The organism is Aeromonas sp. S8(2024), from assembly GCF_041403085.1.
Taxonomy (GTDB): domain Bacteria; phylum Pseudomonadota; class Gammaproteobacteria; order Enterobacterales; family Aeromonadaceae; genus Aeromonas; species Aeromonas dhakensis.
Genome location: NZ_JBGLRF010000005.1, coordinates 110,794 through 221,603 on the forward strand (window position 1 = coordinate 110,794; position 110,810 = coordinate 221,603).

Below are 110,810 nucleotides of genomic sequence, written 5' to 3' on the forward strand. Positions count from 1 at the left end.
CGTCGATGCGCTGGCCCAGCGCAAGCGGGTCTTCGTCGACGTCACCGCCGACTGGTGCGTCACCTGCAAGGCCAACAAGTACAACGTGCTGCTGAGTGACGAGGTGCAGAGCGCCCTGACGGCTCCGGACGTGGTGGCCCTGCGTGGCGACTGGAGCCGGCCGAGCGATGCCATCTCAGCCTTCCTGCGCCAGCGCGGCGCGGCCGCCGTGCCCTTCAACCAGATCTACGGGCCCGGCCTGCCAGAGGGAGAGATCCTCTCACCCCTGCTGGACAAGGCCGACTTGCTCGACGTGTTGCATCAGGCCGGCCTCGTCCAGGCCGATGCCCCCCATTTTTAAGGAGAATCCCATGACCCTGCGTACTCTGAAACTGCGCACCCTGACCCTCTGCACCGCCCTGCTTGCCGGCACCCTGAGTGCCCCCTTGTTGCAGGCGGCCCCCTTCACCCCGGAGCAGGAGGCGCGCATCAAGGAGCTCATTCGCGAGACCCTGGTCGCCAACCCCAAGATCCTCGACGAGGCGGCCGAATCCTGGGAGAAGCAGAACGCCGCGGCCCAGGAGGCCCAGCTCGGCAACTTCATCAAGGGCAATCAGGATGTGCTGTTCAACAGTGCCACCAGCCCGCGCCTGGGCGCCAAGAATCCCAAGCTGACCCTGGTGCTGTTCACCGACTACAACTGCCCCTACTGCAAGCAGTTCGATCCCCGCCTGACCAAGCTGCTCGAGGCCTATCCCGACGATCTGGGGCTGGTGGTCAAGCTGCTGCCGTTCAAGGGGCAGAGCTCGGCCAAGGCGGCCCAGTACAGCCTGACCCTCTGGCAACAGGAGCCGGCCCGCTTCCTCGCCCTGCACGACAAGCTGATGAGCAAGCAGGGGATGCTGACCGAGGCGGACATCAACAAGGCGCTGGCGGCCACCGGCAACACGGCCCTCAAGCCCGATGCCAAGGCCACCGAGGAGCTGCGCAACAGCCTTCGCATCGGCACGCTCCTTGGCGTGCAGGGGACCCCGGCGACGCTCATCGGCAACCAGCTGGTGCCGGGCGCCCTCCCCTATGACGAGCTGGAGCAGCTGGTGAAGGCCGAGCTGGCCAAGCGGAGCTAAGCCATGGCGGAGGATGCAGTCGTAAAGGCACCCCGCTGGCGCCGTTGGGGCAAGGAGGCGCTCTGGCTGCTGCTGATGGCGCTGGTCATCTCCACCCTGCTGGATCTGTGGCGCAGCCCCAGCCTGCCGGCGGGGGCCATGGAAGCCCCCTTCACCCTGCAGGATGGCACCACCACCAACCTGGCCGAGCAGAGCCGCGGCAAGCCGCTGCTGGTCTACTACTGGGCCAGCTGGTGCGGGGTGTGCCGCTTCACCACACCGACCGTGGAGAGCCTGTGGCAGGAGGGTGAAAACGTGCTGACGGTGGCGCTGCGCTCCGGCAGCGATGAGCAGTTGCGCGCCGGGATGGCGAAGAAGGGGCTCGCTTTTCCCACCCACAACGATGAGCGGGGAGATCTGGCCGCCCGCTGGCAGGTGGGGGTCACCCCCACCTTCCTCGTCATCAAGGATGGGGCGCTGGTGAGCAGCACCACCGGCTGGAGCTCGTGGCTCGGGCTCAAGGCCCGTCTGCTGTGGGCCTGCTGGTAATCCCGTCAGCCCAGCAATGTATGCAAAGAGCCCGGTATCACGACCGGGCTCTTTTTCATCTGAAGGCTGACAAGCCTATTTCGTGGGCGCCATGGCGCCCTGACCGAGCCGCCCCCTGGCGCTGGCCCGCTCAGCCTCGTCGAGTACCCCGTCCCCGTTCTTGTCCATCCGGGTGAAGAGGGCCTCATGGCGCGCCATGAACTGCGCCTTGGTCGTGTCCTGCATCGGCCTCATGTTGCCCATGTTTCCCATCTTGCCCGGCATGGCCTGGCCGGACTGCTGCATCGCCTCGTGCATCTTGGCCATAGCGGCCTCTCTCTCGGCCACCGACAGGGTGCCATCCTTGTCGGTGTCCTGCCGGGCAAAACGCTGCTCGGCTCTTTCCATGAACTGGGCCTTGGTGATGTCCCCCTTGATGAACATCAAGGGCTCGTCGATGCTCTCATCGGCGGCGATGGCAAGGCCGCCCAGCAGTACCATTGGCAGAAGATAAAATTTGAGCATGGCTGTCCATTCCTTAGTAAGGGTCTCGGCCCGACCGAGGCCTGCTGAAGATCGCCAGGGCAACGCCCGGCGCCTCCTGTAGTGTAGCCCCGGTACCACCCCCTACCGGGAGGCAGATCGCAAGGTGCACCGACCGCGCTTCCCCCTGGTTACTTTTCTTCCTATTCATGGCGATGGCCGCCTGTTTGCGTTAAAATGTCGGGTTTTTGCCGAGCCTGGTTTGCCAAGATCCCCGCCGCCAGGCCAGCGCAGGGTCAATTCCACGATGCCAGTGAGGCAGGATCCGTCATGAACAACTACTTCCGGGTGTTGGGCGTCAAGTCCAATGCCAGTGAAAACGACATCAAAAAAGCCTATCGTCGGCTGTCGAACCAGTACCACCCCGACAAGCTGCACGGGGCGAGCGAAGAAGAGAAAGAGCAGGCAGCCGCCCGGCTGCACCAGGTAAAGCAGGCTTATGAAGTGCTGTCCGATCCGAAACAGCGGGCCGCCTTCATCAAGGATTTCAACAACGTCATCGTGACCGATCCCGCTGCTGCCATGCAGGAGATGTGGGACCAGTTCTACCCCTGAGCCACCAGGCAAGAAGAGCGACTATGCAAAAAAAATGGGACCAGGCACGGCTCAAGGCCCTGCAAAGCGATGCCAGCGAGAATATCGAATCCTACCGGGATCAGGACGACCCCAAGGGGCTCGAGCAGTTCACCGACCAGATGAAAAGCCTGCTGCTGGCCGACATGAGCATGCTGGAATTCATGCCCGAATACCTGCCGCTCGCCCTCTATGGCCGGGTGCAGTTCCCGCCCAAGGCCAAGGGGCAGTGGAACAAGTGGCTCGCCAGCGGCGAGCAGCCGAGCTGGGACGAGTTCAAGGTGAGCGTCGGCTTCAACAACGCCGTCCTGCCGCTGGTCAAGGCGGTGCGGGCTCAGAGCGAAGATCAGCTGATGGAAGCCTGCGCCGTGCTGTTCCTGCTCGACAACCCGCTGCCGCGCGGCAGCCACCGCGGCGATGACGACTATGAGCTGCGCGATGAAGAAGAGGAAGACGGGGAAGATGCCGACGCCGATTATCACGGCGGCAGCGACCGCTATGGCGACGACCAGGGCGAGCAGGATATGTACGACGAAGTCCGTTTCTAATTGGGGCAAGGCATGAGCAACAGTCTGATAGAAATTACCGCCATCGAGATCAAAGAGCTGGCCGTCATCGAGCCGAAGCAGGCCAGCGAGAAGTTCGAGCTGATCGCCAAGACCATGTCTGACGACCAGCTGGCAGAAGTGATTGAAAACATTGATATCGTTACCCTGACCCAGATCAACGGCCAGCACGACATCTCCTTCCCCTCCATCATCTCCGAGCTGATGACCCCGGAGCGGATCCGCGACATCGTCTGCCAGCAGCCGCTCTACTGGGAAGAGGCGATCAAGAACAACGCCGACGAGCTGCAACAGCACACCTTCGACTTCCTCAACTACCTGATCCGCACCCAGGATAGCGAAGCCAAGCAGCGCGAGATCCTCGAGTGCGTGGCCGAAGATCCGGCCGGTCTCTTCTACCTCGCCATCCCCTTTATCGAGTTCTATCGCGGCGATCGCTATGAAGAGGACGAAGGCTATCGCGACGTGCTGCACGCCGAAGAGGAAGATCTCGAAGAGTCCCTGCGCTACAGCGAGCGCCAGCAGAGCGAGGATGTCCACGACTACGCGCTGGATGACCCGCGCAGCCTCTTGATGCTCATTCGCGAGCTGGCCCCCGAGGTGGAGAAAGCCATCAAGGCGCTGCTGCGCAACGAGCACTCCACTTGGGACGGCATCATCAACAAGTTTGCCGCCGAGCTGGTGATGCAGGCCAAAGAGAAGAACAAGGTCGAGGAAGACGAGTACGGCGACGTCGACGACATGTTCAGCTTTCTGGATTAAGGAGCCCATTCATGCAGTTAGTCATTCGCGATGCCAACCAGGGCCCCTTTCTGACCCAGGTGCTGCGCTTTGGCCGCGACAATGAACGTTTGAGCGAGCAACAGCTGGCCGCCATCAAGGGCAAGGCGGTGCTGATGAGCCTCAAATTCGCCGACAAGTACTACAACAAGTACAAGATGCACCTGCTGGAGCAGGCGGCCCACGACGTCATCGGCGTGGTGAGCCTCGGCCTGCAGGAGCTCTCGGCGCGGGATCCGGCCAAGGCGCTGGCGTTGCTGCAGGCGCCGGAAGGCCCCATCAAGCCGTTCCAGAAGGGCTGGTCGATGCTCATCACCGTCAGCCCCAAGCAGGCTGGCAACAGCCTCTACGGTGACGTGGATGCCCGCCTGCTGGACAAGATCTCGAGCCCGCCCGATGTGGAGGAGTGGCAAGGGTGGCAGGAGTACGAGAAGGCACTGACAGAGCACAACAAGAGCCGCCTGATGGGGCTCATCGACCAGCACTTCTTCGCCTGCGAGAGCGACCACCCCACCATGGAGGACAAGCTGGCCGAAGCGCTGCTCTACCGCATCCTCTGCGGCAAGGGCAGTGGCGCCGCCCCGCTCAAGGTGAAGCAGGATCTCAAACGCAAACTGGCGCGGGAGATTGAGCTCGACGAGAGCTGGTATGACACCGACTACCTCGCCGCCCAGCTCGCCCTGCTGCTAAGCGCGCTGCCCGCCGACATGGCCGCCGCCCTGCGCCAGGAGCTGAGCCCGGGCTTTGTGCCCAACCTGCTGCACACCCTCGGCTTTGTGCGCCAGTACCAGCAGTTGCAAAAAGAGGACGCCTCTCCGGAGAAGCTCGACAACATGGAGATGCGCGCCGGTCTCAAGCACCCATTGCTCGGCTGGCCGCTCTATCACGACTTCTAAGGGGCCATGCACCCTTGCAGGACGGCTCTTGCCTCTCCTCCCACAACGCCCGGCTTGCCGGGCGTTGCTATATCAGCAATCCTCTTGCCACCTCACTTAACAGTCGAGGAATAAAGGAGGTAAATTGGGTTCATTCAAACCCCATAAATCGCTATACTCGCCTGACTCTAGGGTTGGGCAAGCTCACTGTTATAGGCCGTTTTATATGTTGCTTCCACTTATCATGCTACTCAGCACTGATGCGCCACTACTATTGGATACCCGCCTTTATAAAGAAGTTACATACAATTGCATAAGTGCAGATTTGGAGAACTGGCGGCACCCAACCAAACAGGTACTGCTGGAACGAGGTGTCATATTAAAAAAAGTCGAGTTGTGTAACGATAAAAAATATCCAATATATCATGTCCGATTGCCATATGACCCAACTGGAAAAACTCAAGACTACTTCCATCCACTTTATGCAGCCATGTATAAAGCCAATGGAAAATGGCCATATGCCATAGTGGATGATGAGGGCACTATCGTTTATGTAACGTATCGAGGAAATACCATCATTACACCTGACTACGAGTTTTTCTCTCCATAGAAGTTATAGCTTATGAAAAAAATCAAATTCTTGATTAAGTCACTGTATCATTGTTATGCATTTACTGGTGCCATTCTTTTAACATTGCTGATTATTTTTTCCGATAGTATACCGGTGTACTATGATGAACCATTCACCGATACTGCTGGGCTAACGTGGCGCAACGAAAACAATAAATTACAAGGCTATCAACTTATGACTACTGAGCAGGGCCTATATCGATTGAGGATATATGATCTTGATAAAGACAAAAATCCACACCAATTAAATGAGATAGCTATCGTTCTTGATTTACCCTCACACTCAAATATATCTTCAAGCAGTTTCTACAACTACGATGGTCAGCAAGTCCAATTTAATACATCAATTGCCGTTCCACCCCAAACAATAAAATATGAGCCTACCCTGTAACATATATATCAATAGCCATTTATCTTCCGACACATATTAACTAAACTGATGTAATTCAAATTGTTAAGTCTGAGGAAAAGTGGTCATAACAGAGCAGTAGCTATCCTGTATGGCTTACATAGCTGTAATACGTCATCAACTACATCTTGCCTAACAGGCGAGACAATATCGATATAGGTAGCTACTGCTCGACTTATTCATGCTGACCAGCAATTCAATTCACAATGCTCCACATGGCACTTTCCATACCCGTTTCCCGAAAGTCGATGGTCACGGGATATTCTTTGCCACACCCCATCACGGTCCAGCGTTCCTGCCAGTAGCGGCTACCTGGCTCTCCCCTAGTCAACTGCAACACCACGGGCACAAAACGCTCCGGTGCCTCACACCCCTTGGTAGCCACCCAGGACGCCACGCTCACCATGGCATCCTGAATAAGCTGCGGGTTGGCGAGTGTGCCTTCTTGCACTGGCTTGGGTACCTCAGCCTGAGCACACAAAGCCCACCAACAAAGTAAGAACGGGGTATATCTCATCATCATGTCTCCTTATGATTTTGCCTGCTTCCAACGGGAAGTTGGTTCATTTTGACACCAATGATGCCCTGTAAAACAACTCAATAAACCTCTCGCCTAGCCAACAAATACTGGCCTTACAAAACCGCAGACTGAAAACAAGCAAGACCGCCTTCCTTATAGCGTCCAAGCGAAACTACCCCGTAAGCGTGATTTTCCCCATTTTATTCAGGGATATAATGACTCCCCCATACAAGCCGCAGGGGAACAAGGCCGTGAGCAGAAAGCCGGACCGCATTACCGCGATGCAGCAGATCATCGATGCCGTGAAGGCGGAATTTCCGCTTTATCAACCGAATACCTTCAAGTGCGGGCCTGACAACACCTGCATCGGCTGCCCCAAGAAGCTGATGGAGCTGGTGGATACGGACCTCTGTTACTGGCAATATCAGATCGATCGCGGCATCCCGCCCACCTTCGACGAGCTCCAGCGCTTCGGCAAGCTGTGCAAGAACATCCGCCGGGCCCTGGTGCGCAATGGCCGCATCCCCGCCTGAGCGCCCCATCGCAGCCAAGAATTAAGACATCCGCCGGCAACACCAGAGAGGTACAGAGCATGACCCAGGAGAGGATACAGACCCGCTATACACTAAATGGCCCCCTTACCAGCCACACCGAGCTGGAGCAGGCTATTGCCCGGACCATTGAGGCCTACAAGCAGGACTTCTTCCCCCTGCTGGAGCGGCTGGTGGACGTGGGTGACAGCCGGGTCAAGCTCAGCCAGAAGGATCCCCTGCGGGTGCTGGGGGTGGAACTCGATGAGGCTCACACAGGCGGCAGTGCGCGCCTCAACTACGAGTCCAACTTCGCCGAGAGCTGCCGGCTTATCGACGAATACGACCAGCACCAGACCAGCGTGGCTTTTACCCTCGACGGGGATCAGCTGATCTTCGATCTTGAGCTGCCCATTGCGTGGAACTTCGACAACTAGGGCTACTCCCCGCCTTCGCCCGGCGCCCAGCCCATCACAAGAAAGGAGCCTTGTCGGCTCCTTTTTCAGTGATTCACCGCATCGCGCGGCTCGTCCCGCCCTCTGCTTCACATCTCAGGTGAGGTAGTTCAGGTGAGATAGTAACGCCACGACCGGACCGGCTCGGCGAAACCGACCCGGATGCAGAAGGGTGCTAGCTCGTGATTGGCCTGCTCCAGGCTGAGGGTCTGGTGGGCATCTTCCTGGCACCACTGCACGAACTCGCCGCTGTTGAAGCTGTAGTGATCCCCGTGAAAGACTCCGTGGGCCTCGATCAGCCCGATGGCTTTCTCTGTTTCCATGATTGGCCTCCCGGCATTGTGCTGCTCCCTTCAAGTCTAGCGAACAGGGAGGTGGGTGCTATCTGGAAACCATCGGCTCACTATATACTCAAGGCCTTGCGAGCCCAGCTCACCACGATAAGGAGATATGACATGTATATGTTTTTGCCTTTCTTGCTGGCATTGATAACGGGGATCAGCATCTTGATGAACAAGCGAGGAGCCTCCTATCTGCTTTGGGCCCTGTTGCTGGTAGTGACCCTACTCTCCTTTATGCACCATGTGACCGACCCGCTCACCCTCTCGTTCTAGGAGCCCGCCATGAGCCTTTCGACCTCCTCAACAGCCGCGAAGAGTGACCTGCCACAACTGCTCGATACGTTGGGGCTGGCCGGCATCTGCCTGACCCTGATCGTGGCCTTCTATTACCAGCTCTATCTGGCCGAACTCCCCTGCCCCTTGTGTTTATTGCAGCGGGTCGGCCTTGTGGTCGCCGGTTTCGGCTTTATGTTCAACCTGCAATTTGGCGCAAAAGGGGCCCACTACGGCATAGTGATTGTCGGCGCGCTGACCACCGCCATGATCGGCGCCCGGCAGGTGCTGCTGCATATTCTGCCCGGCGATCCCGGCTATGGTTCCACCTTTCTCGGGCTGCACTTTTATAGCTGGTCGCTGATCAGCGCTCTGCTGATCATATTGGCCGTCGCCCTGATATTGATGGTGCGGGACGGGCTCGCTATTCCCCTGCCCAAACTGGCTCTGGCACGCTGGGGACGCATGGCCTCCCTGCTGTTTGTCTTGCTGATTGCGGCAAACCTGATCTCTACCGTACTGGAGTGCGGCGCAGGGCAGTGCGCCGATAATCCGGTCGTCTATGAGCTGCTGAGCCAGCGTTAACAACCCTCAAAGGTGGCGGCCAGTCCGCCACCTTTTATGGCCGTCTTATATTACCGAAAGGCGCAACAAGCGCGGCGTATTGCACTCACTGGCAATCTTCATACCTCGCCAATCAAGCCTGCGACCCTGCTGCCTCGTCATGAATAAAACATGATGTTACTCGGTCACCACACATAACCGTTTCAGCAGCCGATGGAGAAAGACGGGCTGCACCAGCGTCAGCGCTATCACCAGCCAGGCCAGGGTAGTCATATTGCCCAGGTGACCATCGACATCGGTCAACAGCATCGAAGAGACGACGGCGGCCGAACCGCTGAATATATGCTGGAAGACATTCTGCAATGACATGAACCCTGCTCGCTCCCCGGGCTCTGCAACCTGGCTAGTCACTGCCGCAGCGGTAATCGTGCGCGTCGACGTCACCACCATGAACAAGGTAAAAACAACAATGGTCGGCAACAAGGGGGAACCCAGGAAACCATCCCAGACAATGGCGATAATCAATCCCCCCAGCCACATGGTGACGTGCATTGGGCCAACCCGGTCCATCCAATAGCCCCCCAACTGCATTGCAAGCACGCTGACCACGCCGCCCATGACATAGTACTGACTCATATCGCCGCGAGGCACACCGAGATTGAACTGAAAATAGGTGGCCATGTTCGGAACAATCAGGAAGGTACTGAAAATGGCCAACCCGATTGCCATGAATGCATGCCACACCACGGCGCGTTTCAACATCCCCGTGATTGAAAAGACCTTCTGCTCTCGCCCCAGGTGAGCAGTCATATTCGGCAGCCGCATAGATACCAGCACGCTGACGCACAAGCCCAATCCGCCAACGGCATAGAAAGGGGCGCTCCACCCTTTCAACATGGCCAGCTCCAGCCCCAGGGGGACACCGGCAATGGCTGACAACGAGAAAGCCCCCATCACTATCGCCATCGCTCGACCACGTTGTGGTACTGGCGTCGCATCCACGATGATCGCCATCGCTATCGACGTTGCCGGACCGGCAAATATACCGACCAACAAACGGGTAAAGAACAGGCTTTCCATATTCCACGCCAGCGCGCATGCCCAGGTGGACAGGGTGACCCCCAGCAATGAGAGCAATGCCACCTGTTTTCTATCAAATCGATCAATATATCTGGCACATAATAAGGATGATAATGCGGCGGCCAGTGCATACCCTCCCCCCAAATATCCTATATAGGTTGGGTTGATATCGAGCGCACGAGATAAATCAGGCCCAAGCGGCATAATCATCATAAAGTCCAGTGCACTCACCAATTGGATAAAGGCGGCCAGCCAGACGCACCCCATATCCATCACCGCACTGTTAGAATAAGGTTTATTACCTGATTTGTTTTTTTCTGACATCATAGTGTTTATGCTCAATATTTGGAGGCAGACAGCATACCCACTACCATCCTCTATTTTTATCCTTTAGAATGGCACAGACTGTTATCATATCAGGGACAATGGATGCGCACCGGCCTGGACTTTACTTCATCAAAGATATTTATTGCCGTGGTTGAACAGGGCAGTTTTATCGGTGCATCCAAGACCCTTGAATTACCTACCTCAAACATCAGCAGGAGTATTGCTCAGCTGGAAGAGAGACTGTCACTCCAGCTTATTGAACGCAGTACTCGGCACATGAAACTCACCCAGGCGGGCCAGCTGCTCTATTCCCGAGTAAAACCCTTGCTGGAATCACTGGAGCAAACCGAAGCTGAATTGACATCACAGCAGATCCAGCTGAAAGGGCCACTGCGCCTGTGCATTCCCAATGAAGCCGGTCCCAGGCTGCTCGGCACAGCCATCGCTGACTTTGCCTGTCAGCATCCCGAAATAAAGATCAGCTGTATTACCAACCTGTCAGGATTTGAGACATTAAGGGAAGATCTGGATATAGCCGTCATCATTCACAGAGGAAAGCTGGATGACAGCGATTATATCGCCAGCCATCTGACCACCATTCCCTGTACCGTGGTTGGTTCCCCTGCTCTTATTCAGCGATGTGGACAGCCCAACCACACGGCCCAGCTAAAGGATCTCCCCTGCATCACCACGGTAAGCGCCCTGAAGGGAATGCCTTGGCAGTTCACCCTACCCAGCGCTGAATTTTCCACCGCTCAGGTCAATGAACACTATCGGGTCGATAGTGGTGAGCTGGCGCTAAAAGCCGCGCTCGCCGGAGTCGGGTTTGCCATTCTGGCCAAGGTCTCTTGCCAAGCGTTTATTGATGATGGCAGCTTGGTTGAAATTGAACTTGAGTTACCCGCCGCCCCTTTGCAGTTGTTTGCTGTTTATGCAAACCGCCAATATCTACCGGCTAAGACGCGCGTATTTATTGATTTTATACGGCAAAACATCATGAGTTATCAGTAGCTAAAATCGGTAACGTCTCACCAGGCTGACTTTTCTAGATACCAAAATGGTGAACCAACCAGATTTTATCATTCAAGCATGCTTCACTAATCCAACCTGCGCCCCTCACCCTGAGCCTCTCCCAAAGGGAGAGGGGATCAGCGTCTGCCAACCTGTAGTCGTAGCTGTCACGCATTCCAAAATTGCTGCGATCTGGGCTCCCTTCTCCCCTAGCGGGAGAAGGGTCGGGGATGAGGGGGAACAAACCATCACAACAGAAACCACCGACAAACAGCAGAACGTTAAAGAAAACAGGGAGAAGTAGGGTCGATTAGCGAAGCGTAATCGTTCGCACTGCAATCCCGGTGGCGATGGACATAGAGAAGAGATCAGCTGGAGCATCAACAGAATAACGGCAACCTGTTTTCGCGATCGTCTGATTACGCTTCGCCATCAGACCCGCGGCTCTTTCACTTTAAGCCACGCTCTGCTGAGAAATTCAGATATTTTACTGTTAATTACCGCATGTATATTCTCTCTATTTATGCCTGGTGCATCATTACAAATAGCTGGTGCCATTTCATTTAATTCAGCAGAGCATGGAGAGAGAAAAACAAAATGACCGGCATTGTGTATTACCTGAAATTCTTTTTCTGCAGCCAACGTGGTGGCTAGCTCCCTGGCATTCTCTTCCCAAGAAAGCTCTTCATCCTTATCACCAGTAAAAATAAGGGTAGGGGCAATCACTCTTTTTAGTGAGGCGGGAGAAAATGCCATACTTACCGGAGCCATGAAAACCCATGCCTTTATTCTAGGATCGGGATGTGCAACTAAACCAGGATGGTTATTGATGATTATCCCTTTGGTTGAACATATGGCTTTCATCTCATGTTTACGACAATAATTTTCATAGCGTCCTGCATCAATCTCCCCTCCTCGTAACAACAATCCTGTTGCTCCACCGGCAGAGAAACCAATAAACGCTATTTTATCTTTATCAATATATTTGGCTAGCTCAACATCATTGGTCGCAGCAGTAATGACGACAGATATTTGTAATGGACGACCATACCAGGAGCTAATGGCCCCTGCTCCTGTCTGATCCTTGTAGTTATCACCAGGATGTGTGAGGGTAATAACAATATTTCCCTGCCGAGCCAGAGTCGTGGCAAGGTCATGATGACTCCATAAACTACCAGCGTTGCCATGTGAGATTATTATGACTGGATAGTGCCCGGGTACTATATTCAGCGCCTTTTGTGCCGCTATTTGATAAGGGCCTATCGTACTTGGTGTCTTTTCTGCGGCCACACCGGGATAGAAATATACGGCATCCATCGCTTTTCCGCTTACAGGGTCGGTCACCAGGAGACGTTTAAACCCTGTATATTCAGCCGATACGACGAAGGATGGCAAGGCACTGCACGTACATATTGCACAAAGTAAAAAATAACGAAAAAGAAGCCTCATCAGATATCCTTTCTGATCCAATCGACACTGGAGCGACACGCTACCACTATCCCCATGAGGAGTCATTTTTAACAAAAAAAAGGGAGCGAATAATTCGCTCCCATCTTGTATAGAACCGTTGACTACCCTTCCTGATTTTCCCCGGCTATCGGCTCGGCGCCGGCGACGGTTTCAATCTCGATGCGATCGACTCGTTGCAAGCCACGGGGCAATTTGGCGCCGCGGCGACCGCGTTCGCCGCGGTAGTAGTCAAGGTCAGATGGCTTAAGAGTGAGCTTGCGCTTGCCGGCAAACAGGGTGACGGACTGGCCCTGCGGGATAACGGCAGCCATCACCACAAACTCCTCCCGCGCCTTCACGCGCGCCGAGGGGATGCTGATGAGCTTGTTGCCCTTGCCCTTGCCGAGCACCGGCAATGTGCTCAGCGGGAACAGCAACATGCGACCCTCGTTGGAGATGGCCATGCAGAGATCCGTGTCCGGCGCGCCTATCTTCTGGGGAGCCATGACGATGCCCCCTTCCGGCACGGTCAGCAGCGCCTTGCCGTTCTTGTTCTTGCCGATCAGGTCGTCATATTTGCAGACGAAGCCGTAACCGGCGTCGGAACAGATCAGATACGGCTCGCCCTCGTTACCCATCACCAGATGACGCACCTCTTCACCGGCCCCCAGCGCGAAGCGACCGGTGAGCGGCTCGCCCTGGCTGCGGGCGGAGGGCAGGGTGTGGGCCTCCAGCGAGTAGGTTCTCCCCAGGGTGGAGAGGAACACCGCCTGCTGGTTGCTGCGACCATGGGCGTGGGCGAGGTAGTTGTCCCCCGCCTTGTAGGAGAGGCCCTCCACATCCACATCGTGGCCCTTGGCGGCGCGCACCCACCCCTTGTCGGAAAGGATCACGGTGACCGGCTCGCTCGGGGTGAGCTCCTTCTCGGTCAGCGCCACGGCGGTGGCGCGCTCCACCAGCGGGGTGCGGCGATCGTCGCCGTACTTCTCGGCGTCCGCCAGGATCTCTTTCTTGAGCAGGGTGCTGAGACGGCGCTCCGAACCCAGGATCAGTTCCAGCTTGTCGCGCTCTTCCTCCAGTTCGTTCTGTTCGGCGCGCAGCTTGAACTCTTCGAGCTTGGCCAGGTGGCGCAGTTTCAGCTCGAGGATCGCCTCGGCCTGGGTCTCGCTGATGTTGAAGCGCTCCATCATCACCCGGCCCGGCTCTTCCTCGGTGCGGATGATCTCGATCACCTCGTCGATGTTGAGATAGGCAATGAGCAAACCTTCGAGGATGTGCAGGCGGGCCAGCACCTTGTCGAGGCGATATTGCAGGCGGCGACGCACCGTCTCGCGGCGAAAGCTCAGCCACTCGGTGAGGATGGTCTTGAGGTCTTTCACCTGGGGCCGATTGTCCAGACCCAGGATGTTGAGGTTGACCCGGTAGTTCTTCTCCAGATCCGTGGTGGCGAACAGGTGGGCCATCAGCCCCTCCACGTCCACCCGGTTGGAGCGCGGCACTATGACCAGACGGGTCGGGTTCTCGTGGTCCGACTCATCCCGCAGATCGGTGACCATGGGCAGCTTCTTGGCCACCATCTGGGCGGCAATCTGCTCCATGATCTTGGCGCCGGAGGCCTGATGAGGCAGCGCCGTGATGACGATGTCGCCATCCTCCTCACTCCACACCGCTCGCTGCTTGATGGAGCCCTTGCCGGTCTCGTAGATTTTGCGGATGTCGTCCCGCGGCGTGATGATCTCGGCGTTGGTCGGGTAGTCCGGCCCCTGCACATGGGCCATCAGGGCATCCAGGCCGGCATTGGGGTTGTCCAGCAGTTCCACACAGGCGTGGGCCACTTCCCGCGCGTTGTGGGGCGGGATATCGGTCGCCATCCCCACCGCGATGCCGGTCACCCCGTTGAGCAGGATGTGCGGCAGACGGGCGGGCAGCACCACAGGCTCTTTCATGGTGCCGTCGAAGTTCGGCGTCCACTCCACCGTGCCCTGGCCGAGCTCGGAGAGCAGCAGCTCGGAGAAGCGCGACAGCCGCGCCTCGGTATAACGCATGGCGGCGAAGGATTTGGGATCGTCCGGCGCACCCCAGTTGCCCTGACCGTCCACCAGCGGGTAGCGGTAGGAGAAGGGCTGGGCCATCAGCACCATGGCTTCATAACAGGCGCTGTCGCCGTGGGGGTGATATTTACCCAGCACGTCACCCACGGTACGGGCAGACTTCTTGTGCTTGGAGAGGGCCGACAGACCCAGCTCGCTCATGGCGTAGATGATGCGCCGCTGCACGGGCTTGAGGCCGTCGCCGATATGCGGCAGGGCCCGATCCATGATGACGTACATGGAGTAGTTCAAGTAAGCCTGTTCGGTGAAGGTGCGCATTGGCTGGCGCTCTACCCCGTCCAGACTGAGCTCGATAGCATCACTCATGTGATTATCTCTTTCGGTTCGGGAGCCGCCACAGGGCGACTCCGGCTAAATGCTTGCTGGCCCTGTCCGGGCCAGCCGATGGCTTGGATGATGACGAGAGCGGGCTGACCTAGATGATCGCGAGGTTGCCCTTCTCTTCCAGCCATTCACGGCGATCGCTCGCGCGCTTCTTGGCCAGCAGCATGTCCATCAGCTGCAGGGTCTCATCCCCCTCGTCCCCTTCGGCGCCCATGGTGAGTTGCACCAGGCGGCGGGTGTTGGGATCCATGGTGGTTTCCCGCAGCTGTTTCGGGTTCATCTCACCCAGGCCCTTGAATCGGGTCACCATCACCTTGCCCTTCTTCTTCTCGGCTTCGACCCGCTGCAGCACGCCGTTCTTCTCGTCCTCGTCGAGGGCGTAGTAGACCTCCTTGCCGATATCGATCCGGTAGAGGGGCGGCATGGCCACATAGACGTGCCCCTTCTCCACCAGCGCGCGGAAGTGTTTCACGAACAGGGCGCAGAGCAGGGTGGCGATGTGCAGACCGTCCGAGTCCGCATCCGCCAGGATGCACACCTTGCCGTAGCGCAGGCCGGAGAGATCGTCGGAGTCCGGGTCGAGCCCGATGGCCACCGAGATGTCGTGCACTTCTTGCGAGGCGAGCACCTGACCGGCCTCCACCTCCCAGGTGTTCAGGATCTTGCCGCGCAGCGGCATGATGGCTTGAAACTCGCGATCCCGTGCCTGCTTGGCACTGCCGCCCGCGGAGTCACCCTCCACCAGGAACAGCTCCCCCTGCATGGGGTCGGCGCAGCCGCAGTCGGTCAGCTTGCCGGGCAGGGCCGGGCCCTGGGTGATCTTCTTGCGCACCACCGTTTTGGCGGCGCGCATCCGGCGCTGGGCGCTGGAGATGCAGAGCTCGGCCAGCTGTTCGGCCAGCTCGGTGTTGCTGTTCAAGTAAAGGCTGAAGGCATCCTTCACCACACCGGAGACAAACGCCGAGCTCTGACGGGAGGAGAGCCGCTCCTTGGTCTGGCCGGCAAACTGCGGATCCTGCATCTTGATGGAGAGGATGTAGGCGCAGCGATCCCAGATGTCTTCCGGAGTCAGCTTGACCCCGCGCGGCAGCAGGTTGCGGAACTCGCAGAACTCGCGCATGGCGTCGAGCAGGCCCTGACGCAGACCGTTGACGTGGGTACCGCCCTGGGCGGTGGGGATCAGGTTCACATAGGATTCGGCGAGGCACTCGCCCCCTTCCGGCAGCCAGCACAGGGCCCAGTCCACCGCCGACTGCTCGGTGCTGAAGGCGCCGACGAAGGGCTGCTCCGGCAGGCAGGTGAACTGCTTGACCGCGTCGACCAGGTAATCCTTGAGGCCGTCTTCGTAGCACCACTCAAGCCGGATGCCGGTGTTCTTGTCGAGGAACTTGATGGTGAGGCCCGGGCAGAGCACCGCCTTGGCTTTCAGCAGGTGCTCCAGCTTGGAGACCGAGAAACGGGGCGAATCGAAGTAGTGGGCTTCCGGCCAGAAGCGAACCCGGGTGCCGGTGTTGCGGCGCCCGCAGGTGCCGGTGATGGTCAGCTCCTGCACCTTCTCGCCCTTCTCGAAGGCGATGTCATAGACCTGGCCGTCACGGCGCACCGTCACCTCGACCCGCTCGGAGAGGGCGTTCACTACCGAGATGCCCACCCCGTGCAGACCGCCGGAGAACTGGTAGTTCTTGTTGGAGAACTTGCCGCCCGCGTGCAGCTTGCAGAGGATCAGCTCCACCCCGCACACCCCTTCCTCCGGGTGGATATCGACCGGCATGCCGCGGCCGTCGTCGATCACCTCGAGGGACTGATCTTCATACAGGGTCACCTCCAGGGTACGGGCGTGGCCCGCCAGCGCCTCGTCGACGCTGTTGTCGATGACTTCCTGGCCGAGGTGATTGGGCCGGGTGGTGTCGGTATACATGCCGGGGCGGCGACGCACCGGTTCAAGGCCATTGAGGACCTCAATGGCATCCGCATTGTATTGAGTAGACATGGAGGGCCTTGCGAATTGACGTTTGGGGAGAATCTTACTCGTTGGGAGGGTATTGGACAAACCCGGCGGCGGCAAAGCTTGATCCGGACGGGGTAAGTCGCCCCGCCGGCCCGTTCAGCGTGCCTCGGCCGCGACCGGCAGCGCCTGCTGCAACTGGGAGAGAGAGCTGTGCAGCCGCCACACCATGCCGGCCAGCTCCCGCGCCGTCGGCTTCCTATGGTTGGCCAGGGCCGCGCAGATCCGCTGCAGCTCGGCCAGGGTGCGATCCAGGGAGGCGTGCTGCACCCCCTGCTCGGTGAGGATCCCCTGCAGAGAGCGGATGCAGTTGTCGCGCACCAGGTAGAGGGGCTGATCCTCGCCGCGCCACTGGCGCAACTGCCAGACGATGTGGCTGCAGTTGAGCAGCACCACGCCCCAGCGCAGCACCCAGAGGCGGGCGGTCTGATCCTGGCTCTGGCTGAGCTGGCTGATGCAGTGATAGATGAGCGATTCGAACTGGCTCTCGCTCTGGCGCGGGGCCGGCTCCAGCTGATCGATAAAGTGGCAGCGCAGGGAGCGGATGAGGCGGAGGCTCTTGCGCCGATCCGAGCTCGGTCGCAGCAGCTGGAATGCCAGTCCGGCGCTCATCACCCCCAGCGCCTGCCCCAGGCTGCCGTTGATGTACTGCAGGTAGTCGTAGCTCGGTGGATTGGTGATGGCGAGAAAGGAGCCGAGCAGCACGATGAGCTGGCCCCACAGCACCGCCTGCCTGGGCTGTTGCTGCTTGAACAGCTGCATGGTGATGAGCACGGGCAGCAGCAGGGCGCAGAAGAGCCAGAAGTCGTCGAGGCGGATCATCAGGCCGAACTTGACCACAAAGCAGATGAGGCTCAGCAGCAGGATCGCCTTGAGCATGGTGTTGGCCCCCTTGGCAGGTGCCGGGGTGGCCGAGTAGAGCACGCAGCAGATGGCGAGCAGGGTCAGCGCCGAGCTGCCCGCATCCCACTGGCTGTGGATCCAGAAGGCGCAGCCGAGCAGCACGCAGAGGAAAGTACGCCCGCCGTTGTAGGCCGCCTCCAGCGTGTCGGTGTGGCTGGTGAGCGAGGAGTGGCGCGGCGGCGCCGGCCACTCCTGATCGTCGTAACGGGCCAGCCGATCCAGCCAGCGCTGACACTCCAGATAGCTCCAGCAGAAGTGGCGCAGCCGTCGCCAGAAGGTGTGCAGCCGGTAGTCGCTGGCCGCCGTCGGCACCAAGGGGGCCAGCAGCCGGGCGATGCGGTACTTGTCGCAGCCGGGCTGGCCCAGCTCGGCCAGCAGCCGCTCCAGCAACGCCTGCAGCCCCTCAGGTTGCTCCGGCCAGTTGTGCAGCATGCGGCGCTGGCTGGAGATGAGGCTGATGAGCCGCAGCTGGCGGTGCAGCAGGAAGTTGAGCAGCTTGTTGTGGCGCCGCAACCTGTGATGGCTCCAGACCGCCTGGATGCGCAGCACGTTCATGGTGAGGATCTGACCGATCAGTCCCTCGTGGGCGGTGCGCACCTCCGGACTCGCCTCCCCCAGCCAGAGCAGCTGGGCATGCTCCAGCAGACGGGCCTGGGTCTTGTGCAGCGACTGCAGCAGGGTCTCGCCATCCGAGGTGCTGGGCAGGATCATCATCAGCAGGCCGCCGCAGAGGATGCCGACGATCACCTCGCTCACCCGGGCCTGGGCGATGTCGAAGATGTGCTGTGGATCGGTCACGTTGACGCAGGAGAAGGCGATGATGGCGGCGGTGTAGCCCGCCAGCGCAAAGGCGTAGGAGACGTTGTTCTGATGGTGGTTGGAGATATAGGTGCACAGCGCCAGCCAGAGTGCGATGAGAAAGCTGAACAGCCAGGGATCGCTGATGCCAAGGCCAGTGATCACCACCGCCGCCATGGCACCGATAAGGCTGCCCACCACCCGCCCCAGACTCTTGCTGATGACCCCGCCCACGGTGGGAAAGCTCACCACCGCGGCTGAGGTCATCGCCCAGTAGGGGGAGTCCAGCTCCAGCACGAAGGCCAGCCAGAGCGACAGGCACATAGCCAGGCTGTTGCGCAGGGCGTAGCGCCACTGGCCGCCATTGGCCTTGCCCCAGGGGGTCTGGCGCCAGAGCGAGGCGACCACCTTACTCCCCTATGGTGATGGTGCAGGTGGTGCCTGCAATCAGCGTCAGTTCGGGCGGCACCTCCAGCAGCTTGATCCGCACCGGTACCCGCTGGGCCAGCCGTACCCAGGGCACATTGGGTTTGACGTCCAGCAGCAGGTTGTCGGCCCCCTCCACGCTCTGATCGTGGATGGCGCGCCCTATGCTCTCCACCTCGCCGCGCAGCCGCTGCTCCCCGCTGTAGAGCACCACCTCGGCCGGTTTGCCCGGCGCTATGTGCCTGAGCTTGGTCTCCTCGAAGTAGCCCTGCACGTAGAAGGAGTGGATGTCCACCAGCGCCACCAGCGGCACGCCGGCGCTGGCATAGTTGCCGACCCGGGTCTGCAGGTTGGTGATGTAACCGTCGCTCGCGGCATGCACCCGGGTCTTGGCCAGCGACCATCTGGCCTGCTCCAGATTGGCCTGAGCCACCTGGTAGGCCGCCCTCATCGCCTGGGCATTGAGGCGGGCCTCGTCCACCGCCTCGGCGGAGATGACACTGCGCGACAGGCCACTGCGCCGGCTCGCCTCGTGCTCCGCCTTGTCGAGATCCGATTTGGCCTTGGCCAGCGCCGCTAGGGCGTTGTCCAGCGCAATCCGGTAGGGCTCGGGATCCAGGGTAAAGATCTCCTCCCCCGCCTTGACCAGCTGGTTGTCTTTCACCGCTATCTTGATGATCTTGCCCGACACCTCGGGGGTGATGCTGACCAGCTCGGCCCGCACCTTGCCATCCCGGGTCCAAGGCCCCTGCATGTAGTAGTTCCACAGCCACCAGCCCGCCGCCAGCGCCAGCGCGCAGACCAGCAGGGTGGAGAAGTATTTGAGGGTCGCGAGGGGTGATTTAGCCATGTAGCAATATCCATAGGGCGCCGCTGACGGCGAGGATAAACAGGGAGAGATCCATCAGCAGGGGATGCCAGACATCCCCGCCGTAGAGCCAGTCACGCAGCAGGTGGTGCACCGGCAGCCAGCCCAGCAGACCGAGCAGGACCGCCTTGAACAGGGGCGGAAAGTAGAGAGAGGCGCCCAGGATCAGATCCGGCAGGGCTGAAGTTGTCACAAGCGGGCTCCCTGTTGGCAAGCGAGATAATGCGGACTCAAGGCCCGCCTTGCGGCGGGTCTGGCAAGATTATCACAGCCATGCAGGGCGCTACAGAAGCAGATGAGACCCTGCCGGTCAGACCAGCCGATCCGCCGGATGGTTGATGCCGTCGCGCGTCGGCACCTCGCCCAGCTCGAATGGATTGACCCCTTCGAGGCAGGCGAGGTTGTAACCATACTGGGCCGGATTGGAGCGGCGCTGATGGTGGGTATAGATACCGCAGATGCTGCAGAAGTAGTGTTTGGCGGTGCGGGTATTGAACTGGTAGCAGCGCAGCACCGCCTCCCCCTGCAGGATGCGGATGCCGGAGAGCGGCACCGAGGCGACGATGGCGCCCCGCCGCCGGCAGAGCGAACAGTCGCAACGGCGCGGATCCACCACGCCATCCGGCAGGGTCAGCTCCAGCACCACGGCGCCGCAGTGACAGCTGGCTTTGTGTCGCTCCTGAATGGGGGTATTGCCGATGCGCTTGATCATGCTGCCTCCTTGCAGACGGGGTCACATCCTCAGATGTCAATCAAACAGGGTATCCTGCCGCCCCTGCAGCAGATGGTCGTACAGGGTGCGCAGCTGGGATTCCACAACCCGATGGCGAGAGAGCGGGGGCAAGTCGTCGATGGGGAAGTAACCCGCCCCTTTGGTTTCATCGGTTTCGCCCAGCAGCTGGCCGCCGGTCACCTCGCACAGAAAGAACGCCTTGTGAGCGTGGGGCAGCTGGGGCGGATGAGGGTGCTTGAGCTTGTCGAGCAGCGCCAGCAGTTGCACAGGCCGACACTCAAGGCCGGTCTCCTCCACCACTTCGCGCACCACGGCCCCCGCCGGCGAGTCGCCGATGTCGCACCAGCCCCCCGGCAGCGTCCAGCAGCCATCGCTGCGCTCCTGCACCAGCAGGATATGGCCCGCATCGTTCTGAATGAAGGCCCGCACATCGAGCTTGGGGGTAGGATAACCGCTGTCGAGGGCGATCCAGTCGTCGATGGCTTCAGGTGCCAGCTCGCTCTGGCTGGCGATGAGCGCCACCGTGGCCGCTCGCAGCGCCTCGAAGCGGCCGATATCGAAGGGATCCTTGGAGTAAGTGAGGCCCGCCTGCGCCGTGGCCAGCACCTGTTCCAGAAAGGCGGCCAACGGTGGTTGCATTATTAAAGCCCGAGGAAACGGACGATCTGGGCGGGGTAGCGCTCGAATGCCACGAAGGCGTGGTCGCCACCGCACTCCAGCGAGAGGCGGGCAAAACGGTATTCGTCCAGCGCCTTGCGGTAGTCGAGCACCTCGTCTTCCTGCTGTTGCAGTACCCAGAGCCGCTCGGGAGCGCTCACCGGTACCGCCAGCGCCCGCAGCTCATCCATGTGTTCAGGCAGCAGTTGATACTGCTCCCCCGTGTAGGGGTTGGTCTGGGGGCCAAGGTAGTCGTAGAGCAGCTCGTGCGGGCGCACCGCCGGGTTGATCAGGGCGGCGCGACAGCCGTATCGCTCGCTGACCCGGGTCGCCATAAAGCCGCCGAGGGAGCTGCCCACAGCGCCAAGTTTGAATTCGTTGCCATAACGGCTCTGCAGATCGGCAATGGTCTGCTCGATGGCCGCCCAGGCCGCCGCCGGGGTGTTGGGCTGGGCCGGGATCACCACCTCGATGTCGGGTCTGTGCTCAGCCACCCAGGCCGCCATCTGCTGCGCCTTGGCGGAGCCGGGCGAGGAGTTGAAACCGTGCAGGTAGAGGAGTACGGGCTTCATCGCGACTCCTCAATAACCGGTGGCATCGGGGTCGGGCACGAACTGCCCCACCGGCAGACGCCACACCTGGCTGGCGATGCGGCCATCCGGGTAGAGGGTGAGGTAGCGCCAGCCCGGGCCGGATTCGTCCAGCGCGAAGCCATCGGAGAGCGGTTTGAACTGGATGCAGGTGGAAGGGCTGGCGATCAGCCGCACCCCGCGGTGCACCTCGTCAAACTCCTGGTGGACGTGGCCAAACAGGATTGTCTTCTGCTGCGGGTGGCGGGCCAGCACGGCAAACAAGTCGTCGGCATTCTTGAGATTGTGCTGATCGAGCCAGGCGCAACCCACCGGCACCGCCTGATGATGCAGGGCGATCAGGGCATGGCGCTCGGGATGCTGGCGCAGCGCCTGATCCAGCGCCGCCAGCTGGTGATCCCCCAGCACCCCGTGGGGTTTGCCGCGCACCTGGGTATCCAGCAGGATCACCTGCCAGTGCTCGCCTACCAGCTGCTTGGCCTCGCTGATGCCGGCCGCGTGCAGGTATTCGGTCATCAGGGGGCCATCGTCGTGGTTGCCGGGCAGCCAGTAGATGGGACGCGCCAGCGGCGCCATCATGGAGGCGAAACGCTGGTAGGACTCCGGGCTGTGATCCTGGGAGAGATCCCCGGTAGCGAGGATCAGATCGAACGGGTGGTCGTTGGCCTGCACCCGTTCCAGCACGGCAGCCAGGCTCTCGGCAGTGCGCACGGCCAATAGCCGCCCCTCGGCACTCGCGAAGAGGTGGGTGTCGGTAATTTGCAACAGGCGCACACTGCCGTCCTGCGCCTGGGGTAGCTCTGTTTCCAAAATCACGCTTCTTTTTATGAGTTCAACTAGAGGATGTTTATCAGGCTGGTACCATGTCTGAGACAAAATTTTAGCCAATCGGCCAGAAACAGGTTTACCTGCTCCTTTTCATCCCGCTGGTGCATATTTTTATTGGGATAATCATAACGTGGTTGCAACCTTGAAATCTGTTGCGCCGCACACACTTCCGCCATCCGCACGTCATGGTACAAACGAATCTCTATCCGGGCCTGCAAATAACTCGGCAATTCCGGGTTGTGCTGGGCCAGGATCACCTGGCTGGTGAAGCGGCTCTCCTCGCTCACCGTGAGCTGGAACTGCAGGCCGTTGCCCACCTGATAACGACGTTCGGCGCCGACACTGCCGCCTGGGGGCAGCAGCTTCATCAGGGTCATGTAGTTGACCTCGCAGGTACGCTGCAAGGACATCAGATCAGGCACATAGCGCTTGGCCTGGGTATGAACGAGCGCCACCTCAGCGCTCCGCCAGCCAGCGGGCGCGCAGCTCGCCGTGGTTGAGGGCCAGCCACTGCAGGGCGATGACGGAGGCGGCGTTGTCGATGCGCCCCTCTTTGAGCCAGGCATAGGCCTGCTCGCGGCTCACCACGTGGACCCGGATGTCTTCCCCCTCTTCCGCCAGACCGTGGATCCCCTCGGCCTGGCTGGCATCCACTTCGCCCACGTAGACTTCGATCCGTTCGGTGCTGCCGCCCGGGCTCACCAGATAGCTGATGGCGTGCTCGCAGCGACCGACCTCGATGCCCGCCTCTTCCACCGCTTCGCGCCGCACCACAGCCTCGGCGGTCTCCCCTTCATCTATGATGCCGGCCACCAGCTCCAGCAGCCAGGGGGTGGCGCTGGTTTCGATGGCGCCGATGCGAAACTGCTCCACCAGAACTATCTGATCGCGTACCGGGTCGTAGGGCAACAGGGCGGCGGCATGGCCACGCTCGAACAGCTCGCGGACGATGGGCTCGTTCCAGCCTCCCGCAAACAACTTGTGCTGCAGGCGATAGATGTTCACCTTGAAGAAGCCGTTATATCCCGATGATTTATCGATGATTTTTACGTCATCGGCAGAGTAGTGACGGGTTTGGGGCAAGGCTTGCTGCGACATACGAGACTCCCACCAGCTTGACTTGGCTCGGTTAGACCATAAAATCCGGGAACATGAATGAACATTCATTCACTCGCCCCCGTCGGAGAAGAGGGATGGATTTTAGCAGCCACAGGGCATTTGGCTAGGCGCGAGGGGGAGAAAACTCACCCTCGTCCTTGACGTTCCTGTCGCTGGAAAAGAGACAGTTAGCATAAAATTTTGCTTATAGTAGAGTGATTAAGCTGAAATCAAGCTTGCTCAATGACAATACCCTCCTTCATCCAGCGACAGCTTTGGGTTAATACATAAGGTTAAAACGATCTATGAAAAGAACACTCTTGTCAGCCATGGTGTTGTTGGGCGTCAGCGCCGGCGCCCATGCCGAAAACCTGCTCGATATCTACCAACAGGCCCAGATCAAGGATACCCAGCTGCTGGAATCCAAAGCCAAGCGCGACCAGGCCTTCGAGAAGATCAACGAGTCCCGCGCCGCCCTCTTGCCGCAGATCAACCTGGGTGCCGGGCTGAACTACCTGCAGAACAAGGGTGACACCCAGACCAACAGCAACGCCACTGGTTCCCTGTCGCTGGATCAATCCATCTACCGCCACAGCAACTGGGTCAACCTGAGCCTGACCGAGAAGAGCGCCACCCAGTCCGACGTGGCCTACAACCTCGAAATCCAGAACCTGATGCTGCGTACCGCCCAGGCCTATTTCAACGTGCTCAAGGCGATGGACACCCTGGAGTTCGTGCGCGCCAACAAGGCCGCGGTGGAACGTCAGCTGGAACAGACCCAGCAGCGCTTTGAAGTGGGCCTGACCGCCATCACCGACGTGCACGAGGCCGAGGCCGAGCGCGACCAGGCGCTGGCGGACGAGATCAACGCCGAGAACACCCTGGACAACAGCTACGAGAGCCTGCGCGAGCTGACCGGCATCGACCATCGTCAACTGGACGTGCTCAACACAGATCGCTTCAGCCCGCAGAAGACCCCGTTCAACTCCGACAAGTGGCTGGAGCTAGCGCTGGACAAGAACCTGCAACTGCACAGCGCCCGCATCGGCAAGGATATCGCCAAGGAGCAGATCGATCTGGCCAAGACCGGTCATGAGCCGACCCTGGATCTGGGCGCCGGCCTCTCCAGCACCTACAGCGACTACAAGGACGAGATCCGCAACCCGGAGAGCAACGCCAATCAGGCCAACATCGGCCTGAACTTCAAGCTGCCGCTCTACACCGGCGGGGCGACCACCTCCCAGGTCAAGCAGTCCCAGTTCAACTACGTGGCCGCCAGCGAGCAGCTGGAGCGCAGCTTCCGCAACGTGCAGAGCACGGTGCGCTCCTCCTACAACAACGTGAACGCCAGCATCGGCTCGGTCCGTGCCTACGGCCAGTCCGTCATCTCCGCCGACAGCGCCCTGAAGGCGACCGAAGCGGGTTACGAGGTCGGCACCCGCACCATAGTCGATGTGCTGGACTCCACCCGCAAGCTGTACCAGGCCAAGCAGAAGCTCTCCGAGGCCCGCTACAACTACATCCTCAGCATCCTCTCCCTCAAGCAGGCCGCCGGCACGCTGGAACAAAAGGATCTGGAAGACGTGAACCAGGGGCTGATGCCCGCCAGCCAGGCCAAGAGCAAATCCTGAGCCGATTGATGGCAGCAAAAAGGCGACCCCAGGGTCGCCTTTTTCATCTCTGGCCTGCGGGGGTCGGTGGGTTCGAATCGCCGTCCAGCTCCCACCGCAGAGCATAAAAAAACCCGGCCTTGGCCGGGTTTTCGCTTATCCGCGTTCGCGGATGGTCTTGATGATGTCGGTGGTGGAGCAGCCATCCTCGAAGTTGAGGACCCGCACCTCGCCGCCGTTGGCGGTCACCTCGGCGTAGCCGGCAATCTCTTCCGGCTTGTAGTCGCCGCCCTTGACCAGCAGGTCCGGCAGCACCTCGGCGATCAGCCGCTGCGGGGTCTCCTCGGAGAAGGGCACCACCCAGTCCACGGCGCCCAGCGCGGCCAGCACGGCCATCCGGCGCTCGGTCGGATTGACCGGACGACCCGGCCCCTTGAGACGGCGCACCGACTCGTCGGTGTTGACCGCCACGATCAGGCGATCCCCCAGCTTGCCGGCATTGGCCAGGTAGGAGACGTGACCGGCGTGCAGAATGTCGAAACAGCCGTTGGTCATCACTACCTTCTCGCCACGCAGACGGGCGGCCTGCACGGCAATCTTGAGCTGGGCTTCGGACATGACGCCAAAACCGGTCTCCTGCTCGGTGTAGAGCGCATTGGCGAGCTCCACCGGGCTGACGGTGGAGGTCCCCAGCTTGCCGACCACGATGCCGGCGGCGGTGTTGGCCAGGGCACAGGCCTCGTCCAGGCTCTTGCCGGCGGCCAGCGAGGTGGCCAGGGTGGAGATGACGGTATCACCGGCACCGGTCACGTCATACACCTCGTGGGCCTGGGCCGGCAGGTGCAGCTCGGGCTGGCCTTCGCGGATCAGGGTCATGCCGTTTTCGGAACGGGTGACCAGCAGGGCCTCCAGCTCGAAGCGCTTGACCAGCTCCAGCCCCTTGGCAACCAGCTCCTCTTCGCTTTTCACCTTGCCCACCACGGCCTCGAACTCGGACATGTTGGGGGTCAGCAGGGTGGCGCCGCGGTACTTCTCGAAATCGGTCCCCTTGGGATCGACCAGCACCGGGATGCCGGCGGCGCGAGCGCGCTGGATCATGCCGGCCACGTCGTTGAGGGCGCCCTTGCCGTAGTCGGAGAGGATCATCACGTCGCTGTGCGGCAGTGCCTGCTCGACCTTGCCCATCAGCAGGGTGGAGTCCACATCGTGGAAGGCCTCTTCAAAGTCCAGACGCAGCAGCTGCTGGTTGCGCGACAGCACGCGCAGCTTGGTGATGGTCGGGTAGTCGGCCAGACGAACGAAGTCACAGGCGACCTTGACGCCAGCCATCTGGCCAGCCAGGGCATCGGCGGCCTCATCCTGACCGGTCAGACCCAGCAGCACGGCGTGGGCGCCCAGCGCGGCGGAGTTGAGCGCCACGTTGGCGGCGCCACCCGGGCGCTCCTCAATGTGTTCGACCTTGACCACGGGCACCGGTGCCTCGGGCGAGATCCGGCCGGTGGGGCCATGCCAATAACGGTCCAACATGACATCGCCAACGACCAGAACGCGGGCTTTTTCAAACTCGGGCAGGGTGATCTTCATCTGTATCGACTCTCAAAACCTGAAAAATCAGCCGCCGATTTTATCACACTCTTTTATTGGGTGTGAAAAAAGCGCGAGGGCGCCGCTTGGTGCTTTTCAGCTCTGACCAGGGCAGAGGCCATTCGCACCCGGCCCCGCTTTTCGGCTAGAATCCCCCGATTGCGAGTAAAACGATCCGCTCTGGATATCCACGTGCCTTTATCGCCTCCCCTTATCCGGCCGGGTCTTCCCTGCCTATGGCGATTGCGAACAAGAGACTTTTCATGGCCCACGACAATGCTCCCCGTCTAGAACCCCGCCTGTTTCATCCCCGTTACTGGGCCAGCTGGTTCGGCCTCAGCCTGCTCTGGCTGCTGGTGCTGCTGCCCTGGCGCAGCCAGATGTGGCTGGGTCGCCAGCTCGGCAACCTGGCCCGCAAGGTTTTGAAATCCCGCGTCAAGGTTGCCCGCCGCAATCTGGAGCTGGCGATGCCCGAGTTGAGTCGGGATCAGCGCGAGACGCTGCTCAAGCAGAACTTCGAGAGCGTGGGCTGCGCCATCTTCGAGGTAGGCATGGCCTGGTTCTGGCCAGACTGGCGGATGCGCAACCTGATGAAGGTGGAAGGGGAAGAGCACGTCATCGCCGCCATGGAGAAGGGTCAGGGCATGCTGCTGCTCTCCTGCCACTTCCTGACGCTGGAGCTCAACGCCCGCTGTTTCGGCCTGGTGCGACCCGGGGTCGGCGTCTACCGTCCCAACACCAATCCGGTACTGGAGTATGCCCAGTATCACGGCCGCTGCGCCTCCAACAAATATCTGGTGGACCGGATGGACGTGAAGGGGATGATCAAGGCGCTGCGCAACGGCGATGCGCTCTGGTACGCGCCGGATCACGACTACGGCAGCCATGCCAGCGTGTTCGTGCCCTACTTCGCGGTAGAGCAGGCCGCCACCATCACAGGCACCGCCACCCTGGCGCGGGTGAAGAACACCGTCACCCTGCCCTGCTACAACATCCGCACCAGCGAGGGTTACACCCTGCATATCGGGGCGCCGCTCGCCGACTATCCGAGTGGCGACGACCTGGCCGATGCGACCCGAGCCAACCGCGAGATCGAGGCCGCCGTGCGCAAGGCGCCGGAGCAGTACATGTGGCTGCACCGCCGCTTCAAGACCAGGCCCAACCCGGAGGATGCGGGTTACTACTGAGCCAATCAGTGCAGAAAGCCGCCGAAAGGCGGTTTTTTCTGGCCTGTCGCCGGTAAAGGGTTTTCATTCGTGGCTGAATATTTTATTAATGGCCCTGCCGAGCGGCGGGCCCCGGCCCGCCTGCAATACCAATAACGAAGGGAAGCGAACATGAAAGCCACTCTTTTGCTGGGCGCCCTGTGCGCATTGACCGGCTGCAGCCAGCAGAGCCACACAGTCCACCTGACCTCCCTCCCCTTAAGCGATCTCAAGGAAGTGAACGCCCAGTGGAGCCCGCTCACCCGGATGGAGTCCCGCTACCCCAGAGAGGCCATACTGGCGGAGCAGACCGGCTGCAGCTCCCTCGAGTACGTGATTAGTCCAGCGGGGCGGGCCGAGCAGATCCGGGTGCTGGAGAGCAGCAACCCACAGTTCAGCGATGCCGCCATCGCCGTGTTGCAGCAGTGGCAATGGCAGGCCACCGCCGCCAACCCGCAGCACACCCCGGTCAAATCCCGCACCCGCTTCGAATTCTGCATCGAACACAACGGCCAGCCCTGCGACACCAGTGCACTGGAACAGCGCTGTCAGGGGGAAGACGTGGTGCGCAGCACCGGGCTAGTCTACACCCAGGTCTGATCCGGCCCCGATTGCCTGCCGGCGACGCGCCCATCGCCAACCAAAGAAAAAGGTGAGCCAGGCTCACCCTTTTTTGCATTGCAGGCGCGACACAGTTCAGCTCATCCACCTTGCCGGTGCAGCCAGGCGGCGATGGCCAGTTGCAGGCCCACGTAATCGGCCTGCAGAAACAGCGCCGGCAACGCCTGCTGCCAGTCGGCCTGCCCGGCGACCAAGGCCAGCCGCTGCCCGAGCCGGGTCAGGCTGTCGAGCCAGGCCGGGCTCGGCAACAGGTCGGCCGCCTCGGCAACCAGATCCATCCCCAGGCGCAGCTGCTGCAACGCCAGCGTCTGCTGCGCGGCGTCCGTCTGCTCCAGCCAGAACTGTTCATGGTGCTGCCAATGCTGCAGACCCAGGGTGATGCGCGCTACAGCACTCAGCTCGGTGACCGCGGGCAGTGACTGCAGCGCCAGCGGCTTGCCAAGCCCCGCCAGCCGATAACCGCGCTGGGCCTTGGACTGAACCCCGAGGCGCAGGCCACCCAGCCCAGCCAGCTGCTCAGCCAAGCCAAACAGGGCGCTCGCCTCGCCAGATTTGAGCTCCAGCTCCAACTCGTCGATGGAGCTCTTGCCGAGCACGCCGACAATCTCCCCCTGATCCCAGGCCAGCTCGATTTCGGCCCCCTCGAAGGCGATCAGCCAGTGGCGACGCAGAAAGTCGGTGCGAAACTGAGCCACCAGTTCGCCCTGGATCCCGTCGCGCACCGCCAGACTTGGCCAGATCGCATCGGGGAAGGCGGCCAAGGCAGGCAGATCGCCCTCGACGGGGGCATTGTATTCGGGTCTGGCATGCAATCCGCCCACCACCTGACCCCGACATTTAATCGTCTGTTCGGCAAAATCATCGCTGCGACGAATTCGCAATCCCATTTCCAGTCGGCGCAAATCCAGCGCGGGCGTATCAAAATAGACATTGCCGAGATAGGCTTGGGAGCTGGATATAATTTCCAGTGAATTCAGAAGGTTGAAAAAAGGCTGTCGAATATCTCGGGAGACAAAAAACTTTATCTCGATCTCAGTTTGCATAGTCATTCCGGGCTGGCAGGCAACTTTGGGGGGCGTGATGCTAAGCGCGAGGATATAATGCCTGCGATACATCAGGATTAATTCACGGTTTTATTGATGGCGCAGTTCGGTTACCATGCGCCCCTCATAAAATCGTATCGAGTGTTTTTTCACCGACACAGGTTTGGCCATGCCAGTAAATACTATTTTGGGGCTTTTTGCCAAGTCCCCCATCAAGCCGCTGCAGAAGCATATCGTCAAGGTTCACCAGTGCTCCCAGCAGTTGGTTCCCTTCTTTGATGCCGTTGCCGAAGACCGTTGGGAAGATGCCGAGAAGATCCGGCAGCAGATCGCCCAGCTGGAGAAAGAAGCGGACATCCTCAAGCGTGAAATCCGTCTGAAGCTGCCCCGTGGTCTGTTCCTGCCGGTCGCCCGTACCGACCTGCTCGAACTGCTGACCCAGCAGGACAAGATTGCCAACCGTGCCAAGGATATTTCCGGCCGCATGCTTGGCCGCAAAATGGAATTCCCCTCCGAGATGCGGGCCGATTTCATGGCCTATCTCAAACGCTGTATCGATGCGACCGCCCAAGCCGAGAAAGCCATCGGAGAACTCGATGAGCTGCTCGAAACCGGCTTTAAAGGACGTGAAGTTGAAATGGTTGCCGAGATGATCCACCAGCTGGATCTTATCGAGGACGATACTGACACCATGCAGATCGGGCTGCGCCAACAGCTGCAAGCCGTTGAGCAGAAATACAATCCGATCGACGTTATGTTCCTCTACAAGATCCTCGAATGGGTAGGTGACCTGGCAGATCAGGCCGAGCGTGTAGGCGCCCGTCTGGAACTGATGCTGGCTCGTTCGTAATCGACTGACTGGGTAAAACACTGAATGGACATTATCGCGAATTACGGCACCACTCTGGTGCTCGTGGCGGCCTTGTTCGGCTTTTTGATGGCCTGGGGCATTGGTGCGAATGACGTGGCCAACGCCATGGGCACGTCGGTCGGCACCAAATCCCTGACCATCCGTCAGGCGATCATCATCGCCATGATCTTTGAATTTGCCGGTGCCTATCTGGCCGGTGGTGAAGTGACGGCGACCATCCGCAACGGCATCATCGACAGCAACGCCTTTGCCGCCACCCCGGATCTGCTGGTGCTCGGCATGATAGCCTCCCTGCTGGCCGCCGGCGCCTGGTTGATCCTGGCCTCCTACTTCGGCTGGCCCGTCTCCACCACCCACTCCATCATCGGCGCCATCGTCGGCTTCGCCGTGGTGAGCGTGGGCCCGGAAGCGGTGCAGTGGAGCAAGTTCGGCGGCATCGTCGGCTCTTGGGTGGTCACTCCGGCCATCTCCGGCGTCATCGCCTACTTCATGTTCATCAGCGTGCAGAAGCTCATCTTCAACACCGATGATCCCCTCAACAACGCCAAGCGCTACGTCCCCTTCTACATGTTCCTGACCGCGCTGGTGATCTGCCTGGTCACCATCAAGAAGGGGCTGACCCACGTCGGTCTGCACCTGAGCGATGGCGAGGGTATCCTGCTCTCCGTTGCCATCTCCATCGCGGTGGCCTTTGCCGGCTGGATCTACATTCGCGGCCAGCAGTACAACCCGCAGGATGACAGCAAGATGCACTTCGCCAACGTGGAGAAGGTATTCGGCATCCTGATGATCATCACCGCCTGTGCCATGGCCTTTGCCCACGGCTCCAACGACGTGGCCAACGCCATCGGTCCGCTCTCCGCGGTCGCCTCCATCGTGGCGGCTGGCGGCGAGATCGGTGGCAGCTCCCACATCGCCTGGTGGATCCTGCCGCTCGGCGGCATCGGCATCGTGATCGGTCTGGCCACCATGGGCGAGAAGGTGATGGCGACCGTCGGCACCGGCATCACCCACCTGACCCCGAGCCGTGGCTTCGCCGCCCAGCTGGCCACCGCCGCCACCGTGGTGATCGCCTCCGGTACCGGTCTGCCCATCTCCACCACCCAGACCCTGGTCGGTGCTGTCATGGGCGTGGGTCTGGCCCGCGGTATCGCGGCCCTGAACCTGGGCGTGCTGCGCAACATAGTGGTCTCCTGGGTCATCACATTGCCTGCGGGTGCCATCCTGGCCATCGCCATCTTCTACGTGCTGCAGATCTGCTTCTCCTGAGGCGCGCTGCAATGAAAAGCCCGGGTCATTGACCCGGGCTTTTTTTATCTCGGCGCGCTCATCCACCCCTTGGGGACGCGAGCAACTTGCATCACCCGCCCGGCAGGCGCAGACTGTTTGGCCTTGTTTCGACTCAAGGCTCTCATCATGACACCAGCCATCAACCTGCTGAAAAAGCTCAAGATCCCCCACAAACTCTACCCCTACGAGTGCGAAGCCCACGACGACTTCGGCAAACATGCCGCGACTCAGCTCGGCCTGCCGGAAGCCCAGGTATTCAAGACCCTGCTCGCCCATCACGACAAGCAGGCAGTGGTGGCCATCGTCCCCTCGTCCGGCCTGTGCAGCCTCAAGCAGCTGGCCAAGGCCACCGGTCTCAAGAAGGTGGAGATGATGAAGCCGGCAGAGGCCGAGAAGCTGACCGGCTACAAGGTGGGCGGCATCAGTCCGCTGGCCCAGAAGAAGCTGCTGCCCACCGTGCTCGACGACTCTGCCATGCAGTTTGACGAGATCTTGGTGAGCGGCGGCAAGCGCGGCCTCTCGGTCGGGGTGGCCCCCGCTGACATGCTGCGCCTGATGAAGTGGATTGCCGCCCCCATCGGCGAGCACCATGAGTAACGCCTGAAATGACAGAGGCCCCGCGAGCGGGGCCTCGTTTGTCTTGTCACGGCAACTGACCATCACCACGACAAGCTGTGGTCAGTTCGGACAACCGCAACCGCTGCCTGCCGCGCTCATCGAAGTTGTCGGGCGCCAGCCAGCGCGCAAAGCAATCCTGCAGCGCCGGCCACTCACTGTCGATCACCGAGAACCAGGCTGTGTCCCGCGTCCGTCCCTTGTCCACCCGATTCTGGCGAAAGGTCCCCTCATAGCTGAAACCGAGCCGCAGCGCCGCCTGCCAGGAGGGCTTGTTCAAGGCATTGCACTTCCATTCGTAACGCCGGTAGCCGAGCGCGAAGGCATTGGCCATCATCAGCGCCATGGCCGCCGTCGCCAGCCTTGAGCGCTGCAGGGCGGGGGAAAAGTGCAGCCAGCCCACCTCTATGCTGCCCGCCTGGGGATCGATGCGCAGGTAGCTGGCCAGCCCCAGCGGCTGTTCGCCATGCTCGTCGAAGATGGTGTAGAACTGGGGGTCTGTCTTGGCGGCGCACTCTCGCAGCCAGACCAGCATATCCGCCTCTGTTGCATAGGGGCCTGTGGTCAGATAGGTCCACATGGCCCCACTATCGGCGCGGAAGGCCCGCCACAGGCCGGGGCCGTGACGCTCGGGATCCAGCGGCTCCAGCCGACAGCCCCAGCCGTTGAGCGTGCGGCGGGGCGGAAACTCAGCGCCCCGCCAGTCGGGCAGCGGCGCTCCGACCGGCTGGTCGAACTCGTTCAGATGGATATCAGCAGCCACAGGCAATCCCTCCCGTTTGCAGCACGCCCGGTTCGCTACCGGTGGCGACCGCAAAGCCGTCCTGCCGCCACCAGTGCAGCCCACCGATCAGCTCCTTGACCTGAAAACCGAGCGCCGCCAGCTTGCAGGCACCCCGGGTCGAACCGTTGCAGCCGATGCCGTCGCAATAGCAGACATAGACCTTGTCCCGCGCCAGCGCGGCCGTGCTGGCCGGGTTCATGGTGGCATGGGGGAAGCTGATGGCACCGGGGATGTGTCCCTCGGCGTAGTGACCGGCAGAGCGGGTGTCGATGACCACGATCCGCTCTTCCCCGGCCAGCAGATCGGCGGCCAGATCCGCCGGGTCGGTGCGAAAGGCCAGCTGGGCCTCGAAGAAGAGGCTGGCCTGTTCGGCACTGGCCAGCCCGCTGCTCAATACATGACTCATAGTGACGCTCCTTGTACTCACACCCGGATCCGGGTTGTGATGACTGTGGTGACCGAGTTGGCGATGAAACACTCCTCGTGGGCCTGGTGGTGCAACTGCTCAAGCACGGCCAGATCCGGCTGGCGTTCGCCGCCGAACTGCACCAGCGGCTGCAAGGTGACCCGAGTGATGGCCTGACGACCACGGGCATTGGCTTCCATGATGCCCACCGCCTCGTCCCGGTAGCTCTCCACCCGATAGCCCGCCCTGGCCGCCAGCCAGAGGAAGGTGAGCATGTGGCAGCTGGAGATCGCCGCGACGAAGGCCTCTTCCGGGTCGACGTTCTCGGCCACCGACCAGGGCAACGGCACCACGTGGGGAGACGAGGAGGCGGGCACCCTGACGCCGCCGTCGAACTCCCACCAGTGGGCCCGGCTGTAGCGTTGATCGACGAAGGGCTCGCTAGCCCCGCGCTGCCAGCTGATGGTGGCGCTGTATTCCGACATGCAGACTCCTTTCTCAATTGCCAATCGTTGTGGATCCCGAACCTTGAGCCTCAATGTAGCGACATAATGGCCTTGCCACGCCGACCAATTTTGCCAATATGAGCAGACCAATTAGCGCCCGGGAGCTCCCCATGCCTGCCCTGCCCACCCTGTTTGCCACCCAGCAAGCCAGCGATCTGCCGCTGCACGAACAACTGGTGCGTACCCTGCGTTCGGCCATGCTGGCCGGCCACCTGCCCCAGCACAGCCGGCTGCCCGCCAGCCGCATGCTGGCCGCCGACCTGGGGGTCTCTCGCAGCACGGTGGAGCTGGCCTATGGCCGGCTGGAGGCGGAGGGCTATCTGGTGCGCAAGGTGGGGGCCGGCAGCTTCGTAGCGCTAGCCGCGGTCTCCCCGGCTCCGCGCCCGCCCCAGTCGGCGGCCGGTCTGTCGCGCCGAGGTCAGGAGATGGCCGACAGCGGCGCCTGCCACGACGTGCCCGAGGTGGGCCGCTCCTTTGCCTCCAGCCAGCCGGATCCCCGCCTCTTCCCCCAGGCCCTGTGGGGCCGGCTGATGCAGCAGCAGTGGCGCCGGCACGCCGGTGACTGGATGAACTACGGGGATCCGCAGGGGCTGGAGGCGCTGCGCGGCGCCATCAGCAGCTATCTGGTGCAGTCGCGCGGCGTGGTGTGCGAACCGGATCAGATCCTGATCCTCACCAGCTCCCAGCAGGGGATCCTGCTGGCGACCCAGCTGCTGATCGATGCTGGCGATACCGTCTGGGTGGAGGACCCCGGCTACCCCGGGGCCCGCACCGCCATGGAGAGTGCCGGCGCCCGGGTGCACCCGGTGCCGGTGGATGAGGAGGGGCTCAACCCGCTGGGGGATCACCCGGCGCCGCGGCTCATCTACACCACGCCGGCCCACCAGTATCCCCTCGGTGTGCCCATGAGCCTGCCGCGGCGGATGGCGCTGCTGGCCGAGGCCGAGCGGCACGGCGCCTGGATCCTGGAGGACGACTACGACGGCGAGTACCAGTACGATCAGCGGCCGCTCCCCGCCCTGCAGGGGTTGGATGGCCAGGGGCGGGTGCTCTATGTGGGCACCTTCAGCAAGGTGCTGTTCGGTTCCCTGCGCCTCGCCTACCTGGTGCTGCCAAGGCCGCTGATGGAGTCCTTCTGCCGGGCCCGGGCCGCGGTCGACGGCCACAGCAACCAGCTGCTGCAGGCGGTCACCGCCGACTTCATCCGCGCCGGCCACTTCGCCACCCACCTGCGCCAGAGCCGGCTGGTCTATCAGAGCCGCCGCGATCTGCTGCTGGCCGAGCTGGCCAGCCACTGCCCCGCCCTCACCCCCATTCACAGCGGGGCCGGCCTGCAGTGCGCCGTGCGGCTGCCCCCCGGCGGCGAGGCGCGCTGGACAGAGGCCGCCAACACCGAGGGGCTGGGGCTGCGTCCCCTCGGCCAGTTCTACCTGGGCCCGCCGACGCAGGAGGGATGGCTGCTCGGCTTTGCCTGCCTCGACAACCAGACCCTGCGCCGCCTCTGCCGCCGGCTGGGCAGCCTGCTGGCAAGCGACCGGCACGCCTGAACGGCTGGGGGCCGAACTATAATGGATGAAACAAAATCATAGAGCCTAGCCTGGATGTATAGACTCCTGTTCCTGCTTCTCTCCCTCTTCCTCTCCTCCACGTCGTTGGCGGCGACCCGCTTTACCTATATCAGCCCGGAGAGCGAGAAGGATCCGCGCATGACCTATGACAGGGAGCTGCTCCGCCTCGCCCTCGACAAGACCCGCGACACCTTTGGCGATTATGAGCTGCAACCAGCGCCGCCCATGACCAAGGCTCGGGTCCGGCTCAGTCTGGAGCTCAACAGCTTTACCAACCTGTTCGCCATGGACAGCTACAGCAGCGCGCGGGACGAGAAAGGGCTGGCCTATGTCCGCTTTCCTGTCCATCTCGGCATCGTCAGCTACCGCATCTGTTTCGTCAGCCCAGGCCAACAGGCGGCCATGGCACAGGTGCACGACCTCGAGGGGTTGCGTCGCTTCAGCTTCGGTCAGGGCAAGGGCTGGCTGGACGTGGAGATACTGCGCCATGCAGGCCTCAAGGTGGTGGAGGTCGACGGCTACGAGATGCTGTTCAAGATGGTGGCTCGCGGCCGCTTCGATCTCCTGTGCCGCGGGGCGAGCGAGCTGCGCAGCGAACTACTGACCCACAAGGAGATCAAGGGGTTGAAGATGGACAACGCCCTGCTGATCTACTATCCGCTGCCCAGGGTCTTCTATACCAATGCCGCCAACGGCGAGGCCATGAGGCGGGTGGAGACGGGGCTGCAGCAAGCCTGGCAGGATGGTTCGCTGCAAGCCTTGTGGCGCCGCAGTTTCGGCCCTGCCATCACCTTCGCCGGGCTCAAGCAGAGGCGCATGCTGAAGCTGGAGAACCCTTTCCTCAAGGGCATCAACTTCGATTACCAGCACTACTTCTACAACCCGGTGACGGATCGCTTCGGCAAACCCTGATGAGGCTCAGCCCTGCTCGCGGCAGAGCGCCAGCCAGGCCTCGGCGGTGCGGGAGAGATAGCGCTCGCTCGGCCAGATCACCCCGAGTCGCCAGCTCAGCTCGGGTACCAGCGGCCTCAACACCAGGCCGTCTGGTGCCAGCCGGCGGCAGATGGGCTCGGGCAGAAAGGCGACCCCCATGCCGCTGCGCACCATGGCGGTGAGAAAGTCCCACTGGCTGCTGCGCGCCGCCACCTGAGGCTCGAAGCCGGCCACCCGGCACGCCTGTTCCAGCCGCTCGCTCAGGGTGAAGGCCTGGGTGTAGAGCAGGAAGGGTTCGTCCCGCAGCGCCTCCAGCCGGATCTCGCAGCACTCCCGCCAGCGCGGCAGATCGGGCAACACCACCTGAATGGGATACTGGTCCAGCTCCAGGACGCTCAAAGCCCCCTCCTCCCTGGTCGGCAACATGGTGATGGCGAGATCCAGCTCCCCTTCCAGCACCGCCTGCTCGATGCGCCGGCCACCGTACTCGACGATGGAGAGCTCGACCTTGGGGTAGCGGCTGCGATAGGCGCGGATCAGATCCGCATAAACGTGACCCACCATGGGCGGAATGCCGAGGGCCAGCCGGCCAAATTGCAGGCTCTGCAGATCGGCGAGTTCCGCCTCCAGCTGCTGCATTTCGGCCAGGATGGTCTGGGCCCGGTTGAACAGCACCCGGCCGCTGTCGGTCAGGGTGAAGCGGCGTCCCGCGCGGCTCAGCAGGGGCTGGCCCAGCTCCTCCTCCATGTTGCGGATCATCTTGCTGATGGTGGGCTGGGTGACGAACAGCTTCTCGGAGGCGCGGGTGAAGCTCTGTTCTCGCACCAGTTCGACAAAGTAACGCAGGGCGCGGATGTCCATGACGATCTCCTGGCGGATGGCAAAACCAAATCATGCCTCTTTGGCATGATTTTGATAATTTAAATTCATTTTTTGCAGGTTTAACCCATCTCTATACTGTGAGCAAGTTCACAGAAAGACCCATATCATGAAAGCCCTCTCCCTTCGCTGGTTACAAACCCCCTTCCAGATCCTGTTGCTGGCGGCCATCTGGCTGCTGGCCGATACCGCGGTGCGCACCCTCCACCTGCCGCTGCCTGCCAACCTCACCGGCATGCTGTTGCTGTTGGCCTGCATCCTGCTCGGGGTGGTCAAGGCCCAGTGGTTTGAAGCCGGCGCCCGCTGGCTGCTGGCGGAGATGCTGCTGTTCTTCGTCCCCGCCGTGGTGGCGGTGGTCAACTATCAGGAGCTGCTGCTGCAGGAGGGGTGGCGCATCATGGTGGTGCTGCTGGTGAGCACTACCCTGGTGCTCGGCACCACGGCGCTGGTGGTGGACAGGGTCTACCGCCTCGAGTTGAAACTGGCCCGCCGGAGTCGTCGCCATGTCTGATACCCTGCTCGGCCTGCTCTGCTTCGCCCTGACCCTGCTCTTCTACTACGCCAGCAAATGGCTCTACGGCAAGAAGCGCATCCTGCCGCTGATGCCGCTGCTGCTGGCGCCGACCCTGCTGGTGGCGGTCGTCATGCTGTTTCACATCCCCTATCAGGACTACATGGCCGAATCCCACTGGCTGCTCTGGCTGCTGGGGCCGGCCACCGTGGCCTTCGCGGTGCCGGTCTACGAGAACCGCCGGCTCATTCGCCGCCACTGGCTGTCGCTGTCGGTGGGGGTGGTCGCCTCCGTCATCATGGCGGTGGGCAGTACCGTGCTGCTGGCCCGCTGGCTTGATCTCTCCGACATGCTGCAGCGCAGTCTGGCGATGCGCTCCATCACCACCCCCTTCGCGGTGGAGGCGACCCGCGCCATCGGCGGTCAGAGCGATCTCACCGCGCTGTTCGTGGTGCTGACCGGCGTCATCGGCATGGCGGTGGGAGAGAGCGTGCTCACCCTGCTGGCCATTCGCAGCCGGCTCGGCAAGGGGGCGGGCTTTGGCGCCTCGGCCCACGGCGCCGGCACCGCCAAGGCCTATCAGATGGGCAACGAGGAGGGGGTGGTCTCCAGCATGGTGATGATGATCGCCGGTATGGTGACAGTGCTGCTGGCGCCTCTGCTGGGTCAACTGTTCTGGTAGCGATCGCGCGGCAGGTAAAGGCCGCAGGTTCCGGCGCCGGAGAGCCCGTCCTGACGCCATCAACCGCTACACTCAACTCAATGTGACAGTAGTGAGCGGTATGATGAACCACAGAACGATGATCCTGGGGCTGCTGGCCGGTAGTCTGCTCTTCTCCCCCCTGCTGCCGGCCGCGGACATAGTGACCTATGTCAGCCCGGAGAGTGACCGGGATTTACGTTCCCTCTACGGCCAGCAGCTGCTGCAGCTGGCCCTGGAGAAGACCCGTGACAGCTTCGGCGACTATGAACTGCGCCCGGCCCCGTCCATGAGCCGGACCCGGCTGCGCCAGGTACTGCAATACAACCTCTACCCCAACCTGCTGGCCATCGACAGCTTCCCGCGCCCGGAGGGGAGCCACGACCTCGACTATGTCCGCTTCCCGGTGGATCTCGGCATCCTTGGCTATCGCATCTGCTTCGTCAGCCCCAAGCAGCAGCAGGCCGTGGCCCGAGTGCGCACCCTCAGCGATCTGCAGCAGTTCATCCATGGCCAGGGCCGCGGCTGGCAGGACGCCGACATACTGCGCGCCGCCGGCTTCAAGGTACAGGAGGTCGAGGGCTACGAGCGGCTGTTCAAGCTGGTGGTGCGCGGCCGGGTTGACCTCTTCTGCCGGGGTGCCAACGAACTGCTGAGCGAGCTGGATACCCACAAGGATCTGGGGCCGCTGATGGTTGACCAGCATCTGGCGCTCTACTACCCCTTCGTCCACCTCTTCTACAGCCACAAGGAGAACCAGCGTGCCCTGCGCCGGATCCGGGCCGGCCTGCAGCTGGCCTGGCAGGATGGCTCACTGCAGGCGCTCTGGCTCAAGACCTACCAGCCGGCGCTGGCGTTTGCCAGGCTCGACCAGCGGCAACTGTTCAGACTGGACAACCCCCTGCTGCAGGGGCTCGACTTCGATTACCACCCCTATCTTTACGATCCCCTCACCCAGCGCTTCGGACCGGGCGAGCCCGCCACCGGCAAACCCTGACCCCGCCTCTGCCGCCCACGGCCGGGAGAGTCACTACACTCAGAAGAGTCTCTGCTTTTCACAGGAGCGCATGATGCACTGGACCCCGCTGCTCGCCCTGCTGACGGCCATGCCCGTGCTGGCCGGCCCGACCCTGTTCACCTATATGAGTCCGGAGAGCGAGCACGACCCCAGAAGCACCTATGATCGTGAGGTCCTGCGCCTGGCGCTGGAGAAGACCCGCGCCAGCCATGGTGACTACCGGATGCAGGCCGCCCCCCCCATGACCCTGGCCCGGATGTGGGTCAGCCTGCGCTTCAACCACTACCCCAACCTGTTCGCCATGGACAGCTATCGCGCCGATCGGGACATGAGCGGCATCGACTATGTTCGCTTCCCCATCCATATCGGCATCGTCAGCTACCGCATCTGCTTTGTCAGCCCCACCCGCAAGGATGAGGTTGCCAAGGCCACCAGCCTGGATGAGCTGAAGCGCTTCGACATCGGCCAAGGCAAGGGCTGGCTCGACGTAGAGATCCTGCGCCGGGCCGGCTTCAAAGTGCTGGAGGTGGAGGGCTACGAGCAGCTGTTCAAGATGGTGGCTCGCGGTCGTTTCGATCTTTTCTGCCGCGGGATCAACGAGTTGCCTCAGGAAAAGCTGAACCACAAAGAGGTGGAAGGGCTGATGATGGATGAGAGCCTGGCCCTCTACTATCCCCTGCCCCGGGTCTTCTTCACCTACAACGGCAACCGGCAGGCCATCAACCGGGTGCAGCTGGGGCTCAAGGCCGCCTGGCGCGACGGCTCCCTGCAGGCGCTCTGGCTGAAGGCCTTCAAGCCCTCCCTCAGCTTCGCCCATCTCAATACCCGCCGGCTGTTCCGGCTGGAGAATCCCTACATCAAGGGGATCGACTTCAACTACCAGGCCTACTTCTACGACCCGGTGCATGAGCGCTTCGGCCCCGGTGACTAGGCGGCCATCCGCCATGCTGGCGCGACCATGAAAAAGCCCGGGTCACTGACCCGGGCTTTTTTGTCCATGCCTCGTCTCCATGCCTCGTCAATCCTCGAGGAAGGTCCACTCGTCGCGCACCCGGCTGATGGCATCGAGCCGGCGCTTGGCCAGCTGCTCGCGAATAGCCTCCCCCTTGAAGCCGGCCGCCACTATCTCCTTCACCGGCACCGCCTGGGCGGCCGCTAGCGCCTGCGCCACATAGTCGGGTTCGGCATAGACCCGCTCCTCGAAGCCGGTACGGCCGTGAAAGTCGGCCCGGCAGGCGTCCAGCAGCTGGGCGAAGCGCTCGGGCCTGCGCCAGGCGTCGGCCTTGTCGAACACCTTGAGCAGGGTCGCGGGCTTGAGCTCGAAGGCGATGTGGATATGGGTGTGCAGGTCGCTCACCAGCAGCGCCAGATCGCGGCACTCGTTCGGTACCCGGAAGCGCTCGCAGAAATCGCGGATGAGCGGCAGCCCCTTCTGGCCGTGACCGTGGTGGCTCGGCCAGAACTCCGGCGGGGTCAGCCCCTTGCCAAAGTCGTGGCACAGCGCCGCGAAGCGCACCGCCAGCTCGGGGGAGAGGTGGCAGGCCTGTGCCAGTACCATCATGGTGTGGATGCCGGTATCGATCTCCGGGTGCCACTTGGCGGGGGCCGGCACCCCGAACAGGGCGTCCAGCTCGGGGAACAGAGCGGCCAGAGCGCCGCACTCGCGCAGCACCTCGAAGAACACCTGCGGGGTTGGCCCCAACAGCACCTTCTCCAGCTCCTTCCAGACCCGCTCCGGGGTCAGGTGGGCCAGCTCGCCAGCCTCGGTCATCTCGCGCATCAGCGCCAGCGTCTCGGGGGCCACCACGAACCCCTGGGCGTGGAAGCGGGCGGCGAAGCGGGCCACCCGCAGGATGCGCAACGGATCTTCGGCAAAGGCGGGGGAGACATGGCGCAACACCCGTTGTTTCAGATCCTCGATGCCGCCATAGGGATCGTGCAGCTGGCCCGCGTCATCTTCGGCGATGGCGTTGACGGTGAGATCCCGGCGCAGCAGATCCTGCTCCAGCGTCACCTCCGGCGAGGCGTGACAGACGAAGCCGGTGTAGCCCTGTCCCTGCTTGCGCTCGGTGCGGGCCAACGCGTACTCCTGCTGGGTCTTGGGGTGCAGAAAAACGGGAAAGTCGCGGCCCACCTGGGTAAAACCCAGTGCCAGCATCTGTTCCACGGTCGCCCCGACCACCAGGTGATCCCTGTCCCCCTGCGGCAATCCCAGCAGGCGATCCCGCACCGCGCCCCCAACCAGATAAGTCTGCAAGCTCTGTCTCCCTTGATAAACCTGTCCCGATTATACCGGTTTGACCGATGGAGACTATTCCCGGCCCGACATCGATGCCATGCGAGCCCGGTTGGCGGGACGCCGTCGCTACTCACAGGCCCTTTTCCCCACCGCCAGCCGCCATGGCCGCAGCCCTGATTTCCCCACCGGGAGATCAGGGTGCGCGCTGGCCCCCCTTATGGCATCCGGGTCTTTGACATCCCTTGGGGGAGGCTTTAACCTGCCGCCCATAACAACGGAATGGATCCTTATGTACACACAGTTCTTCGGTCTGTCGGAGCACCCGTTCTCCATCTCGCCCAATCCCAAATACCTCTACATGAGTGAACGGCACGGGGAAGCCCTCGCCCACCTCAACTACGGGTTGCAGGATGGGGGCGGCTTCGTGCTGCTGACCGGGGAAGTGGGCACCGGCAAGACCACCGTCTCCCGCTGCCTGTTGCAGCAGTTGCCGGCAGAGACCGAGATCGCCTACATCCTCAATCCATCCCTGACCGAACGGGACCTGCTGGCGGCCATCTGCGACGAGTTCCAGCTGGGCTATGGCCAGGATGCCGGCCTCAAGCAGCTGTTCGACCTTATCCGCGATCACCTGCTGGCCAATCTGGCGGCAGGCAAGCGCAGCGTGGTGCTGGTGGACGAAGCCCAGCACCTGCTGCCCGGCGTGCTGGAACAGCTGCGCCTGCTCACCAACCTGGAGACCGACGAGAAGAAGCTGCTGCAGGTGGTGCTCATCGGCCAGCCCGAGCTGCAGCAGATGCTGCGCCAGCCCCTGCTGCGCCAGCTGGCCCAGCGCATCACAGCCCGCTACCACCTGCTGCCGCTCTCCTGCCAGGACGTGGATGCCTATGTCCGCTTTCGTCTGCAGGTGGCCGGCTGCGTGCAGCCCATCTTTACCCCCAAGGCGATCCAGACCCTGCACCGCCTCTCCGGCGGCATTCCGCGCCTCATCAACCTCATCTGCGACCGCGCCCTGATCGCCGCCTTCGCCCGCGGCAGCCACAAGATAGTGCACGGCGACATCAGCCTGGCGGCCTTCGAGGTGAGCGGCATCCGTGACGAGGGCACCTGGCAGTCCGGCCTGATGGTGGCGCTGGTTGGCGCCTTGCTGGTGGCCACCGGCTGGTGGGGCTGGCAGTTCTTCGGGGTCTTCCCGACCCGTCCGGTGGTCACGGTGGAGGTGCCGGTCAAGGTGGACGACACCCCGGAGCAGCAGGAGCAGCTGACCCGCGCCATCAATCAGGCGCTGGAGCCGGACAGCGCCATGCAGAATCTCTACAAGGTGTGGGGCTACCAGACCGAGCTGGAAGAGGCCACCTGCGACAACGCGCCGCGCGCCGGCCTGCGTTGCCAGGAGGGCGAGGCCTCCCTGGCCGATCTGCAGGCCCTGCAGTATCCCGCCCTCGTCAGCCTGACCGACGAGACCGGCGGCACCTATTACGCCACCCTGGTCAACCTCGGCCCCGACAAGGCCAACCTGCTCATCGGCAACCAGAGCTGGCAGGTAGACCGGCAGTGGCTGAGCGATTATTGGGGCGGCAGCTACACCCTGCTGTGGCGCATGCCCAAGGGCGGCGTCACCCTGATCGGCAACAACGCCGGCCCCACTCAGGTGCAGTGGCTCGACAACGCCCTCAGCCGAGCCCTACAGCAGCCGGATCGCAAGGTCCGTCGCTTCGATGCCGAGCTCAAGACCAAGCTGCAGCAGTTCCAGCGCGAGCAGGGACTGACGCCGGACGGCATCGCCGGCAGCAACACCCTGCTGCGCCTCAACGTGATGGCCGGCGAACCCATGCCGAAGCTGGAGGATGACGCCCAGCGGGCCAGCAAGCCGGCCAAGCTGGATCCGGCAGAGGATGATGCCATCAACACACTGTCGGAGGAGGCTTCCTGATGTCCACCCTGCTCAAGGCGCTGCGGCGGGCCGATCAGCCCCAGTTCACCCCGCACATTCCGGCGATGGGGCTGCCGTTCAGCCAGGATGAGGAACAACCCAGGCGCTGGATCTGGTGGCTGCTGGCCCCGCTGGCGCTGGTGATGGGGGCCGCCGCCAACTATGGCTGGCACCTGCTCAACAACCGCCCCATCGAGAAGACGGTGGAGGTGAAGGAGGTGGTGACCCCGCCCTTCGTGCGGGTCGAGCCCAAACCGATGATCACCCGGCCGCTGCCACCGCCGCCGCCCGAACCCGTGGTCACCCCCAAGGTCGATGCACAGCCCGCACCAGCGCCCGCCGACAGCAGCCAGGGGCTGGCCGAGCGCATCCTCAATGCCCTCAACAACACTCCGCTGCGGGAGCAGGGCGCGCCGCCGCAGGTGCCGGCCGAGCTGCAGGCCACGCCGCTCAGCGCTCTGCCGCAGGCGCTCCGCCAGCAGGTACCGCCGCTGGCCTACGGCGCCCACGTCTTCTCCTCCAACCCGGCCAACCGGGCCGTGAGGTTGAACGGGCGCACCTACCGGGAAGGGAGCGAAGTCGCCCCCGGCGTCACCCTGCTCGCCATCGCCCAGGATTACATCATCCTGCAGGTGGGTGGGCAGAATGCCAGCCTCAAGGCGCTGCAGGACTGGCGCGGCTGAACCGCGCATACCACCGCCATTTCAAGAGGGAGCCTGAGAGCTCCCCTTTTTAATCAATGACATGAGAACAAAGTGAGCAGTCCGAGCAACACCACCTTCGCCAACCGGACGTTGCACTGGTATCAGCGCCAAGACCGCTACACGTTAGTCAATTTAGTTTTAAATCAATAACATGAGCATAATGTGAACAACTCAGATAACGCGACCTTCGCCACCAGGATCCTGGACTGGTATCAGCTCCACGGTCGCAAGACCCTGCCCTGGCAACAGGAGAAGACCCCCTACCGGGTCTGGGTCTCGGAAATCATGCTGCAGCAGACCCAGGTCGCTACGGTCATTCCCTACTATCAGCGCTTCATGGCCCGCTTTCCCGACGTGCTGGCACTGGCCGATGCCCCCATCGACGAGGTGCTGCACCACTGGACCGGGCTCGGCTATTACGCCCGCGCCCGCAACCTGCACAAGGCGGCCCAGCAGATCCGCGACCTCCATGGCGGCCTCTTCCCGGAGCGGCTGGAGGAGGTGATGGCGCTGCCGGGGATCGGCCGCTCCACCGCGGGCGCCGTGCTCTCCCTCTCCCTTGGCCAGCCCCACGCCATCCTGGATGGCAACGTGAAGCGGGTACTCACCCGCTGGCTTGCCCTGCCCGGCTGGCCCGGTCAGAAACAGGTGGAGAACGATCTGTGGGAGCTGGCCATCCGCCTCACCCCCAAGCTCGGGGTGGCCCACTACAACCAGGCCATGATGGACATGGGAGCCACCGTCTGCACCCGCAGCAAGCCCGCTTGCGACCGTTGCCCGGTGCGGGAGGATTGCCAGGGGCTGTCGCAGGGCAATCCCACCGCCTACCCCAACAGCAAGCCCAAGAAGAGCATCCCGGCCCGTACCGGCATCATGCTGCTCATCCGCCACGGTGATCAGCTGCTGCTGGAGAAGCGGCCGCCGCAGGGGATCTGGGGCGGGCTCTACTGCTTCCCCCAGGTGGAGTCGGACACCGAGGTGTCTGGGCTGTTGCAGCGGCTCGGCCTGACCGGTAGCGAGCCCCGCGAACTGGCCGGTTTTCGCCATACTTTCAGCCACTTTCACCTCGATATCCGGCCCATGCTGATCGAAACCGACGCGCCGCCGGCCCCCCTGCTCATGGAAGCGGATAACCGACTCTGGTATAACTTACGCCATCCTGCAGAGGTGGGTCTGGCGGCCGCCACGGCCCGTCTGCTCGCCTATCCGGACTTACAACCATAGAGGTCAACATGAGCCGTACCGTATTTTGCCAGCGCCTGAAAAAAGAGGGCCCGGGTCTCGATTTCCAGCTCTACCCCGGTGAACTCGGCAAGCGCATTTTTGACAATATCAGCAAGGAAGCCTGGACTGAGTGGCAGAAGAAGCAGGTAATGCTGATCAACGAGAAGAAGTTGAACATGATGAACCTCGAGCATCGCCAGTTGCTGGAGAAAGAGATGGTGAACTACCTGTTCGAAGCGGGTGAAGTGGCCATCGACGGTTATACCCCGCCCAGCAAATAACCCGTGAGCGGGGCCGGCCTGCGCAGGCCGGCCCCGCCGACTCACGGCAACGACGGAAGTGACGGGCGGCCCGCCGCCCAGTTTGAGGACTCTATGGGCCGAATTTTCTGGCTGCTGTGCACCCTGCTGTTTCTCTCTGCCTGCTCATCCTCCCCCAAGCCCAATGGCAACGAGGATGACGATCTCGTCAACGGCAAGGACATCCGCGGTTTCGAACACATGATCAGCGCGCTCTCCCACAACGTGAACGAGATATGGGGGCGTGAGGCGCTGTTTGCGGGCAAGTTTGACTACGTCAAATACACGGATCAGTACAAGAGCCGGGCCCACATCGACTTCTCCAGCGGCCACATCATGGTCGAGACCGTCTCCGGCATCGACCCGCGCTCCCACCTGCGCCGCGCCATCATCGAGACCCTGCTCACCCCGGACGATCCGGCGGAAGTGGATCTTTACTCCGACGCCGAGATCCTGCCCGGCGGCGAGCCCTTCCTCTACGGCCAGGTGCTGGACAACCAGGGCCAGCCGATCCGCTTCGACTGGCGCGCCGAGCGCTATGCCGACTACCTGCTCAACACGGCGATGAAGAAGCGCACCCTCGGCATTCGCACCATCTTCTTCGTCGACATCCCCATGGTGGCCAACCACGAGGATCGACGGGGCTACAAGTACGCCAGCCTGATCCGGGAAGCCTCCCGCAAGTACGGGGTGGCGGAGAGCCTGATCTACGCGGTGATCAAGACCGAGAGCAGCTTCAACCCCTATGCGGTCAGCCATGCCAACGCCTACGGCCTGATGCAGGTGATCCCGGCCACCGCCGGGCGGGACGTCTACGTGCGGGTCAAGGGCAAGAGCGGCCAGCCGACCCGGGAGGACCTGTTCAACCCGGCCTACAACATAGACGTGGGCACCGCCTACCTGCACCTGCTGCAGACCGTCTATCTGGTGGATATCCAGGATCCGCGCTCGCGTCGCTACGCTGTCATCTCGGCCTACAACGGCGGTGCCGGCGGGGTGCTCAACACCTTCTCCAGCGACCGCAAGGCGGCGCCCGGCATGATCAACCAGCTCTCGCCCGAGGCGGTCTACCAGATCCTGACCGAGCAGCACCCCAAGGCGGAAGCCCGCCGCTATCTCTACAAGGTCAACCAAGCCGAGAAGGGGTTCAAGCGCACGCTGGCCCGCACCGGCTGACGCCGGGATACGATATGCAAAAGGGCGCCTCATGGAGGCGCCCTTGTTACGTCTGGCGTGCGGAGTCAGCTCTTATTTGGCGATGAAACCACCCTTGCTCTGCGGGGCTGCACCTACCTTCTCCAGCTTCTCCACCTCCACTTCGGTCTTGTTCCAGCTGTGGTCCACCTCGCCACGGATGCGGATCAGATCGTCCGGGCCCACTTCGGTGCCACGCCACACATCCTGATCCACTTCCACCTCCACCTCGCCACTGGCGTCGCGGAACAGATAGTTCTCGCCGCCCAGGTGCTTGACCAGCTTCCCTTCCAGGGTGGCCCAGCTGTCATCGGCCAGATCCTTCAACTGTGCGACGGACACCTTGTTCTGCTCCTGCGGGCCGGTATATGCCGCCATGGCGAAAGAAGAGATGGACATCAGGGTCAACAGACCGATTACGCTTGCCTTGTTCATTTCATGCTCCTGTCATTGGGTACGGGTGCAGTCTGCCTGCCGGGGCGTGAAACAAACGTGAAGCCTCCCCATCTGGGGGAAGGGGATGTGACCGTAATCGATTTAATCAGCCCGCACTGCTGCGAAATAAAATTCGGCCTTATACCCTGCAAGATGGCAAAACAGCTTCCCAGCACCTTTGCCTATCGAGGAACAGCCTGCAGGCACCACCTGCTTCCAATCAATGAGAACAACAAGATGAAGAAATGGTTTGTGTGTTTATTGGGACTCTTCGCGCTGACAGTTCAGGCAGCCGACAGTCGCCCCGCCTTCTCCCGGATCGTGATGTTTGGCGACAGCCTCTCCGATACCGGCAAGATGTACAGCAAGATGCGCGGTTATCTCCCCTCCAGCCCTCCCTACTATCAGGGCCGCTTCTCCAACGGGCCGGTCTGGCTGGAGCAGCTGACCCGGCAGTTCCCGGGGCTGACCATCGCCAACGAGGCGGAGGGGGGCGCCACCGCGGTGGCCTACAACAAGATCTCCTGGAATCCCAAGTATCAGGTCATCAACAACCTGGATTACGAGGTAACCCAGTTCCTGCAAAAGGACAGCTTCAAACCCGATGATCTGGTGATCCTCTGGGTCGGTGCCAACGACTACCTGGCCTATGGCTGGAACACCGAGCAGGATGCCAAGCGGGTGCGCGACGCCATCAGCGATGCGGCCAACCGCATGGTATTGAATGGCGCCAAGCAGATTCTGCTGTTCAACCTGCCGGATCTGGGCCAGAACCCCTCGGCCCGCAGCCAGAAGGTGGTCGAGGCGGCCAGCCATGTCTCCGCCTACCACAACCAGCTGCTGCTGAACCTGGCACGCCAGCTGGCCCCCACCGGCATCGTCAAGCTGTTCGAGATCGACAAGCAGTTCGCCGAGATGCTGCGCGAGCCGCAGAACTTCGGCCTGAGCGACACCGAGAACGCCTGCTATGGCGGTGGCTATGTGTGGAAGCCGTTTGCCTCCCGCAGTGCCACCAGTGTCGCCAGCGACAGCAGCCTCTCCGCCTTCAACCCGCAGGAACGCCTCGCCATCGCCGGCAACCCGCTGCTGGCCCAGGCCGTGGCCAGCCCCATGGTGCGGCGCAGCGCCAGCACCCTCGACTGCGAAGGCAAGATGTTCTGGGATCAGGTTCACCCCACCACAGTCGTGCACGCCGCCCTGAGCGAGCGGGCCGGTGCCTTCATCGAGGCTCAGTACGAGTTCCTCGCCCACTGATGACAAAGGGCCGACGACAGTCGGCCCTTTTTGTTGCGCAGCCCTCACAGGCCAGCACGGCTCAGCGGTAGCGCTTCACGATGCCGTCGTAGATGCCGTTCTGCTTGATGGTGGCCAGCGCCTCCTGCAACCGCTTGACCACCTCGGGCGAGGTTTTCAGACTCGCCGCCACGTAGAGATCCCCCCCGGTAAAATCCTCGATGTCGTGCACTATCTTGAGGGTGGACGGCCCATAGCCCGCCTGGCGCGCATAGTAGTAGGCCGTCTCCTGCGACACCGGCCAGAGATCGATGCGCCCCATCAACAGTTTGAGCAGATTGGCTTCATGGTTGTTGTTGCGCTGCAGGTTGGAAAAATTGCGGCTGATGAGGTACTGCTCCAGCGCGTCGTTGCGCACCGTGCCGATGGACCAGGCTCGCGCCTGTGACAGCTGGCTAAAGGGCTTGATATCGTCGCGCTTGGCCAGGGCGAACACATGGAAGTCGATACGCGCTATCACCCCGATCCACTGGAACTGCGCCTCGCGCTCGGGGAAGCGGCTGATGCTGTAGATGAGCACGTTGGGACGGCTGCGCGCCAGCGAGATGGCCCGCGCCCAGGGGTAGATGTCCAGGCTGTATTCGAAGCCGGCCTCTTCCAGCATGGCCTCCACCACCTCGGTGCCCAGCCCCTTGACCTCGGCCTCTTCCAGATAGTTGTAGGGGGCATAGTCTTCAGTCACCACCTGCAGGGTCTCGGCCGCCCAGCCCGGCACCAGCCATAACGCCCAGCACAGCCATATACACCTGATGTTCATGCTCACCTCGCTGCAGACCCGCCTCGATTAACTATTGCGCCCCCTCGGCAGAGCGCAAATCACGGCGGCAAATTGCGGCGATGAAAATCACATTATGTTTTATATCAGTTGCTTGAGAACCCGGGGAAAGCGACTACCCTTACTCTGTTGTGGCTGTGCTATAAGCCCGACCCATAAGGAGAGGCGACCCCGTCAACCTCCCCTCAACAATATGAAATTGCAGAGGCTCAACATGAATAAAACACTGATTACCTTGCTGGTTTCAGGCTTGCTTGCGGCCAACGCCCAGGCAGCCGGACAGGACAACACCTGGTATGGCGGTGCCAAGCTGGGTTGGTCCAACTTCTATGGCGTCGATCACAACCAGGATATCAAGGACAACTACGCCATCAGCGAAGAGGACAAGAACGATGTCGGCGCCGGCGCCTTCCTCGGCTACCAGGTCAACCAGAACCTGGGCTTCGAACTGGGTTACGACTGGCTCGGCAAGTACAAATACACAGCGACCGACAAGCTGATCCCCACCGACATCGGCCGGGACGAGATAAAAGCCCAACTGGCCCAGCTCACCATGAAGATCGGCATGCCGGTCAGTGACAACCTGGATCTCTATACCCGCCTCGGTGGCGCTTACGCCTGGACCGACAGCAAGCAGTTCGACAATGACAACGGCGCCGCCTTTGTCGGGGCGCTGGGGGCGGAATACGCCTTCAACCGTGACTGGGCCGCCCGCCTCGAGTACCAATACACCACCCCGCTCGGCGACAACTCGCTCGACAAGACCGGGGCCGAACTCGACAACGGCCTGCTGGCGGTCGCCGTGGTCTATCGCTTCGGCCAGGTCGCCCCCGTGGTGGCGGCGCCGATGCCGGCTCCGGCCCCCGAACCCGTGATGGTCGACAAGCAGTTCACCCTGAGCTCGGACGTGCTGTTCGACTTCAACAAGGCGACCCTCAAGCCGGCCGGTGGTCAGGCGCTGGATAACCTCTACAGCCAGATCGAGCAGGCCAGACCCAAGGATGGTGTCGCCACCGTGATCGGCTACACCGACCGCATCGGTTCCGATGCCTACAACCAGAAGCTCTCCGAGCAGCGTGCCCGGACCGTCGCCGACTACCTGGTCGGCAAGGGTCTGCCGGCAGACAAGGTCAACGTGGAAGGGCGCGGCAAGGGCAATCCGGTCACCGGCGACAGCTGCACCAGCAAGTCCAAGCGCGAGCTGATCGTCTGCCTGGCCCCGGATCGCCGGGTCGAGGTCAAGGTCGAAGGGATCTCCGAAGTTCAGCAGTGATCCTCAAGCGTGGCTGACGGCCACGAATGAAAAACGGGAGGCCAAGGCCTCCCGTTCCATTTTGAGTCAGTGCATCGGCATCTCGTCAGGCACTCTTGCGCACCTCGGCCGCAATCTGGTCGAGCAGCTGCTGCCAGCCAGCCCCCAGTTCGCTCACCAGAGTGCCGTAGCCATCGGCAGGCAGCACCCGCACCTGCTGGAAGGGGACGTCACGCAGTACCGTGCCCTCTTCGGTCAGCAAGCGCCAGCGGCCGCTCAACACGGCGCGACCGTCGTGGCGGCCCTGGAAGCGCTCCACCGAGATGGTCAGCACCGGCCCCTTGCGGGCTCCGTCCTGCCGCACCACCCAGCCCGGCAAGCGGCTGGAGAGGCCGTTCAGGGTCAGCTGATCGAGCTGGGCATCCAGCGACCCCGCCCAACGATGGTACTCGGCGAAGTGCAGCTCCTTGCCCTCCAGCTGATAGACCAGGCTCATCCGATCCAGCTGGCCGGACAGAGAGACAGGTTTGAGCACCAGCTGATGCTGCGGCTGCGCCACCACGGCGGCCGGTTGCTGCGCCTCGGCGTCGAGGGAGTAGTAGTGCAGCTGCGTCGGTGCCGCGCTGCAACCCGCCAGCAGGCCCAGCAAGGCCAGCGTCATCATCCGTTTCTTCATCATTGACCTCGCTTGGGCTCGGGATCACGGGGACGAGCCCGATCGAAAATCAACGAGCTCGGCTGCTCGTTGAGCGAATGTACCAACGGCTGCAACTCGCGCATCAGCTGGTTGAGCGACTGCACCGACTGCCGCAGATCCTGGTTGGTCTGGGAGTTGGCATCATACTCCTGCAGCGTGCTCTGCAGCTGTTTCAGGCTGTCGTTGAGGGACGCCGGCAACTGCTGGGTCGCGCTCTGACCGGTGAACTTGTTCAGGTTGGCACTCAGCGCACTGACATTCTTCAGGGTTTGATCCAGGGTCGCCAGGGTGTGGTTGACCTGGTTCAGGGTCTGGGCGGTGTCCATGTCGACGAACTTGTCGAGGATCTGGTTCACCTTGCGTTCGATCTGATCCAGCCCTGCCTGCACGGTCGGGAATACCTGATAGCCCGCCAGCTTGGTGGGCTGGAACTTGGGCGCATCGGGGTAGAAGTTCAGATCCACCACCTTGCCCCCGGTCAGCAGGCTGGAGGTCTTGAGCGTCGCCCGCAACCCCTCCTTGAACTGCTTGCCGAACAGGGCGCGCCACTGCTCCTTCTCCGCGTTGGCATAGCGATGGGAGAGACGCTGTACCTCGATCCGCGCCAGCACCGGGATCTGCCGGCTCTGGAACATCTGCACCCCTTTCTCGTCGATGAGATAGGGCGCCGAGATGACGGTACCGACCCGGATGCCGCGATACTCCACCGCCGCGCCCGGGTGCAGGCCGCCGACGCTGTCCTCGAACAGGAACACGTAGTCGATGAACTGGTCCAGGCTACCGGCCAGCACGCTGGCCTGATCCTGGAACAGGGTGAAGTCGTCCATCTGCTTGACCGGCTCACCGGGTGCCCAGCCAGGGGGCAGCCCCATGGTGATGCCGCCATCCAGCAGGCTCTCCAGCGAATCCATCTTCACCTTCATCCCCTCGCTGCTCATGGAAACTTCGAAGCCCGGGGTCATCCAGAAGCGGGAGTTGCTGCTCACCAGCACGTCATAGGGGGCGTTGATGAAGATCTGATACTGCATCTCGCTCTTCTCGGGCAGGAACTTCGCCTCTTCCACCTGGCCTATGGTGAAGCCCTGGTAGTTGATGGGCGAACCCACCCCGAGCGCCCGGGTATCCCGGCTGCTCAGCGATAATCGCAGCCCCTTGGCGTCCTGCGAGGCCAGTGGCGGCTTGTCCAGCATGGCGTACTCGTCGCGCGCCTTGCCCTTCTTGCCGGGGGCCAGCTCGATATAGGCGCCGGAGAGCAGGGTGCCTAGGCCCGACACTCCTTCGCGTCCCACCCGCGGCTTGACCACCCAGAACTGGCTGTCCTTCTTGAGCATGCCGGCGGCGGCATTGGTCAGACGGGCCTTCAGCACCGCGTGACTGTAGTCATCGCTGAGCTCCACCGCCTCGATGCGACCCACCTCCACCTCGCGGGAGCGGATCATTGTCTTGCCCGCCACTATGCCTTCGGCCGTTGCCACCGTCAGGGTGAAGCTGGGACCTTGCGAATACCAGTGCTGGAACAGCATCCAGATCCCGATGAACAGCGCCAGCAGCGGCACCATCCAGATTGCGGCGGCCGAGCTCAGAAAGTCCGAGCCGGGTTTCCACCTCTTCTTACGCTCACTCACGTTCGCGTTCTCCTTGTTGTAAATCCCAGATCAGGCGGGAATCGAAACTCATGGCTGCCACCATGGTCACCAGCACCACACCCGCAAAAGCGACGGCCGCAGGGCCCGGATAGATGGTCATCAGGTTGTCGAGCCGGATCAGACCCGCCAGGATGGCCACCACGAAGACGTCGATCATCGACCAGCGCCCTACAAATTCAGTCATGCGATAAAGCTTGAGCTTGCCAAGGGGCGATGCCCCCTGGCCGCGCTGTACCATGTAACAGAGCCACAACAGCGCCAGGATCTTGACCAGCGGCACCACCACGCTGGCGAAGAAGATCACCGCCGCGATGGGATAGGAGCCCATGGCCCACAGCACCAGCACCCCGCCGAGAATGGTGGAGGGGCTGTCATCCCCGAGGAAGACGGTATCCATGATGGGATAAAGGTTGGCCGGCACATAGAGGATGATGGAGGTAAAGAGCAGGGCCCAGGTACGGTTCAACCCGCCCGGCTTGCGGCTGTGCAGATGCTCGCCGCAACGCTTGCAGCTGTCGGCGCCGGCCTCGCTCAGGGCGCCGCAGATGTGGCAACCCACCAGGCCGGCGCTCATGGCGCTGGCCTCGTCGTCATCCACCGTCACGCCATGCGGCTCGCTCGGCCCGAACAGCCGCTGCCACAGCCACATCCGGTCCAGCGACGAGATCATCTTGATCAGCAGCAGGGTGTAACCGACGAAGGCCCAGAACGACAACCCCATCTTGATGTCGGCCATCCCCATCAGTTTGACCAGGGAGATGAGCACCCCGATGAGGAAGACATCCACCATCAGCCAGGGCTTGATCCGGCACAGCAGCCGACCGAGAGAGCGCAGGGCATTGCTGTGCAGATCCTTGTCGACCCGCCACAGCACCAGCATGATGGAGCCCATGTAGACCAGTGGCAGGCCGATGAGGGTCAGGCTCAGCACGGCCCCGAGGAACAGGTAGCCCTGATCCACCAGGGTGGTGATGCACTGCAGGAAGGTCATCTCCTGCCCCACCCCCTTGGCGGAGAAGGACATGAAGGTAAAGGCGTTGGAGAGCACGAACATGATGATGGCCGCAAAGCCGTAGGCGATGGGCCTGCGCTCCTGCTCCGGCAGATGGCGGCTCAGGGTATGACCGCAGCGCGGACAGCTGCTCGCCTCCCCCACGGCCAGCGTGGTGGCCGGCACCAGCAGGTCGCACTCTTCGCACGCGGTGGCGTCATGGGTATAGGTGGGTTGATGTTGGTGTGAAACCGGATGCAAGATGAAACCCCAGCATTAGGCCCGCCACGGGGCCAGAACCGCCAATTATTACAGCAGCGGCCCGTGCCGACCAGCCCTCTCGTTGCACCACCCCGACCGGGCGTGAGAATGACTTTGACAAGCAAGTGACCATTTAGCACAATCAAACGCCACTTTTTTTCCGCGGGACAATAATTTATGACAACTGAATCCCCAAGCTACTCCACGATCGAGCAAGCCTTCTCCCTCGGGAACGGGCAAGATTCTGCCCTCAACTGGTTGCGCAAAAACCGCAGTCAGGTCGCCATCTTCCTGGTGAGCGGCATCAAGCTGGAGGGGACCATCAGCGGTTTCGACCAGTACAGCGTGCTGCTGACCGATGCCCATGGCAACCAGCAGCTGGTCTACAAGGCCAAGATCTCCACCATCGCCATGCACTCCGGCCGGCCGCAGGTCAATATCCAGCGTGCTCGCAAGCCTCGCGTCTCCATGGCGCCGCGCCCCCACGGCGCACCCGGTCGTTACGACGACAACCAGGGCGGCAACAGCGACCAGTAAGGCCATGCCCATGTCACCCCGCGACCATCGCTGCGTCAGAGGGTGACCGAGTCCATTCCCATTTGTCATGACAGTCCCGTATGGGAATGGACTTTCTACCTCAGCGCCCATGATGACGCTCTCTGCCCAGATTCAATGCGGCAGCTTCAATACTGCAAGCCGACCGGTCTGCCCTCCCTGACCATGCAGGTCTGCATACCCGCAGCCTGACCGGCCTGTACGCCAATCCCCGTATCCTCAAACACCAGACAACCCGCCGGATCGACCCCCAGCTTTCTGGCCACCAGCAGGAAGGTATCCGGGTGGGGTTTGTGCAGCTCGACATCATCGGCCGTCACCACCACGGAGAAGTAGCGATCCAGCCCGGTATTGCGCAACACGGCGGCGGCATTGACCCGCGGTGAACCGGTGCCTATCCCCATGGGGATGCGGCCATGGTAACGCTCGACCAGTGTCTGCATGGCCGGGAAGACGGTTGCCTTGTGCAGGTTGGCCACGTAGTGCTCAGTCTTGCAACGGGTCACGATGAGCGGATCGAGCGCGATCTGCTGCTGCTCGGCCACCAGCAGGGCTATCTTGCGGCTCGGCATGCCACCCAGCTCATAGAACCAGTCGGGATCGAAGTGAAAGCCAAACTCCCGGGCCGTGTGCGCCCAGGCGGCGAGGTGCAGCGGCATGGAGTCCACCAGGGTGCCGTCGAGGTCGAATACCAGGCCTTGAAAGCCGGAGAGGGTCATGGTGCGGGATCCGTGTCTGAAAAAGGGCCCCCATTCTAGCCAGAGCCCCTCTAGCTCGCCACGGCCTAGGTGGCGAGAAACGCTTGCCCCCACATTTGTGCCTGAAAATAGATGGGGGTCAGCTTGGCGGGATCCAGCTGATAAGTAGGCGCCAGCTGGGCCAGCAGTGGCCAGTCGCCCTGTTCATAGCACTTCACCAGCTGAAACAGATGAAACAGCGGTCCCTCGCGGGACTCCAGCGCTCGCTTCACGTCCTTGGGCAGATGGGCCTTGAGCTGTTCGGAGAGCAGCGAGCCGTCCAGCACCAGCCCCACCAGGAAGGCCCAGCTGGCGGCGGACTTGCCGAGTGCGCTCAGGGCGATCAGCTCGCAGAAGCGGCCGCGGGCAATGGCCATGCGGGTGCAGGCCTCCGGAATGTGCTGACTGACCCTGGCCAATCCGTAGATAAGCACGAACTTGCGGATCTCCTGCTCCCCCAGATAGGAGAGCGCCCGGTTAACCGAAACGATGGGGCTGGCATGATCGAAGCCGGGGGCGTTGACGTAGCTCAACAGCTGCCCCGGCAGCCAGGCATCCTGCTGCAGCAGGGTCGCCACCCGGGCGAAGGAGAACTCCTCGTGACAGATGAGCTGCAGTATCTCCTGCACCAGCTTCATGTCCGGCTGGGCGGCGCGCTGGTTAACCAGCTCGGGGCGTGCCAGGAAGCCGCCGGCAAAGAAATCGACCCCTGCCTCCTTGAGCGGCAGAAAATCCCCCCAGCTCTCGATGCCGAGGGCCATCCGCTTGTGTTCGGTCGGCTGACGGATCCCCTCCTCCCCCATCCAGAACACCAGCAGACGGGAGGCGCTGAGCCAGCGCTGCTCGCGCTGGGCACCGTGCACCGCCAGCCGGCGCCGATAGTCGCGCCACTGCTCCAATACGGGAAAAGAGGTGGGCAACCGTTCGGCCGAAGCCTCTACCAGTGGAATGGTGTCCTGATCGAACAGCAGAGGGCGCAGCTCATCGAGCTGTTCGTGGGTAAAGGGCAGCAGATATTGGCGCCCCTGAGCCAGCAACCGGCACTGGGCGGCCAGCAGGGGCCATTCGGCAGGGTCGGCAAGCTGATAGTCAATGCCATAGGCCACGAGAGCGAGACGACGGTTGAAGATGGGATAACGACGTAACAACATGGGCTCACCGATAGGCTAGCGTACACGCCCTCCCCTGCGATTTGGCATGATAGAGCGCCTGATCGGCCTGTTCGGTCAGGCTCTGCCATGTTCCATCCAGCGAGGGAACCAGATAGCTAAAGCCTATGCTAACCGTAATGAAATCAGCAACTCGGGAGGCCGGATGCGGGATTTTTAATTCACTGAGCCCCTTGTGAATCTGTTCCGCCAGCCGCTCCGCCTCACCGGGTTGCGGACCGCACAGCAGGATCACGAACTCTTCGCCGCCGTAACGCGCCACCAGGTTGGTACGCCGCCGTTCCGCATCCTGCAGCAAGGCGGCCACCTGCTGCAGACACTGATCCCCCTTGGCATGGCCGAAGTGGTCGTTGTAGGACTTGAACTCGTCCACGTCGATCATCAGCACCGCCAGCAGACTCTGGTGCCGGCGCGCCCACTCCCACTCCCGCTGCATGGTGAGATCCCACTGACGGCGGTTGGCGATGCCGGTGAGGGGATCTTCCAGCGACAGCATGGAGAGCCGTTTGTTGGCCTCCGCCAGCGCCCGGTTGCTCTCCGCCAGCTGCATGGTGCGCTCGCTGACCCGCTGCTCCAGCTCGCGGTTGAAACGTTCAAGCGCCGCCTGGGTACGCTGGCGGATCAGCAACTGGGAGAGCATGGCGGCATACTGCTTGAAGATCTCGCTCTGATAAGCCTTGAGCGGCCGGCGCCACAGCAGGTTGTCGGCGGCGATCCAGCCGATGGGAGTGGCCCCGTCCCACAGCGAGACCATGGCATTCCAGCCACGCCCCACCTCCTGCTTTTCGTAGTAGAGCGGCGCATCCTCCAGCACCAGCACATAATCCTTGCGGCGCAGCGCCTCCTGCACCGTGGGGTGATCAGGGATCGGGCTGATGAAGTGGTGCTCGTCGATCAGCTCACCCACCTCGTTGGTGCCCCAGGTGCCGTGCATGGTCTTGAACTCGGCATCCACCAGGAAGATGGCGATGCGGTCGAACTGCAGCTCCTGACGAGCCAGCGCCACCGCATCGTGCAGCAGCTGGTGTTCACTGTCACAACGCGCCAGCTTGACTCCCACCTGGTGCAGCGCCTGCAGCATGCTGAGGAAGGAGCCTTGCAGCGCCTGGCTGCGGATGAGGTCGGCCTGGGTGTGCAACCGCTGATCCCGCTCCAGATCGACCTGGCTGGCCAGCAGCCGGCTCTCGAGCTCGGCGGCAAGATAGTGCATCAACAGCTGGATGCCTTGTTGCTGGCGCTGGGGCAGGCGATCGATGCGGCGGCGGGTCTCCAGGTAGACCACGGCCTCCAACCCCTTGTGGCGCTTGAGCGGGAAACAGGCGCGCAGGCGCACCGTCTGTGGTTCGACCGTTTCCCAGAGCTCGTTGTGCTGGGCGAGCGGCTCCACCATCAGTTGTCCCTTGTCGAGGGCGTGTTCGATGAAGAGGATCGGCAACTTGAGGGGGGCGACGGCATCGGCCGTCAGGCTGACCAGTCCCTGATCGAGCTGGAAGCTGTAGAGCTGCGACTCGGGGGCGCGCAGCCACAAATAGATCTGTTCGGCTTCGGTTTTTTCCCTGATTGCCGCCAGTGTCACTTCACAGAGGTGTTCAAAGCTGGTGAAGTGCTCTGGATCCCATTCCTGCATGCCTGCCATCCTTGGTTGTATCCAAGCGAGTATATCGGCAAAGCCTGCACTTTAATTGACTGGCCAGTCAAAAGCGCGATCCAGAGCCCATTTTTTATAACAAATTCAAGGCGTGCATCGCCTCGCGGATGCGGGTACGCGTTGCCTCGGAGAGCGGCATCACCGGCAGGCGGCACTCCTCGCTACAAAAGCCCAGCAGGGAGACGGCATACTTGGCACCGGCCGGGCTCGGCTCGGCAAACATCGCCTGATGCAGCGGAATGAGTTTGTCTTGCAGTTCACGCGCAGCTTGCCACTGGCCGGCCAGCGCCAGGTTCTGCACCTCGGCCACCAGCTTGGGGGCCACGTTGGCCGTCACCGAGATACAACCCTGACCGCCGCCGATATTGTAGGCCACGGCGGTGGCATCTTCGCCGGAGAGCCAGGCGAACGGCTTCTTGATCAGCTGGCGCTCCACCCAGGGGCGGGCCAGATCGCCGGTCGCATCCTTCACCCCGGCGATGCGCGGCAGCTCGGCCAGGCGGGCCAGGGTTGCCGGCTGCACGTCGACGATGGCGCGCGGCGGGATGTTGTAGACGATGATGGGCTTGCTGGTGGCGTCGTGCACCGCCTTGAAGTGGTGATAGAGCCCCTCCTGATTGGGACGGTTGTAGTAACCGGCCACGTGCAGGGTGGCATCGGCCCCCATCTGCTCGGCATAGCGGGTGTATTCGATGGCTTCAGCCGGGTTGTTGGAACCGGCCCCGGCGATCACCGGGATGCGGCCAGCCACCAGCTTGACCACCAGCTCCACCACCCGGCAATGCTCGTCGTGGGTCAGGGTCGGACTCTCCCCCGTGGTGCCCACCGGCACTATGCCGTGGGTACCCTGTTCGATATGCCACTCCACCAGACGCGCCAACGCTTCTTCATCCAGCTTGCCCTGTCGAAAGGGGGTGATCAGGGCGACGATTGAACCTTTGAACATGGAATTTCCTTCTCCGTTGACTCATGAATGTGGCAATAAAAAACCCCGGTACGATGTGCGCAACCGGGGTTTGAATCTGCTCAGGGATGAGAGGTTACGCGCGAACGTCGGCAGGCCCGAATGTCAGGCTTTTTTTATGCTTTCGTTTCAACCCGTTGAACCGCATTGCGTCATCTCTGCTCAAAAAATGGTGTCTGGGCATATTTCGGGAACACGGCATAAATGTCAAGGCGAAAGCGGCTATGTATAATGGCCGCCCAAAATTGCGTGGAGAGACCCGATGAGCAGCCCGATCAGTGCCGTCAGCCAGATGCTGGAACGAAACCAAGCCCTCTTTGTCGGCAAGCGGCTGCTGGTGTGCGGTGCCCTGGAGGATGACTATCCGCGCCAACTGGCAACCCTGACCCACTCCCTCACCGTGTTTACCACGGATTACTGCTATTACCGCAGCCAGCAGGCCGCGCTGGGCGACGCCATCCTGTTCGATCACCAGCTGGGTGGCGCTCCCCGCTTCGATGCCCTGCTGCTGCTGATGCCCAAGGCCAAGGCCGAGGCCCAATACCTGCTGGCCATGATGACCCCGCTGCTGGAAGCCGGTGCCGAGCTGTTCCTCGCCGGCGAGAACCGCGGCGGCATCAACGGGGCCGACAAGCTGCTGGCTCCCTATGGCGACAAACCGGTCAAACGCGACTCGGCCCGCCGCTGCTCCCTCTATCACGGCGAACTGAGCAAACCGGTGGCCTCGTTCGAGCTGGACACCTGGTTTGGCCGCTACCAGTGCCAGGCTGGCGATACCGAGCTGACCGTGCTGGCGCTGCCCGGCGTGTTCAGTGCATCCGAGCTGGATCTGGGCAGCCAGATGCTGCTGGCCAGCCTGCCGGCCATGCAGGGAACGCTACTCGATTTCGGTTGCGGCGCCGGGGTGATCGGCTCGGTGCTGGCCAAGCGCAATCCTGAACTCAGGGTCACCATGGTGGACATCAATGCGCTGGCGCTGGAATCCAGCCGCCGCACTCTGGCCATCAACGGCCTGCAGGGCGAGGTGAAGGCATCCGACGTCTATTCCGACATCCAGGAAAAATTTGACCGCATCGTCTCCAACCCGCCGTTCCACGCCGGTCTCAAGACCTTCTACGCCGCCACCGAAACCTTCCTGGCCAAGGCGCCGGAGCATCTGTCGCCGCAAGGCACCCTCACCATAGTTGCCAACGCCTTTCTGCGATATCAGCCTATACTGGAGACGCACTTCAAACGGACGGAAGTGATCAGTGGCGATGCCAAATTCAAGGTCTATCTGAGCAAAGTGTAAATAAGTGTAAGCAGTCACCGGAAACAGGTAGAGAGCCCCATACGGGATCTGATAAGGTAATTGATACACCTCAAACCACCCCTTTAGGGGTGTTTTTTTGCAGCAAGCTGAAAACCTTTTCATAGTATGAATTCAGGGAGAGAAATACGATGGCAGGCATACTCACCATGATCCTGGCAGGCGGCGAAGGTACTCGCCTCCAGCCACTCACCACCACCCGCAGCAAGCCCTCGGTTCCCTTTGGTGGCAGCTACCGACTGATCGACTTCGTGCTCAACAACTTCGTCAACGCCGACTTCCTACGCATCTACGTGCTCACCCAGTTCAAGTCCCAGTCCCTCTATCTGCACATGAAGAAAGGGTGGAATATCGTCGGCATCACGGATCGCTTCATCGACCCGATTCCGGCCCAGATGCGGATGGGCAAACGCTGGTATGACGGCACAGCTGACGCCATCTACCAGAACCTGCGCTTCATCGAGATCTCCGACCCCGAGCACGTCTGCATCTTCGGCTCCGACCACATCTACAAGATGGACGTGAGCCAGATGGTGAGCTTCCACAAGCAGAAGGCCGCCGCTCTGACCGTCGCCGCCCTGCGCATGCCCATCGAAGAGGCAAGCGCCTTCGGGGTGATCGAGGTGGATCAGGAGGGCCGGATGATCGGCTTCGAGGAGAAGCCCAAGCGGCCCAAGCACATCCCCGGTGATCCCACCCAGGCGCTGGTCTCCATGGGCAACTACATCTTCGAGACCGAGTCGCTCTATCGCGAACTCAAGCGCGACGCCGCCGAGGAGAACTCCAGCCACGACTTCGGCAAGGACATCATCCCCAGCCTGTTCCCGCGCGCCCCCGTCTATGTCTACGACTACAGCACCAACGTGATCCCGGGTGAGAAGCCCAACGTCTACTGGCGCGACGTGGGGACGCTGGACTCCTACTGGCAGGCGCACATGGATCTGGTGGCCGACGATGCCCCCTTCTCCCTCTACAACCGCAAGTGGCCGCTGCATACCCACTACCCGCCGCTGCCGCCCGCCACCTTCGTCGACACCGACGACTGCAAGGTGAAGATCGCCAACTCCTTGATCTCCGGTGGCTGCTTCATCCAGGGCAGCCAGATCCAGCGCTCCATCCTGGGTTTTCGCTGCAACATAGGCCCTTGCAGCCACATCAGCGAGTCGGTTCTGCTCGGTGACGTGAAGATTGGCGAGGGCTGCTCCATCCGCCGCGCCATCATCGACAAGAACGTTGAAATTGCGCCCGGCACCGTGATCGGTGAAAATCTGGACCATGACAGAGAGCGATTTACCGTGTCCGAAGGCGGTATCGTCGTGGTACCTAAGGGAGCAAGAGTTGGCTATTAACCCACTGAAAATCCTGTTCGTTGCCTCGGAAGTTGAGGGGCTTGTGAAGACCGGGGGCCTGGCGGACGTAGCCAGAGCCCTGCCGCTGTACCTGGCCCAGAAGGGACATGATGTCAGGATCATGCTCCCCTTCTACAAGACGATAAAGCGACGGGATGAGGCCAAACTGCTGGTCTCGCGCTGGCTGCCAACCCACCCGGGCCTGCCGGATATCGGCTATCGCATCTATCAAATGGATCTCGAAGGGGTCTGTGTCTACCTGCTCGACTGCCCGCAGTACTTCGATCGCCCCCAGCTCTATGCCGAAAACAACCAGGCCTATCCGGACAACGGCGAACGTTTCGCCTTCCTGGCCGCCGCCGCGCTGCACGCCTGCGAGCAGCTCGCCTTTGCCCCCGATATAGTGCACTGCAACGACTGGCACACCGGCCTGCTGCCGCTGCTGCTGAAAACCCGACACTCCCATAACCCCTTCTTCCAGCACACTCGCAGCGTGATCAGCATTCACAACGCGGCGTTCCAGGGGGTGTTCGAGCGCCAGCAGTTCTGGGCCGTGCCCGAGATTGCCGACTACGAACAGCGCATCAGCTATGACTACGGCCACGTCAACCTGCTCAAGTGCGGGGTGCTCTATGCCGACAAGATCAACGCGGTCAGCCCCAACTATGCCAGCGAATTGCTGACCCACCTGGGAGCCCACGGCATGGCCAGCGTCTTCCAGCAGCGGGCGGCGGATCTGCGCGGCATCCTCAACGGCTGCGACTATCAGGACTGGGATCCGGCATTCGACGACTTTCTGCCGGCCACCTATGACGTCGATAACCTGGCCGGCAAGGGCGTCTGCAAGCAGAGCCTGCAGCAGGAGCTGGGCCTGCCGGTGGTGGACCTGCCCATCTACGGCATGGTGTGCCGGCTGACCGAACAAAAAGGCGTGCATCTGCTGCTGCCGGTGCTGGACAAGTTTCTCCATCACAAGGTGCAGGTGGTGATCGTCGGCTCGGGTGATCCCTCCCTCGCCGCCCAGCTGCACACCCTGGCCCAGCAATTCCCGGACAGGCTCGCCTTCATCAATACCTATGACGACCGGCTCGCCCACCTGGTGGAGGCCGGTGCCGACTTCTTCCTGATGCCCTCCCTGTTCGAGCCGTGCGGCCTCAACCAGATGTACAGCCTGGCCTATGGCACCCTGCCGCTGGTACGGGCGGTTGGCGGCCTGAAGGATACTGTGGTGGACTGGGATGCCGATCCGGCACATGCGACCGGCTTCTGCTTCAACGATCCGACCGCCAACATACTGCTCGATGCCATGCGCCGCAGCCTGCTCTATTACCTGCAGGACCCCGAGCAGTTTGCCCGGGTTCAGCGCAATGCCATGAACACCCGCTTCAACTGGCCCGATTCGGTCATCCAGTACGAACAGATGTATCGGGACGCCCTGGCTCGCCAGTGACGCTAATTGCTGAAGTTTTGTCCCCTTGATGCTGCTTTGGGCGTCAACAGCGAAAAAAGTACCTTCTGGCTGTTGACGCCCCCCCAAAACTCTATAGAATCCCCCACCGCAGTGATGCGAAGGTGGCGGAATTGGTAGACGCGCTAGCTTCAGGTGTTAGTGTCCCACGGATGTGAGGGTTCGAGTCCCTCTCTTCGCACCATACTGCAACATGCTCTTATCAGACGGCATGTAAATTCAGACTGATACCCGATGTGCGAAGGTGGCGGAATTGGTAGACGCGCTAGCTTCAGGTGTTAGTGCCCCCCGGGTGTGAGGGTTCGAGTCCCTCTCTTCGCACCATGCTTTTATCAGACAGCATGTAAATCCAGACTGATAACCCGATGTGCGAAGGTGGCGGAATTGGTAGACGCGCTAGCTTCAGGTGTTAGTGCCCCCCGGGTGTGAGGGTTCGAGTCCCTCTCTTCGCACCATGCTTCTGGCATGTAAAACGCAGAAAATGCGCTCCAACCGCATTTAAAAACCAGCTGGAGAAAATCAGTGTGCGAAGGTGGCGGAATTGGTAGACGCGCTAGCTTCAGGTGTTAGTGTCCCACGGATGTGAGGGTTCGAGTCCCTCTCTTCGCACCATTCATTCTGCAAAAGGCCCATCACGAAAGTGACGGGCCTTTTGTTTTTACCCCTTGTTATGACTATGCTTTTGACGACTCACCGCCCATCGTCATGCCAAGGAACGCATATGATACTGGATACCGACATTCACAACTTCTACGAGCATCTGGTGCTCAAGGAGATTGAGAGACAGGGGCTCAACCAGAAGCTGAGCGCCAACCAGATGGCCGATCTCTGCTGTCTGACCCTGAACCAGCTGCCCTCCCACTACATTCGTCACGACGTCGACATGATCTACTTCCTGACCGATGCCAAGCGTACCGAGATGGAGAAAAACGTCATCGAGTCGCTCAAGCTGGCGCAAGAGAAGGTGCAAAGCGCACCGGCCACCTCGTCATAACCAGGGCTGCTGCCAGACAAGGGCCGCCACTCCGGTCATGCCGGCCACCGGCAGCAGGATCAGCGCTGGTCTCAGCCTGGGTTCGAACATGACCCAGGCGGCCAGCAAGAAACCCAGACTCCATACCCCGTACTCCCTCTCCTGACCCCAGATCAGGATGGCCAGCAGCCCGATCAGCAGCATGGCCCTCACTATCCATCTCATGACACACTCCCCTCCAACAACTGATAACAATTATCATTTGTATTTTTGGAGTATGCAATCGGACTTTCCTATCGGAGTCGAATGTCCCATCGGGGCAGACAGAGCACTCAAAAACGGGTTATGAGATCAACTAAATTGTAAGTTTTTCAATCAAAATTGCATTTTTGCCAAATCAGTTGGGATTTGTCCCCCCTGGTTTGTGGTAGATTGCGGCCTCTTTTTGGGTGGGCCCCTCGGGATACGTGTATCCACAGGACGAGAGGGACCGACCTTGGCGAGCAAGAGTTTAGGAAGTATCTATGCAAAACCAACACAACCACATCCGATTGCCGGGCATGTCACAGGTGTTTGCCTGTCTGGCCATTTTCCTGGCCCTGGCCTTCTCCTTCACCAGCGTGCTCGACCTGCCAATCCAGTTGGCACTGTTCATCGCCTGGTTTGTCATCATGGGGCTCGGCATCAAGCTCGGCCATGATTACAAATCCCTGGAGCAGGCAGCCGTCGACGGTGTCGCCAAGGGGATGGGGGCCATCCTGATCCTGGTCTCCGTCGGCGCCCTGGTCGGCACCTGGATTGCCGGCGGCATAGTCCCCAGCATCATCTACTTCGGCCTCAAGGTGATTCACCCGTCCATCTTCCTGCTGGCGACCCTGATCATCTGCTCCCTCACCTCGCTGGCCACCGGTACCTCCTGGGGCTCGGCCGCCACCGCCGGCATCGCCATGATGGGGATCGGCCACAGCCTGGGGGTGCCAGCGCCGCTGGTAGCTGGTGCCGTGCTCTCCGGTGTCTACTTCGGTGACAAGCTCTCTCCGCTCTCCGACTCCGTGGTGCTGGCCTCGACCATGTCCAACGTCGACGTGATGGAGCACATCAAGGGGATGCTGCCCATCAGCCTGTTCTCCTACGTCATCACCGCCGCCCTGTTCACCGTGGTCGGCATGCAGTACTCCGGCAACGTCAGTCTGGAGCAGGTCAACCTGGTGATGGAGGCGCTCGACAAGCAGTTCAACATCACCCCGCTGGCCATAGTGCCCGTGGTGCTGGTGCTGGGCCTGTTGGCCAACCGCAAGCCCGCCTTCCCCGTGATCAGCTTCGGCGCCCTGCTGGGCCTTGTCTGGGCCATCCTGTTCCAGGACATGGACCCGGTGAAGGCGATGCACTCCGCCTACAGCCCGTTCGCCATCACCTCCGGCGTCGACTTCATCGACAACATCCTGGGCCGTGGCGGCATGGAGTCCATGCTGGGCTCGGTGGCGGTCATCATCTTCGGTCTGGGCTTTGGCGGCCTGCTGGAGAAGGTCGGCATCCTGGAAGTGATCGCCAGCGCCTTCGAGAAACGCATCAAGGGTGCCGGCAGCCTGACTACCCACACCATAGGCACCGCCTTCCTGGCAAACGTGTTCGGCTCGGCCATGTATGTGTCGCTGATCCTGACCCCCAAGATCATGGCCAAGAACTACGACCGGCTGGGGCTGGCGCGCAAGAACCTCTCCCGCAACGCCGAGTTTGGCGGCACCCTCACCTGCGGCATGGTGCCCTGGAGCGACAACGGCATCTTCATGGCCGGGGTACTGGGAGTGGCCACCCTCGACTACCTGCCCTACATGTGGCTCAGCTTCACCTGCATCATTGTGACCATCACCCTCGCCTATCTGGGCAAGGCGGTGAACCGGATCCCGGTGATCGAAGCGGCCAGCTCCCGCTAACCGCCGGAAAAATCATGACAAAGGCGCCAACACGGCGCCTTTTGTCTGGGCGCGATTCGAGGTTAAGCTGGCACTCACCTTGATCGCACGCGGCAGGACGCCCAGATGAACTTCACCTTTCGACAGATCCGCTATTTCGTGGCGGTGGCCGACAGCTTCTCGGTCAGCCGCGCCGCTGCCGAGCTGCACATCTCCCAGTCGGCGGTCACCAGCGCCATCCGCGAGCTGGAGAGCGAGCTCGGCGCCCCCCTGTTCGAGCGCAATCCACGTGGCGTCAGCCTCACCACCCAGGGCCACCAGTTTCTGCTGCACGCCCGTCGCATCCTCGGCGCCATGACTGAGGCGAGCCACTCCCTCAAGGCGGTAGCCCAGCAGGATCAGGGGCGGCTCACCATAGGGGTGACGACGCTGGTGGCCGGCTACTACCTGTCGGAGGCGCTCGGCCGCTTTCGCCGCGCCTTCCCGGCGGTACAGATCGAGGTGAAGGAGGACGAGCAGCCCTATCTCGAGCACCAGATCGTCAACGGCGAGGTGGACGTGGGGATCCTGATGACCAACCGCACCATCCGCCAGGAGGCGTTCGATACCGAGCTGCTGACCCGCTCGCCGCTGCGGGTCTGGCTCGCCGCCAACCACCCGCTCTGCGCCGAGTCGACCCTCTCTCTCAAGGCGCTCGGTGAGGAGCCCATGATCTCGCTGACCGCCGATCAACTGGACCAGATCATCCGCGGCGGCCTGCGCCGCTACGGCATAGCGCCGCGCATCGTGCTGCGTACCGCCTCGGTGGAAGCGGTGCGCAGCCTGGTGGCGAGCCAGCTCGGGCTCGCCCTGCTGCCGGATTTTGCCTACCGCCCCTGGTCCCTGGAGCAGGAGCGGGTCGAGGCTCGTGCCATCAAGGAGCCGATTCCCGCCATCGACATCGGCCTGGTGTGGCGACGTGGCTCCCGGCTGGAGTGGACCGCCCGCGAGTTTATCGACATTGCGCGGGATCAGAGCCGGCTGCGGGCCCGGCAGGCACTCCCTCGCTAACCCTCTCTTGCCGGGCGACCACTAAAATTCAGATTCATCTGCACTCGATATCGATTTAGCAGATACCTCTGGCGTTAAAAATTGAAATTCTCATTGCTCAGCGCTTCTCCTACGCTCATGACTGGTTAACAGGATGTTAATTGTCAGCGTGGCATCACCACAGTGCCCGCCCCAGCAAGGAGAGCAAGATGAAACTGACCCCCCTCACCCTGGCCCTGATCCCCGCCCTGCTGGCAGGACAGACCCAGGCAGCCCCCACCACCCTCGGCAAGGGTGAAGGCCAGCTCAACATAGTGGCCTGGGCCGGCTACGTGGAGCGCGGCGAGACCGACAAGAACTACGACTGGGTAACCGGCTTCGAGAAAGAGACCGGCTGCAAGGTCAACGTCAAGACGGCCGCCACCTCGGACGAGATGGTGGCGTTGATGAACGAGGGGGGCTTCGATCTGGTGACCGCCTCCGGCGACGCCAGCCTGCGCCTCATCGCCGGCGGCAAGGTGCAGGCGCTCAACCTGGCGCTCATCCCGAGCTACGGCAAGATAGACCCCCGCCTGCAGAATGCCCCCTGGCACACGGTGGACGGCAAGCACTATGGCGTGCCCTACCAGTGGGGCGGCAACATATTGATGTACAACACCAAGGTGTTCCCCAAGGCACCCGACTCCTGGAGCGTGGTGTTCGAGGAGCAGACACTGCCGGACGGCAAGTCCAACAAGGGGCGGGTGCAGGCGTTCGACGGCCCGATCCACATCGCCGATGCTGCCCTCTATCTGATGAGCCACCAGCCGGCGCTCGGCATCAAGGATCCTTACGAGCTCAACGAGGATCAGTACAAGGCCGCCCTCGACCTGTTGCGCCAGCAGCGTCAGCTGGTGGGACGCTACTGGCACGACGCCTTCGTCCAGATCGACGACTTCAAGAACGAGGGGGTGGTCGCCTCCGGCTCCTGGCCGTTCCAGGCCAATACCCTGATCGCAGACAAGCAACCCATCGCCACCACAGTGCCCAAGGAAGGGGTCACCGGCTGGGCCGACACCAGCATGGTGCACAGCGAGGCCAAGAACCTCACCTGTGCCTATAAGTGGCTGGAGCACTCCCTCAACAACAAGCTGCAGGGAGATCTCGCCTCCTGGTTCGGTTCCGTGCCCGTGGTGCCGGCCGCCTGCGAGGGCAATGCCCTGCTCGGGAAAGAGGGGTGCAAGACCAACGGCATCGACAACTTCGATCGGGTTCGCTTCTGGCGAACTCCCGTCTCCCAGTGCAAGAGCCAGGGAACCTGCGTGCCTTACTACCGCTGGGTCTCGGACTATATCGCCATTCTGGGTGGCCGCTGAAGTTGCCTTGAGTAAATGCCGATATGGGGCCGGACAGGAGTCCGGCCCGCTTCCCACACAGACAAGGACGTCCCATGAACGCCGTACAATTTGACCGGGTCAGCCGCCACTATGGCGAGGTGAAGGCGGTCGACGACATCTCCTTCCAGATCCCGGCCGGCGAGTTCTTCACCCTGCTGGGGCCAAGCGGTTCCGGCAAGACCACCTGCCTGCGGATGATCGCGGGCTTCGAATACCCGAGCGAGGGGGAGATCCGGCTGTTCGGCGAACCCTGCTCTACCGTGCCCCCCTACGACCGCAACCTCAATACCGTGTTTCAGGACTACGCCCTGTTTCCCAACATGGATGTGCGCGACAACATCGGTTACGGCCTGATGCTCAAGGGCGTGGCCAAGGCGGAGCGTTACCGCAAGGTGGACGAGATGCTGGAGCTGGTGCGCCTGCCCGGCGTCGGCAACCGCAAGCCCGGCCAGCTCTCCGGCGGCCAGCGCCAGCGCATCGCCATCGCCCGGGCACTGATCAACCAGCCCCGCATCCTCTTGCTGGACGAGCCGCTGGGGGCGCTCGATCTCAAGCTGCGCGAGCAGATGCAGCTTGAGCTCAAAGCCTTGCAGCGCCAGCTCGGCATCACCTTCATCTTCGTCACCCACGATCAGCAGGAGGCGCTCTCCATGAGCGACCGCATCTGCATCTTCAATCAGGGCAAGATCGAGCAGATCGCCGCGCCGGATACCATCTACGATGCCCCTGCCACCCCCTTCGTCGCCCGCTTCGTCGGCACCGTCAACCTGTTCGAGGGGGAGCAGGCCCGCCGCCTGTGCGGCGATGAGCGCCAGATGATGGTGCGCCCGGAGCGGATCCGCCTCGCCGAGGCCGGTACACCCGGCTGGTCCGGGGAGGTGCGCGAGGTGGAGTATCTCGGCCCCTTCGTGCGCTATCGGGTCGATCTCGGCGAACAGCTCGAGCTTATCGTCAACCACCCCAACGAGGGCCAGGCCCGCCTGCCCCGTGGCACCCGGGTCAGCCTCAGCTGGCCGGAGCAGGCGATCCACCGTCTGCACACCGCCCACCAGGGAGCTCAACCATGAGCGCCCCCCACAGTGCGAGCCTTGCCATGAGCCACGCTACCGACTCCGTTCGCGTCAGGCCGCTGCGGCGCCTCTCCACCCTGCTCTACGGCCGCTCCGGTCTGCTGCTGGCCATTCTGCTGGGGCCGCCCCTGCTCTGGCTCGGCATCATCTATGTCGGCTCCCTGCTGATGCTGCTCTCCAACGCCTTCTTCGGGCTGGACGAGTTCAGCGGCCAGATCCGTCACGAGCTGGGACTGCAGAACTTCGTCGCCCTGCTGCGGGCGGAGAATCTGGACGTGATCCTGCGTACCGTCGGCATGTCGCTGCTGGTAACCCTGGCCTGCGCCCTGCTCGGCTTTCCGGTGGCCTACTACATGGCGCGCTACACCAGCGGCAAGACCCGGGCCCTGTTCTACGTCGGCATCATGCTGCCGCTCTGGTCCAGCTATCTGGTGCGGGTCTACGCCTGGAAGCTGATCCTGGCCAAGGAGGGGGTCATCAGCTGGCTGGCCGACACTCTGGGACTGGACTGGCTGCTGGACGCCATTCTCTCGCTGCCGGTGATAGGGGGGCCGTCGCTCTCCTTCTCCCGCCTCGGCACCTTCATCGTGTTCGTCTACGTCTGGCTGCCCTTCATGATCCTGCCCATCCAGGCGGCGGTGGAGCGGATCCCGCGCTCTTTGCTTGAGGCGAGCGGCGATCTCGGCGCCACCCCGGCCCAGACCTTTCGCACCCTGATCCTGCCGCTGGCCCTGCCCGGCGTGGTGGCGGGCTCCATCTTCACCTTCTCCCTGACGCTGGGGGACTACATCATCCCCGGCATCATAGGCAACTCGACCATGTACATAGGTCAGGTGGTCTACATGCAGCAGGGCACGGCGGGCAACCTGCCCTTCGCCGCCTTCTCGCTGGTGCCGATCCTCATCATCGCCATCTACCTCACCATCGCGAAACGCCTGGGGGCCTTCGATGCGCTCTAATCAGCCCATGAAACGGGACCATGGCAGCCAGCCCTCCGGCCTGCTCAAGTACGCGGCCATCGGCGGCCTCCTGTTCCTGCACTTTCCGATCCTGTTCATCTTCCTCTACGCCTTCACCAGCGAGAGCAAGAGCTACCAGTTCCCGCCGCCCGGGCTCACCCTCAAGTGGTTCGAGGTGACCCTCAACCGCCCCGACGTGTGGCGTGCCATCCAGCTGTCGCTGGAGGTGGCCGGGCTCGCTACCCTGGTGGCCATGGTGCTTGGCACCCTGGCGGCGGGGGCCATCGCCCGCAGCCGCTTCTTCGGCCAGGAGGTGGTGTCGCTCTTGCTGGTACTGCCCATCGCCCTGCCCGGCATCGTCACCGGTATCGCGCTGCGCTCCGCCTATGGGGTGATGGAGATACCCTTCAGCTTCTGGACCATCGTCATCGGCCACGCCACCTTCTGCGTGGTGGTGGTCTACAACAATGCCCTGGCGCGCTTTCGCCGCACCAACCAGAGCCTTATCGAGGCGTCGATGGATCTCGGTGCCGACGGCTTCCAGACTCTGCGCTACGTGATCCTGCCCAACCTCGCCACCGCCCTGCTGGCGGGTGGCATGCTGGCGTTTGCGCTGAGCTTTGACGAGGTGATCGTCACTACCTTCACCGCCGGCCAGCAGAGCACGCTGCCGATCTGGATGTATCAGGAGCTGATCCGGCCACGGGACAGGCCGGTCACCAACGTGGTGGCGCTCATCATAGTGGCCTTCACCACCATTCCCATTCTGCTTGCCTACTACCTCACCCGCGACGGCCAGGACGTCGCCGGCAGTGGCAAATAACGACTCAACGCGTGCGCAAGGATGCAACCATGAAACTCTCTACCCAACTCTTGATCGACGGTCAGTTCGTCACCGGTGACGGCCCGGCCGAGCCCATCCTCAACCCCGCCACCGGGGAGCTTCTCGCCTCGGTGCCAGAAGCCTCGTTCGAGCAGGTGAACCGGGCGGTGAACGGCGCCCAGCGCGCCTTCGCCCAGTGGAGCCGCACCACCCCGGCCCAGCGCAGTACCCTGCTGCTGCGCCTGGCCGATGCCATCGAGCGCCACGCCGAGGAGTTCGCGGCGCTGGAATCCCTCAACTGCGGCAAGCCCTATCTGGCGGTGCTGAACGACGAGCTGCCGGCGGTGGTGGACTGTTTCCGCTTTTTCGCCGGCGCGGCTCGCTGCCTGCAGGGGCCACTCGCCGGGGAGTATATCGAGGGACACACCAGCATGATCCGCCGCGACCCCATCGGCGTGGTGGGCAGTATCGCCCCCTGGAACTACCCCCTGATGATGGCGGCCTGGAAGATGGCCCCGGTGCTCGCCGCCGGCAATACGGTGGTGCTCAAGCCCTCCGAGCAGACCCCCCTCACCGCCCTGCGCCTGGCGGAGCTCGCCAGCGAGCTCTTCCCGCGCGGCGTCATCAACATCGTCTGCGGCCGGGGCGAGAGCGTGGGGGCGCCGCTGGTGGAGCACCCGCTGGTGCGCATGGTGTCGCTGACCGGTGACATCGCCACCGGCCAGAAGATCCTGCAGAGCGCCGCCCGCACCATGAAGCGCACCCACCTGGAGCTGGGGGGCAAGGCGCCGGTCATCATCTTTGACGATGCGGATCTGGAGGCCGTGGTGGCGGGCATTCGCACCTTCGGCTTCTACAACGCCGGCCAGGATTGCACCGCCGCCTGCCGCATCTATGCCCAGGGCAAGATCTACGACAAGTTCGTCGCCGCCATGACGGATGCGGTCGCCTCCATCAAGGTGGGCGGCCCACGCGAGGAGGGGGTGGAGATGGGGCCGCTCATCTCGGACCGGCAGCGCAACCGGGTGGCGAGCTTCGTGGAGCGGGCCCAGAGCAGCGGTCACATGGAGGTGACGGCGGGGGGCAAGATCCGCCCCGGCAACGGCTTCTTCTTCGAGCCGACCCTGATCGCCCACGCCCGTCAGGAGGATGAAATTGTGCGCCGGGAGGTGTTCGGCCCCGTGGTGTCGGTGACCCGCTTCAGCGACGCCGAGCAGGTGGTGCAGTGGGCCAACGACTCGGACTACGGCCTCGCCAGCTCGGTCTGGACCCGGGATCTGGGCCTTGCCAGCAAGGTGGTCAGCCACCTGCAGTACGGCTGCACCTGGATCAACACCCACTTCATGCTCACCTCCGAGATGCCCCACGGCGGCATGAAGATGTCCGGCTACGGCAAGGATCTCTCCCTCTACGCCCTGGAGGACTACACGGTGCCGCGGCATATCATGGTGAAGTTGTAGAGGCGCACCAGGAGGCGCTCGACCGAGCGCCTGGCCTGTGGCAAGCACGAGCCCTCCCTGGCCGGGAGGGCTCATTCGTCTTGGAAATACAGTGCATTGCACCGGGCAAGAGAGATGCGGCTGCGCCGCATAAGGCAATGGGGGCACGGTATTGACTCCCCTGACCCTCGCCGAGGCGAGGTGTGCGACCAACCACCGAGACGCCCCCCGGTTGGGGATTGTCCCTTCCCTCATCCCAGGCCCCATAATGGCCGCTTATTGGAGGAGGGCCTGCATGTTTATCCTTGAGACCGAGCGCCTGAGGCTGCGCGATATGCGCCTCGAGGACGAGGCGGCCACTTGCGGCTCACCCCATCCCCCAACCGGGCCGACTGATGAGTCGGCCTGGTCCCCACAGCGATGACCCATACAGGAAGATGACATGTTGAGCAACCGACACCTTGGCCTTCACGCGTTGAGGTCATCAGCGAGCCGGCCAGTGCGCTGGCTGCTGTGGTCCACCCTGCTGATGATCTGCCCTCTCGCGGGAAAGGCCCGGAGCCAGCCACAGATAGACGCCAATCCGACAGGCTACGCCCTGCTCTATACCGGCCCCATCTCGGACCCGGACAGCAACGAGGCAATCGCCGCCGTGGTCAAGCAGGCCGGGCTCCCCGTGGTCTATCTCGACAACCTGAGCGAGCTCCCGGCCAAGCTGGCGGGCGCCCGTCTGTTTATCATCGGCGGCACCGAAGATGACGTAGAGCCCCTGGTTCATCGGTTCACCCCGGCCATCGCCGGGGCGCTCAAACGCTATCTGAGTCAGGGCGGGCGCTATCTGGGGATCTGCGGCGGTGCCTTTGTCGCGTCTCTGGGCTGGGCCGACGAGGGCAACCATGTGAAGGCGCTCGGTTTGGTGCCGGCAGAGTCTGACGACTACGACGGTGACTTCTCTCCCAAGATCCATGACATTCGCTGGCTCGGGGAGGTGCGCCGCATGTACTACCAGGCCGGCCCTACCTTCGCCCTGCAGCCAGGCACCGAACCGGTGCGTGAACTTGCCTACTTCGACGATGGCCGGATCGCCGCCTTAATCGGCGCCTACGGTAAAGGAAAAGTGGCCGTCTCCGGGCCCCATCCTGAAGCCCCCGCCAGCTGGAAAGCCAATGCGCAAGATGGCGATACCATGGAGTCCAATATCCACCTGGCCGTGCAACTGGTGCAGGAACTCCTCTCCGATCGCCCCGTCCTTACACCTCGCTAGCGCCAGCATCAGTTCGCCAGATCCCAGGGACACACCTTGGCCAGCCCCTCCTTGCCACTGCTGGCCAGGGCCTGCTGCACCATCCGCTTGTAGCGATTCTTGATGTGTGCAGGCAGGGCCGGCACCAGCAGGCGCTCGTCAAATTCAGGCAGGGCCTGCGGCGGCAACACGGCCTGCTCCTCCGGGGTCAGCGGGGGGCGGGCCGATCCATTGCTGCCGGAAACCGTCGGCGTGCCCATCAACATGCGGCTCTGCAGGGGTTCGCTCAACAGGAAGTCGATCAGCAGATAGGCCGCCTTGAGCCTGACCGGATCATCCCCGACATCCCGCGCAATCGAGAGGGCATCAAGGGCATAGATGGCCCCTTCCCTTACCATGGCGATGCGCCACTGCTGACCGTTTTGCCGATTGCACTCCACCAGCTCCAGCCCCCAGGTGGTGGCCAGGCGCTGATGGCGCAGATCCTCGCACCGATTGGCCTGATTGAACCAGAAGCCCCGGCTCGCCTTGAGCCGCCGGGTCAGTTGCCCTTCAACCTCATTCTGCAACGGGCTATCGGCCAGCATTTCACCACTGGCAAAGAGGGCGGGTGACTTGCCAAGGGAGAGCAGCACGGAGAAGAGCAAGGGCTCAAACTGATCGCAGAAAACCGCAAATTGCCCCTGCCGCGTCTGCTCGGCCAACGCCTGCCAGCTGGTGGGCGGGGTGCTTTCCTGCTTGCTGTCGTAAGCCAGGCTGAACATGGCATAGGAGAAGGGCACTGAATAGTTGCGCTCCCCCAACTTGTCATACTCGGTATTCTTGAGGGCCGGCCTCACCTCCTGGTAATGGCGCAAGCGGCCAAAGTCGATGGGCAACAGCAGCTTGAAGAGGGGTTGATGATGCGCCTTGTAGAAGTAGCTGGTCGGCATCACCACGTCGGCACTGCGGGTACGCAGAGCACGATAGACGCTGTCAAAGTCGGTGAGCAATGGCTCGATCCGGGTCACCGTCGCCTCCACCCCCTCGCGCTTGGCGTACTCGGTAAATTGCTGTTCATATCCGGCGGGCAGATACCCCCACTCCAGCAGCCTGAGCTGCACCGGGGCAGCCAGGGCCGACCCCATACAACAGCAGGCCAACAAGACGAGACGACGCATGATCACCACTCCCACAACAGGTTCTTCAGGGAGTATAGGCTTCTGTGGAACGGGAAAACGGCAGGCGGCTGTCAGCGGATGGATGTCCCGCGCAATGCGTTGAACAGGCAGAATGTGTGCAAGCTGCACGGCACCGACGGTATGGTCGGGCAGGGAAATCAAAGGCGGTATATCGGATGAGAAGATCTGTCACGCTCGCGCTGCGGGAGTGTGGCGCAAGAGTACGGTGCGAACTGGCCGCGCCGAGGATCTGCCGTATGGCGATCCATGGCTGGCTTGCACCTGTGAGTCAGAGGCCAGAGCCGGGGCGGGCGCTTGTCAACGACGACAGGGAGGCCTCGGCCTCCCTGTCTTGTCTCGCGTGGGTGTCCGGTTGCCCGGGGATCCCTTAGCGCTGACGCCCGCTGCCAATACCGAACGGAATGCGGTAGTCGCTGCTCTGCTCACCCAGGCTCACGGTCAGGTTGCCCTGGGTACGGCTCGGGATCTGCACCTGCTGGCTGCCCATCAGGTTGGCGTGCACGGAGGCAACCACATCACCAGACTCGTCACGTACTTCCAGCATGGGGTTGCCCTTGCCTTCGACGGCAGCGGTGGCGTGCCAGTTTACAAACAGCACACCCGGGGCGGCGTTGAAGTCAGCCGGAACGGAAGCCTGGGCAAAACCTGCGGTCATCAGGCCTGCAACGGCCAGCATCTTGATTACGTTTTTCATGTTCATTCACTCTCTTGGTTTCTATGTCATTGCCTGGGCCGACGGCCCCGAATCAATGCATCCATGCAAGAGGTTATTCAAATAGTGTGTAGTTCTTTCACCAACATCAGACCTCCTATTTGAAGGTCTCACAGCCTTGAACGACCAGTTATTTGGCCGCTTGGCGTTCCTGCCTAAGCGTTGAGTGAATATTAAACATCCAGGCTTGCCATTGTTAGCGAGATAAACTGGCCTAGATGTTCAAAAAATCTGAAGTGGCTGTACATCCCGGGTTCAGCCAATGACGGACAAGAAAAAGGGCAGGATAACCTGCCCTTGATGTTGGAAAGTGCGCGCTGGCCGGTACCACTAGCCACCAGCCAGCTCTGCTGCCGTCATGGGCCGCAGCACCTTGCAGGGGTTGCCGGCCGCCACCACGCCCGCCGGCACATCCTTGGTCACCACGGAGCCAGCGCCGATCACGCTGTTGTCCCCTATGGTGACGCCGGGGCAGATGACGACGCTGCCACCGATCCAGACGTTGTGGCCGATCCGCACCGGCTTGCCGAACTCCACCCCCTTGATGCGCGGCGCCACCGCCACCGGGTGAGCGGCCGTGTAGATCTGCACACCGGGCGCCAGCAGCACGTTGTCGCCGATGTGCACCTCGCAGACGTCGAGGATGGTGCAGCCCACGTTGGCGTAGAAGTTCTCGCCCACGAAGATGTTGGCCCCGTAGTCGCAAAAGAAGGGCGGGTTGATGGCGCACTCCTTGCCGCGGCTGCCCAGCAGTTCATGGAGCAGGGCATCGCGCGCCGGTTTCTCCTGCCAGTGGGTATTGAAGGTGTGATAGAGCCTGCGGCAGCGCTCGCGCGCCGCTTTGAGCTCGGGGTTGCCCGCATCATAGGGCTCCCCCGCCACCATCTTCTGCCACTCGGGGCCGCGCACCGCCGCCTTCATCATCACCTCGCTCATCGCCTACTCCACCAGCCAGATCAGAGATTCATAAGGGCGCAGCATACAGGATTGCGGCCGGGCCGGGCTATCCGGGTAGTTGCCAAGCAGCAGACGCCCCTTGCCGGTGGCCAGCTCCTCCGGCAGTGCGAAGCTGATCGGCTCGCCGTAGAAGTTGCTCACCACCAGCAGGGTCTGACCGTCGGTGCGGCGGGCATAGGCCCAGATCTGCGAATGCCCCGCCAGCAGCTCCTGATAATCCCCCTGAGTGAAGATGGGATGGGCCTTGCGCAGGCGGATCAGATCCCGGTAGTGCCAGAACACAGAGTCGGTGTCGGCCAGCGCCGCCTCGGCATTGATCGCGGGATTGTTGGCGGCGGGCTTGAGCCAGGGGGTGCCGGTCGTGAAACCGGCGTTTGCCGCAGCGCTCCACTGCATGGGCGTGCGCGAGTTGTCACGGGACTTGGCGCCGAGAATGGCCAGGATCTCGGCCTCGCTCATCCCTTCGGCCTGCTTGATGGCGAAGATGTTGCGGCTCTCCACATCCTGATAGTCATCGATGCGCTGATAGCCGGGGTTGGTCATGCCGATCTCCTCCCCCTGATAGATGTAGGGGGTGCCTTGCAGGCCGTGCAGAGTGCTGGCCAGCATCTTGGCCGCAACCACCCTATGTTCGCCCTCGTCACCGAAGCGGGAGACGATGCGCGGCTGGTCGTGGTTGCACCAGAACAGGGCCGACCACCCCTTGCCGTGCATGCCGCTCTGCCAGTGGTTGAAGATGCGCTTGAGTTCGAGGAAATCGAACGGCGCCTTGGTCCACTTGTCGCCATTGGGGTAGTCCACCTTGAGGTGGTGGAAGTTGAACACCATGGAGAGCTCGGAGCCATCCAGCGCGCCATAGCGCTGGCAGTGCTCCAGGCTGGTGGAGGACATCTCCCCCACCGTCATGGCGCCTACCGGGGCGAACACGTCGCGGCTCACGTCCTGCAAAAATTCGTGGATGCGCGGCCCGTCGGTGTAGAAGCGGCGGCCATCGCCACTGTCGTCGCTCGGGAAGCGCTGATCCTTGGAGATGAGGTTGATGACGTCGAGCCGGAAACCGTCCACCCCCTTCTTGGCCCAGAAGTGGATGATCTTCTTCACCTCGGCGCGCACCGCCGGGTTCTCCCAGTTCAGGTCCGCCTGCTCGCGGGCAAAGAGATGCAGGTAGTACTGGCCGGTGGCCTTATCCAGCTCCCAGGCACTGCCGCCAAACTTGGATTGCCAGTTGTTCGGCACACCACCCTCCACCGGGTCCTTCCAGATGTAGTAATCGCGGTAGGGGCTGTTCTTGTCCCCCAGCGCCGACTTGAACCAGGCGTGCTCGGTGGAGGTGTGGTTGACGACTATGTCCATCACGATGCGGATGTCGCGCGCGTGGGCAGCGGCCAAGAGTGCCTCGAAATCGGCCATGGTGCCGTAGGCGGGATCAATATTCAGGTAGTCGGCGATGTCATAGCCGTTGTCCACCTGCGGCGAGACGTACACCGGAGTCAGCCAGAGGGCGTCGACGCCGAGGGTCTTGAGATAGTCGAGGCGGGCCATGATCCCCTTGAGGTCGCCAGTGCCGCGCGCGCCACTGTCCTGAAAGCTCTTGGGGTAGATCTGGTAAATCACGGCGCTCTGCCACCAGGGTGTTTGGCTCATGGGTCTTGCTCTTGTCTCGAATGAAAAAGGGAGAGGGCGACCCCTGCGGGTCGCCCTGATGCGTGGAGTCAGGCGCTGGCCTGAGCCAGCTTGCCGGCCGCCTGTTGGCGCTGGTAAACCAGCAGAGTCAGCACGATCGGCACGACGATGGCCACCAGCATGGCGATGGCATAGACGGCCCAGTATTGCGGCTGGATGGAGAGGATGCCCGGCAGGCCCCCTACCCCGATACCGTTGGCCATCACCCCGGCGAAGCCGCAGATGAGGGCCGCAAGGCTCGAGCCCACCATGGCGCACAGCATGGGGAACTTGTACTTGAGGTTGATGCCGTACATGGCCGGCTCGGTCACCCCCAGGTAGGCGGAGATGGCGGCAGGCACCGAGATCTCCCGCTCGTTCTCTTTGCGGCTGATCAGGATGATGCCGACCACCGCAGACGCCTGGGCGATGTTGGAGAGGGCGATCAGCGGCCAGATCGGGGTGCCGCCCATGCTCTGCATCAGCTGCAGATCCACCGCGTTGGTGGTGTGGTGGATACCGGTGATGACCAGGGGCGCGTAGAGGAAGCCGAACAGGGCGGCACCGATGGGAGCAAACGAACCTGTCATGGCAGCCTTGGCGGCAAAGCCGACGCCGTCACCCAGCCAGCGCCCGAACGGGCCGATAAAGGCGTGGGCCACGATCACTGCCAGCAGCAGGGAGATGAAGGGAACTATGACCAGGTAGAGGTAGGCCGGGATGATCCGCTTGAGATTGGTCTCCACCCAGGCAAGGAAGACACCCGCCAGCAGGGCCGGGATGACCTGCGCCTGATAACCCACCTTCTGGATGACGAACAGGCCAAAGTCCCACACCTCGGGGGTCTGCTGACCGATGCCGTAGGCGTTCATCAGCTGCGGGGAAACCAGGGTGATACCGAGCACGATACCCAGAATCTCGGAGCCGCCCATCTTCTTCACCGCCGACCAGCAGACGCCCACCGGCAGGAAGTGGAAGATGGCCTCACCTAGCAGCCAGAGGAAGGCGTGTACCTGAGCCCAGAACTGGCTGATCTCGGTGAGGGTATGAGTGCCATCGTCGAACATCTTGATGTCGCCGATGACGTTGCGAAAGCCCAGGATCAGACCGCCGGTGATGATGGCAGGCAGCAGGGGCACGAAGATCTCCGCCAGGTGGGAGATGCCCCGCTCCAGCGGATTCATGTTCTGGCGCGCCGCCTGCTTGGCGGCCTCCTTGCTGCCGCCGCTGACGCCGATCTCTTCGGTCAGCGCCTTGTACCACTGCTCCACCTCGTTGCCGATGACCACCTGGAACTGGCCGCCCTGGGTGAAGCTTCCCTTCACCGCCGGGATGGTTTCGATGGCCTTGCTGTCGGCCTTGGCCGGATCGTTGAGGACGAAGCGCAACCGGGTCAGGCAGTGACTGACGGTTGCGATGTTCTCCTTGCCACCGATCTTGTCGATGAGCGTGGCCAGATGTTGTGCGTTGATCTTGGACATGAGCCTTCCCTCTGTGACTCCATTGATATTGGTCTGCGTCGCCCTTTTGGGCCAGTCTGTGAGCCCGAGCGTTTTTGGTATCGTTCCCATTTAGCATGCCGCCAATTGGTCACGATCAAAATGGGAACGTTCCCAATTCGTGGGCGAGGTCACAAAAAGCGCGTTTTTTGTGCGGCGCTAGGTGATGGCGTTCACAAAGAGTGGCAGGGAGCTATGGTCGCCAGCGGGCGCTGATCCTGCTCGATCTGGCCGAGCAGCTGGCGCGCGGCCTGCTCCCCCGCCCCCTTGTAGCCGAGATCCAGGCTGAGGGCGTTGGGGAAAAGAAAGGTGAGCATGGGGTTGTTGCCAAGGCCGGTCACCAGCACCTCGCTGCGCCCCTGCTCCTGCAGGTACTTGGCGGCGCCAATGGCGAGGGTATCGCTGGCACAGACCAGGGCGCCCGTGGTCGGGGTGAGCAGCTCAGCCGCCAGTCGGTAGCCGCTCTGCAGGCTGAGATCGCCGAGGGCGCTGCGCGCCGTCAGCCCCTGTTCGGCGCAGTAGCCGAGGTAGGCATCGAGTCGGCGCTGGCCGGTGGTGAGGTCGGCGGTGTCCACTCCCAGGTAGGCGATGTCGTGGATGCCACGGTTAGCGAGCTGGCCCAGCATGGTGTGCACCGCACCGGCATCGTCGAAACAGACCGAGGAGAAGCCGGGATGGTCGCGGGCCACCAGCACCAGCTTCTCCCTGAGCGGCGCCATGGCGGCATAGTCCAGATCGTTGAAGGCGAACAAAATGATGCCATCCACCCCGCGCCGCTCCAGCACCGCCAGATGCTCCTGCACCTTGGCGGGGGAGAACTTGCTCTCCATCAGCACGGCGTCGTAGCCGCGCCGGTAGAGGGTCTCCAGCATGCCGCGCACCGCCTGGTTTTCCGAGCTGGAGTCGAGCCGCGAAACGATGATCCCCACCACCTGCTGGCTCTGGCTGCGCATGGCCCGCGCCGACTTGCTCGGCACGAAGCCGTGCTCGGCGATGATCTGCTCCACCCGCTCGCGGGTCGCCAGCTTCACCTTGGGATCCTGGTTGAGCACCCGGGAGACGGTCGACTTGCCGACACCACTGAGTCGGGCGATATCGAGGATGGTCAGTTTTTTGTCCATGAAGTGGCTCACAGGGGCTCGGCGGTGGAATTGCCCACATTGTTGTGATTAACCCATGTGAATACAAGCCCATGGCGTTAGAATGCCCTTTTGGCGCCGGCGCATGCCGTGCCACCCGCCATCGCACAGGACGCGCATCATGGATCTGCTGGCCAGTCTGCACTTCTCCCTCTCCATCACGGGCCCCATCTGCGTGGTGCTGCTGCTTGGCATCTGGCTCAAGCAGCTGGGCCTGCTGCCGGACAGCTTCGTCGAGTCCGCCTCCCGCCTGGTGTTTCAGGTCACCCTGCCGGCCCTGCTGTTCCTCAGCATGGTGCGCACCGATTTCTCCACCATGCCGAGCCCCTGGCTCATCGTCTACGGCCTGCTCGGCACCCTCACCGGTTTTCTGGTGCTGGAGCTGCTGGCGGCCCGCTTCATCCCCGAGCGGCGCCAGCGCGGCATCTTCGTGCAAGGGAGCTTTCGCGGCAACATGGGGATCATGGGGCTGGCCTATGTGCAGAACGCCTACGGCGCCGAGGGGATCGGCGCCGCCGCCCTGCTGGTGGGCTCGGTCACCGTGCTCTACAACGTGCTTGCGGTGATCACCCTGACCCGCAGCCTGGGGGGCAGCAAGGGGATCAAGCCGATCCTCAGGGGGATCGCCAAAAACCCGTTGATCATCGCCATCCTGGCGGCCCTGCCGTTCGGCCTGCTCGGCATCGAGCTGCCCCAGCTGGTGATCACCACGGGCAACTACTTCGCCAACATGACCCTGCCGCTGGCGCTGCTCTGTACCGGCGCCAGCCTCAACCTCAAGGCTCTGCGCGGCGGCGCCCTGCTGACCGGCTGGGCCACCGCCAACCGGCTGCTGTGCATCCCCGTGCTGCTGGTGATGGGCGCCTGGGCGCTGGGCTTCAGCCCGCAGGCCCTCGGCATCCTGTTTCTCATCAGCTCCACCCCCACCGCCGCCGCCAGCTATGTGATGACCCGCGCCATGGGGGGCGACAGCGCCCTGGCAGCCAACATCATCGCCACCACCACGCTAGGCTCGCTCGTCACCACCAGCCTGGGCGCCACCCTGATGAACTACCTGGGGCTGATGGGCTAGCCAGCAGCAAACCTGCTGGCCCTCACCCCTTCATCACCCCCTTGACCTTGCCGCGGGCGGCAGCTTTACGCTGACTCTCAATCAACAGAGGAGATATCCCATGACCATCGAACTCACCGTCTCCGGCATGTCCTGCGGTGGCTGCGCCGTCAGCCTGCAAAAAGCCCTGCTGGCCCAACCCGCCGTCAGCAGCGCCAGCGTCGACTTTGCCAGCAGCAAGGCCGTCATCGAGAGCGAACTGAGCAAGGCCGAGCTGATCGCCCTGATCGAAACCAAAGGCTTCTCGGCGAGTTAAATTATCTCCATATAGGTATAAAACAGGTTAAAATTCTGTACCCAGCTGTTTTTTGGTGAGAGTCATCACAAACCCCTGCAACAGAAAGCGCAAACTTGCTGCAATTTTTATCACCCAGAAGGAATTGCAGCATGACTCTCCCGATCCGCAAGACCCTGCTAGCCGCCGTCCTCGGCCTGACCCTCTCCCCGATGGCCATGGCCCTGCCCAACGTCCATATCCTGGCCACCGGCGGCACCATTGCCGGGGCGGGGCAGTCCGCCACCCAGTCCAACTACGAGGCCGGCAAGGTGGCCATCGAGACGCTGATCGCCGCCGTGCCCGAGATGAAGAACGTGGCCGACGTGCAGGGCGAGCAGGTGGTGAAGATCGGCTCCCAGGACATGAACGACGAGGTGTGGCTCAAGCTCGCCAAGCGGGTCAACGAGCTGCTGGCCAGGGATGACGTGGACGGCATCGTCATCACCCACGGCACCGACACCATGGAAGAGACCGCCTACTTCCTCAATCTGACCGTCAAGAGCGACAAGCCGGTGGTGCTGGTCGGTGCCATGCGCCCCTCCACCGCCATGAGCGCCGACGGCCCGATGAACCTCTACAACGCCGTGGTGACCGCCTCCGACCCCGCCTCCAAGGGGCGTGGCGTCATGGTGGCGATGAACGACACCGTACTCGATGCCCGCGACGTCACCAAGACCAACACCACAGGGGTGCAGACCTTCGCCTCCCCCAACTTCGGCCCGCTCGGCTACATCCACAACGGCAAAATCGACTATCAACGCAGCCCGGCCCGCCAGCACACCAGCAAGACCCCGTTTGACGTGAGCAAGCTCGACAAGCTGCCCCAGGTCGGCATCGTCTACAGCTACGCCAACGCCTCTGATCTGCCGGCCAAGGCCCTGGTGGATGCCAAGTTCGATGGCATCGTCAGCGCCGGGGTGGGCAACGGCAACCTCTACCACACCCTGTTCGACACCCTGGCCAAGGCGAGCAAGGACGGTATCCGCGTCGTGCGCTCCGCCCGCGTGCCGACCGGCTCCACCACCCTGGATGCCGAGATCGATGACGCCAAGTACGGCTTCGTCGCCGCCGAGACCCTGAATCCGCAGAAGGCGCGGGTGCTACTGATGCTTGCACTGACCCAGAGCAAGGATCCGGCCCAGATCCAGCGCTGGTTCCAGCAGTTCTGACCGCCCTGCCCGGCATCGGCCGGCAGAGGGAATGACCATAAAAAGGGCGGGATACTATCCCGCCCTTGTTCGTGGCACATCAGCCCATGACCAGCCAGCCGCAGAAGCCAAGATAGATCAGCCCCACCCAGGCGAGCCTGCCCGCCGTCATCCGCTCCCGACTGAACCCCCACCACAACAGCACGACCGCCAGCAGCGTCACCAGCGAGGAGACCATCATGGTGCTGTCCAGCAGCCAGGGAGTGAACAACAGGCAGAACGCCTTGGGAATGGTGCCCTGGATCATCATGGCCCCCGAGATATTGGCCAGCGCCAGCCGGTGCTTGCCCTGCCGCACCCAGATCAGCACGTTCATCAGCTCGGGCATCTCGGTCGCCACCGGGCTCAGCAACAGGGCCGCCAGCACCGGCGAGAGGCCAAACAGCTCGCCCATGCTCTCCAGCTGGTGAACGAACAGCTGGGCAGCCAGCGCCACCACCACCAGCGCTACCAGAGTTTGCAGCAGCACCTTGCCGAGCGCCGGGATCTCGGCGCCCGGATCCAGCTTGAGGAGCTCTGGCAACTCAACCTCGTGGCTGTCGGTCTGCTTCAGCTCGCGCCGCACATAGACCAGATACACCAGCACGAACAGCGGAGCCAGCCAGGTTTTACCGGTGAAGGTCACCATGCCGAGGGCCATCGCCACCAGGAAGATGCCGACGAACCAGGCCTGATCGCGGCCTATCTCGCGCTGCACCTCGCCATCGATGGCTCTATGCTCCCGGCTCATGCACAGTAGCAGGGTCACGCCGACGGCGGCATAACCTATGGTGGCCAGCACCAGCGGGCCGCCGAGGGCGGCACCTATGCCTATCTGCTGCTGAGCGGGGGCATCCCCCATCAGCAAGGCGGTCAGGGTGACGATGCATTCGGGCAGGGCCGTGCCGAGGGCCGCCAGCAGGGAGCCGGTGGCACTCTGGGATAACTTGAAGTGGTGGCCGGTCCATTCGATGCCATTGACGAAATATTCGCAGGCCAGATAGATGGTGACGGCAGAGAGCAGAAATAACAGCAGGGTGATCAGCATGATGAGTAACCGCCAGGCGAGCAGAACAACCAATGGACCCGATACGGCTCGCCCGGCTGGCTTGCATATCGAGGCCAAAGGTCTTGCAGAGCGATGGATACCATCGCCGCCCATGCCATGGATCTGAGGATCCAAGAATGTTGACATGAGCCCTGCCCGGATCACGGGCGGGTTGCTACTCCCCTATGACAGTGCGGGCTTTTTACCAAGTTGACCGCCACCCCACAAGGCAAACTAATGATCATTGACTCAACAAGTTGTAAGGGAATGTAACCGTCCACCCACCGGCTTTGCCATCCGGATCCACTCCAATGCCGGTGAGCTCCTCGCCTTGGCACACCGTTTGCTATGAGATGACTACTGTCCACACTGATTTGGGAAGGGTGAACGATGAAACGGTGGATCCAACATTTCTATCAACTGAACCGCCTCAACTGGCTGATGGTCTGGCTGCTGCTCTGCTGCAGCATCATTCTGCTGTTTCCGGCCGGTTTGATGCAGGGGGCCGTCAGCCAGTGGGCCGCCACACACGCCGCCTGGCTCGGGGTCGGCATGCTGATCGCCATCTCCTACTTCTGCAGTCAGGGCTTCCTGATCGCCTGGGAGTGGGCCTGTGACGAGTGGCAGTCGCGCCGTCAGCAGGATCAGCTGGCCCAGATGATCTCCTTTCTCGATTTCAACGAGAAGGCGGTGCTGCGGGAGTTCGTGCTGCAACGTAAAAGCGTCATAAACTTGCCGATCACCGAGCCCGCCGTCAAAAACCTGATGGATGCCGGCGTGCTCACCTACGCCTATGGCAAGCCGGCCCGGGAGAAAGAGGACGAGAACCAGATCCGCGCCCTGATGATCGCCCTGCCCGCCCGCCCGCTGCTCACCTACAAGGTGCTGGGGCTGTCGCGCGGCAAGATGAGTGACGAGCAGGTGGAGCAGATCATGAACGCCAGACCCAAGTTCGCGCAGAAAAGCTTCCAGCGCTGATCGTCGTTCCCGCCAATAAAAAGAGCCGGCCCTGTGGCCGGCTCTGTCGTTTCTGCCCCGTTACTGGGTTCTGGCCTTGAGATACCCGGCGTAGTCCGGGATCTGCACGCTGAACGCCTGGCGCATGTGGGGGCTGTCCATGATGAAATCGGCAGTCGCCTCGTTGGTGGCGACCGGGATGTTCCAGACTGCCGCGAGGCGCAGCAAGGCCTTCACGTCCGGATCGTGGGGCACCGCATTGAGGGGATCCCAGAAGAAGATCAGCACGTCGATCTTGCCCTCGGCTATCAGGGCGCCAAGCTGCTGGTCGCCCCCCATGGGGCCGGAGAAGAGACAGGTGATGGGCAGCTGTGCCTGCTTGCCGAGCATGGTGCCTGTGGTGCCGGTGGCGTAGAGGTGGTGGAGCTTGAGCTCCTCCTTGCGCCGCATCACCCAGTTCAGCAGGGGGGTCTTCATGTTGTCGTGAGCCACCAGCGCCACTCGCTTGTGGGCCGCCATCTCACGGGCGATCTGTTCCATGGACATCATCCGTAGCATTGTTGTTTGAATAGAGCCGTATCCTAATCGAAAGCGGCGCCCGTTGCCTTGCCGGGCGCCGTAACTGTGATCACTTCGACTGTTCAATCCACTGCTTGTTCTTCTGCTCCAGCACCGAGATGGGCAACATGCCGTATTCCAGCACATGGTGGTGGAACGCCTTGAGGTCAAAACCTGAGCCCAGTGTCTGCTCGGCCGACTCCCGCATCCGGATCAGCGCCAGCTGGCCCGCCTTGTAGGAGGTCGCCTGACCGGTGTAGGCCATGTAGCGGGGCACCTCGGAGCTGATGTCCCCCGCCCCCAGCGCCGAGTTCTCCTTCATGTAGTTGGCGGCCTGGTCGTGGCTCCAGCCATACCAGTGGATGCCGGTATCCACCACCAGCCGCATCGCCCTCAGCATTTCCTCGTTGAGGCGACCGAAGTACTGCAGCTGGTTGTTGAAGGCGGACGAGCCCTCGACCTTCACGTCCCCCACCGCCGGATCGTAGAGACCGCGCCCCTGATAGAGCCCCATGTCGTGATCCGCCAGGTATTCGGTGTAGAGCGCCCAGCCCTCCGCATAGGCGGTGTAGGAGGCGTTCGCCACGTACTGCGGGAAGTCGGGATCCTTGGCGGCCAGCTCCTGGGCGATGGTGATCTGGAAGTGGTGGCCCGGCGCCGCCTCGTGGGCCAGCAGGGTGCTGATGTTCCAGCTCTGCAGGCCATAGGGGTAGTAGGTGTTGAGGAAGAAGCGCCCCTTGCGGCCGGTCTGCGGGTTGCCGTCCTGATACCAGGCCACCCCGCCGTATGGCGCGTCCTTGTAGGAGACGGGCACCACCTCGTAATCCAGCTTGGGAATGGTGCGCTCGGCATCGAAGAAGTCCGGCAGCACCAGCGCGGCCTTGCTCTTGAAGGCGTTGTACTCCTGTAGCGCCCGCTCGTGCTCGGCCAGCGCCTGCTGCTGCGGCCCGCTCAGGGTCGCACCGGCGGCGTTGCCGGGGTTGAGGCCGGCCGACCAGACCGCCAGCGGGTTCTGATAGAAGAAGGCCGGTTCGTTCAGATAGCGGAAGAAGGCGTAGATCTGACCGCTCTGCTTGCTCTGGCTCACGTCGTCGCTGTCGCACTTGCCGACGGTATGGCACACCTTGACCATGGCTCCGAAGATCCGCGCCACCTCGCTCAGCCCCAGCTCATGCACCTGCTCCGGCGTCATGTCGGTGGTGGTGTGCTTCTTCAGCAGCCAGCGATACCAGTCACGCCCGTTGGTCATGCCGCAGAAGCCGTCGTCGCACTCACCGCTGCCAAGGCGCACCGCATAGGCGCCGCCATGCTGGTAATCCAGGTAGTCGCGCAGCGCCAGATAGCGGCCGTTGATGCTGTCCAGCACCCCCTTGTACTCGCTGCGCAGCGCCTCGTCCGCCTCTCCCGGCAGCTGCTGCCAGCCGAGGTAGGAACCGGCGATCACCTCGCCCTCCAGCTTGCTGTCGAGCTGGGCCAGCAGCCGGTCCACCAGCTCGTCCGGCAGGGTGTTGCCCTGAGCGCTGCCCAGTTCGAACTGGCGCTTCACCTCGGCAAGGTAGCCGTCATAGGCCTTGAGCCAGCTGAGGTGCTCCTGATACCAGGCCAGTGGTGCGGTGGCGACCCTCGCCTTGCTGGCCACAACCGGTGCAGCAGCCGGGCGATCGATGTCGCGCCGCCAAGCGGCATCCCCCGGCGCGACCCGATCGGCCGAACTCTGCTCGAAGTAGTCGAAGCCGGGCTCGACGGTACGGGCAGCTTTGCCGCTGGCCGGGGCGGCCCCTACCTCATCGACCAGATCCACCACCCGGTTGCTGAAGTGGTGGATCGGGATCTGGGACTGGGGCAGATCGTAACCGGTCAGGTTGATCTGCAGATCCCAGCGGATCATGTCGTAGAACAACCGGTCCCGTTCGCTCAGCACACCAGCGTCCAGGGCATCCAGCCGCTTGAGCAGGGCGCTGTCGAGGGCCTTGCGTTTGGCGATGCTGGCGGCATCGATGGCAAAACCGTAGGGGTCGAGCGCCTGGCTCTCGCGCAGGGCCTCGTCCATGGTCTGCATCAGGGAGGTCTTGGTGGCGGCGGGATCCGCCGGAGCGTTGGAGCTGTTGTCATTGCAGGCAGCGAGCGAGAGTGCGATGGCACAAGCCAGCGCCAGTTTGTTGGGCAAGAAGTGCATGGTGTAGTCCTTTAACCGTTGTTATTGTTTGCCCCCGAAAAGGGGTTCCAATAGTGCACCTCTCCTGCTCGTTTTTTTGCGACATAATTAACAAAAATAAGCTTACTTTTCATGATGATAAGCATCATGAAAAGCTATGCAGCCAGACATTAAAAAACCCGCCGCAGCGGGTTTTTTAATCGCTTTTTCATGCCATAACTATTCAGGACGAGCCGTGATGCAGCTGGGACTGCTGATAGTTCTCCAGCCCGATGCGATCGATGAGATCGAGCTGGGTCTCCAGCCAGTCCACGTGCTCCTCTTCATCCTCCAGGATATCCTGGAACAGGTCGCGGCTGATGTAGTCCTGCACCGACTCGGCGTAGGCAATGGCCACCTTCAGGTCCGGGATGGCATCCATCTCCAGCGACAGGTCGCAGCGCAGCATCTCCTCCACCGTCTCGCCGATGCGCAGCTTGCCCAGATCCTGCAAGTTGGGCAGCCCTTCCAGAAACAGCACCCGCTTGACCAGCTCGTCGGCGTGTTTCATCTCATCGATGGATTCGTGATACTCCTTGTGCCCGAGCGCCTTGAGGCCCCAGTCATCGTAGATGCGGGCATGCAGAAAATATTGGTTGATGGCTATCAGCTCATTGGCCAGCACCTTGTTGAGGTGGGCGATGATCTTGGGATCTCCTTTCATCGACAGTGCTCCTTGGTTCGTGCCTGAGGCTTAGATCCTTAGAGCTTAGTCCAGAAAAGTGACAACAATAGGTCCGGCGAGCCAGCTCGCCTGCGGGAAGGAATTTAAAAAACAGGTCGGTTTTTACCGACATTGCGACCTTGTTCAGGCCACCTCGTAGTAGAGCGGCACCTGTTCCAGCTCGGCCTTGTCGAGTTCGGCGGCGATGATCTCCATGGTCATGCGCACGCATTTGCCGCACTGGGCGCCGACGTCGAGCGACTGCTTGAGCTGGCGAAACTCGGTCTTGCCTGCCTGTACCGCCTTGCGGATCTGGGAATCTGTGATGCCGCGGCACAAACAGACGTACATAGTGTTTACCTCATGCTGGATTGCCATGAAATCTAAATGAGAATGGTTCGTAGTGCAAATAACTATTGGTAATAAGATCCCCCGCTTGCCAGCCATCAACCCCTTGGTGACAATGCCCTGTCACTGAGGGAAACATCATGCTCAAGAAACTGTTCACTGCCCTGTTTGGCGGCCAGCCCGCTCCGGTCGCCGAAGTCACCCCCACCGAGTACGCCGGCTACCTCATCTATCCCGAGCCCATGGCCGAAGGGGGTCAGTATCGGCTGGCTGGCCGCATCACCAAGGAGCTGGACGGTGTGCTGCAGACCCACCGCTTCATCCGATCCGATCTGTTTGCCAACCCCGCCGATGCGGAGCGCTTCATGGTGCAGAAGGCGCACACCTTTATCGACCAGATGGGGGATCGCATGTTCGAGCCCCGCAAACCGGCCGACAGCGCTGCTTCATGATGCCAGTTGCGCTCGACGAGCTGCGCCAGGCACTGGCCCGCGCCGGCGAACGGCGGCTGATCTGGCTGGAAGGTGATGAGGCCGATTGCATCGCCCGGGCCGAGACTCTGCTAAGCGGCATCAGCTACTGGCTGGGAGATGGCCCGGCCGAGCACAACCCGCAGCCGGCGGCCAAGGCGCTGCAGCGACTCGGTCAGGAGTGCGACACGCTTGTGTTTAATGCGTTCAGCGGTTTTCACCCCGACGCGTTCGGGGCGCTGGCGGGCACCTTGCGGGCGGGCGGCCTGCTGCTGCTGCTGACCCCGCCGCGAGCCCAATGGCCTGCCTGGCCGGATCCAGACCGGGTTCGGCTGGTGGCACAACCGGAAGATACGGCACTGGCGGGCCACGGCTTTCTCGCCCGGCTGGTGCGGCTGCTGACGGGTGACCCAGCCCTCGAGCTAGCCCCTCCTGCAACGGCAACCCAGTGGCAGCCGGTTGGGCCAGCGCGACCATTGAGCTGTGATCAGGCGCGCGCCCTGCCCGCCATCCACAAGGTGTTGCACGGTCACCGCCGCCGTCCGCTGGTATTGAGTGCGGATCGGGGCCGCGGCAAGAGCAGCCTGCTGGGGCTGGCCGCCGCCGAGCTGCTGCGCCAACAACCCGACCTGCAGATCCTGGTGACTGCCCCCGCCCAGGCCACAGTCGCCACCCTGTTTGCCCACGCGGCCCGTGCCCTTGAAGACGCGCCGCAACTGCTGGCAAGACTCAGCTACTGCTCGCCGGATCGGCTGGTGCACGAACCGCTGCAGCCCGACCTGCTGCTGGTAGACGAAGCGGCCGCCATTCCGACCCCGCTGCTGGAGGCCATGCTGGCCCGGCACGGCCGCATCGTCTTCGCCACCACGGAGCACGGCTACGAGGGCACGGGCCGCGGTTTTCACCTGCGCTTCAAGCGGGTACTCGATCGCGAGACACCCGGCTGGCAGGAGATCCACCTGGCCGAGCCGATCCGCTGGAGCAGCCGGGATCCGCTGGAGCCGCTGGTGTTCCGGCTGCTCGGCCTCAACGCCGAGGTCGAGACGCCGCCAGCGCCCACCCAGCCTGGCTGGCGCCGGCTCGAGCAGGATGCATTGGCTGCCAATGAAGGGCTGCTCCATCGAGTGTTCGGCCTGCTGGTGCTGGCCCACTACCAGACCACGCCGAGCGATCTGCGCTACCTGCTGGAGAGCCCGACCCTCGACATCCACCTGCTGGAACAGGGCCCGCATCTGCTCGGGGTGGCGCTGGTCGCCCGGGAAGGAGAGATAGATCCTGAACTGGCCGAGGCGATCTGGGCCGGGCGCCGGCGTCCGCGCGGTCATCTGCTGCCCCAGTCGCTGCTGGCGCACGCCGGCTTCAAGATCGCAGGTGCACGCAGCTACGCCCGGGTGATGCGCATCGCCATTCATCCGGCGCTCCATCGCCACGGGCTGGGGTCGCTCCTGCTGGCCCACCTCGAACAGCATTATCAGGCGGCAGGGCTCGACTATCTGGGCTCCGCCTTCTCGGCCAGCTCCGACTTGCTGCCCTTCTGGCGCAAGGTAGGGCTCAGGGTGCTGCGCATCGGCCTGCAGCGGGATGCCGCCAGCGGCAGCCACGCCGCCCTGCTGCTCAAGGCGCTGCAACCGGCTCGCACCGCCGAGCTAGCCGAGTGGCATCGCCGCTTCGTACGTCAGCTGCCTACCCTGCTGGCGGGCGAGCTGAAAACCCTTGAATCCGAGCTGGTGTGGCAGTGCCTGCAGGATGCGGAGGCCAGCTCGAGCGGGCTCGATGAGTTTGATCAGGATGAGCTGGCCTGCTTTGCCCACCACCACAAGCCGTTCGAGCTGTGCCAACCCAGCCTGCAACGCTGGCTGGCGGGCAACCTGACACAACTGGCAAAGCTTGACCCCGCCGAGCGGCAACTGCTGATCGCCACCATCTGGCAATATGCCGACTGGGGAGCGCTGGCGGCCAGGCTGCAACTGGCGGGCAAGCCGGCGGTCATCAAGGCGCTGCGCAGCCTGCTGGCCCGGCTGCTGCCGCCCGCTACCACTCGATAGGCGCACCTCGCCAGTCGAGGTAGCTCAGCTCGCCATCCGGCGTCAGCCGCGCCATCAGCGTCACCAGATCCGCGGCAGCCTGTTGCGGGCTATGCAGGCTGCCGGCGGCCAGGTTGCCGTGAAACGGCCGCGAGAGCGGGGTGTCCACCGTGCCCGGATGAAACGCCAGCAGCTTGACGCCGGGCGCCCGTCTGGCGAGCTCGATGGCGGCGCACTTGAGCAGCATGTTGAGGGCTGCCTTGGCGGCGCGATAGCCATACCAGCCCCCGGCGCGGTTGTCGCCAATGCTGCCGACCCGGGCACTGAGCACCGCCAGGGTACATGGGCTCGACCCCAGCAGGGGCAGCAGCTGACTGATCCAGCGCAGCGGCAGCAGGGCGTTGGTCTGGTAGAGCTGGGTCATGCTCTCGAGGTTGAGCGCCTCGAGCCGTTTCTCCGGCCGGATGCTTCCCTGCTGCAGCAGGCCGTTACAGATCACCAGCCAGCGCGGCCTCGGCGCCAGCTCACCTATGCGGGCCACCGCATCTGCCAGCTGTTCATCACTGTAATCGCAGCGCAGCCAGTGCAGCCTGGCGCTATTGAGCCCCGCCGGTTGCGGCTGGCGACTGATGGCGATGACGGGCGCGGCACCCGCCGCCAGCCAGTGCGCCACCAGGGCGCTCCCCAGCCCACCACCGGCACCGATCACCACGACACTCTCTTCCATGACTCCCCCCTTGCGGCGAGTGTGATGGCCTTCTCCATCGCCCCGCGCTTTTCCTGATAGGCTGATACGCGCCTTCCAGCCTGCGGGATCAAGCGGTTATGGAGGCGATCTTGTGTGGATCCCGTCGTCAGCGGCGGATCCATTCCTATACTGAGGGAAAACCGCAGCGGCTGCTGCCAGCGCAACCAGAAGCACGAGAGTGACCATGATGGCCAAAGACGGGGAAGAGCGTAAATCCATTCTGACCGAGAGCGGCACCAACGAGCTCGAGATCATCGAATTCCACCTCAAGAAGCAGCTGCCCGATGGCCGCGAGAAAATAGCCTACTACGGCATCAACGTCGCCAAGGTGCGCGAGGTGATCCGGGTGCCGGAGACCACCGACTACCCCAACGCCCAGCGTCACATGGTGGGGGTTTTCTCCCTGCGCGAGCGGCTGATCCCGCTGGTGGATCTGGCCGGCTGGCTTGGTATCAAAACCAACCCGGACAACAGCAACAAGGTGGTCATCGTCACCGATTTCAACAAGATGGCGAACGGCTTCCTCATCGACAGCGTCAGCAGGATCCACCGGGTCTCCTGGGAGGATGTGGAGTCCCCCAGCCAGTTCCTGGAGGCGGGCGAGAATGACTGCGTGGTGGCGGTGGTCAGGCGCGACGGCAACCTCATCATGATCCTCGACTTCGAGAAGATCATCGCCGACATCAACCCCGAGCTGAGCATGGAGAAGTACGATGTGACCCAGGATCGCAAGGTCATCATCGACGATCGCATGATGGCCATGCGCCAGGCCAAAACCATCCTGGTGGTGGACGACTCCGCCTTCATCCGCAAGATGATCGAGACCACTCTGCGCACCGCGGGCTACAACGTGGTGACCGCCAAGGACGGGGGCGATGGGCTGGAGATGCTGATGGAGTTCGATCGCCTGTCGCAGGAGGAGAAGATCCCGGTGGCCGAGTTCGTCAGCGGCATCATCACCGACGTGGAGATGCCCCGCATGGACGGCATGCACCTGCTCAAGCGGCTGCGCGACACCCCCGCCTTCAAGACCATCCCCATCGTCATGTTCTCGTCGCTGATGAGCGATGACAACCGCCAGAAGGCGCTGCAGCTGGGAGCCAACGACACCATCACCAAACCGGAGCTGGGCCGCATGGTCGGCATGATGGACAACTTCCTGCTCGGCATCCCCATTCCCAAACCGGGCAACCTGTGAGGCCGCAGGTCGGCCACGCAAGCAAAAGGGCGCCTCGGCGCCCTTTTGCTGCGTGATGGATCAGCCCAGCCAGAGATAGAGCTGGTGAGCCGCCACCCCGGCGCACAGGCCACCGATGGTGTGGGCTACGATGGCGCGGGAGGTGAGATGACGATAACCGAGCGCATCCAGCATGGCGGTGTGGGTGCTCAAAAAACCGCTCCAGCACATGCCCATGGCGGTGAACACCGCCACCTCGTTGCCGGTGATCCAGCCCTTGCCGATGAAGGGGGGCACCAGCGACATGGCGGCCCCGACCGCCCCCAGCGAGGTGACCGGGAAGGCCACCAGCTCGGCGTGGGTGAAGCCGAACAGCAGCTCGAACAGCCAGCCCACCTTGGCCGCCAGCACCGGCAGCAGCGCCACCCCCTGGAAAGCCTCGCCGGTATAGCCCTGCTCGCCCGGGCCGAAGGTCAGCAACATCACGAAGGTGCTGATGATGAGCACCCCGGGGATCACCGCCATCCCCAGCTCCACCCCGGATTTGCCGCCGTCCAGCAGGGCGTTGAGCACCCGCAGCCAGGTAGGCGCCGCCTCCCGGCTCAGGCCCGGCTTGGCCCCCACGCTCTCCACCTCGTCGGAAATCGGGGTCTCCCCCACCAGCGGGCGGATCATCCGCTGCATCAGACGGGTCGATACCACGGAACCGATGAGGGCGCCGAGCAGGCCGATCAGCGCGGCACTGGCGGTAGACTCGCCCCCCGGCAGCTGCAGGGTGGCCATGAAGGTCACCACGATCAGTCCCATGCCGAAGGCGGTGCCGAAGTTGGTGAGTGAGACCAACTGCCAGGGGGTGAAGCCCTTGCGAAAGCGGCTGTCCCTGGCGAGGCTGATCACCGCCGGGTTGTCGGAGAAGAAGGTCATCAGGGCCGCCAATGCGGTGCGCCCCGGCAGCCGGAACACCGGCTTCATCAGCGGCGCCAACAACACCTCCAGCAGGCGGATCACCCCGAACTCGCTGAGCAGCTGGCTGAGTGCCCCCGACAGCACGGTAATGCCCATGATGAAGAGCACTGTGTTGAGCAGCAGCTGGTGGGCGGTGTTGAACAGGGTGTTGACCAGGGCGGAGAGGCCCATCTGGCTGCCGAGGTAGCCAAACAGGCTGCCGAGGATGGCCAGCACCAATACCGGCTCCAGCCAGCGGCGAAGGGAGGCCGCCCCCTGGTGATAATCTTTAACTGCTTGATTTTCCATACCAATCCTGAAATCTGTCGCTGTGTGGTGAGTATTGTTGTTATGGCACCCATAAAGCAGGAGCCCTTGTCTTGCGACAAGGGCTCCTTGCATTGATTCTTCTGCCAGGCTCGAACTGTGCCATGTGGGCTGACTGCCCACCACGCTGGCGACAGAACCGGGGAGGAGAAAACGGGTGGCCGGACGATCCTGTCCAGTCTGCCTGTCTCGCGCCAGCGCACCGGCACCACGGCCTGCCCGGCGACGAAACGGGGCGGCAGTATAACAACTGGGGCCGGTCGGCGAAACAAGGGGCGACCGGAGCGGATTGCCGCTCAGCGCCTGCGCGGGTAAGCTTCCCCATCGGCAATCGACTCCGTCATTCACCATCCGGCAGCAACATGGGCAGCACCATGAACGACCTCGTGACCTATATCAGGGCCATCCATCGCCAGGCAGGACCGGCGATACTCGTCCGCCAGCAGAGCGAACAACACAGCGAGCAGGACGAGAGCGGCACCCTGACCCACCACCGGCAGACCCATTACTGGTTCGCCAACGGCGTGGTCATCTGCCACCAGCTGGAGCTGGACGAAGAGCCCTCCCCACAAGTCTGCCTGGAGTGCTGGATCAGCTACCGGGTGGTCGCCAGCCCCATCCCCATCACCCCTGTGCGCAAGCTGTTCCACAACCCCTGCCAGGAGGCCTTCTGGCTCAAGATGCAGGAGATCACGCCAGCCGGCTGACCTGCTCGACCAGTGACCGGTGCGCCGTCAATACTGCTTGGTCTTGGAGGCAAACCCCGCCAGGAACAGCCCGGTCAGGAACATGCCGCAGAAGGCCTCGATGGCCGACAGCAGCTGGAGCGGGGAGGAGGTCTGGGAGATGTCGCCATAGCCCAGGGTCACGAAAGTGACGATGCTGAAATAGAGCGAGCGCCCAAGATGGTCATGGGTGACCGATCCCGGCGCCAGATAATAGGTCAGGGTCGCCAGCAGGATCACCCCCATCGACAGCAGCAGGCTGCGGATCGGCCGCTCGCCGAAGCCCCAGGTGATGAAGCTGATGAACTTGGCGGCGCATTTCAGGTAGCACAGCAGGGTGAGCCAGCCTTTCTTGAGCCAGCCGCTGCGCAGCCAGCACTCCTTGAACAGCTCCCTGGGGCTCGCCAGCGACTTCATCTCGTGCAGCTTCTCCTTGTAGTAGCACTCGCCGGCATCGACGGTGTCGCCCACGCTGGAGAAGAGCCGCTTGGCGTTGCGATAGAGCTTGCTGGCCTCGCTGTGATCGACCCGGCCATTCTCGTTGTAGGCCACCTGCACCTTGTCCAGGTTGGTGTGCTCCATGGTGGCGTCGAAGTTCTTGGCCCGCACGTTGAAGTTTTTCAGCACCGCCCGGGAGGAGTGAAAGCGGATCTCCTCGCACTCTATGGTGAAGTCCTGAAACACCCCGTCCTCCAGCGCCAGCTCCCGCTTCTTGGCCCAGGCCCTGTGGTCCCACAGCAGGGAGTCGAACAGATCGAGCCCGATCACCCCGCCGTTGACCCTCACCCCCTTGGCCGAGCAGTGCCACAGATAGACCTTGGAGTTGTTGACGGCACCATCCAGCGAGAGCTCGTCCAGGCAGGTGAAGTCGAGCAGCCGGCCGGAGATGATGGGGCTTTTGAGCTCGACGCCGCCGATGTTGAGCAACCGGTGCCTGCCCAGCACCTGGGCCTCCCCCTTGTTGTTCTCGGAGACCGAGAGCAGGCTCTGTACCCGCTTCACCTCGTCCTTGCCGTGTTTGCCGGCCAGCCACATGCAATAGGGTTCAAAGCACGTCTCGGCGCGGATCAGCCCGCTCTTGCGCAGGGACTCCAGCGCGCTCGAGGCTGTCTCATAGAGTCTGATCTTGTCGTCGCTCATGTAGAGGCACAGGCTCAGCACGCAGCGGGAGCTGATGAAGCGGGCGATGCCGATCTGGAAGATCACCTGCTTGTCGATCTTCTGCTCCGTCATCCAGTCATCGAAATGGGGCAGCGACGCCACCAGCAGATCCCAGATCAGGGGGTAGTCGTTGGCCCGGCGCCACTCGTTGAACTGTTCGGGGGAAAGCTGCCAAAGCTCTGTTGCATTCATGGATGACCTCACTCAAGAAAGCGGTCCCGTTCTCCTGCGCCCACCGATGCGGCAGAGGCCGCCAGGGCAAGATGGGCAGAATAGGGACTCATCACGCCATCATACTAGGCGGGCGGGGGAAGTCACTGGCGGGAACGGTACAGCAGGGGCGCTGCGACAACTTGCCGCCGAGCTGGCGAGATCTTGCTCAATGTGGCACCGGATGCCGGAAAACTGGCAAAGAAAAAGCCCAGCATTGCTGCTGGGCTTTTGAATTGGCTCCTCCTGCTGGGCTCGAACCAGCGACCTGCGGATTAACAGTCCGTCGCTCTACCGACTGAGCTAAGGAGGAATTATAAGTGGTGCCCAGAGACGGAATCGAACCGCCGACACGGGGATTTTCAATCCCCTGCTCTACCGACTGAGCTATCTGGGCAAATGGTGCCGGCTACCGGAATCGAACTGGTGACCTACTGATTACAAGTCAGTTGCTCTACCTACTGAGCTAAGCCGGCACACTTTAAACCATTGTGCATGAACAAGTTTTTCTTTCACGACACCAAAATTTGGTGCCCAGAGACGGAATCGAACCGCCGACACGGGGATTTTCAATCCCCTGCTCTACCGACTGAGCTATCTGGGCGTGGGCGCTATTAAACGGATTTTAAGGCAGGTGGTCAACGGGAAATTTCACTTTTTGTCTCGTTCGTCTCTTTTTTGCTCAGGATCATCCATTTCCAGCACTTCTTCCTGCTCGCCGCGGTTCTGGCGGCCCCAGACTCTGGGCTCCTCCCCTTTCAGCAGGCGGGCGATGTTCTCGTGATGGCGGATCAGAATGAGGCAGGAGAGCAGCGAAACCGGCAGCGTGTATTCCGGCTTGAGCAGGTAGGTAAAGAGCGGGGTCAGCAACACGGTAATGATGGAGGCCAGCGACGAATAGCCGCTCACCAGCAGCACCAGCAGCCAGGTGCCGATCACCGCGCCCCCCATGGTGAAGCCGATGGGCATCATGGTGCCGAGCGCCGTGGCCACCCCCTTGCCGCCACGAAAGTGGAAGAAGATGGGGTACATGTGGCCGAGACAGGCAGCCACCCCGATGAAGCCGAGGTAGACGGGTTTGATCTGCAGATACCAGGCGAGGTAGACGGGAGCCGTGCCCTTGAGCACATCGAGCAGCAGCACCACCACGGCCGCCAGCCGACCACCGAGGCGCAGCACATTGGTGGCCCCCGGGTTGTGGGAGCCATGATCACGGGGATCCGGCAGACCCGTGATGCGGGAAACCAGCACAGCACTGGACAGCGAGCCGCCCAGGTAGGCCAGAATAATCATCAAAATCGTCAGGGCCGTCATCTTGGTCGTTTTTACCACGATATGAATGGGGTATGATGCGGGCCACATTCTCTGGCGCCTGCGTGGGGTTGCCCACCGCGTGTCGCCCAAACCGGCCGCCGGCACTCATCCGCTGGCCAGGCCTGCATCCCTGCGCTGTCATCACAGCCCATCAAGAGTAAAGAAGAAGTACTGTCATGGACAAGGTGTTTATTCGCGGACTCGAGGTTTTGACCACTATCGGTGTATACGAGTGGGAGAAAGGCATTCGCCAGAAGCTCTGTTTCGACCTCGAGATGGGGTTCGACAACCGCCCCGCCGCCGCAACCGACGATATCAATCTGGCACTGGATTACGCCACCCTCTCTCGCAAGATCTGTGATCACGTCGCCAGCAAGGTGGTGGAGCTGGTCGAAACCATGGCCGAACAGGTCGCCATGCTGGTGCTGGCCGACGAACGGGTGCAGTGGGTCAAGGTCACCCTGACCAAGCCGGGTGCCGTCCCCAATGCCGCCGGTGTCGGCGTCGAGATCCTGCGTCACCGCACCCCGGCCGCGAGCGCCAACTGATGACCCGCATCTATATCAGCCTGGGCTCGAACCAGATAACAGGGAGCGCTGCATGACCTGTATCTACATCAGCCAGGGTTCCAGCCAGATGACAGGGAGCACCGCATGACTCGTGTCTATATCAGCCTGGGATCCAACATCGAGCGGGAACGCCATATCCGCGCCGGCCTCGATGCGCTGCAGGCCGAGTTTGGCGAGCTGCAGGTCTCCCGGGTGTTCGAGAGCGAGGCGGTAGGCTTCAACGGCCGCCCCTTCTACAACCTGGTGGTGGGCGCCGACACCGAGCTGCCGCTGGCGACCCTGTGTCAGCGACTGCGCGCCATGGAGTTCGCCCACGGCCGCGAGCCGGATGCCAAGAAGTTCGCCCCGCGCACTCTGGATCTCGATCTGCTGCTCTACGGCGAGCTGGTCTGCGAGACGCCGCTGGTGCTGCCGCGCGGCGAGATCCTCACCAACGCCTTCGTGCTCTGGCCACTGGCAGAGCTGGCGCCCAAGTTCTGCCACCCCGTCGATGGCCGCACCATCGGCGAGCTGTGGGCGTGCTACGACAAGGCCTCCCAACGGCTCTGTCCCATCCCCTTTCACTGGGCAGCGGGCGCATTGCAGCACCACTGAACGACAAGGGCACCCACGGGTGCCCTTGTTGCTGATGGACAGAGCTGATAACGGATAAGAAACCGTGATTGGGCCTGCGACGCGGCAAGTGGCAGGATGGCCGCCATCACAGGAGAACCCCATGCCACTCGATACCATTCACGACTTCAACTGCCGGCTGCTGGCCGAACTGCCCCATCAGCGTTTCGAGCACGAGCCCATCCTCGACTACGCCACCGATGAAAAGGTGAGAGCCCGCCTCGGCTGGCAGGCCGAGTTCAGCAAGACCCTGTTTCTCAAGTTCAAGGATGGCCGCTTTGCCCTGCTGCTGACCCACAGGGACGGCCGGCTCGACAACAAGGCGGTCAAGGCGGCGCTCGGCGCCAAGCCCTCCATCTGCACCGCCGACGAGATGCAGGCCGAAATCGGCTGCCTGCCGGGCGCGGTCTGCCCCTTCCTGCCCCGCGCCGACATCCCGCTGCTGGTGGATCCTGTGCTCATGACCCACCACGCCTTTACCTGGACGCCGGGCCACCCCGAGCAGACCTTCCTGCTGGAAACCGCCCACCTGGCCGGACTGCTGGCCCAGCTGCCCTGCCAGGTAAGCTACCTGCCGGCCCCCTGAGCCCGCGACTCAGCGCTTGTCCCGCGCCAGCTGGGCGAAGATCAGCGCCGCCAGCATCGACATCAGGCCGATGCAGAGGTAGGTGAGGTGAAAGCCTCCCAGCCACTGGCCATCCGCCGCCGACGAGCCGGCAGAGAAGAGCCCCAGCAGGCTGGCGGCGATGGCCACCCCCAGGCTCATGGAGAGCTGCATCACCACCGACAGCAGGCCGTTGCCGCTGCTGGCGAACTCCGGGCTGAGATCCTGCAGGGTCAGGGTGTTCATGGCGGAGAACTGCAGCGAGTTGATGGCGCCGAACACCATCAGCCAGCCCAGCAGCACCCCGTAGGGGAGCTGGTTGTCGATGAGGGAGAAGCTGGCGATCATCACCCCGAGCGCCAGGGTGTTGCCGATCAGGATGCGGCGATAGCCGATGCGCGGAATGAGCTTGTTCACCAGCGTCTTGGTCAGCATGGCCCCCAGCACGGTGGGGATCATGGTCATCCCCGCCTTGCTCGGCGAGAAACCAAGCCCCAGTTGCAGAAACAGCGGGGTGAGAAACGGCATGGCGCCGCTGCCGAGGCGGGCGAACAGGTTGCCCCAGATGCCGATGGCGAAGGTGCTGGTCTTGAACAGCCCCAGCCCGAACAGCGGCTCCTCGGCATTGGCGGCGTAGAGCCAGTAGCTCGCCATGGCGGCCAGCCCGAACAGCAGGGCAAACAGCGCCCAGCCGGTGGAGATGCTGTGCTCCCCCAGCCCCTGCAGGCCCACCGACACCAGCACCATGCCGGCGCTGAACATCACGAATCCCTGCCAGTCGAACTTGGCCGTGCTCTGGCGCAAGTCCGGCATGAAGTACCAGCTGGCGATGAAGCCGAGCAACCCCACCGGCAGGTTGATGAGAAACACCCAGTGCCAGCTCGCCACTTCCACCAGCCAGCCACCCAGTGCCGGGCCGATCAGCGGCCCCACCAGGCCGGGGATGGTGACGAACGACATCACCCGCAGCAGCTCGTGCTTGCTGTAGACCCGCAGTACCGCCAGCCTGCCGACCGGCATCAGCAGGGCACCACCGATCCCCTGCAGTACCCGGGCGGCCACCAGCACCGGCAGGGAGTTGGCGGCCGCGCAGGCCAGAGAGCCCAGGGTAAACAGCAGGATGGCGGCCAGATAGATGCGCCGGGTGCCGAATCTGTCCGCCAGCCAGCCGGAGGCGGGAATAAGCAGCGCCACCGTCAGCATGTAGGCGATGATCACCGACTGCATCTGCAGCGGGCTCTCGCCCAGGGTCTCGGCCATGCTCGGCAGGGCGGTGTTGAGGATGGTGCCATCCAGCGTCTGCATGAAGAAACCGACCGCCGTGAGCGGCGGCAGCCATTTGCGCTGGGCAGGGGTCACCATGTGTGTGCTATCGGGCATCTGCAGCCACCTCCTCTTCAGACAAAAAAAGACCCGCACAAGCGCGGGTCATCTCATTACATCAGGCATCAGGCTGGCCGAGCATGGCTCTGAGCTGCTCTTCCAGGCTGGGCTCGGGCGCCTTGAGGGTATCCAGGAACAACCGCTCTATGCCCGCCTTGTCCTGACTCTTCACGATGAACACCAGTCGGGACTGGGCCTTGCCCTCCGGCCACTCCCCCAGCGCCTGCAGCGGATAGAGCTGACCGTGGACGCCGTGGATCACCACCGGCTGGCTCTCCCCTTCCAGCTGCAAGATGCCCTTGAGCCGCAGCAGCGCATCGCCGTATTGCGCCTGAACCGCGTCGATGGCGGCCAGCAGGCGGGAGGGCTTGAGCGGCTCGCCGATGCGCAGGGAGAAACTCTCGATATTGCCGTGCTCGAAGTGGGTCGGCGCGGCCGTGCCCACCTTGGCGGCGAACGGCTTCATCTTCGGCTGCATCGGCGAGGCCAGCCCCTGCCTGGGGGATTCGGTGCGCAGCCAGGCCAGCAGCTGGCGCACGTCGCGTCCGGCCGCCTCGTTGTAGGCCCCCAGCTTCTCCAGCACGGCGGGCGAGAGCACCCCGTTGCTGACCCGCTCGATGGGGGCCGCCGGGTTGAGGGTCGCCAGCTGGGCTTCGACCCGTGCCAGCGTCTCCTCATCCACCAGGTCGCCCTTGCTCACCACCAGCAGATCCGCCAACGCCACCTGTTTCACCGCTTCATACTGAGCCGCCAGCTGCTGCTCGATATGACCGGCATCCACCACTGTGACGGTGCCGTCGAAGCGGTAACGCTGGGCGATAAAGCCCTCCTCCCTCAGCGTGAACAGCACGGGGGCCGGATCGGCGAGGCCAGTGGTCTCGATGATGAGTCGCTTGAACGGTTTGATCTTGCGCTGAATGGCCTTCATAAACAGCCCCTGCAGCGCCTCCACCAGGGAGCCCTGCACCGAGCAGCAGATGCAGCCGGAATCGAGCAGCACCACCTGCTCGTCCACCTGCTGCACCAGGTGGTGATCCAGCCCCACCGAGCCGAACTCGTTGATCAGCACAGCGCATTCGCCAAGCTCGGGCTGCTTGACCCAGTGGTTGAGCAAGGTGGTCTTGCCGCTGCCGAGAAAGCCGGTCAGCAGGGTCACGGGGATGCGGGTATCTTGCATATCGGTCATGTCAAATCCTTACCGGTTGGCAAACAGGTCGGCGAGCCAGCGGTTTTCGAAGCGGCCGTGGGGGTCGAGCTCGCCCTTGAGGGCCAGGAAGTCGTGCCAGCGCGGCAGCAGGGCCGGGAAGTCGTAGAGATCCATCGCCAGGTGCTTGCCAAAGTGCGGGATGCCGCCGAGCGGCACCAGCAGTTGCTGCAGCTCGCGCATCTGCTCCATGGAGCCGTTGACGAAGGTACCGTCCGCCGCCAGATAGACCAGGAACCCGATCCAGCACACCGACTGATCATAGGCGGCGCTGAGCCAGGCCTTGGAGGGGCCGGTGCAGCGCAGGATAAAGGGGTAGTGCAGCACGCCGGGGTTGGCCTGCTGCCACGCCTGCAGGGTCTCCAGCGCCTCGTTCATGCGATTAAGCGGCACCGCTACCTCGCAGTTGATCTGGGGCGCCGGGATCCCCTTGCAGAGGATCTGGTAGACGTTGCCCACCAGATCGGAGGCATCCTTGAAGCGGCGCACCGTCTCGAAGTGCTCTCCGGCCAGCGCCTCATCCTTGGTGTCCTTGGCCATCTTCTGCAGAGTCGCATCTATGGTGGCATTCATGCGGGCGTCGATGTCGCCCTCCAGCAGCAGCGGCTCGCTGCCACCGGCGCGGTAGCGGGCCACCTCCTCATCGGAGGCGGGATCCACCAGCCAGATGTGGCTCTCGCCGGTCCAGGCGAACCACCAGCTTTTCACGAAGGCGTGCTCGCGGTTGAGCCGCTCGTTGTGTTCCAGCAGGAAGGGGTAGTCGGTGGTGAACTTGGTGCAGCGCATGATGCGGTTGGGCACGGTCTGCAGGGTGACGTCGAGCAGGATGCCGAGCATGCCCATCCCCATCACGAAGGCACCGAAGCGGGGGTCGGTGCGATCCACCCGGATGATGTCGCCACTGGCCAGCATCACGGTCAGGGCCGCCACCGCATCACAGAGGGCGGACTGGTGCAGCCCCTGGCCGTGGGTGCCGGTGCTGAGCGCACCGCCCAAGGTCTGGATGCCGATGACGCCGGGGGAAGCCGGCAGCATACGCTCCATGGCGATGAGATCGGCGTAGACGGTGTCGAGCGGGGTGCCCGCCTGATAGGTGACGGTGTCGGCGGTCTGCCCTAGCTGACCGCGCAGGTGGTGCAAGTCCACCAGCAGCGCCTGGCTGCCCTCGGCATAGACGCTGTGGATGGGTTCGAAGGAGAGGCCGGAGCCGATGAGGCGCAGCTTGCGCTCGGGGTTTTCCCGCAGCAGTTGCTGCAGTTCGTCGCGATTCTTCGGACGCCACACCTGCTCCAGTGCGCCGAGGGGATTGGTCCTGGACCAGTTGAACAGCACCTCCCGCTGACCTATCGCCTTGATGCTGTGAAATGCCTGGAACCTGACCGTCATACCGCCCCTCATCTTTATTGACGTCAAAATGAGCGCCAATTCTACCGAAAAGCGGACCACAAGGCATGAAAAACAAGCCCCTACAGTCGGGGGTGGATAGGGGAGATAGCCTCTCCCCCCGCCTCAGCGCGTCTGCTGGGTCAGTGCCAGCAGCATGCCAAATCCCACCAGCAGAGCGCCAAACACCCGATCAATCCAGTGGCGCACCGCCAGCAGCCGACCCCGTACCGAGTCGGTGGAGAAGAAGATCGCCACCGCGCTGAACCAGACGGCGTGGGCCAGCACGATGAAGGCGCCGTAACCGAGCTGGACCGCCAGCGGTGTCTGCGGCTGCACCACCTGCATGAACAGGCTGACGATGAAGATGGTGGTCTTGGGGTTGAGCACATTGGTCAGGAAACCGGTGCGCAGCGCCCCCAGGCTGGAGAGGGCGGGCTGCTCGGCCAACATCTCGTCGGTTGCCGGTTTGGCCCGCAGCATCTTGATGCCGAGGAAGATGAGGTAGGCGGCCCCCGCCAGCTTGATGAGGTTGAACAGCCAGAGCGACTGCTGGATCAGCAGCCCTACCCCGAGCAGGGTGTAGGTGACGTGCACGCAGACCCCGGCACCTATGCCGAGCGCCGTCAGCACACCGCTGCGGCGCGAGAGCAGCAGGCTGTTGCGCGACACCATGGCGAAGTCGGGCCCGGGGCTGATGACGGCAAAGAAGGTAATGGCTACTACGGCTAACAGTTCGGTCATGAAAATAGTCCTGATTAGATGGAATATCGGCTATTTTATTTGGCCATGATACCAATAACGAACGATAACTTCTGACATGAACGGTGAGAATAATTCACATAAAAGCCTGTCGCTGCCCGCCCTGACCGCGCTGCGCTGTTTCGAGGTGGCGGCCCGCACCGAACACTTCAGCCGCGCCGCCGACGAGCTGCACCTCACCCACGGCGCCGTCAGCCGGGCGGTGCGGCTGCTGGAGGAGGATCTGGGGGTCATGCTGTTCGAGCGGCGCCAGCGCCGGGTCTTTCTGACCGAGGCGGGCGAACGGCTCTATCAGGCGGTCAGGGAGGGGCTGGGCGGCATCCGCCAGACGGCGCAGGCACTGCGCCAGCAGGGACGGCCGACGTCGCTGGTCATCTCCTGCGAACCGACCCTGCTGATGCGCTGGCTGATCCCGCGCTGGCCCGCCTTCCAGGCCCTGCACCCCGAGTTGGACGTACACCTGATGGCCGGTGGCGGCGCCCTCAACTTCGGCAGCGGCATCGATCTCGCCATCCGGCGCAACGACTTCCAGTGGCCCGCCGAGCTCTACAGCCAGCCGCTGTTCGAAGAGCTGACCGGGCCGGTCTGCCAGCCGGGCAAGGTGGCGCAGTTCTTCGAGACGGGGGCAAACGGCCCGGCCCTGCGCCCTGGCGCCCCTCGCCTGCACACCAAGACCCGGCCGGGGGCCTGGCAGGAGTGGTTGCAGCACGCCGGCCAACCCGCCGGCGAGGAGGCACCGGGGCAGACCTTCGAGCACTTCTACTTCAGCCTGCAGGCGGCGGTTGCCGGGCTGGGAGTCGCCATCGGCCCCTACCGGCAGGTGTACGACGACATTGAAGCCGGCCTGCTGGTGGCGCCGCTCGGCTTCATTGCGGATGGCACCGGCTATCACCTGCTCGCCCCCGCGCCTCCCGCCCCCGGCAGTGCCCACGCCAGGTTGGCGGAGTGGCTGCACGCCCTCCATGCCTGAACCTTGGCAGGCGAGATAGAAGCTGACGCGACGCTCGGCCAAACAAAAGCCCCGGCATGAGCCGGGGCTTTTTATTGGACTGTCTGCGCCATGATGGCGCCGGCCCTTATACCGCTTGCTGCAGGATCACCGCATCGGCCTTCTTGGTGTAGGAGGCGATCTCGTTGAAGTTGAGGTAGCGATAGGTGTCGGCGGCAGTGGCATCCAGCGACTTGGCATACTGCAGGTACTCGGCCACGGTCGGGATCTTGCCGAGGATGGCGGCAACCGCAGCCAGTTCGGCAGAAGCCAGATAGACGTTGGCACCCTTGCCCAGACGGTTCGGGAAGTTGCGGGTGGAGGTGGAAACCACGGAGGCCCCTTCCGCTACCCGCGCCTGGTTGCCCATGCAGAGGGAACAGCCGGGTATTTCGATGCGGGCACCGACCCGGCCGAAGATGCCGTAGTAGCCCTCTTCGGTCAGCTGATCCTTGTCCATCTTGGTGGGCGGGGCGATCCACATGCGGGTCGGCAGTTCGCCCTGGTACTTCTCGAGCAGTTTGCCGGCGGCGCGGAAGTGGCCGATGTTGGTCATGCAGGAACCGATGAACACCTCGTCGATCTGGTCGCCGGCCACGCTGCTCAGCAGGCGGGCATCGTCCGGATCGTTCGGCGCACACAGGATGGGCTCCTTGATGGTGGCCAGATCGATCTCGATGATCTCGGCGTACTCGGCGTCCTTGTCCGCTTCCATCAGCACCGGGTTGGCCAGCCACTCTTCCATCCCCTTGATGCGGCGGGTAATGGTGCGCACGTCGCCGTAGCCTTCGGAGAGCATCCATTTCAGCATCACGATGTTGGACTTCAGATACTCGATGATCGGCTCTTTATCCAGCTTGATGGTGCAACCGGCGGCGGAGCGCTCGGCGCTGGCATCCGCCAGCTCGAACGCCTGCTCCACCTTCAGGGTCGGCAGACCTTCGATCTCGAGGATGCGGCCGGAGAAGATGTTCTTCTTGCCTGCTTTCTCGACGGTCAGCAGCCCTTTCTGGATGGCGGCATAGGGGATGGCATGGACCAGGTCACGCAGGGTGATGCCCGGCTGCAGCTCGCCCTTGAAGCGCACCAGCACGGATTCCGGCATGTCCAGCGGCATCACGCCGGTGGCGGCGGCGAAGGCCACCAGGCCAGAGCCCGCCGGGAAGGAGATGCCGATGGGGAAACGGGTGTGGGAGTCACCACCGGTACCCACGGTATCCGGCAGCAGCATGCGGTTCAGCCAGGAGTGGATGACGCCGTCACCCGGACGCAAGCTCACGCCGCCGCGGTTCATGATGAAGTCCGGCAGGGTGTGGTGGGTCTGCACGTCGATGGGCTTGGGATAGGCCGCGGTGTGGCAGAAGGACTGCATGGTCAGGTCGGCGGAGAAGCCAAGACAGGCCAGGTCTTTCAGCTCGTCGCGGGTCATCGGGCCCGTGGTGTCCTGGGAACCGACCGTGGTCATCTTGGGCTCGCAGTAGGTGCCGGGGCGGATGCCCTTCACGCCGCACGCCTTGCCCACCATCTTCTGGGCCAGGGTGAAGCCCTTGCCGGTGTCGGCGACAGGCTGCGGACGACGGAACACGGTGGAGAACGGCAGACCCAGCGCCTCGCGGGCCTTGTCGGTCAGGCCACGGCCGATGATCAGCGGAATACGGCCACCGGCGCGCACTTCGTCGATCAGCACGTCGGTCTTCAGTTCAAACTGGGCCAGCACCTGGTCGGTGCCATGGTTGCAGATCTTGCCCTGGTACGGGTAGATATCGATCACATCGCCCATTTCCAGCTTGGAAACGTCCACCTCGATGGGCAGGGCGCCGGCATCTTCCATGGTGTTGAAGAAGATGGGGGCAATCTTGCCACCCAGGCAAACGCCGCCGGCGCGCTTGTTCGGCACGAACGGAATGTCGTCGCCCATGAACCAGAGCACGGAGTTGGTGGCGGATTTACGGGAAGAGCCGGTACCGACCACGTCACCCACGTAAGCCAGCGGGAAACCTTTCTCTTTCAGGGCATCGATGGTCTTGATGGGGCCGATGACGCCATCCTTGTCCGGGGTGATGCCGGGACGGGCGTTCTTCAGCATGGCCAGCGCGTGCAGCGGAATGTCCGGGCGGGACCAGGCGTCCGGCGCCGGTGACAGATCGTCGGTGTTGGTTTCGCCGGTCACCTTGAACACGGTGACGGTGATCTTCTCGGCCAATTCGGGGCGGGAGAGGAACCACTCGGCGTCGGCCCAGGATTGCATCACCTGCTTGGCGTGGGCATTGCCGGCCTTGGCCTTCTCTTCCACGTCGTGGAAGGAGTCGAACATCAGCAGGGTGTGGCAGAGGCCCTTGGCGGCAAGAGGAGCCAGGGTCGCGTCGTCCAGCAGGTCGATCAGCGGCTGAATGTTGTAACCACCCTGCATGGTACCGAGCAGCTCGACGGCTTCGGCAGCGGTGAGGATGGGAGAGTGGGCTTCGCCCTTGGCAACGGCGGTGAGGAAACCGGCTTTGACATAGGCCGCTTCATCAACGCCTGGGGGAATACGGGAGGACAACAGCTCTTTCAGAAAGTCTTGTTCACCGGCGGGCGGGTTCTTGAGCAGTTCAACCAGGGCGGCGACCTGCTCTGCGTCCAGAGGTTTGGCAACCACGCCTTCGGCGGCACGTTCTGCGACGTGTTTACGGTATGTTTCAAGCACGACTAATTCCTCTTTGGTCTTTTTTTGGGGTTCGCCCACGCTCGCGGCGATCGTCCTTGCGGGACACCCGTAGGGTGCCCCCCACTATATAAGTTTTAACGACTAATTAAAATCCAAAGCCTGTACAGATATTCATCAAAACAACATAACCATCTAAACTTGCTGATGTTTTACAAGCGGATAAATGGCACGCCAGAAACAAGTTAACAAAAAGGCATCATTTCCCCGTTATTCGAACGTGCTGCCCAATTGCAGATAGAACATGTCGTTGCCCCCCTCCGCCATGCCGTAGCCGAGGAAGATGGGGCCGAGGAAGCTCTCCACCCCGACGTAGACGGAGCCGGCGGTGAAGGAGCTCTCCACGCTGATATCCCTGCCGCTGTTCCACACCCCACCCTGCTCGATGGAGCCCCCCAGATAGAGCGGGGCCCGCAGCGCGCCGAAGTCGTTGTCAGCCACCCGGTAGATGTAGCGCAGCCCGCCAAACAGGCTGTAGCGGCCGCTCAGCTGGTAGCGCTGGAAGCCGGACATGCGGAACAGTCCGCCCAGATCCTGCACGAACAGCGGGTACTCCTCCTGGGAGGTGGAGCCCCCTCCCTCCAGCAGCAGGTTGAGGCTGTGTCTGTCCCAGGACCAGGGCTTGATCATCGCCAGATGGTAGTTGACCCCCTCATAGCGATCATTGATGTCACTGCTGTCATCCAGCCGGACGGCGGAGTAACCCCCCTTGATGTCCCAGTAGGCGCCCTGATAGGGGAAGTAGCGGCTGTCGAGGGTGTCGTGCTCGAAGCGGACATAGGGGCCCCAGGAGGAGGCATCCACCTTGGCATCCGCCACGTTGCGAATGTCGATGTCCCCCATTTTTCCCTCCAGCCCGAGCGAGAGACGGCTCCAGGGCTGACGATTCCAGCCCACTGCCAGATCGACGCTGGTGAAGCTGTATTCGGAATCGACATAGCTCACCCCATCGGCCGCCCGCGTCTCCTCGGGCATGAAGATGCGGCGCTGGGTCTTGTCATAGGCCAGGCTCGCC

At 62.4% G+C, this 110,810-nt stretch carries 112 protein-coding genes, 8 tRNA genes and 1 riboswitch (2 of these 121 only partly in view); of the genes, 62 read left to right on the forward strand and 58 right to left on the reverse strand.

The genetic code is table 11. The features are described 5' to 3' along the window. The 3 genes in view from ACB031_RS14945 to ACB031_RS14955 are tightly spaced (at most 10 nt apart) and all read left to right on the forward strand, a layout consistent with a single transcriptional unit that may run on beyond the window. Window positions 1-340: the final stretch of a protein-disulfide reductase DsbD family protein gene (locus tag ACB031_RS14945; RefSeq protein WP_371139832.1), read on the forward strand. The gene continues 1,715 nt to the left of window position 1, outside the view; 340 of the gene's 2,055 nt are visible here — the last part of the coding sequence; the start codon falls outside the window, past its left edge; the stop codon is at window positions 338-340. Window positions 341-350: 10 nt separating this feature from the next. After that, on the forward strand, window positions 351-1,106 hold the full coding sequence (locus ACB031_RS14950; RefSeq protein ID WP_279485253.1) for a DsbA family protein: 756 nt from the start codon (window positions 351-353) through the stop codon (window positions 1,104-1,106). 3 nt (window positions 1,107-1,109) lie between these two features. Further along, window positions 1,110-1,634 (forward strand): protein disulfide oxidoreductase, encoded by a 525-nt coding sequence (locus ACB031_RS14955; protein WP_042050229.1) that lies wholly within the window; start codon window positions 1,110-1,112, stop codon window positions 1,632-1,634. Window positions 1,635-1,709: 75 nt separating this feature from the next. Here the strand turns inward: ACB031_RS14955 and ACB031_RS14960 are convergent, their stop codons facing one another. Next, the gene (locus ACB031_RS14960; protein WP_017765349.1) at window positions 1,710-2,138 is read right to left on the reverse strand and encodes a hypothetical protein; all 429 of its coding nucleotides are present in this window, start codon (window positions 2,136-2,138) and stop codon (window positions 1,710-1,712) included. A 288-nt stretch (window positions 2,139-2,426) separates the two neighbouring features. Here ACB031_RS14960 and ACB031_RS14965 point away from each other — a divergent pair, with 288 nt between their 5' ends. The 6 genes from ACB031_RS14965 (at window position 2,427) to ACB031_RS14990 (ending at window position 5,971) form a co-directional block, all read left to right on the forward strand. Further along, on the forward strand, window positions 2,427-2,711 hold the full coding sequence (locus ACB031_RS14965) for a DnaJ domain-containing protein (protein ID WP_024943298.1): 285 nt from the start codon (window positions 2,427-2,429) through the stop codon (window positions 2,709-2,711). Between the two features lie 23 nt (window positions 2,712-2,734). Next, window positions 2,735-3,277: a hypothetical protein gene (locus ACB031_RS14970; protein WP_124249300.1), complete on the forward strand. Its 543-nt coding sequence runs from the start codon at window positions 2,735-2,737 to the stop codon at window positions 3,275-3,277. 12 nt (window positions 3,278-3,289) lie between these two features. Continuing rightward, complete coding sequence (locus tag ACB031_RS14975) at window positions 3,290-4,057, forward strand: hypothetical protein (RefSeq protein ID WP_005335887.1); 768 nt, start codon at window positions 3,290-3,292, stop codon at window positions 4,055-4,057. An 11-nt stretch (window positions 4,058-4,068) separates the two neighbouring features. After that, a complete protein-coding gene (locus ACB031_RS14980; protein ID WP_371139833.1) occupies window positions 4,069-4,971 on the forward strand; it encodes a hypothetical protein in 903 nt (300 codons plus the stop codon). 205 nt (window positions 4,972-5,176) lie between these two features. Then, entirely contained in the window at window positions 5,177-5,560 is a 384-nt protein-coding gene (locus tag ACB031_RS14985; RefSeq protein ID WP_085947085.1) for a hypothetical protein, read from the forward strand. A gap of 12 nt (window positions 5,561-5,572) precedes the next feature. Beyond that, a complete protein-coding gene (locus ACB031_RS14990; protein WP_371139834.1) occupies window positions 5,573-5,971 on the forward strand; it encodes a hypothetical protein in 399 nt (132 codons plus the stop codon). 214 nt (window positions 5,972-6,185) lie between these two features. Here ACB031_RS14990 and ACB031_RS14995 read toward each other — a convergent pair whose 3' ends face one another. Further along, the gene (locus ACB031_RS14995) at window positions 6,186-6,509 is read right to left on the reverse strand and encodes a hypothetical protein (RefSeq protein WP_371139835.1); all 324 of its coding nucleotides are present in this window, start codon (window positions 6,507-6,509) and stop codon (window positions 6,186-6,188) included. A 281-nt stretch (window positions 6,510-6,790) separates the two neighbouring features. Between ACB031_RS14995 and ACB031_RS15000 the strand changes: the two genes are divergently transcribed. After that, window positions 6,791-7,042 (forward strand): hypothetical protein, encoded by a 252-nt coding sequence (locus ACB031_RS15000; RefSeq protein ID WP_371139881.1) that lies wholly within the window; start codon window positions 6,791-6,793, stop codon window positions 7,040-7,042. Window positions 7,043-7,101: 59 nt separating this feature from the next. Continuing rightward, a complete protein-coding gene (locus tag ACB031_RS15005; protein ID WP_371139836.1) occupies window positions 7,102-7,476 on the forward strand; it encodes a hypothetical protein in 375 nt (124 codons plus the stop codon). Window positions 7,477-7,604: 128 nt separating this feature from the next. Here ACB031_RS15005 and ACB031_RS15010 read toward each other — a convergent pair whose 3' ends face one another. Beyond that, a complete protein-coding gene (locus tag ACB031_RS15010; RefSeq protein WP_017765356.1) occupies window positions 7,605-7,817 on the reverse strand; it encodes a hypothetical protein in 213 nt (70 codons plus the stop codon). 132 nt (window positions 7,818-7,949) lie between these two features. On the opposite strand from ACB031_RS15010, the gene ACB031_RS15015 reads away from it, so the two are divergent. After that, on the forward strand, window positions 7,950-8,108 hold the full coding sequence (locus ACB031_RS15015; RefSeq protein ID WP_010636050.1) for a DUF5993 family protein: 159 nt from the start codon (window positions 7,950-7,952) through the stop codon (window positions 8,106-8,108). A 9-nt stretch (window positions 8,109-8,117) separates the two neighbouring features. After that, complete coding sequence (locus ACB031_RS15020; protein ID WP_005305299.1) at window positions 8,118-8,693, forward strand: disulfide bond formation protein B; 576 nt, start codon at window positions 8,118-8,120, stop codon at window positions 8,691-8,693. Between the two features lie 156 nt (window positions 8,694-8,849). Here the strand turns inward: ACB031_RS15020 and ACB031_RS15025 are convergent, their stop codons facing one another. Further along, complete coding sequence (locus ACB031_RS15025; protein WP_371139837.1) at window positions 8,850-10,094, reverse strand: MFS transporter; 1,245 nt, start codon at window positions 10,092-10,094, stop codon at window positions 8,850-8,852. A gap of 87 nt (window positions 10,095-10,181) precedes the next feature. Here ACB031_RS15025 and ACB031_RS15030 point away from each other — a divergent pair, with 87 nt between their 5' ends. Beyond that, complete coding sequence (locus ACB031_RS15030; protein WP_371139838.1) at window positions 10,182-11,090, forward strand: LysR family transcriptional regulator; 909 nt, start codon at window positions 10,182-10,184, stop codon at window positions 11,088-11,090. 432 nt (window positions 11,091-11,522) lie between these two features. Here ACB031_RS15030 and ACB031_RS15035 read toward each other — a convergent pair whose 3' ends face one another. From ACB031_RS15035 to nudF, 12 genes are all read right to left on the reverse strand, one after another. Further along, on the reverse strand, window positions 11,523-12,539 hold the full coding sequence (locus ACB031_RS15035) for an alpha/beta hydrolase family protein (protein WP_371139839.1): 1,017 nt from the start codon (window positions 12,537-12,539) through the stop codon (window positions 11,523-11,525). 122 nt (window positions 12,540-12,661) lie between these two features. Continuing rightward, complete coding sequence (parC, locus tag ACB031_RS15040; protein ID WP_371139840.1) at window positions 12,662-14,956, reverse strand: DNA topoisomerase IV subunit A; 2,295 nt, start codon at window positions 14,954-14,956, stop codon at window positions 12,662-12,664. A 109-nt stretch (window positions 14,957-15,065) separates the two neighbouring features. Next, on the reverse strand, window positions 15,066-16,964 hold the full coding sequence (gene parE / locus ACB031_RS15045; protein WP_319906995.1) for a DNA topoisomerase IV subunit B: 1,899 nt from the start codon (window positions 16,962-16,964) through the stop codon (window positions 15,066-15,068). Window positions 16,965-17,078: 114 nt separating this feature from the next. Further along, a complete protein-coding gene (locus ACB031_RS15050) occupies window positions 17,079-19,088 on the reverse strand; it encodes an FUSC family protein (RefSeq protein ID WP_319906994.1) in 2,010 nt (669 codons plus the stop codon). Window position 19,089: 1 nt separating this feature from the next. Continuing rightward, window positions 19,090-19,956: an HlyD family secretion protein gene (locus ACB031_RS15055; protein WP_042006176.1), complete on the reverse strand. Its 867-nt coding sequence runs from the start codon at window positions 19,954-19,956 to the stop codon at window positions 19,090-19,092. Beyond that, a complete protein-coding gene (locus tag ACB031_RS15060; protein WP_005305321.1) occupies window positions 19,949-20,167 on the reverse strand; it encodes a DUF1656 domain-containing protein in 219 nt (72 codons plus the stop codon). Before ACB031_RS15060 ends, ACB031_RS15055 begins: the two co-directional genes overlap by 8 nt. Before the next feature lie 117 nt (window positions 20,168-20,284). Continuing rightward, window positions 20,285-20,686, reverse strand: a complete 402-nt coding sequence (locus ACB031_RS15065; RefSeq protein WP_201990292.1) for a GFA family protein — start codon at window positions 20,684-20,686, stop codon at window positions 20,285-20,287. A gap of 36 nt (window positions 20,687-20,722) precedes the next feature. Further along, window positions 20,723-21,346, reverse strand: a complete 624-nt coding sequence (locus tag ACB031_RS15070; protein ID WP_319906993.1) for an NUDIX hydrolase — start codon at window positions 21,344-21,346, stop codon at window positions 20,723-20,725. Between the two features lie 2 nt (window positions 21,347-21,348). Continuing rightward, window positions 21,349-21,936, reverse strand: a complete 588-nt coding sequence (locus ACB031_RS15075) for a YqiA/YcfP family alpha/beta fold hydrolase (RefSeq protein WP_371139841.1) — start codon at window positions 21,934-21,936, stop codon at window positions 21,349-21,351. A gap of 9 nt (window positions 21,937-21,945) precedes the next feature. Continuing rightward, window positions 21,946-22,764 carry a 3',5'-cyclic-AMP phosphodiesterase gene (gene cpdA, locus ACB031_RS15080; RefSeq protein WP_017778369.1) on the reverse strand — a complete coding sequence of 273 codons (819 nt, stop codon included), beginning with the start codon at window positions 22,762-22,764 and terminating at the stop codon, window positions 21,946-21,948. Between the two features lie 26 nt (window positions 22,765-22,790). Next, window positions 22,791-23,192: a DUF1249 domain-containing protein gene (locus ACB031_RS15085; RefSeq protein WP_198426826.1), complete on the reverse strand. Its 402-nt coding sequence runs from the start codon at window positions 23,190-23,192 to the stop codon at window positions 22,791-22,793. A gap of 46 nt (window positions 23,193-23,238) precedes the next feature. Continuing rightward, window positions 23,239-23,880, reverse strand: a complete 642-nt coding sequence (gene nudF, locus ACB031_RS15090) for an ADP-ribose diphosphatase (protein ID WP_026139168.1) — start codon at window positions 23,878-23,880, stop codon at window positions 23,239-23,241. Window positions 23,881-24,185: 305 nt separating this feature from the next. On the opposite strand from nudF, the gene tolC reads away from it, so the two are divergent. Beyond that, the gene (tolC, locus tag ACB031_RS15095) at window positions 24,186-25,511 is read left to right on the forward strand and encodes an outer membrane channel protein TolC (RefSeq protein WP_005305339.1); all 1,326 of its coding nucleotides are present in this window, start codon (window positions 24,186-24,188) and stop codon (window positions 25,509-25,511) included. Between the two features lie 135 nt (window positions 25,512-25,646). Here tolC and hldE read toward each other — a convergent pair whose 3' ends face one another. Next, on the reverse strand, window positions 25,647-27,074 hold the full coding sequence (gene hldE, locus ACB031_RS15100; protein ID WP_371139842.1) for a bifunctional D-glycero-beta-D-manno-heptose-7-phosphate kinase/D-glycero-beta-D-manno-heptose 1-phosphate adenylyltransferase HldE: 1,428 nt from the start codon (window positions 27,072-27,074) through the stop codon (window positions 25,647-25,649). A gap of 263 nt (window positions 27,075-27,337) precedes the next feature. Here hldE and lpxL point away from each other — a divergent pair, with 263 nt between their 5' ends. Together lpxL and ACB031_RS15110 are read left to right on the forward strand one after the other, a co-directional pair. After that, entirely contained in the window at window positions 27,338-28,261 is a 924-nt protein-coding gene (lpxL, locus tag ACB031_RS15105; RefSeq protein ID WP_017765370.1) for an LpxL/LpxP family Kdo(2)-lipid IV(A) lauroyl/palmitoleoyl acyltransferase, read from the forward strand. A 150-nt stretch (window positions 28,262-28,411) separates the two neighbouring features. After that, window positions 28,412-28,879 (forward strand): energy transducer TonB, encoded by a 468-nt coding sequence (locus tag ACB031_RS15110; RefSeq protein ID WP_126880575.1) that lies wholly within the window; start codon window positions 28,412-28,414, stop codon window positions 28,877-28,879. 101 nt (window positions 28,880-28,980) lie between these two features. Here ACB031_RS15110 and ACB031_RS15115 read toward each other — a convergent pair whose 3' ends face one another. Further along, entirely contained in the window at window positions 28,981-29,943 is a 963-nt protein-coding gene (locus ACB031_RS15115) for an inorganic triphosphatase (RefSeq protein ID WP_371139843.1), read from the reverse strand. Window positions 29,944-30,112: 169 nt separating this feature from the next. Between ACB031_RS15115 and ACB031_RS15120 the strand changes: the two genes are divergently transcribed. From ACB031_RS15120 to ybaK, 3 genes are all read left to right on the forward strand, one after another. Then, window positions 30,113-30,793, forward strand: a complete 681-nt coding sequence (locus tag ACB031_RS15120; RefSeq protein ID WP_005305357.1) for a TIGR00153 family protein — start codon at window positions 30,113-30,115, stop codon at window positions 30,791-30,793. Window positions 30,794-30,817: 24 nt separating this feature from the next. Next, window positions 30,818-32,083, forward strand: coding sequence for an inorganic phosphate transporter (locus ACB031_RS15125; protein ID WP_005305360.1), 1,266 nt, complete (start codon window positions 30,818-30,820; stop codon window positions 32,081-32,083). 147 nt (window positions 32,084-32,230) lie between these two features. Then, complete coding sequence (gene ybaK, locus ACB031_RS15130) at window positions 32,231-32,701, forward strand: Cys-tRNA(Pro) deacylase (protein ID WP_268027992.1); 471 nt, start codon at window positions 32,231-32,233, stop codon at window positions 32,699-32,701. 46 nt (window positions 32,702-32,747) lie between these two features. Here the strand turns inward: ybaK and ACB031_RS15135 are convergent, their stop codons facing one another. Genes ACB031_RS15135 through ACB031_RS15145 form a run of 3 tightly spaced genes read right to left on the reverse strand, consistent with a single transcriptional unit; the run spans window position 32,748 to window position 34,394 of the window. Further along, window positions 32,748-33,482, reverse strand: coding sequence for a GNAT family N-acetyltransferase (locus ACB031_RS15135; RefSeq protein WP_371139844.1), 735 nt, complete (start codon window positions 33,480-33,482; stop codon window positions 32,748-32,750). Further along, window positions 33,472-33,909, reverse strand: coding sequence for a rhodanese-like domain-containing protein (locus tag ACB031_RS15140; RefSeq protein WP_025201106.1), 438 nt, complete (start codon window positions 33,907-33,909; stop codon window positions 33,472-33,474). Before ACB031_RS15140 ends, ACB031_RS15135 begins: the two co-directional genes overlap by 11 nt. 17 nt (window positions 33,910-33,926) lie before the next feature. Continuing rightward, the gene (locus ACB031_RS15145) at window positions 33,927-34,394 is read right to left on the reverse strand and encodes an OsmC family protein (protein ID WP_371139845.1); all 468 of its coding nucleotides are present in this window, start codon (window positions 34,392-34,394) and stop codon (window positions 33,927-33,929) included. Window positions 34,395-34,525: 131 nt separating this feature from the next. On the opposite strand from ACB031_RS15145, the gene ACB031_RS15150 reads away from it, so the two are divergent. Together ACB031_RS15150 and ACB031_RS15155 are read left to right on the forward strand one after the other, a co-directional pair. Next, on the forward strand, window positions 34,526-35,962 hold the full coding sequence (locus ACB031_RS15150; RefSeq protein WP_371139846.1) for a PLP-dependent aminotransferase family protein: 1,437 nt from the start codon (window positions 34,526-34,528) through the stop codon (window positions 35,960-35,962). 54 nt (window positions 35,963-36,016) lie between these two features. Next, window positions 36,017-36,895, forward strand: a complete 879-nt coding sequence (locus tag ACB031_RS15155; RefSeq protein ID WP_371139847.1) for a hypothetical protein — start codon at window positions 36,017-36,019, stop codon at window positions 36,893-36,895. A gap of 6 nt (window positions 36,896-36,901) precedes the next feature. Here ACB031_RS15155 and ACB031_RS15160 read toward each other — a convergent pair whose 3' ends face one another. After that, entirely contained in the window at window positions 36,902-37,777 is an 876-nt protein-coding gene (locus ACB031_RS15160; RefSeq protein WP_371139848.1) for a LysR substrate-binding domain-containing protein, read from the reverse strand. 127 nt (window positions 37,778-37,904) lie between these two features. Here ACB031_RS15160 and ACB031_RS15165 point away from each other — a divergent pair, with 127 nt between their 5' ends. From ACB031_RS15165 to ACB031_RS15180, 4 genes are all read left to right on the forward strand, one after another. After that, window positions 37,905-38,306 (forward strand): CidA/LrgA family protein, encoded by a 402-nt coding sequence (locus tag ACB031_RS15165; RefSeq protein WP_005305385.1) that lies wholly within the window; start codon window positions 37,905-37,907, stop codon window positions 38,304-38,306. After that, window positions 38,299-38,988, forward strand: a complete 690-nt coding sequence (locus tag ACB031_RS15170) for an LrgB family protein (protein ID WP_017765379.1) — start codon at window positions 38,299-38,301, stop codon at window positions 38,986-38,988. The genes ACB031_RS15165 and ACB031_RS15170 overlap by 8 nt, the downstream gene beginning before the upstream one ends. A gap of 100 nt (window positions 38,989-39,088) precedes the next feature. Next, entirely contained in the window at window positions 39,089-40,003 is a 915-nt protein-coding gene (locus tag ACB031_RS15175; protein WP_371139849.1) for a hypothetical protein, read from the forward strand. Window positions 40,004-40,076: 73 nt separating this feature from the next. Continuing rightward, window positions 40,077-40,955 (forward strand): ABC transporter substrate-binding protein, encoded by an 879-nt coding sequence (locus ACB031_RS15180; RefSeq protein WP_017765381.1) that lies wholly within the window; start codon window positions 40,077-40,079, stop codon window positions 40,953-40,955. Between the two features lie 87 nt (window positions 40,956-41,042). Here ACB031_RS15180 and ACB031_RS15185 read toward each other — a convergent pair whose 3' ends face one another. Further along, window positions 41,043-42,281, reverse strand: a complete 1,239-nt coding sequence (locus ACB031_RS15185; RefSeq protein ID WP_211048545.1) for a multifunctional CCA addition/repair protein — start codon at window positions 42,279-42,281, stop codon at window positions 41,043-41,045. Window positions 42,282-42,552: 271 nt separating this feature from the next. Between ACB031_RS15185 and exeA the strand changes: the two genes are divergently transcribed. From exeA to mltC, 5 genes are all read left to right on the forward strand, one after another. After that, window positions 42,553-44,196: a type II secretion system protein ExeA gene (gene exeA / locus ACB031_RS15190; RefSeq protein ID WP_167385235.1), complete on the forward strand. Its 1,644-nt coding sequence runs from the start codon at window positions 42,553-42,555 to the stop codon at window positions 44,194-44,196. After that, window positions 44,196-44,879 carry a GspB family T2SS assembly factor variant ExeB gene (gene exeB / locus ACB031_RS15195; RefSeq protein ID WP_279462402.1) on the forward strand — a complete coding sequence of 228 codons (684 nt, stop codon included), beginning with the start codon at window positions 44,196-44,198 and terminating at the stop codon, window positions 44,877-44,879. Before exeA ends, exeB begins: the two co-directional genes overlap by 1 nt. A 183-nt stretch (window positions 44,880-45,062) precedes the next feature. Continuing rightward, entirely contained in the window at window positions 45,063-46,124 is a 1,062-nt protein-coding gene (mutY, locus tag ACB031_RS15200; RefSeq protein ID WP_371139850.1) for an A/G-specific adenine glycosylase, read from the forward strand. Window positions 46,125-46,132: 8 nt separating this feature from the next. Next, window positions 46,133-46,405, forward strand: a complete 273-nt coding sequence (locus ACB031_RS15205) for an oxidative damage protection protein (protein ID WP_005305420.1) — start codon at window positions 46,133-46,135, stop codon at window positions 46,403-46,405. 93 nt (window positions 46,406-46,498) lie between these two features. After that, window positions 46,499-47,599, forward strand: a complete 1,101-nt coding sequence (mltC, locus tag ACB031_RS15210; RefSeq protein WP_005305423.1) for a membrane-bound lytic murein transglycosylase MltC — start codon at window positions 46,499-46,501, stop codon at window positions 47,597-47,599. 72 nt (window positions 47,600-47,671) lie between these two features. Here the strand turns inward: mltC and ACB031_RS15215 are convergent, their stop codons facing one another. Beyond that, the gene (locus ACB031_RS15215) at window positions 47,672-48,052 is read right to left on the reverse strand and encodes a YgiW/YdeI family stress tolerance OB fold protein (protein WP_005305426.1); all 381 of its coding nucleotides are present in this window, start codon (window positions 48,050-48,052) and stop codon (window positions 47,672-47,674) included. 237 nt (window positions 48,053-48,289) lie between these two features. Here ACB031_RS15215 and ACB031_RS15220 point away from each other — a divergent pair, with 237 nt between their 5' ends. Then, window positions 48,290-49,306, forward strand: a complete 1,017-nt coding sequence (locus ACB031_RS15220; protein WP_005305430.1) for an SGNH/GDSL hydrolase family protein — start codon at window positions 48,290-48,292, stop codon at window positions 49,304-49,306. Between the two features lie 61 nt (window positions 49,307-49,367). Here ACB031_RS15220 and ACB031_RS15225 read toward each other — a convergent pair whose 3' ends face one another. Continuing rightward, the gene (locus tag ACB031_RS15225; RefSeq protein WP_124249279.1) at window positions 49,368-50,102 is read right to left on the reverse strand and encodes an ABC transporter substrate-binding protein; all 735 of its coding nucleotides are present in this window, start codon (window positions 50,100-50,102) and stop codon (window positions 49,368-49,370) included. Window positions 50,103-50,334: 232 nt separating this feature from the next. On the opposite strand from ACB031_RS15225, the gene ompA reads away from it, so the two are divergent. Then, a complete protein-coding gene (gene ompA, locus ACB031_RS15230; protein ID WP_123246664.1) occupies window positions 50,335-51,393 on the forward strand; it encodes a porin OmpA in 1,059 nt (352 codons plus the stop codon). Window positions 51,394-51,478: 85 nt separating this feature from the next. Here ompA and ACB031_RS15235 read toward each other — a convergent pair whose 3' ends face one another. From ACB031_RS15235 to ACB031_RS15245, 3 genes are read right to left on the reverse strand one after another with little or no spacing between them, the layout of a single operon-like run. Then, on the reverse strand, window positions 51,479-52,048 hold the full coding sequence (locus tag ACB031_RS15235) for a membrane integrity-associated transporter subunit PqiC (RefSeq protein WP_025201103.1): 570 nt from the start codon (window positions 52,046-52,048) through the stop codon (window positions 51,479-51,481). Beyond that, window positions 52,048-53,694: an intermembrane transport protein PqiB gene (gene pqiB, locus ACB031_RS15240; protein ID WP_005305443.1), complete on the reverse strand. Its 1,647-nt coding sequence runs from the start codon at window positions 53,692-53,694 to the stop codon at window positions 52,048-52,050. Before pqiB ends, ACB031_RS15235 begins: the two co-directional genes overlap by 1 nt. Beyond that, window positions 53,687-54,967, reverse strand: coding sequence for a PqiA/YebS family transporter subunit (locus tag ACB031_RS15245; protein WP_371139851.1), 1,281 nt, complete (start codon window positions 54,965-54,967; stop codon window positions 53,687-53,689). The genes pqiB and ACB031_RS15245 overlap by 8 nt, the downstream gene beginning before the upstream one ends. 177 nt (window positions 54,968-55,144) lie before the next feature. Here ACB031_RS15245 and hfq point away from each other — a divergent pair, with 177 nt between their 5' ends. After that, window positions 55,145-55,504, forward strand: a complete 360-nt coding sequence (hfq, locus tag ACB031_RS15250; protein ID WP_005305447.1) for an RNA chaperone Hfq — start codon at window positions 55,145-55,147, stop codon at window positions 55,502-55,504. Between the two features lie 146 nt (window positions 55,505-55,650). Here hfq and ACB031_RS15255 read toward each other — a convergent pair whose 3' ends face one another. The 4 genes from ACB031_RS15255 to dapA all read right to left on the reverse strand — a co-directional run bounded on the left by ACB031_RS15255 (window position 55,651) and on the right by dapA (window position 60,022). After that, entirely contained in the window at window positions 55,651-56,241 is a 591-nt protein-coding gene (locus tag ACB031_RS15255) for an HAD family phosphatase (protein WP_164465028.1), read from the reverse strand. 65 nt (window positions 56,242-56,306) lie between these two features. Next, entirely contained in the window at window positions 56,307-57,410 is a 1,104-nt protein-coding gene (locus ACB031_RS15260) for an EAL and HDOD domain-containing protein (RefSeq protein ID WP_010636011.1), read from the reverse strand. 4 nt (window positions 57,411-57,414) lie between these two features. After that, window positions 57,415-59,055, reverse strand: coding sequence for a diguanylate cyclase domain-containing protein (locus ACB031_RS15265; protein WP_371139852.1), 1,641 nt, complete (start codon window positions 59,053-59,055; stop codon window positions 57,415-57,417). Between the two features lie 94 nt (window positions 59,056-59,149). Continuing rightward, window positions 59,150-60,022, reverse strand: coding sequence for a 4-hydroxy-tetrahydrodipicolinate synthase (dapA, locus tag ACB031_RS15270; RefSeq protein WP_371139853.1), 873 nt, complete (start codon window positions 60,020-60,022; stop codon window positions 59,150-59,152). Between the two features lie 280 nt (window positions 60,023-60,302). On the opposite strand from dapA, the gene rsmC reads away from it, so the two are divergent. The 8 genes from rsmC to ACB031_RS15310 all read left to right on the forward strand — a co-directional run bounded on the left by rsmC (window position 60,303) and on the right by ACB031_RS15310 (window position 65,160). Further along, a complete protein-coding gene (gene rsmC, locus ACB031_RS15275; protein WP_371139854.1) occupies window positions 60,303-61,331 on the forward strand; it encodes a 16S rRNA (guanine(1207)-N(2))-methyltransferase RsmC in 1,029 nt (342 codons plus the stop codon). Window positions 61,332-61,480: 149 nt separating this feature from the next. After that, on the forward strand, window positions 61,481-62,698 hold the full coding sequence (glgC, locus tag ACB031_RS15280) for a glucose-1-phosphate adenylyltransferase (protein ID WP_005305468.1): 1,218 nt from the start codon (window positions 61,481-61,483) through the stop codon (window positions 62,696-62,698). Then, window positions 62,688-64,148 (forward strand): glycogen synthase GlgA, encoded by a 1,461-nt coding sequence (glgA, locus tag ACB031_RS15285; protein WP_017788197.1) that lies wholly within the window; start codon window positions 62,688-62,690, stop codon window positions 64,146-64,148. The genes glgC and glgA overlap by 11 nt, the downstream gene beginning before the upstream one ends. Window positions 64,149-64,264: 116 nt before the next feature. Further along, window positions 64,265-64,350 (forward strand) — tRNA-Leu (locus ACB031_RS15290). A 54-nt stretch (window positions 64,351-64,404) separates the two neighbouring features. Continuing rightward, a tRNA-Leu gene (locus tag ACB031_RS15295) sits at window positions 64,405-64,490 on the forward strand. Between the two features lie 45 nt (window positions 64,491-64,535). Beyond that, window positions 64,536-64,621, forward strand: a tRNA-Leu gene (locus ACB031_RS15300). Window positions 64,622-64,692: 71 nt separating this feature from the next. Next, a tRNA-Leu gene (locus tag ACB031_RS15305) sits at window positions 64,693-64,778 on the forward strand. Window positions 64,779-64,887: 109 nt separating this feature from the next. Further along, window positions 64,888-65,160, forward strand: coding sequence for a late competence development ComFB family protein (locus ACB031_RS15310; RefSeq protein WP_016352123.1), 273 nt, complete (start codon window positions 64,888-64,890; stop codon window positions 65,158-65,160). On the opposite strand, the gene ACB031_RS15315 is transcribed toward ACB031_RS15310, so the two are convergent. Next, window positions 65,155-65,364 (reverse strand): hypothetical protein, encoded by a 210-nt coding sequence (locus ACB031_RS15315; RefSeq protein WP_017766456.1) that lies wholly within the window; start codon window positions 65,362-65,364, stop codon window positions 65,155-65,157. The two genes, ACB031_RS15310 and ACB031_RS15315, sit on opposite strands and share 6 nt — an antisense overlap. Window positions 65,365-65,663: 299 nt before the next feature. Between ACB031_RS15315 and nhaC the strand changes: the two genes are divergently transcribed. The 8 genes from nhaC to ACB031_RS15355 all read left to right on the forward strand — a co-directional run bounded on the left by nhaC (window position 65,664) and on the right by ACB031_RS15355 (window position 75,012). Then, entirely contained in the window at window positions 65,664-67,073 is a 1,410-nt protein-coding gene (nhaC, locus tag ACB031_RS15320) for a Na+/H+ antiporter NhaC (RefSeq protein WP_005305478.1), read from the forward strand. Between the two features lie 105 nt (window positions 67,074-67,178). After that, window positions 67,179-68,102: a LysR family transcriptional regulator gene (locus tag ACB031_RS15325; RefSeq protein WP_252603520.1), complete on the forward strand. Its 924-nt coding sequence runs from the start codon at window positions 67,179-67,181 to the stop codon at window positions 68,100-68,102. A 188-nt stretch (window positions 68,103-68,290) separates the two neighbouring features. Further along, on the forward strand, window positions 68,291-69,436 hold the full coding sequence (locus ACB031_RS15330; protein ID WP_017766455.1) for an ABC transporter substrate-binding protein: 1,146 nt from the start codon (window positions 68,291-68,293) through the stop codon (window positions 69,434-69,436). A gap of 74 nt (window positions 69,437-69,510) precedes the next feature. Further along, entirely contained in the window at window positions 69,511-70,524 is a 1,014-nt protein-coding gene (locus tag ACB031_RS15335) for an ABC transporter ATP-binding protein (protein WP_017766454.1), read from the forward strand. Next, entirely contained in the window at window positions 70,521-71,486 is a 966-nt protein-coding gene (locus ACB031_RS15340; RefSeq protein WP_371139855.1) for an ABC transporter permease, read from the forward strand. Before ACB031_RS15335 ends, ACB031_RS15340 begins: the two co-directional genes overlap by 4 nt. Window positions 71,487-71,493: 7 nt before the next feature. Further along, entirely contained in the window at window positions 71,494-72,309 is an 816-nt protein-coding gene (locus ACB031_RS15345) for an ABC transporter permease (protein ID WP_371139856.1), read from the forward strand. Window positions 72,310-72,338: 29 nt separating this feature from the next. Continuing rightward, window positions 72,339-73,769, forward strand: a complete 1,431-nt coding sequence (locus ACB031_RS15350; RefSeq protein ID WP_324054730.1) for a gamma-aminobutyraldehyde dehydrogenase — start codon at window positions 72,339-72,341, stop codon at window positions 73,767-73,769. A 478-nt stretch (window positions 73,770-74,247) separates the two neighbouring features. Beyond that, window positions 74,248-75,012 carry a hypothetical protein gene (locus tag ACB031_RS15355; RefSeq protein ID WP_371139857.1) on the forward strand — a complete coding sequence of 255 codons (765 nt, stop codon included), beginning with the start codon at window positions 74,248-74,250 and terminating at the stop codon, window positions 75,010-75,012. A gap of 8 nt (window positions 75,013-75,020) precedes the next feature. On the opposite strand, the gene ACB031_RS15360 is transcribed toward ACB031_RS15355, so the two are convergent. The 6 genes from ACB031_RS15360 to treR all read right to left on the reverse strand — a co-directional run bounded on the left by ACB031_RS15360 (window position 75,021) and on the right by treR (window position 82,123). Then, on the reverse strand, window positions 75,021-76,118 hold the full coding sequence (locus ACB031_RS15360) for a spermidine/putrescine ABC transporter substrate-binding protein (RefSeq protein ID WP_371139882.1): 1,098 nt from the start codon (window positions 76,116-76,118) through the stop codon (window positions 75,021-75,023). 421 nt (window positions 76,119-76,539) lie between these two features. Beyond that, entirely contained in the window at window positions 76,540-76,872 is a 333-nt protein-coding gene (locus tag ACB031_RS15365; protein WP_017779082.1) for a hypothetical protein, read from the reverse strand. Between the two features lie 342 nt (window positions 76,873-77,214). After that, complete coding sequence (locus tag ACB031_RS15370; RefSeq protein WP_017782473.1) at window positions 77,215-77,820, reverse strand: sugar O-acetyltransferase; 606 nt, start codon at window positions 77,818-77,820, stop codon at window positions 77,215-77,217. A gap of 3 nt (window positions 77,821-77,823) precedes the next feature. Continuing rightward, on the reverse strand, window positions 77,824-79,485 hold the full coding sequence (treC, locus tag ACB031_RS15375) for an alpha,alpha-phosphotrehalase (protein WP_371139858.1): 1,662 nt from the start codon (window positions 79,483-79,485) through the stop codon (window positions 77,824-77,826). A 68-nt stretch (window positions 79,486-79,553) separates the two neighbouring features. Further along, a complete protein-coding gene (gene treB, locus ACB031_RS15380; RefSeq protein WP_019840679.1) occupies window positions 79,554-80,984 on the reverse strand; it encodes a PTS trehalose transporter subunit IIBC in 1,431 nt (476 codons plus the stop codon). A gap of 191 nt (window positions 80,985-81,175) precedes the next feature. Continuing rightward, window positions 81,176-82,123, reverse strand: coding sequence for a trehalose operon repressor TreR (gene treR / locus ACB031_RS15385; RefSeq protein WP_371139859.1), 948 nt, complete (start codon window positions 82,121-82,123; stop codon window positions 81,176-81,178). 139 nt (window positions 82,124-82,262) lie between these two features. Between treR and ACB031_RS15390 the strand changes: the two genes are divergently transcribed. From ACB031_RS15390 to ansB, 3 genes are all read left to right on the forward strand, one after another. Next, complete coding sequence (locus tag ACB031_RS15390; RefSeq protein WP_010635992.1) at window positions 82,263-83,213, forward strand: AEC family transporter; 951 nt, start codon at window positions 82,263-82,265, stop codon at window positions 83,211-83,213. Window positions 83,214-83,313: 100 nt separating this feature from the next. After that, complete coding sequence (locus ACB031_RS15395) at window positions 83,314-83,508, forward strand: heavy-metal-associated domain-containing protein (protein ID WP_017766443.1); 195 nt, start codon at window positions 83,314-83,316, stop codon at window positions 83,506-83,508. Window positions 83,509-83,639: 131 nt separating this feature from the next. Beyond that, entirely contained in the window at window positions 83,640-84,698 is a 1,059-nt protein-coding gene (gene ansB, locus ACB031_RS15400) for an L-asparaginase 2 (RefSeq protein ID WP_005305526.1), read from the forward strand. Window positions 84,699-84,777: 79 nt separating this feature from the next. Here ansB and ACB031_RS15405 read toward each other — a convergent pair whose 3' ends face one another. After that, a complete protein-coding gene (locus tag ACB031_RS15405) occupies window positions 84,778-85,764 on the reverse strand; it encodes a sodium:calcium antiporter (RefSeq protein WP_371139860.1) in 987 nt (328 codons plus the stop codon). Between the two features lie 89 nt (window positions 85,765-85,853). Next, a riboswitch (yybP-ykoY riboswitch) is annotated at window positions 85,854-85,960 on the reverse strand. 194 nt (window positions 85,961-86,154) lie between these two features. On the opposite strand from ACB031_RS15405, the gene ACB031_RS15410 reads away from it, so the two are divergent. Continuing rightward, complete coding sequence (locus ACB031_RS15410) at window positions 86,155-86,742, forward strand: superinfection exclusion B family protein (RefSeq protein ID WP_005305531.1); 588 nt, start codon at window positions 86,155-86,157, stop codon at window positions 86,740-86,742. Window positions 86,743-86,802: 60 nt separating this feature from the next. Here the strand turns inward: ACB031_RS15410 and ACB031_RS15415 are convergent, their stop codons facing one another. The 4 genes from ACB031_RS15415 to ACB031_RS15430 form a co-directional block, all read right to left on the reverse strand. Beyond that, window positions 86,803-87,261 carry a methylglyoxal synthase gene (locus tag ACB031_RS15415; protein WP_010635987.1) on the reverse strand — a complete coding sequence of 153 codons (459 nt, stop codon included), beginning with the start codon at window positions 87,259-87,261 and terminating at the stop codon, window positions 86,803-86,805. Window positions 87,262-87,349: 88 nt separating this feature from the next. Next, window positions 87,350-89,455, reverse strand: coding sequence for a DUF885 family protein (locus ACB031_RS15420; protein WP_371139861.1), 2,106 nt, complete (start codon window positions 89,453-89,455; stop codon window positions 87,350-87,352). 202 nt (window positions 89,456-89,657) lie between these two features. Next, the gene (gene bfr / locus ACB031_RS15425) at window positions 89,658-90,137 is read right to left on the reverse strand and encodes a bacterioferritin (RefSeq protein WP_005314068.1); all 480 of its coding nucleotides are present in this window, start codon (window positions 90,135-90,137) and stop codon (window positions 89,658-89,660) included. 144 nt (window positions 90,138-90,281) lie between these two features. Then, window positions 90,282-90,488 (reverse strand): bacterioferritin-associated ferredoxin, encoded by a 207-nt coding sequence (locus ACB031_RS15430; RefSeq protein ID WP_017779074.1) that lies wholly within the window; start codon window positions 90,486-90,488, stop codon window positions 90,282-90,284. Window positions 90,489-90,625: 137 nt separating this feature from the next. Here ACB031_RS15430 and ACB031_RS15435 point away from each other — a divergent pair, with 137 nt between their 5' ends. Together ACB031_RS15435 and ACB031_RS15440 are read left to right on the forward strand one after the other, a co-directional pair. Next, window positions 90,626-90,937, forward strand: coding sequence for an HlyU family transcriptional regulator (locus ACB031_RS15435; protein ID WP_010635983.1), 312 nt, complete (start codon window positions 90,626-90,628; stop codon window positions 90,935-90,937). After that, the gene (locus tag ACB031_RS15440) at window positions 90,934-93,000 is read left to right on the forward strand and encodes a tRNA(Met) cytidine acetyltransferase TmcA (RefSeq protein WP_208200755.1); all 2,067 of its coding nucleotides are present in this window, start codon (window positions 90,934-90,936) and stop codon (window positions 92,998-93,000) included. Before ACB031_RS15435 ends, ACB031_RS15440 begins: the two co-directional genes overlap by 4 nt. Here ACB031_RS15440 and ACB031_RS15445 read toward each other — a convergent pair. Then, the gene (locus tag ACB031_RS15445; RefSeq protein ID WP_371139862.1) at window positions 92,987-93,706 is read right to left on the reverse strand and encodes an SDR family NAD(P)-dependent oxidoreductase; all 720 of its coding nucleotides are present in this window, start codon (window positions 93,704-93,706) and stop codon (window positions 92,987-92,989) included. The two genes, ACB031_RS15440 and ACB031_RS15445, sit on opposite strands and share 14 nt — an antisense overlap. Window positions 93,707-93,911: 205 nt before the next feature. Between ACB031_RS15445 and ACB031_RS15450 the strand changes: the two genes are divergently transcribed. Next, a complete protein-coding gene (locus ACB031_RS15450; RefSeq protein WP_005305558.1) occupies window positions 93,912-94,925 on the forward strand; it encodes a chemotaxis protein CheV in 1,014 nt (337 codons plus the stop codon). Between the two features lie 60 nt (window positions 94,926-94,985). Here the strand turns inward: ACB031_RS15450 and ACB031_RS15455 are convergent, their stop codons facing one another. Continuing rightward, window positions 94,986-96,158 carry a nucleoside recognition domain-containing protein gene (locus ACB031_RS15455; RefSeq protein ID WP_371139863.1) on the reverse strand — a complete coding sequence of 391 codons (1,173 nt, stop codon included), beginning with the start codon at window positions 96,156-96,158 and terminating at the stop codon, window positions 94,986-94,988. Window positions 96,159-96,538: 380 nt separating this feature from the next. On the opposite strand from ACB031_RS15455, the gene ACB031_RS15460 reads away from it, so the two are divergent. Beyond that, window positions 96,539-96,883 carry a hypothetical protein gene (locus ACB031_RS15460; protein WP_371139864.1) on the forward strand — a complete coding sequence of 115 codons (345 nt, stop codon included), beginning with the start codon at window positions 96,539-96,541 and terminating at the stop codon, window positions 96,881-96,883. Window positions 96,884-96,910: 27 nt separating this feature from the next. Here the strand turns inward: ACB031_RS15460 and ACB031_RS15465 are convergent, their stop codons facing one another. The 6 genes from ACB031_RS15465 to plsY all read right to left on the reverse strand — a co-directional run bounded on the left by ACB031_RS15465 (window position 96,911) and on the right by plsY (window position 99,586). Further along, window positions 96,911-98,254, reverse strand: a complete 1,344-nt coding sequence (locus tag ACB031_RS15465) for a potassium channel family protein (protein WP_139397704.1) — start codon at window positions 98,252-98,254, stop codon at window positions 96,911-96,913. A 255-nt stretch (window positions 98,255-98,509) separates the two neighbouring features. After that, a tRNA-Asn gene (locus tag ACB031_RS15470) sits at window positions 98,510-98,585 on the reverse strand. An 8-nt stretch (window positions 98,586-98,593) separates the two neighbouring features. After that, window positions 98,594-98,669 (reverse strand) — tRNA-Phe (locus ACB031_RS15475). 3 nt (window positions 98,670-98,672) lie between these two features. Then, window positions 98,673-98,748: transfer RNA gene (locus ACB031_RS15480), tRNA-Thr, on the reverse strand. Between the two features lie 52 nt (window positions 98,749-98,800). After that, window positions 98,801-98,876: transfer RNA gene (locus tag ACB031_RS15485), tRNA-Phe, on the reverse strand. Between the two features lie 47 nt (window positions 98,877-98,923). Then, window positions 98,924-99,586: a glycerol-3-phosphate 1-O-acyltransferase PlsY gene (gene plsY / locus ACB031_RS15490; protein WP_065017256.1), complete on the reverse strand. Its 663-nt coding sequence runs from the start codon at window positions 99,584-99,586 to the stop codon at window positions 98,924-98,926. 176 nt (window positions 99,587-99,762) lie between these two features. Between plsY and folB the strand changes: the two genes are divergently transcribed. The 3 genes from folB to ACB031_RS15505 all read left to right on the forward strand — a co-directional run bounded on the left by folB (window position 99,763) and on the right by ACB031_RS15505 (window position 101,353). Further along, the gene (gene folB / locus ACB031_RS15495; RefSeq protein ID WP_010635977.1) at window positions 99,763-100,134 is read left to right on the forward strand and encodes a dihydroneopterin aldolase; all 372 of its coding nucleotides are present in this window, start codon (window positions 99,763-99,765) and stop codon (window positions 100,132-100,134) included. 105 nt (window positions 100,135-100,239) lie between these two features. Beyond that, window positions 100,240-100,749, forward strand: coding sequence for a 2-amino-4-hydroxy-6-hydroxymethyldihydropteridine diphosphokinase (gene folK / locus ACB031_RS15500; RefSeq protein WP_371139865.1), 510 nt, complete (start codon window positions 100,240-100,242; stop codon window positions 100,747-100,749). Window positions 100,750-100,870: 121 nt separating this feature from the next. Next, complete coding sequence (locus tag ACB031_RS15505; protein ID WP_017788220.1) at window positions 100,871-101,353, forward strand: YbaK/EbsC family protein; 483 nt, start codon at window positions 100,871-100,873, stop codon at window positions 101,351-101,353. 9 nt (window positions 101,354-101,362) lie between these two features. Here ACB031_RS15505 and mdtD read toward each other — a convergent pair whose 3' ends face one another. The 4 genes from mdtD to ACB031_RS15525 form a co-directional block, all read right to left on the reverse strand. Next, window positions 101,363-102,751, reverse strand: coding sequence for a multidrug transporter subunit MdtD (gene mdtD, locus ACB031_RS15510; RefSeq protein ID WP_005305583.1), 1,389 nt, complete (start codon window positions 102,749-102,751; stop codon window positions 101,363-101,365). A 61-nt stretch (window positions 102,752-102,812) separates the two neighbouring features. Continuing rightward, window positions 102,813-103,940 carry a GTP-binding protein gene (locus ACB031_RS15515; protein WP_167385237.1) on the reverse strand — a complete coding sequence of 376 codons (1,128 nt, stop codon included), beginning with the start codon at window positions 103,938-103,940 and terminating at the stop codon, window positions 102,813-102,815. A 9-nt stretch (window positions 103,941-103,949) separates the two neighbouring features. Continuing rightward, window positions 103,950-105,344, reverse strand: a complete 1,395-nt coding sequence (locus tag ACB031_RS15520; RefSeq protein ID WP_095591539.1) for a D-arabinono-1,4-lactone oxidase — start codon at window positions 105,342-105,344, stop codon at window positions 103,950-103,952. Between the two features lie 123 nt (window positions 105,345-105,467). Then, window positions 105,468-106,085, reverse strand: a complete 618-nt coding sequence (locus tag ACB031_RS15525; protein ID WP_042049828.1) for a LysE family translocator — start codon at window positions 106,083-106,085, stop codon at window positions 105,468-105,470. Window positions 106,086-106,161: 76 nt separating this feature from the next. On the opposite strand from ACB031_RS15525, the gene ACB031_RS15530 reads away from it, so the two are divergent. After that, window positions 106,162-107,073: a LysR family transcriptional regulator gene (locus ACB031_RS15530; protein ID WP_371139866.1), complete on the forward strand. Its 912-nt coding sequence runs from the start codon at window positions 106,162-106,164 to the stop codon at window positions 107,071-107,073. Window positions 107,074-107,179: 106 nt separating this feature from the next. On the opposite strand, the gene acnB is transcribed toward ACB031_RS15530, so the two are convergent. Together acnB and ACB031_RS15540 are read right to left on the reverse strand one after the other, a co-directional pair. Further along, window positions 107,180-109,777 carry a bifunctional aconitate hydratase 2/2-methylisocitrate dehydratase gene (acnB, locus tag ACB031_RS15535; RefSeq protein ID WP_371139867.1) on the reverse strand — a complete coding sequence of 866 codons (2,598 nt, stop codon included), beginning with the start codon at window positions 109,775-109,777 and terminating at the stop codon, window positions 107,180-107,182. Between the two features lie 228 nt (window positions 109,778-110,005). Further along, window positions 110,006-110,810 carry the 3' portion of a patatin-like phospholipase family protein gene (locus tag ACB031_RS15540; protein WP_010635968.1) on the reverse strand. The gene runs 1,454 nt beyond the window's last position, so the window shows 805 of its 2,259 coding nt (coding positions 1,455-2,259); its start codon lies off the right edge, out of view; its stop codon occupies window positions 110,006-110,008.

Excerpts from the sequence above, each read along its gene's own strand:
- ACB031_RS15325 (WP_252603520.1), top strand. The coding sequence starts at position 67,179 with ATGAACTTCACCTTTCGACAGATCCGCTATTTCGTGGCGGTGGCCGAC.
- parC (WP_371139840.1), bottom strand. The coding sequence starts at position 14,956 with ATGAGTGATGCTATCGAGCTCAGTCTGGACGGGGTAGAGCGCCAGCCA.
- ACB031_RS15465 (WP_139397704.1), bottom strand. The coding sequence starts at position 98,254 with ATGAATGCAACAGAGCTTTGGCAGCTTTCCCCCGAACAGTTCAACGAG.
- ACB031_RS15030 (WP_371139838.1), top strand. The coding sequence starts at position 10,182 with ATGCGCACCGGCCTGGACTTTACTTCATCAAAGATATTTATTGCCGTG.
- hldE (WP_371139842.1), bottom strand. The coding sequence starts at position 27,074 with ATGAAGATCACCCTGCCCGAGTTTGAAAAAGCCCGCGTTCTGGTCGTT.
- nudF (WP_026139168.1), bottom strand. The coding sequence starts at position 23,880 with ATGTCGCAGCAAGCCTTGCCCCAAACCCGTCACTACTCTGCCGATGAC.
- ACB031_RS15145 (WP_371139845.1), bottom strand. The coding sequence starts at position 34,394 with ATGTCGGAATACAGCGCCACCATCAGCTGGCAGCGCGGGGCTAGCGAG.
- ansB (WP_005305526.1), top strand. The coding sequence starts at position 83,640 with ATGACTCTCCCGATCCGCAAGACCCTGCTAGCCGCCGTCCTCGGCCTG.
- ACB031_RS15315 (WP_017766456.1), bottom strand. The coding sequence starts at position 65,364 with ATGAGATGGATAGTGAGGGCCATGCTGCTGATCGGGCTGCTGGCCATC.
- ACB031_RS15335 (WP_017766454.1), top strand. The coding sequence starts at position 69,511 with ATGAACGCCGTACAATTTGACCGGGTCAGCCGCCACTATGGCGAGGTG.
- ACB031_RS15205 (WP_005305420.1), top strand. The coding sequence starts at position 46,133 with ATGAGCCGTACCGTATTTTGCCAGCGCCTGAAAAAAGAGGGCCCGGGT.
- ACB031_RS15505 (WP_017788220.1), top strand. The coding sequence starts at position 100,871 with ATGCCACTCGATACCATTCACGACTTCAACTGCCGGCTGCTGGCCGAA.
- ACB031_RS15430 (WP_017779074.1), bottom strand. The coding sequence starts at position 90,488 with ATGTACGTCTGTTTGTGCCGCGGCATCACAGATTCCCAGATCCGCAAG.
- exeB (WP_279462402.1), top strand. The coding sequence starts at position 44,196 with ATGTCCACCCTGCTCAAGGCGCTGCGGCGGGCCGATCAGCCCCAGTTC.
- ACB031_RS14990 (WP_371139834.1), top strand. The coding sequence starts at position 5,573 with ATGAAAAAAATCAAATTCTTGATTAAGTCACTGTATCATTGTTATGCA.
- ACB031_RS15075 (WP_371139841.1), bottom strand. The coding sequence starts at position 21,936 with ATGAAGCCCGTACTCCTCTACCTGCACGGTTTCAACTCCTCGCCCGGC.
- ACB031_RS14975 (WP_005335887.1), top strand. The coding sequence starts at position 3,290 with ATGAGCAACAGTCTGATAGAAATTACCGCCATCGAGATCAAAGAGCTG.
- lpxL (WP_017765370.1), top strand. The coding sequence starts at position 27,338 with ATGGCCCACGACAATGCTCCCCGTCTAGAACCCCGCCTGTTTCATCCC.
- ACB031_RS15180 (WP_017765381.1), top strand. The coding sequence starts at position 40,077 with ATGCACTGGACCCCGCTGCTCGCCCTGCTGACGGCCATGCCCGTGCTG.
- ACB031_RS14985 (WP_085947085.1), top strand. The coding sequence starts at position 5,177 with ATGTTGCTTCCACTTATCATGCTACTCAGCACTGATGCGCCACTACTA.
- ACB031_RS14970 (WP_124249300.1), top strand. The coding sequence starts at position 2,735 with ATGCAAAAAAAATGGGACCAGGCACGGCTCAAGGCCCTGCAAAGCGAT.
- ACB031_RS15000 (WP_371139881.1), top strand. The coding sequence starts at position 6,791 with ATGCAGCAGATCATCGATGCCGTGAAGGCGGAATTTCCGCTTTATCAA.
- mdtD (WP_005305583.1), bottom strand. The coding sequence starts at position 102,751 with ATGCCCGATAGCACACACATGGTGACCCCTGCCCAGCGCAAATGGCTG.
- rsmC (WP_371139854.1), top strand. The coding sequence starts at position 60,303 with ATGAGCAGCCCGATCAGTGCCGTCAGCCAGATGCTGGAACGAAACCAA.
- plsY (WP_065017256.1), bottom strand. The coding sequence starts at position 99,586 with ATGACGGCCCTGACGATTTTGATGATTATTCTGGCCTACCTGGGCGGC.
- ACB031_RS15515 (WP_167385237.1), bottom strand. The coding sequence starts at position 103,940 with ATGACCGATATGCAAGATACCCGCATCCCCGTGACCCTGCTGACCGGC.
- ACB031_RS15365 (WP_017779082.1), bottom strand. The coding sequence starts at position 76,872 with ATGAACATGAAAAACGTAATCAAGATGCTGGCCGTTGCAGGCCTGATG.
- ACB031_RS15415 (WP_010635987.1), bottom strand. The coding sequence starts at position 87,261 with ATGGAACAGATCGCCCGTGAGATGGCGGCCCACAAGCGAGTGGCGCTG.
- ACB031_RS15155 (WP_371139847.1), top strand. The coding sequence starts at position 36,017 with ATGTATAGACTCCTGTTCCTGCTTCTCTCCCTCTTCCTCTCCTCCACG.
- dapA (WP_371139853.1), bottom strand. The coding sequence starts at position 60,022 with ATGTTCAAAGGTTCAATCGTCGCCCTGATCACCCCCTTTCGACAGGGC.
- folB (WP_010635977.1), top strand. The coding sequence starts at position 99,763 with ATGGACAAGGTGTTTATTCGCGGACTCGAGGTTTTGACCACTATCGGT.
- ACB031_RS14960 (WP_017765349.1), bottom strand. The coding sequence starts at position 2,138 with ATGCTCAAATTTTATCTTCTGCCAATGGTACTGCTGGGCGGCCTTGCC.
- tolC (WP_005305339.1), top strand. The coding sequence starts at position 24,186 with ATGAAAAGAACACTCTTGTCAGCCATGGTGTTGTTGGGCGTCAGCGCC.
- ACB031_RS15010 (WP_017765356.1), bottom strand. The coding sequence starts at position 7,817 with ATGGAAACAGAGAAAGCCATCGGGCTGATCGAGGCCCACGGAGTCTTT.
- treB (WP_019840679.1), bottom strand. The coding sequence starts at position 80,984 with ATGTCCAAGATCAACGCACAACATCTGGCCACGCTCATCGACAAGATC.
- ACB031_RS15065 (WP_201990292.1), bottom strand. The coding sequence starts at position 20,686 with ATGATCAAGCGCATCGGCAATACCCCCATTCAGGAGCGACACAAAGCC.
- ACB031_RS15265 (WP_371139852.1), bottom strand. The coding sequence starts at position 59,055 with ATGCAGGAATGGGATCCAGAGCACTTCACCAGCTTTGAACACCTCTGT.
- parE (WP_319906995.1), bottom strand. The coding sequence starts at position 16,964 with ATGTCTACTCAATACAATGCGGATGCCATTGAGGTCCTCAATGGCCTT.
- ACB031_RS15165 (WP_005305385.1), top strand. The coding sequence starts at position 37,905 with ATGAAAGCCCTCTCCCTTCGCTGGTTACAAACCCCCTTCCAGATCCTG.
- ACB031_RS15455 (WP_371139863.1), bottom strand. The coding sequence starts at position 96,158 with ATGGAAAATCAAGCAGTTAAAGATTATCACCAGGGGGCGGCCTCCCTT.
- ACB031_RS15070 (WP_319906993.1), bottom strand. The coding sequence starts at position 21,346 with ATGCAACCACCGTTGGCCGCCTTTCTGGAACAGGTGCTGGCCACGGCG.
- ACB031_RS15435 (WP_010635983.1), top strand. The coding sequence starts at position 90,626 with ATGCTCAAGAAACTGTTCACTGCCCTGTTTGGCGGCCAGCCCGCTCCG.
- treR (WP_371139859.1), bottom strand. The coding sequence starts at position 82,123 with ATGGACAAAAAACTGACCATCCTCGATATCGCCCGACTCAGTGGTGTC.
- treC (WP_371139858.1), bottom strand. The coding sequence starts at position 79,485 with ATGAGCCAAACACCCTGGTGGCAGAGCGCCGTGATTTACCAGATCTAC.
- ACB031_RS15015 (WP_010636050.1), top strand. The coding sequence starts at position 7,950 with ATGTATATGTTTTTGCCTTTCTTGCTGGCATTGATAACGGGGATCAGC.
- folK (WP_371139865.1), top strand. The coding sequence starts at position 100,240 with ATGACTCGTGTCTATATCAGCCTGGGATCCAACATCGAGCGGGAACGC.
- nhaC (WP_005305478.1), top strand. The coding sequence starts at position 65,664 with ATGCAAAACCAACACAACCACATCCGATTGCCGGGCATGTCACAGGTG.
- ACB031_RS15410 (WP_005305531.1), top strand. The coding sequence starts at position 86,155 with ATGAAACGGTGGATCCAACATTTCTATCAACTGAACCGCCTCAACTGG.
- ACB031_RS15115 (WP_371139843.1), bottom strand. The coding sequence starts at position 29,943 with ATGCAAACTGAGATCGAGATAAAGTTTTTTGTCTCCCGAGATATTCGA.
- ACB031_RS15125 (WP_005305360.1), top strand. The coding sequence starts at position 30,818 with ATGGACATTATCGCGAATTACGGCACCACTCTGGTGCTCGTGGCGGCC.
- ACB031_RS15225 (WP_124249279.1), bottom strand. The coding sequence starts at position 50,102 with ATGAACATCAGGTGTATATGGCTGTGCTGGGCGTTATGGCTGGTGCCG.
- glgC (WP_005305468.1), top strand. The coding sequence starts at position 61,481 with ATGGCAGGCATACTCACCATGATCCTGGCAGGCGGCGAAGGTACTCGC.
- ACB031_RS15330 (WP_017766455.1), top strand. The coding sequence starts at position 68,291 with ATGAAACTGACCCCCCTCACCCTGGCCCTGATCCCCGCCCTGCTGGCA.
- ACB031_RS15405 (WP_371139860.1), bottom strand. The coding sequence starts at position 85,764 with ATGCTGATCACCCTGCTGTTATTTCTGCTCTCTGCCGTCACCATCTAT.
- ACB031_RS15395 (WP_017766443.1), top strand. The coding sequence starts at position 83,314 with ATGACCATCGAACTCACCGTCTCCGGCATGTCCTGCGGTGGCTGCGCC.
- ACB031_RS14950 (WP_279485253.1), top strand. The coding sequence starts at position 351 with ATGACCCTGCGTACTCTGAAACTGCGCACCCTGACCCTCTGCACCGCC.
- ACB031_RS15360 (WP_371139882.1), bottom strand. The coding sequence starts at position 76,118 with ATGGGGTCGGCCCTGGCTGCCCCGGTGCAGCTCAGGCTGCTGGAGTGG.
- ACB031_RS15420 (WP_371139861.1), bottom strand. The coding sequence starts at position 89,455 with ATGCACTTCTTGCCCAACAAACTGGCGCTGGCTTGTGCCATCGCACTC.
- hfq (WP_005305447.1), top strand. The coding sequence starts at position 55,145 with ATGACAACTGAATCCCCAAGCTACTCCACGATCGAGCAAGCCTTCTCC.
- ACB031_RS14995 (WP_371139835.1), bottom strand. The coding sequence starts at position 6,509 with ATGATGAGATATACCCCGTTCTTACTTTGTTGGTGGGCTTTGTGTGCT.
- ACB031_RS15345 (WP_371139856.1), top strand. The coding sequence starts at position 71,494 with ATGAAACGGGACCATGGCAGCCAGCCCTCCGGCCTGCTCAAGTACGCG.
- ACB031_RS15110 (WP_126880575.1), top strand. The coding sequence starts at position 28,412 with ATGAAAGCCACTCTTTTGCTGGGCGCCCTGTGCGCATTGACCGGCTGC.
- ACB031_RS15370 (WP_017782473.1), bottom strand. The coding sequence starts at position 77,820 with ATGAGCGAGGTGATGATGAAGGCGGCGGTGCGCGGCCCCGAGTGGCAG.
- ompA (WP_123246664.1), top strand. The coding sequence starts at position 50,335 with ATGAATAAAACACTGATTACCTTGCTGGTTTCAGGCTTGCTTGCGGCC.
- ACB031_RS15150 (WP_371139846.1), top strand. The coding sequence starts at position 34,526 with ATGCCTGCCCTGCCCACCCTGTTTGCCACCCAGCAAGCCAGCGATCTG.
- ACB031_RS15340 (WP_371139855.1), top strand. The coding sequence starts at position 70,521 with ATGAGCGCCCCCCACAGTGCGAGCCTTGCCATGAGCCACGCTACCGAC.
- ACB031_RS14980 (WP_371139833.1), top strand. The coding sequence starts at position 4,069 with ATGCAGTTAGTCATTCGCGATGCCAACCAGGGCCCCTTTCTGACCCAG.
- ACB031_RS15520 (WP_095591539.1), bottom strand. The coding sequence starts at position 105,344 with ATGACGGTCAGGTTCCAGGCATTTCACAGCATCAAGGCGATAGGTCAG.
- ACB031_RS15020 (WP_005305299.1), top strand. The coding sequence starts at position 8,118 with ATGAGCCTTTCGACCTCCTCAACAGCCGCGAAGAGTGACCTGCCACAA.
- ACB031_RS14965 (WP_024943298.1), top strand. The coding sequence starts at position 2,427 with ATGAACAACTACTTCCGGGTGTTGGGCGTCAAGTCCAATGCCAGTGAA.
- ACB031_RS15260 (WP_010636011.1), bottom strand. The coding sequence starts at position 57,410 with ATGTTGTTACGTCGTTATCCCATCTTCAACCGTCGTCTCGCTCTCGTG.
- mltC (WP_005305423.1), top strand. The coding sequence starts at position 46,499 with ATGGGCCGAATTTTCTGGCTGCTGTGCACCCTGCTGTTTCTCTCTGCC.
- ACB031_RS15085 (WP_198426826.1), bottom strand. The coding sequence starts at position 23,192 with ATGTCCTTGCAGCGTACCTGCGAGGTCAACTACATGACCCTGATGAAG.
- ACB031_RS15170 (WP_017765379.1), top strand. The coding sequence starts at position 38,299 with ATGTCTGATACCCTGCTCGGCCTGCTCTGCTTCGCCCTGACCCTGCTC.
- ACB031_RS15255 (WP_164465028.1), bottom strand. The coding sequence starts at position 56,241 with ATGACCCTCTCCGGCTTTCAAGGCCTGGTATTCGACCTCGACGGCACC.
- bfr (WP_005314068.1), bottom strand. The coding sequence starts at position 90,137 with ATGAAAGGAGATCCCAAGATCATCGCCCACCTCAACAAGGTGCTGGCC.
- ACB031_RS15220 (WP_005305430.1), top strand. The coding sequence starts at position 48,290 with ATGAAGAAATGGTTTGTGTGTTTATTGGGACTCTTCGCGCTGACAGTT.
- ACB031_RS15525 (WP_042049828.1), bottom strand. The coding sequence starts at position 106,085 with ATGACCGAACTGTTAGCCGTAGTAGCCATTACCTTCTTTGCCGTCATC.
- ACB031_RS15175 (WP_371139849.1), top strand. The coding sequence starts at position 39,089 with ATGATGAACCACAGAACGATGATCCTGGGGCTGCTGGCCGGTAGTCTG.
- ACB031_RS14955 (WP_042050229.1), top strand. The coding sequence starts at position 1,110 with ATGGCGGAGGATGCAGTCGTAAAGGCACCCCGCTGGCGCCGTTGGGGC.
- ACB031_RS15530 (WP_371139866.1), top strand. The coding sequence starts at position 106,162 with ATGAACGGTGAGAATAATTCACATAAAAGCCTGTCGCTGCCCGCCCTG.
- ACB031_RS15390 (WP_010635992.1), top strand. The coding sequence starts at position 82,263 with ATGGATCTGCTGGCCAGTCTGCACTTCTCCCTCTCCATCACGGGCCCC.
- ACB031_RS15460 (WP_371139864.1), top strand. The coding sequence starts at position 96,539 with ATGGGCAGCACCATGAACGACCTCGTGACCTATATCAGGGCCATCCAT.
- ACB031_RS15055 (WP_042006176.1), bottom strand. The coding sequence starts at position 19,956 with ATGGCTAAATCACCCCTCGCGACCCTCAAATACTTCTCCACCCTGCTG.
- ACB031_RS15445 (WP_371139862.1), bottom strand. The coding sequence starts at position 93,706 with ATGGAAGAGAGTGTCGTGGTGATCGGTGCCGGTGGTGGGCTGGGGAGC.
- ACB031_RS15035 (WP_371139839.1), bottom strand. The coding sequence starts at position 12,539 with ATGAGGCTTCTTTTTCGTTATTTTTTACTTTGTGCAATATGTACGTGC.
- ACB031_RS15450 (WP_005305558.1), top strand. The coding sequence starts at position 93,912 with ATGATGGCCAAAGACGGGGAAGAGCGTAAATCCATTCTGACCGAGAGC.
- exeA (WP_167385235.1), top strand. The coding sequence starts at position 42,553 with ATGTACACACAGTTCTTCGGTCTGTCGGAGCACCCGTTCTCCATCTCG.
- ACB031_RS15440 (WP_208200755.1), top strand. The coding sequence starts at position 90,934 with ATGATGCCAGTTGCGCTCGACGAGCTGCGCCAGGCACTGGCCCGCGCC.
- ACB031_RS15310 (WP_016352123.1), top strand. The coding sequence starts at position 64,888 with ATGATACTGGATACCGACATTCACAACTTCTACGAGCATCTGGTGCTC.
- ACB031_RS15140 (WP_025201106.1), bottom strand. The coding sequence starts at position 33,909 with ATGAGTCATGTATTGAGCAGCGGGCTGGCCAGTGCCGAACAGGCCAGC.
- ybaK (WP_268027992.1), top strand. The coding sequence starts at position 32,231 with ATGACACCAGCCATCAACCTGCTGAAAAAGCTCAAGATCCCCCACAAA.
- ACB031_RS15215 (WP_005305426.1), bottom strand. The coding sequence starts at position 48,052 with ATGAACAAGGCAAGCGTAATCGGTCTGTTGACCCTGATGTCCATCTCT.
- ACB031_RS15005 (WP_371139836.1), top strand. The coding sequence starts at position 7,102 with ATGACCCAGGAGAGGATACAGACCCGCTATACACTAAATGGCCCCCTT.
- ACB031_RS15160 (WP_371139848.1), bottom strand. The coding sequence starts at position 37,777 with ATGGACATCCGCGCCCTGCGTTACTTTGTCGAACTGGTGCGAGAACAG.
- ACB031_RS15235 (WP_025201103.1), bottom strand. The coding sequence starts at position 52,048 with ATGAAGAAACGGATGATGACGCTGGCCTTGCTGGGCCTGCTGGCGGGT.
- ACB031_RS15350 (WP_324054730.1), top strand. The coding sequence starts at position 72,339 with ATGAAACTCTCTACCCAACTCTTGATCGACGGTCAGTTCGTCACCGGT.
- ACB031_RS15120 (WP_005305357.1), top strand. The coding sequence starts at position 30,113 with ATGCCAGTAAATACTATTTTGGGGCTTTTTGCCAAGTCCCCCATCAAG.